We start from the raw sequence: 112,534 nt of genomic DNA, 5'->3' as shown, positions 1-112,534 counted from the left end.
CGCTCCAGGCTGAGCGCGAGATGCGCGCCGCGCTTGGTGGCCGCGACCGCGTGCACCTCGTCCACGATCACCGTCTCGACCTCGCGCAGCGCCTCCCGCGCCTGGCTGGTGAGCAGCAGGAACAGCGACTCCGGCGTCGTGATCAGGATGTCGGACGGTTTCGCCGCGAACCTCCTGCGGTCCTCAGCGGGGGTGTCGCCGGAGCGGATCGCCACCGAGATCTCCGGCACGGGCAGCCCGAGCCGCCGCGCCGTCTGCTTGAGCCCGGCCAACGGCGCGCGCAGGTTGCGCTCCACGTCGACGGCCAGCGCCTTGAGCGGCGACACGTAGAGCACCCGCGTCCCCTTGCGCCCGGCCGGCCCTTTGAGCGGCTCTTTGGGCGGCGCTGCCGCAAGCCGGTCGAGCGACCACAGGAACGCCGCCAGCGTCTTGCCCGACCCGGTGGGCGCGACGACCAGGGTGTTGTCGCCACGCGAGATCGACTCCCACGCCCCCTCTTGGGCGGCCGTGGGCGCTTGGAAGGCTCCAGCGAACCATTGCCTGGTCATCTGGCTGAACTGGGCTAGCGAGCTCACCAGGACATACTGCCTCGCGCCACCGACAGAAATCGCATTGGCGCGGCAGCGTGCGATTGAGGCGGGGTTCTGGCGGACATACAGCGACCGTGACCATTGATTACGCGGCCATCGAAGCCCGCCGAGCGGAAATCAGGCAGCGCTATGTCTTACCGCGCCGACCATCGAGCAGCGCGCGCGGGCTGCACCACATCGCCCTGCTGTCGTCCAATGTGGAGCGCACCATCCAGTTCTACCAGGACCTCCTGGAGTTCCCGCTCACGGAGATCATCGAGAACCGCGACTACAAAGGCTCGAACCACTTCTTCTTCGACATCGGCAACGGCAACCTGCTCGCGTTCTTCGACTTCCCCGGGCTCGACCTGGGCCCCTACCAGGAGGTGCTCGGCGGGCTGCACCACATCGCGATCTCGGTCGATCCCGCCACGTGGGAGCGGTTGCGCGGGAAGCTGGAGATGGCCGGCGTGCCGCACCAGATAGAGAGCGGCGCCTCCATTTACTTCAAGGACCCCGATGGCGCCCGGCTGGAGCTGCTCGCCGACCATCTCGGTGAGATGTACGGCGCGCGGGTGTTGTGAGCTAACGCCGCGACGCCCTGCGCGTACGCGGCCTGCCCGCACGGGGCTCCTGTCTGATACCGGCATGCCTCTCTGATCGCTCGGCTTTCTCCTTCTGTACGGCGAGGCGCAGCGTGAGCAGTAATCGGCGGCGCCTGCTCCGGTTGGCCTTCGTCTTGGCGGACTTCGGGGGTGAAGACTTGGCGGTCTTTGGCATGCGGTTGTCTTACCCACCCTTCGCGCGATTCCATACTTGGTCCATGCGGTTGACGGAGTTCTGGAGACGGATGAAGGTTCATTTCGGTGAGACGTACGCCGAGTCGTGGGCCCGCGACTACGTGATCGCCCCGCTCGGCGGACGCACGGTCATGCAGGCGCTGAACGACGGGGAGAGCGCCAAGACCGTCTGGCGGGCCGTCTGCCAGGTGGAGGACGTCTCACCCAAGCTGCGCTGAGCCCAGGGTCTCCCGCAGCGCGCCGGCCGTACGCTCCAGATCGTCCGCGCGACCGTGGCCTCCGCTCGACCACAGAAACTGCCATCCTTGCGCCGTCGGCGTGGCGAAGATGATCGTCTGCCGACCCGTGTCGGGGTGCCACACCCACAACACCGGATCGTCACCGCCCACCAGGCGGCTCACCAGTCCCTGGTTGGGCAGCAACTCGGCGAGCGCCTCGAGATGAGCGCGCCGTTCCCCGGTGTAGCCGCTCGCCACGTCGCCGCCTCCAACCCTCGCCCCTGCACTGAGTCTCCCCAGCTCACCCCGCATGACAACACGCAGGCGCCAACCGTCGTGAATGTCATCGGGACGCCCCGGGGCACGGCCCGCCCGGAGCTGTTTCAGGTGGCCCCCGCGCCTCCTCGCCGCCCCGCGGACGGCCGGTTTGACGGCGGCCCGTGTTCCCGCGTGTTCCTGATGTGATCGAACAGCCGTTCGGCTACGATGGGACCACGCCGAGCCACGTCTTCCCCGGCAGTCGCAGAAAAATGTCGGTGGCAGGCCGTAGCTTTTCACTCGACTGATCGGACCACGACCCTCCAGGGGGAGTTCCCATGGCTATCAACGACCGCGAGAAGGCCCTCGAGACCGCGCTCGCTCAGATCGAGCGGCAGTTCGGCAAGGGCTCAGTGATGCGCCTGGGCGACGACGCCCGAGCTCCCATCGAGGTGATCCCCACAGGGTCGATCTCTCTTGACGTGGCACTCGGCATCGGCGGCCTGCCCCGCGGCCGCATCGTCGAGATCTACGGCCCCGAGTCCTCCGGTAAGACCACGGTCGCCCTGCACGCGGTGGCCAACGCCCAGCGGGCCGGCGGCATCGCGGCGTTCATCGACGCCGAGCACGCCCTCGACCCCGAATACGCCAAGAAGCTGGGAGTCGACACCGACGCCCTGCTGGTCTCCCAGCCCGACACGGGCGAGCAGGCGCTCGAGATCGCCGACATGCTGATCAGGTCCGGCGCCGTGGACATCATCGTCATCGACTCGGTGGCCGCGCTCGTGCCCAAGGCCGAGATCGAGGGCGAGATGGGCGACAGCCACGTCGGCCTCCAGGCCCGCCTCATGTCCCAGGCTCTGCGCAAGGTCGCCGGCGCCCTCAGCAGCACCGGCACCACCGCCATCTTCATCAACCAGCTCCGCGAGAAGATCGGCGTGATGTTCGGGTCGCCTGAGACCACAACGGGCGGAAAGGCTCTCAAGTTCTACGCTTCGGTGAGACTGGACATTCGTCGCATCGAGACGCTCAAGGACGGCACGGAGGCGGTCGGCAACCGCACCAGGGTCAAGGTCGTGAAGAACAAGATGGCGCCGCCTTTCCGCGTCGCCGACTTCGACATCCTCTACGGCGTGGGCATCTCCCGTGAGGGCGGCCTCATCGACATGGGCGTGGAGCACGGCTTCGTCCGCAAGTCCGGGGCGTGGTACACGTACGAGGGCGACCAGCTCGGTCAGGGCAAGGAAAACGCCCGCAACTTCCTGAAGAACCACCCTGACATGGCCAACGAGATCGAAAAGAAGATCAAGGACAAGCTGGGCGTGGGCCCCCGCCTCGACACCCCCGCCGAGTCCGCCGCCGCTCCGGCCCCGGCCGCGGCGCCTTCGGGTCGCGGCTCGAAGTCCACTCCCAAGCCGGGTGACGTCTGATCGTCCGCCCATGAGTGAAACGAACTGGCCACAGGCGCCCCGGCCCCGGGGTGCCTGGCCCGACCAGTCCCGCGCCTGGGGTGCTTGTGGGTAGCCCGCCGAACGACGCATGGTCGCGCGGACGAGATCTGGCTCGTTCGACGTCGGATGGCTGGCCGTCGATAGAAGAATGGCGCGAGCACCGCAACCGTCTCCAGCCCTCGGAGGCGTCACCTGATGGCTCTGATCCAGGACCCGACGAAGATCAGGCCACTACTACCGGATCCCCGCCCTCGGGGGCGAACGCGCCGTCCCGGGAGGACGCACAGGTCCCCGATGCCAGAGACGCTAGGAGCATGGCCGCAGGCGGCCCGCATACCCACGCCCCAGCTGGACAGGCGGGCCCGTCCAAAGCAGACGCTGGCGAGGAAGCGTCCCGCGATGAGGCGTCCCGCTGGGAAGAACCTGGAGGTGGGAAGCATGGGGACAGCGGGTGGCACTCCGAAGTGCTGGCTGGCAGCAGTTGGTTCGCACAGCAGCCGGCGGACGGCGGCACCCAACGAGCGCGTAAAGGCCGCGAATCCGACGCTCGCTTCGATGGCGGATCCGACGGTGTCTTCGGTGGCCGATCCAAGAGGCGAGGGCGGAGGAGCCGCTCCGGCGGACGGGATCGTGGCAGCATGCCTGAGGGACCCGACGCTGATAGCCCTGCCGGAGCCGGACCCAATGCCGACCCGGAGTCGGTGGCCCGGGCCATCTGTCTCCGTCTCCTCACGATGGCTCCCAAGACGCGGGCCCAGCTCGCCGAGGCCCTGCGCAAACGGGATGTCCCGGCGGAGGCGGGCGAAGCGGTGCTGAGCCGGTTCTCCGAGCTGGGCCTGATCAATGACGAGGCGTTCGCGGAGGCCTGGGTCGATTCCCGCCACCATGGCCGCGGCCTGGCCCGACGTGCGCTGGCGGCTGAGTTGCGGCACCGGGGTGTGGACAACGACACGGTGAAGGAAGCCGTGGAGCGCCTGGATCCCGACCAGGAGGCGGAGACGGCCCGTCGGCTGGTCGACCGTAAGCTCGCCGCCACCCGATCCCTGGACCCGCAGACGCGCACCCGCCGTCTCGCGGGCATGCTCGCCCGCAAGGGCTACTCCTCCGGCGTGGCCTACCGCGTCATCCGGGAAGCCCTGGAGGAGGAAGGCATCGATCTCGAAGCTGACTTCCCCTGACTTCTGGCGCTCCGCTCTCTCCCTCCCAGGGCAAAGATCGGGAGTTTGCGTTTCGTTCACCTTTTTCGGCTCTTTCGCAGGGATTGGGACCCCCGCTGCGGCTGTGTCGGAGCAGGTCACCCACCATCGCCGTGGTCCCCGGAATGCCTGGTCGTAGGGGGCTGACGGGCTCGGATGGGGGCAATACCGGCATTAATGGGGGAGATCGGGTCGAATGTGGAGCTGCAGGCCTGTAAGACACGCTTGATGATGCGTTTGCTTGCTCGTGACCAGTTCGACGCATAACCTCGACGGCAGTGAGGGAGTTACTCCGCGCAGCGCGGATTGCCATACCGGTGAACGACGGACGAACGAGCTTGGTTGATCGAGGCGGGCAAGGTGTCGGCTGTCCCAGTCGACGCCCGGTCAGCCTTGGCTTGACATCGATCCCGGCGCCGAACGGGCTCTGCGTGGCGCGCTTGTGACCCCTCCCATGTTTGGTCCGCGTTATGAGGTGTTGACGACGCGAGGAGGGCAGGGCGCACATGGGGCCGCTGGTCGTGGTGCTGATGGTGGCGGTGCTCGTGCTCGCGTTCGGGATGATCGTCGCGCTTCTCGTCGTCATACGCCGCACCTCCGGCAGCGTGCCGAAAGCGGGGGTGAAGCCGAGCCCCGAGCAGCTGCAGGCCGTGCACGAGGAGATCGAGCAGGCACGTGAGGAGGCGCGGGAGATCCGCCACAAGGCGGAGACCGACGCCGATGAGATCCTGCGCAGGTCAGAGGCGGCCGCCGAGAGCGCCGCGCAGATGCGCCGCGAGGTCGAGCAGGAGAGCCGGATACTCAAGTCCGAGCTCAAGGAGCTGCGTGCCGACCTCGAACGCCGGGAGGCCAGGCTGGCCGAGCGGGAGCAGCGGCTGGATGAGGAGGCCAGACGGCAGACCGAGCGGGACAGGAAACTGGCCGAGACCGAGATCGAGCTCGCCGACCGGCGCGAGGAGTTGCTCCAGGTCGAGGAGCAGCGCCGGGTCATCTTGGAGCGGGTCGCCGGGCTGACCACCAACCAGGCCAAGTCCGAGCTGGTCAAGGAGATCGAAAACCAGGCCAAGCGCGAGGCCGCGCTGATCGTCAGAGAGATCGAGGGCGATGCCCGCAAGGAGGGCGAGAAGCGGGCGACCAAGATCGTGACGCTGGCCGTGCAGCGGCTCGCGGCGGAGCAGACGGCGGAGTCGGTCGTCAGCGTGCTGCACCTGCCCGGAGACGAGATGAAGGGCCGCATCATCGGCCGCGAGGGCCGCAACATCCGGGCCTTCGAGTCGACCACCGGGGTGAATCTCATCATCGATGACACCCCCGAGGCCGTGTTGTTGTCCTGCTTCGACCCGGTCAGGCGGGAGACGGCGCGGCTGACGCTGGAGAAGCTCGTGCTCGACGGCCGCATCCATCCGCAGCGCATCGAGGAGGCGCACGACCGCAGCCGCCAGGAGGTGCAGGACCTGTGTGCGCGGGCCGGTGAGGACGCCCTGGTGGAGCTGGGCATCACCGACATGCATCCGGAGCTGACGCTGCTGCTCGGACAGCTGAGATACCGCACCTCGTACGGGCAGAACGTGCTGAAGCACCTCATTGAGTCCGCGCACATCGCCGGGATCATGGCCGCCGAGCTGAAGATGAACCAGACGCTGATGAAGCGCTGCGCCCTCCTGCACGACATCGGCAAGGCGCTCACGCATGAGGTCGAGGGCAGCCACGCGCTGATCGGCGCGGAGATCGCCCGCCGCTACGGCGAGGAGGAGGACGTGGTGCACGCCATCGAGGCGCACCACAACGAGGTCGAGGTACGCACCGTCGAAGCGGTGCTCACGCAGGCCGCCGACGCGATCAGCGGCAGCCGGCCCGGCGCCCGCCGCGAGTCCCTGGAGGCGTACGTCAAGCGGCTGGAGCGGCTGGAGGAGATCGCGCAGTCGTACGAGGGCGTGGAGAAAGTGTTCGCCATGCAGGCCGGGCGGGAGATCCGGGTCATGGTCAAGCCGGACGCGATCGACGACATCCAGGCCCAAGTGATCGCCAGGGACGTGGCCAAGCAGGTCGAGGAGGAGCTCACCTACCCCGGGCAGATCCGGATCACGGTCGTACGGGAGTCGCGCGCCACGGAGTTCGCCCGTTGAGCATGAGCCCGTTCAGTAATCAGCCCGTTACGGTGAAGATCTGCTGGTAGAAGGCCAGTTCGGCGGCCAGGGCGGCGGTGCGGGTCTCGGTGCGGCGGAAACCGTGCGACTCGCCGTCGAAGGCGAGATACGTGCAGGCGACCCCACGCTCTGACAGCGCGTCCGCGAAGGCCTCGGACTGCTCAGGCGGCACCACGGGATCGTCGAGCCCCTGCATCAACAGCATGGGGCAGGAGACGCCCTCGACGAGGCCGAGCGGCTCGCGAGCGGCGTAGACCTGCGGGTCTTCCGGTCCGACCAGCCACTCCACGTAACGTGAGGCGAAGTCGTGGGTGTGTGCGGCGAGCGGGCCCAGCATGCTGATGCCGTAGTAGGCCACGCCGCCGGCGAACACATCGGAGCGGCAGCAGGCGGCCATCACCGTCCAGCCGCCTGCGCTCCCACCGCGTACCGCGATTCTGGCCGGGTCGGCCAGGCCCTCGGCGGCCAGCCATGCGGCGGCGGCGATCGTGTCCGCCACGTCCAGCAGTCCCCACTGCCCCTTCAGCCGCTCGCGGTAGGCCCTTCCATAGCCCGTCGAGCCGCTGTAGTTGAGGTCGAGCACGCCGACGCCGCGCGAGGTCAGGAACGCCTTCTCCAGGTCGAGCGCGGTGTCGGCGTGCTCGACCGGCCCCCCGTGCACGAAGATCACGTAGGGCGGCACTCCGCCTTCGGCGGCCGGATCGTACGGCGGGTAGAGGAAGGCGTGAACGTCCTCGCCCGAGCGCGGCACCCGCACCGCCTGCGGCACGGGCAGGAAGGCCGGGTCCGGCAACCGTTCGATGTCCTGCCGCAGCGCCCGGCTCCGAGCCGAGGGAGTGTCCACGCTGACGACGGTCCGGGGAACGGTGGGGGCGTAGGCGATCCCGGTCACGGTCGCGCCGTCGGCGGCCAGTGTCCCGTCCCACCCGCGGTAGGGCACGTCGAGGTCGGTGAGCGTGCCCGACGCCGGGTCGAGCACGCCCAGACGCAGGTCGGCGTGCCCGTGCAGGACGGCCAGTCGCCCATCCCCGAGCACGGTGTACGGCCTGCCGCCCAGGAGCCGCGGCGCAGGGGTGAACTCCTCTTCTGCCGGGCAGAGCGCCTGCGCGCCGTCGCCGTGCAGGCCGACCTCGTAGAGGTTCCACCAGCCGGAGGAGTCGGAGACGAGGTAGAGGCGGGAGTCGTTCTTCCACGTAGGCGCCAGCACGGACTCCGACGCGCCGCCCCGCACGGTCCACGCGTCTCCGCCCGACAGGGAGGTGACGCGTAGCTCGGTGCCGTCCCATGGTCTGCGTGGATGGTTCCAGCAGACGTAGGCCAGATGCCGCCCGTCGGGCGAAACGGCGGGGGAGGCGTAGAAGTCGCAACCGGTGGCCCATTCGCGGACGTCGCCGCCGTCCAGCGGGACCGACACCACGGCCCGGGTGACCTTGCCGTCCTCGGCGTGCCGCTCGCGTACGCACCACACCTGGCCGTCGTGGACGAGCAGGTCGGCGTAGCGCCAGCCCTCCGGTGTGAGAGGTTTCGGCTCGCCGTTATCTCCCAGAAGGTAGAGGCGCTGATCCTCGTGGTTGGCGAAGACCACGTCACCCGCAGGGGTCACGGCGTAGGGGCGGCCGCCGTCCTCGTGGACCCTGGTGTGCGCGCTCCAGGGCGCAGGAAGCAGCTCACGGCAGGTGCCATCGACGGCCCGGCACATGAGCGTGGTGCGCCCGCCCTCACCTGGGCGCTCCTCCGTCCACCACACCCGGCCGTCCTGGGCCGCCGGCCAGGCAGGACGCACGCCCGAACCCGCCACGTCTCTGGTCGAAATGGGGGAGGGCCAGAAAGGCATACCCGCATCCTGCCGGAAGATCGCCGAGCGTGCGGGCGGTCCCCCGAGATCAGGGGCATCCCTCGGCCCGCGGGAGGGACGAGGGCAGCTTGAGCCCCGTCCTGCCGAACCACTTGTGCAGCAGCCTCGTGGCCGTGCCGTCCCGCCACATCTCGATGATCGCCCGGTTGACGGCCTCACAGGTGGCGGTGTCGCCCATCTTCAGCCCCACACCCCACTTCTCCTGGAAGAAGGGATCGTTGAGCAGCTTGAACCGGCCGGGCTCGGCCTCGGCGAACCCGGCCAGGATCAAGTTCTGGGTGCTGACCGCGTCGAGCCGGCCGGAGGCGAGCTTGCTCACGCACTCGGAGTAGTTTCTCGCGGGCACCAGCTCCGCCGGCAGATCCAGCATGCCGTCCGGCGGCGGGTCCACGATCCGCCGGTACGAGTTCGACCCCTCCGCCAGGCAGATGCGCTTGTGCCGGAGATCGGTCACCTTCCTGATGGTGGTGTTGTCGGCGCGGACCATCGTGTCCTGCTCGACGAGCACGTACGGCCCGCCGAAGGTCACGTGGCGCTTGCGGGCCTCGGTGATGGCGTAGGTGGCGAAGATCATGTCCACGGTGCCGTTCTGGAGCAGCGCCTCGCGGGTGGACGAAGGCGACTCCCGCCAGGTGATCTGCACGTCCTCGCCGCCGGCCAGTGCCTTGACGACGTACCTGGCGACGTCCACGTCGAAGCCCTGAGGGTCTCCGGGGCCGGTCTTCAGCCCGAGGCTCGGCTGGTCCCATTTGGTGCCGACGACGACTCTCTTGGCGCCTCTGATCTTCTCCACGACGGTCGAGTACGCGCCTCCGCCTTGGCATGCGGCCAGGGTCACTACCATGGCCGCACACGCGAACGCCGCCCCCAGCATGGTTACGAGTGTGTGCGCTGGGAAACGCCAGGAAACCGGCCTTACCCGAAATGTGGACGTTTCTTGGCGTTTTACGGGTACACGGGCGGCGGGCGGAAGGCCCGCCGCCCGGTCACTCCACGGGACGGTCGGGCGCCACGCCGCCGCCCTCGGTGCCCTCGCCGGCGCCGATGCCGACGGCGGCCGAGCCGGGCGCCACGACGGGCCGGGCAGCGGTCCGGCGGCTGCGCCTGCTACGCCGCTCCAGCCAGGTGGCCATGTAGCTCAGCGCCATGTTGAGCGCCACATAGATGATGCCGATGACGATCGCCGCCGGGATCAGCGAGCCGAAGAACGCGGCGGGCAGGATCTTGAAGCCGGTGTTGAGCAGGTCGACGTAGGCGATGATGTAGCCGAGCGCGGTGTCCTTCAGCAGGACCACGAGCTGGCTGACGATCGCCGGCATCATCGCCGTGACGGCCTGCGGCAGCAGCACGAGCCGCATCACCTGGTTCTTGCGCATGCCGACCGCGTACGCGGCCTCGGACTGGCCCCTCGGCACCGCGTTCACGCCGGCCCTGACCACCTCGGCCAGCACCGAGCCGTTGTAGAAGGTCAGGCCCAGGACCACAGCTATGAAGGTGTAGTCGCCGCCGCCCACCACCGCGGGTGCGAGGTAGAAGATGAAGAAGATCAGCAGCAGCAGCGGGATGGCCCGGAAGACCTCGACCACCACGCCGGCCGGGACCCGGATCCAGGCGTGGTCGGAGAGCCTGGCCAGGCCGAAGACCGCGCCGAAGAGCAGGGCCAGCACTGCGGCCACCGCGGCGGCCCGGAGCGTGCCGATCAGGCCGGGGATGATGAAGTTCAGCCAGGTGTCCCATTCCAGGAATGGCTGCCAGATCTTGGCTTCCCACTGACCCTTGGCGTCGAAACCGGCATAAATGCCATACAGGACGGCGGCGACCGCCACGACGCTGACGACCGTGAGGAGGCCGTTGCGGACCCGGGCGCGCGGCCCCGGTGCATCGAACAGGACGGCGCTGCTCATCGAACCACCGCCAGACGCTTGGCCAGCCAGCCGGTGAAGTAACCGATCGGCAGTGTCACGCACATGAAGGCGACCACGATGCCCAGGAAGATCGGAATCGAGGCGCCGACCTGGTCGAAGGCCTCCTTCATCTTGTTCGCGGAGTCGAAGGCGTACCCGCCGGCCACCGCGACGGTCGTGTTCTTGATCATGGCGATCATCACGCTGCCCAGCGGCGCGATGACCGCGCGGAAAGCCTGCGGCAAAATGATCATCGTCAGTGACTGCATGAACGTCAGGCCGATCGCTCTGGCCGCCTCCGCTTGGCCGAGCGGCACCGTGTTGATGCCGGACCGCAGCGCCTCGCAGACGAAGGCCGCGGTGTAGGCCGACAGGCCCATCGCGACGATCCAGAACGAGTTGACACTGGGCACGCTCGAGAAGACCAGGCCGAGCTGGTCGCTGAGGCCGAGTGCGGAGAAGGCCAGGACCAGGGTGAGCGGGGTGTTGCGCACGACGTTGACATAGATCGTGCCTGCCGCGCGCAGGACCGGCGTGGGGGAAACTCTCATCGCCACCAGGACGGTGCCGAGAATCAGGGAGGCGATCGCGCCCACGATGGAGAGCTTGATGTTCTCCAGGAACCCCAGGGCGAGATCGGGCGCGTATCTAATCAGATCTTCCATCGTGCTCCACCGCATAGAGCGACGGCGGCCGGGATCCCGGCCGCCGTCTCTGACGTGATCAGCTGCAGCCCTCGGCAGGCGGGGCCGAGGTGGACACCTGCAGACCCTGAATGCCGCCGAACCACTTGTCCAGCAGCTGCTTCATGGTGCCGTTGTCCCACAGCTTCTTCACCGCCGCGTTGACGGCCTCACAGGTCTTGGTGTCGCCCTTCTTGAGGCCGATGCCGTACTTCTCGTCCGTGAAGCCCTGGCCCAGCACCTTGAAGTTGCCACCGGCCTGCTTGGCGAAGCCCGCCAGGATCAGGTCGTCGGTGGTGACGGCGTCAAGGTTGCTGCCGTTGAGCTTCTGCACGCACTCGGAGTAGTTGGCGGCGTCGACGGTCGTCGCGTCGATGTCGAGCTCGCCGTCCGGCGGCGGGTCGGTGATCCGCTTGTACGAGTTGGAGCCCGCCGCCTTGCAGATCTTCTTGCCCTTGAGGTCCTGCGGGGCGTTGATCGAGGTGTCGTCCTTGCGGACCATCACGTCCTGGTGCGCGACGACGTACGGGCCACCGAAGGTGACCTTGCCCTTGCGCTCCTCAGTGATCGAGTAGGTGGCGAAGACGATGTCGACCGTGCCGTTCTGGAGGAACGGCTCGCGGTTGGACGAGGCCGACTCCTTCCACTCGATCTCCACGTCCTTGCCGCCGGCGATCTCCTTGACGACGGCCTTGGCCACGTCGACGTCGAAACCCTCGGGCTCGGCGCCCTTCTTCAGGCCCAAGCTCGGCTGGTCCCACTTGGTGCCGACGACGATCTTGCTCGCCCCCTGGACCTTCTCCACCACAGTGGCGTAGGTCTGGTCTCCGCCACAAGCGGTCAGGCCCGCGGCCAGTGCCGCTACCGAGAGCGCAATGGCTCCCGCTCGACGCATGTGCATGTGTACCTGCCCTCGTAATTTCTCAGTGCGTGAGGATCTTCGAAAGAAAATCGCGCGCTCGGTCGGTCTGCGCGTTCGTGAAGAACTCGTCGGGAGTGTTTTCCTCCACGATCTGGCCGTCTGCCATGAACACCACCCGGTTGGCGGCCCGGCGGGCGAAGCCCATCTCGTGCGTGACGACCATCATGGTCATCCCGTCACGGGCCAGCCCGATCATGACATCGAGCACCTCCTGCACCATCTCGGGGTCCAGTGCCGAGGTCGGCTCGTCGAACAGGATCATCTTCGGGTCCATGGCCAGCGCCCTGGCGATCGCGACCCGCTGCTGCTGGCCGCCTGAGAGCTGAGCCGGGTATTTGTCCGCCTGCGCCGCGATGCCCACCCGCTCCAGAAGCTCCATCGCCCGCTTGTTGGCGGCGTCCTTGGCGACGCCGCGCACCTTGGTCGGGCCGAGGGTGACGTTCTCCCGGATGGTCTTGTGGGCGAACAAGTTGAACGACTGGAAAACCATGCCTACTTCAGAGCGTAGCCTGGCCAGTGCCTTGCCCTCGGCGGGCAGCACTTGGCCGTCAAATATGATCTTCCCGTCGTCGATCGTCTCCAACCGGTTGATCGCCCGGCAGAGCGTTGACTTCCCCCCGCCCGACGGGCCGATGACGACCAGGACCTCGCCACGAGAGACGGTCAAGTTGATGTTCTTCAGGACGTGCAAGGCCCCGAAGTGCTTGTTGACGTCCTCCAACTGAACCAGTGGAGTGCCGTCGCCGTTCTCCGTCATGGAACGAAACGGTAGAGGGCATAAAGGCGCTGGTCACTAACCGAGTGGTACCGATCCGATCACATCCGGCCGTCAAGCTGGTCTTTTAGATCTGTGAGGGCCGTCGCAAGCCCGACACCGACTACCCTTGAACATGCCATGACTGTGACCCAGGAGGGCGCCCGCACGTACGAAGTGCGAACATACGGGTGCCAGATGAACGTGCATGACTCCGAGCGGCTGTCAGGCCTGCTGGAGGACGCCGGCTACATGCCCGCGCCGGACGGTGAGACCGCCGACGTGGTCGTGTTCAACACGTGTGCCGTGCGGGAAAACGCCGACAACCGCCTCTACGGCAACCTCGGCCACCTCAGGCCCGCCAAGACCCGCAACCCGCGCATGCAGATCGCCGTGGGCGGCTGCCTGGCGCAGAAGGACCAGGGCGAGATCGTCCGCAAGGCGCCGTGGGTCGACGTGGTGTTCGGCACCCACAACATCGGCTCACTGCCGGTGCTGCTGGAGCGGGCCCGCATCGAGGGCGAGGCGCAGGTCGAGCTGAAGGAGTCCCTGGAGGTTTTCCCCTCGACGCTGCCCACCAAGCGCGAGTCTCCCTACGCGGCCTGGGTGTCCATCTCGGTCGGCTGCAACAACACGTGCACGTTCTGCATCGTGCCGTCGCTGCGCGGCAAGGAGAAGGACCGCCGTCCCGGCGACATCCTCGCCGAGGTCCAGGCCTTGGTGGACCAGGGCGTCCTCGAGGTCACCCTGCTCGGCCAGAACGTCAACACCTACGGCGTGGAGTTCGGCGACCGCCTGGCCTTCGGCAAGCTGCTGCGTGCCTGCGGCGACATCGACGGCCTGGAGCGGGTCCGCTTCACCTCCCCGCACCCGGCCGCCTTCACCGACGACGTGATCGCCGCCATGGCCGAGACGCCCAACGTCATGCACCAGCTGCACATGCCGCTGCAGTCGGGCTCTTCGCGCATCTTGAAGGCGATGCGGCGTTCCTACCGTGCCGAGCGCTATCTCGGCATCATCGAGCGCGTCCGCGCCGCCATGCCCGACGCCGCCATTTCGACGGACATCATCGTCGGCTTCCCGGGGGAGACCGAGGAGGACTTCCAGGGCACGCTCGACGTCGTCCGCCAGAGCCGCTTCGCCAACGCCTTCACCTTCCAATACTCCATCCGTCCCGGCACCCCGGCGGCCACCATGCCCGACCAGGTGCCCAAGGAGGTCGTCCAGGAGCGCTACGAGCGGCTGGTCGCCCTGCAGGAGGAGATCTCCTGGGAGGAGAACAAGAAGCAGGTCGGCCGGACGCTGGAAGTGCTGGTGGCCGAGGGCGAAGGCCGCAAGGACGACGCCACCCGGCGGTTGTCGGGGCGGGCGGCTGACAACCGGCTCGTGCATTTCGCGGTGGGGTCAGAGGTCCCGCGCCCGGGGGACATGGTGACGGTCGAGGTGACGTACGCGGCACCGCACCACCTGGTGGCGGACGGGGCCGTGCCGTCGGTCCGGCGCACTCGGGCCGGCGACGCCTGGGAGGCCCGCCAGGCCGGCCCGGCGACCGGACCCGGGGTCCTGCTGGGCATGCCCACGATCGGCCGTCCCGACCCGCTGCCTGCCGCGCCGACGGGTGCCTGCTCGGCGCACTGAGACCGGGCTTTCGTCATGGCCGGCCGTGACGGCAGGGTCACCTCCCGCCTGAGCAGGATTCCCGCGCCTCGGCCGGCCGGCGGGACCGCAGCAGTCAGGCGGGCTGCTGCTCGAAGACGAAGTTGATGATGTCGGGGAGCCGGACGACGCGGCCGAACGCTCCCCAGTTGCCGTCGGGGATCTCGACGATGTGCACCCAGGCGGACGGCTCGCTGGAGAGCCGGTCGGGATCGTCGTCGGCCTTGGCCAGCACGGCCGTGACCCGCCGCATCATCTCGGCGCGCTTGTCATCGTCCAAGGATCCGGCCGGAACGCTCACCCGGACCACGTATCTGGCCGGCTCGTCCGCCGTCACCGGGCGCCCGCCGACAGACCAGGCGTCCACGTCCTGGACGACCAGCCAGGAAATGGACCTCGCGGCAGCGGTGTCGGGAGCTCCCTCCACCTGCATGACCTCCGCGACGAGCTCCTCGGACAAGCGGGCGCGCTGGTCCTCGCGGAGCGAACCGCGGGGAACGAACACTTCGACGAACGGCATGCCCTCCTCCTAAGGGTTGCTTTATTGAACTTACTTCCAAGCGGAAGCTATCCCGAGTGCGTTCAATAAGACAACCCTCTAGGCTGAACAGCATGCGCCGTACGAGCTTCGCCGACATGAGCTGCGCCATCGCCCGCAGCCTGGAGATCGTGGGGGACTGGTGGACGCCCCTCATCATTCGTGACGTCTACCTCGGCGTCCGCCGTTTCGACGACCTGGTCACCGATCTCGGGATCTCCCGCAACCTGCTCACCGCCCGGCTCGATCACCTGGTGGACCAGCAGATCCTCGAGCGGCGCCGCTACCAGGAGCGTCCCCCGCGCCACGAGTACGGTCTCACCGAGGCGGGCCGCGATCTCGTCCCCGTGCTGATGTCCCTCATGGCATGGGGCAACCGGTGGGCCGGACTGACCGACGGACCGCCAGCCCTCCTTGAACACCGGCCGTGCGGAAACCTCTTCACCCCGCTGATCGTCTGCCCGCACTGTGGGGAGCAGGTCACCGCCGACGACGTCAAGGTCCACCCGGGCCCCGGAGGCCGCGTCGGCCCTGGCACCTGGCTGCTCGCCGAGCGGCTCACTCAATCAGACGTGTCGTGATACCAAGCCGGTCGGCCCCGGTGGCAGCGATTGCCCTGTCCAAGAACCCGCTGCCTCCGAACCCCCTCAACGTGCCACGGTATGACGATTCGCCGACTCGGCGCACGGGCACAGGGGTCATGCACTTCGTACTGCATGGGCTTCCTCGCGCTACATGGGGACTCGGTTGACGTGGCTGGTCCACGCCCTGCGGGAGAGTTCAAGGACGAGGCTCTGCACCGTGCCGCAGGCGACCATCTGACAGGCATCTGTGTCGTCGTCGCCTCGGAGTCGGCGTATGGCCCACCGATCGGCTGCCCACTCGCGAAGAGTTGGCTGCTGAATACAAGGCCGCACCGGGCGTCATCACATCCGCCACCAAGCTGCTCGCCCAAGACGGGTTGCTCCTGAGTCGCCCAGGTGCAGGGATGTTCGTCCGGGAACGGCCCCATTTTCGCAGCTTGGTTCGCTCATGGTTCCAGCGGCGTAAAGATCGGAACTCATTTGCTCAGGAGTTGGAACGGCAAGGCCGCCAAGGCGCTCGTGAATATGCGTCGGACACGATGCAGGCCCCGCCCGAAGTGCGGGCGCGGCTCGGTCTAGGCGAGCCGGACGGCCACCGTCACGACGTGATGCGTACCGTCTACACGTACTCCTCGGGTGAGGGAGGCCCGTGGATGTTGTGCACGAGCTGGGAGCCCTTGAGCCTGACCAAGGGAACCAGCATCGCCTTCCCCGAGGCCGGACCGCACGGTGGGCTAGGAGTGACACACCGGATGGCGGCCATCGGCATCAATGTGGACGCATGGACGGAAGAAGTGTGTGCACGGCCGGCCTCACCGGACGAGGCGAAGCGGCTGGGTATCGGCGCGGGTTCGATTGTGATGGTGGTCGAGCGAACCTACCTAGCGAGGGATCAGGTAGTGGAGGTGGCCGACATCGTGGTACCGGCTGAGTCGACGAAGCTGATCTACAACGGGCCGGTCGGCGACGGTTGAACGGCGCGGTCGCAGTAGACGGCTGGAGTGAAAACACGACGACCAGCGTCCGGAGAGTGAATGACGCACGAGGAGCGCTGGGAGTGGAAATCACTTACGCCGATGTCAGCTGGCTCGCCCACGGGTGGGAGCTGGGCGACGTATGGTGTCTGACCTTCGTTCGAGGTCTCGAAGAGGCCGAAGCGCTGCGGCGGCTAGGCGCCGCCGAGGAGAGCATCCGGCCGCTGAGCTACAGGGAATTGACGGATTCGGGACTGTTCCCGCACACGGTTCTGGCTGGGCGTCTTAAGGGTTGGGTCGTGCTCATCGAGCGGAACGGCAGCGAGGCGACAGAACCGGATGCGATGCGAGCGCTGTCGGCCGGGACGGAGCTCGTGTCCGTGCTGCGGCACGACTACGCGACCGATCTGTTCGTGTATGCCATCGACGGGGATCGACTGACTTCCTTCGACCCGAGGAAGCCCGCATGGCGGTACGGGAGCGATCCGGATCGCCTCCTCGACGCGATGCGAGAAGTAGGCGTCGATCCAACCTATCTCCCGGGTGGCCACGTTTCGGGAGACGAGGCCATCATCACCGGAGCTCCGACAATGAGCGAAGCACTGATGCTCGCGGCCCGGCTGACCGGCGTCGTATTGACCCCTGAAGTGCTGAACGGTCCGCTAGTGGGCGGTGTTGTCGGCTCTCAGGCTGACGACAGCCTAGAAGAGGGCGCTGGGCGGCAGGGGACAACATCGCAGACGACCGCCGACCTGTTTGCGGCGATCCGGCGAGATGACCCGCAGGAGGTAAGCCCCGACAAGGCAAGCGCGCAGGCACAGGGCGCATCAGACGGAGGCACTGAGTCTGAGTCCACGGCGTGATTTGGCCTGATCACTTTGGCCCGATTTCTCGCCTTGTCGGAGGCAACGGCGCTACTGGCCCGCGACTTGCTGGAGGAAAGAGGACCGGGCGGACACCGTAGCGTTGAGGACGTTCTCGTGGTGTCCGCGGCTGCAGGCCAGATGTGGCACGCGTGATCTCCAGTGATGCCAGCCATGTCCCGGAGCCATGTTCTGCGGCGACGGCCTTCCGACGCATCCCGCGGAACTCGAGCAGGTATAGGCCTGACGTGCGACACCTGCCTCGGCCCCACTAGCCAGGGCGCTCTTTCGATTGACCGCCAGCCTGCTCAGCAGTTGTCGAGAATCGACTCCATCGCGTTCTTCTCCGCCGACGTAACCCACACTTCGTACTTGGCCTTCACGTCGATCTGCCGGGAGATGTACGTGCACCGGTACGACTTGCGCGGCGGCAGCCAGGTGGCGGCGTCCGAGTCGCTCTTCTGGCTGTTCAGCGGCCCGTCCACGGCCAGGAGGTTCAGCGGGTCGTTGGCGAACTCCTTGCGCTTGGTGGCCGACCATTGCTGGGCGCCCTTCTGCCAGGCGTCCGACAGCGGGATCAAGTGATCGATCTGGACGTCCATGCTCGTGTCCTGGCCGCGTTTGAACTCGATCGTCTTGCCGCTGTAGGGGTCCTTCAGCGTGCCGGTCAGAACGATGCAGTCCTGGGTGCCGCGCCTGAAGGTTTCGTCCTCCAGGTCGCGCTTCAGGATGTCGTTACGGGTGTCGCAGCCGTTGCGGTCCACGTCCGCCCACGCCGGGCCGAACTCGTCGCGGTCGAAGCCCGTCTTGGGAGCCCGGCCTTTGACGGCCAGCTTGGCGAGCTTCTTGCGGGCGTCCGACACCGAGGCCGAGTCGGGTTTCCCGGGAGTGTCGGGGTAAGTGGACTGCGCTTCTAAGCCGCCGCAGCCGGTCAACACCGTCATCGTGGCCAGACCGGCCAGGAACGTTCGAACCCGCACCCCTACCCCCAGACTTCGCCTTTCGTAAAGTCAAGGTATAGCAAGTGCCCGTAAATGGTCTTATAACGCCTCAGGGGCGTCTTGTCTCCCACCTCGGCGCGAACGGGATCTCGCGCAGGCGGGCGGCGAAGGCGGCGGCGGGGCCCTCGTCCCACAGGGAGAGAGAACGAGCATTGTCGTACGCTGATCGGGGATCATGACACGTCGGGAAGAGGCGGCATGGCGCAGCGGCGCTTACTCGAAGGACTTGGGGTCACGGTCGCTGAGGAAACGGCGTACCGGGCCTTGCTCAGACACGGTCCCGCGACGCTGAGCGAGCTGGCGGCCGAGACCGGCTCGTCCGCCGCTGCCATCCGCCGCATGCTGCCCCGGCTGGAGGACCTCGGCCTGATCTCCCGCGTGGCCGGCCGCCCGCTGCGCCTCATCGCCACTCCACCCACCATCGCCATCGACATCCTCGTCGCCCGCCGCCAGGAGGAGCTGACCCACAGCCGCGCCGCCGCCGCACTTCTGGCGACGGAAGTGGCCGCCCGCAGCGGGCCGCAGCCGGAGGAGGTGCTGGAGGTGGTGACCGGCCGCGACGCCGTGGCCCGCCGCTACCTCCAGCTGGAACGCAACGCCACGCGGGAGATGCTGGTGCTGGTGCATCCGCCGTACGCGGTGGACATCAGCGACGACCGGGAGAATCGGCAACGAGCGGCCCGCAGGGGAGCCCCCGTCACCCGCGGCATCTACAGTCCTCAGGCCTTCGAACACCCCGGCATGCTGGCCCACACGCGCCGCGCCATCGCCGACGGCGAGCAGGCCAGGCTCGGCCAGGTGCCGGTCAAACTGGCTATAGCCGACGCGGCCACCGCCATCCTCCCGCTGGTCTCCGACGAGGGCCAAGCCGTCGAGAGCGCCCTCGTCGTCCACCCGTCAGCGCTGCTCGACGCCCTGGTCGGCCTGTTCGAGACGCTGTGGCGAGCCGCCGTGCCGCTGCGCCTGTTGACGGAGGGCCTGGAACAGGAGCGAGAGGCCCCGGACGCCGAGGTGCTGGCACTGCTGGCAGCCGGCATGAAGGACGATGCCATCGCCAGGCAACTGGGCCTGAGCCCGCGTACGGTGCAGCGCCGCGTCCAGGTGCTGAGCGAGCGCCTGGGCGCCCGGACCCGCTTCCACGCCGGCTTCCTCGCCGCCCAGCACGACCTGCTACCCAAATGATCAGAACCCGCCCGCTCACTCTTCGGACTGCGCATATCGCCCAGGTATTACTGGGTACCGACCGTTCGCGCTGGCCACCGAGGCCGCGCTCAGCGGCGCCCTGCGGTCAAGACGTTCCTGGAGGCCATGGAAGGCCGCGCGCGACTGAGGTTAGGTCACGCGACCAAGTTGACGCTTTCTCCGAAGACGGTCAGAGTGACGGTCGCTTGGTCGTCCAATGCCCTGGCATAGCTGCGGAGAGTGTCCACCTTCAGGTCGATGACCATCGCGCTTTCGATGGCGGACACACGGGCCTGAGTGACACCCATGCGCTCGGCGACCTCCCGCTGAGTCAAGCCCAGGCGCTTGCGGATCTCGCCCAAGCGCAGTCCTGCCCGCAGCAGCGCGGCTTCAGCACGGATCGCGTCCATCTCTCCGGGGGCATCGAAGATCTCAGTCAGGTCATTGCGCTCATTCATGGTCATTCTCCAACTTCCGCCACAGTTCGTACTGTCGTAGGGCCTCGTCGATCAGAGTGTCATAGAACATCCTGCTGCTGACGTTTCGCTTGTCGCCATGGGCGAGCAGGACCACAACGGTGCCCGCGTGGTAAACGAAAGCGATGCGGATGGTGCCGTGCGTACGCAGCTCCAGCAGACTGATGCTCCTGGCCGCGTCCCCGGTCAGGGCTGCAACCAGGTCGCGCGGATGCCGACCAGGACCTTCGCGCAGCAACTCGAGCCGCGCGGCAATCTGCCTGCCTTTCTCGGGATCGTCCTTCCGCAAGCTTCGCAACCACGCCTTTACTGGGTCAACGATGGCGAGGTCATATCGGTCCACGAAGCCAGCTCTCGTCCACGCACAACAGTCTTGTTATTAATAGCATAGTCCTATTGTTGAGGTTGGTCCAGAACACTGTGGCCCAGAGGCATATGGCGTCTTCCGCGGGGAGTGCACAGCCAGCAACTTGGTTTCGTGCCCCATCGCGGCGAACTGCCCCACGCGTGTCCCATGGCGGGAGCCTGGGTGCTGACGGCCATGACCCGCCAGGTGATCCACCTTCACCAGCCCGAATACGCGCCCCTGCACGCCATGCCACCGTGGAGAGTACACAGCGTGGCGGAGCGTCATCCCGCGTCATAGAGCTCATGCCCGTCAGGGAAGCATGGATCACGGCCCTGCGGACTCACACAGCCAAGACCGGTGACGCTCACGGTGCCAAGCAGGTGGAGGGGCTGCTCGCCGACGCCGAGCAGGCCTACGCCCGCGGCAGGACCGATCGCAATCCGCACTGGATCGCGAAGTACGAGGAGCCCGAGCTGCGCGGAGATCGGCGCCAGCTGGCACTGCTCGGGAAGCATGACAGGGTGGACGACCATGCGGAGCGCGTGACTCGGGAGTTCGCAGTGTCGCGTCCTCGGTCCGCCCAGCTCAACCGCCTCGCCGCTGCGAACGCCTACCTGGGCAAGGGCGAGCGGGAGCAGGCAGTCCACAGCGCACGGACTATGCTTCCCGTGGCCATTGATCTGACGTCGTCGCGTCTCATCGAGAGCATCCGGCAGTTCGACAAGCGGTTGAACCCGTGCGAGAAGACCGAGCGTCACGGCTCTTCTACGAACGCACCCGTGTCGCGGCGAATGACACCGCCAGCGCCGCGATCACTGGAATCGCGGTGTAGAAGATCAGGAACAGCAGGCCCACCGGCCATAGTCCCTGGCCGCCTCCGCCCTCTCGGACGACACCGATAAGAAAGAGGACGTAGAAGGGACTCGCTGCCAGCAGGCCCCACCAGAGCCCGCCTTGCGGGACGAACCACGCAGCCGTCCCGGAGAGAACGGCTAGGCCGAGGAAAGCCAGGAGGAGGAACGGTGAGTCGAAGAAATCTCGCGGTGCGCCGGGCGACACCACTGGAGAGGTCAGGTGACAGACTCCCGCAGCAGCGGCGCCTGCGATCGCCAGGACCAGGATCCAGACGATGGCGTCGGTAAGACGAGGCATGGAACCATTCCTTGCGTCCGGTCTTCTACGTGATGAGCATTCCGCCGTCCACCGGCAGCGTCACCCCTGTGATGTACGAGGACGCGTCGCTCGCCAGGAAGACGGCCGCGGCCACCAGTTCGGTCGGGTCGCCGGGCCGGCCCATGACCACCCGCGACTCCAGCATCCGCTCCAGATAGCCGGGTTGGTACTGCTCGGTCATCTCCGAGGCGAAGAACCCCGGCTCCAGGCAGTTGACCCTGATCCCGCGCCGCCCGGTCCACTGCTGGGCCAGGTCGCGGGTGAGGCCGATCACCGCCGCCTTGGACGCGCTGTAGGCGGCCTGGGGCAGTCCGGCCGTGGTCTCGCCGAGCACACTACCGATGTTCACGATCGACGAACCCGGTGGCATGACCCGAGCGCATGCCTGTGCCATCCAGTACGTCCCGTGCAGGTTGACGTCGATGACCTGTCGGAACTCTTCGGGCGTCTCGCGCACCGCGGGCACGGCCGTGGCGATCCCGGCGTTATTGATCAGCACGTTGACGCTGCCCAGCGTCTCGACGGCGGCGGCCACCAGTGCCTTGCAGTCCTCGTGACGTGCGACGTCCGTCGGCACGGCGAGGCACCGGCGGCCGGTCTCCTCAACCAGCCGCCGCGTCTCCTCCAGCCGGTCCGCCCGCCGGGCGCCGATCACGATGTCGGCGCCCGCTTCGGCCAGCCCTCGGGCGAAGGCCACGCCCAAGCCCGACGAAGCCCCGGTGACGATCGCCACCTTCCCGTCCAGCCGGAACAGCTCCAGCACGTCAACCCCCGCCCTCCCGGTCGAGACCGAAACGATCCCGCACGCGCGTTTCGTTAGGACGAGAGTGCCACACTGCGTGCCTTCCTCCGGGGACGGCCCCGACGCGCACGTGCTGCCGAGACCGGAAGGCTCCGGCCTCCGCATGCTGTCCAGACCCCCGGCCCCGACATGCTATCCAGACCGAAACGCCCCGGCCCCGACATGCTGTCGAGACCGGGGCGCCCAGCACCTCGGAGGCCCTTAGAGGCCGTATTCCTTGACGATCCGCTCGTGCCGCTCGACCTCGACGTCGATCTCCCGTGCCAGGTCCAGCCAGGCCAGCGGATGCACCCACCGCTCGGTCGCGTCGTCGAGCAGCGCGTCGACCTCGGAGGGCGAGACGTCCGGCGGCACCGCGACCCAGCCGAACACGCCCGGCAGCGGCTCCCCGCTCGTCGGGTGGTTGACCTTGTAGTTTTCGTCGCTGTAAACCCACATCGGCCAGCCGCGCTCGGCCATGACCTCGGTGAACTCCGCCCAGTCCTCCTCGCTCGGCGCCGCGCCGTCGAAGAAGTAGCTGGTGTAGCCGCCGGGCCGCAGGATGCGCACCGCGGCGAAGGGCGGCACGAAGTTCTGCTGCTCCTGCGGGTCCTCGGGCACGGGCTCCAGCAACTGCGGGTCGAAGACCACCAGGTCGCCGGCGTTGTAGTCCATGCCGCGCGGCTGCGGCAGCGCCAGCCTGGCGGTGGCGGGGCCGGTGCGGATCGACAGCACCTGGCGCTGCCCACCGTCGGGGGCGGGGAGGATGACCCGGATGAGGCCCATTTCCTCCTCGATCGGCCCTTCCTTGGACTTGATCGGCATGCCGATCTTGGCCGCGCCCCTGCGTACGGTGTCCCAGTCCTCCGCCGAGGTGGCCATGACGATCATGCGCCAGACGTCCTCGTCGCTGAGCTCGTCGATCACCTCGAGCAGCGACTGGGCGGCCTTGGCGTTCTGGTCGAGCTGCTGGGCGGCGCCGGACAGCAGGCGGCGGGCCTCGATGCCGGCCCCGGCCGCCACGGCGTGCTCGGCGGCGTCGAGCGCCTCCTCCCACCGCTCCCGCGCGCTGTGCAGGCGGGCGAGCGTCACCTGCTGGGCGGCGTGCGGCAACATCGCGGCCATCTGCTCCAGCCGCTCGTCCTGGCGGGCCTCGATGAGCAGCGTGGTCAGGAAGGCCACGTCGTCTTCCTCGGCCTCGGCGATCTTGCCCGAGTCGACGAGCAGGCTCCAGTAGATGTCGGCGCCGGTGGCGGGGTAGCCGAGGAAGCCGAGTGTCGTGGTGTGGCGGCGGGTGGCCTCGAGGTCCTCGCCGGACAGCTGCGCCAGCCAGCCGACCCACTTCTCCGGGTCGGCGTTGAAGCCGTCGGCCGCGTCGAACAGGCCCACCCGGTCCTCGAGCGGCCCAGGGGCCTCGGGCTCGGTGGCGGCGTCGGCGGCGGCCCGCAGCGCGGCGATGCGCTCGGCCAGGCCCTCGGTGTCGCGCAGCTCGGCGGTGCCGGACTCGGCCAGGTCGGCCAGCAGCCTGGCCTGCCACTCGCCCTGCCGGGCGACGGCCAGGTCGCCCGCGATCAGCGCGAGCTCGACGCGGGCGCGGTAGCCGCCCATCATGCCGAAGTAGTCGATCCACTGGCGCAGCACGCGGCCGAGCTGCCAGGTGTTGGTGATCTGCGAGGAACCTGCCAGCAGGGCGACGGCCCGCGACCACTCCACGAACACGCGGGGGTGCTCGCCGACCACGTCGAGATCGGGCAGCGCGTCCACGGCCTCGGCGGTGCGGCCCAGCTTGGCGAGGATCAGCGCCCGGCGCACGCCGTCGCGGTGCTCCTTGGCGACCGGGTCGTCGGGCTGGAACCCGGCGGCCGCCTGCAGCGCGTTGAGCGCGTCCTCCGGGCGGCCGGCCGCCAGCAGCGCCCGGGCGCTCTCGGCGCCGAGCTCCCAGCTGGCCTCGCGCCCGGCCACGCGCAGCCGCTCGACGGCGGACTCGGCGTAGGTCACGGCCTCGCCTGGCTTGCCGGCGTCGATCAGGGCGGCGACGTAGTGGGTCGCGAGCCCGGTGAAAGCGGGCTTCTCGGGGCTCATGCCCTCGATGTAGGCCCCCAGCGTCTCCAGACGCTCGCTCGCGTAACCGGGGCCGTCGGTGTTGGCCCACGTGATGGCCAGAGCCTCGACCGCCGCCGGGGCGGACGGGCACTCGCGCACGTCTTCGCGCTGGGCGAACGCCACCAACTGCTGCGCGTCGTCGATGGCGACCGCACCCTGCGCCCGGTCGCCGATGCGGCCGATCAGGTGCCAGTAGCGGGCGTAGAACTCGAGCCAGGGCAGCTCCAGGGCTTCTGCCTGCTGCGCGATGGCCGGGGCCATGACGTCGAGCTGGGGATATCGGCCCTCGTAGGCCTGTGCGGGGAGGTCTCCCAGCGCCATGGCGAGGCCAACGTTGCCCGCCTCGGAAAGCTGCTGCTGGGTGTCGCCGACCCAGGCCCAGATGTCCACGTCCATGGGCAGTCAGTCTGCCAGGTCAACGAGCGTGCCCAAAACGCAAGAGCTCGATCAGCTCGTCCGTTTCTCCGTCGTCGAGGGCCGAAAACATGGATGCCATGAGATCGTCGGTACGCTCTTCGACCTCCGCGCGGCGCGCCACCACCTCGGGCGCCGGGGTGGTGTACGGCTCGGGCCAGGTGAAGAACTTCGCGATCATCTCGCCCGCGGCGAGCCCGAAAGGGGTCGCGTCGTGGTCGGCGGCGAGCGTGGCTTCCAGCGGGTGCAGCCCGGCCGCGATCACGGCGTTGGCGTGCAGGCCGCCGCGCAGCTCGCGTACGCAGTGCATGAGCTGGACTGCCCGCGCGGGCGGGTCGTCGGCCAGCGGCACCTTCCGCCAGCCGGCGAACAGCGGGGCGCCGGTGGAGGGGGCCCGCTGGACGACGCGTTCGAGCAGCTCGGCGATTCTGGCGCAGCCGTCGTAGCCGCCGAGCTTGCGCCTGCCCCAGGCCCGGCACGCCTCGGCGTACAGCTCGACGGCCTGGTCGACGGGGAGCTTGCGGCCGCCGTTCCAGCTCTCCTCGACGTGTGCGGGCGGAAAGAAGACGACGACCGAATTGACCACGTCGGCGTCGCACTCGCCGAGCACGCCGCAGCGGCCCCTGAAGTAGAGCTCGCGGGCGCCGAGGCCGAGCTCGTCGCAGATCGACTTGGCCTCTCTGGAGATCATGAATCCGCCGCCGAACTGGCCGATGGGCGCTTTCACCTGCGCGGCGGTGGTGCGTGGGTCTGCCATGTCCACCCCTCGGTCCGTGAAGGAGACCCAGCATCCCTCAGGAGAACATCATTCTGCAAGCATCAGGTCCCCGCTGGCCACGAGCACGGCGGGACCGGAAAGGTAGCTCGTGTCCTCATCGAGGATCACGGTCAGCGTGCCGCCGAGCACCTCGACGGTCCAGGTGCCGGTGGTGTCGCCTGACAGGCTCGCGGCGGCGACCGCCGTGGCCACCGCGCCGGTGCCGCAGGCGCGCGTCTCGCCGCAGCCGCGCTCGTAGACGCGCATGACCGCGCGGCTGGTGCCGACCGGGTTGAACAGCTCGATGTTGACCCCGGCGGGGAAGACGCCGGTGTCGAAGCCGGGCTGGTGGGTGAGGTCCAGCTGGACGACCGGGTCGCCGATGGGACAGGCCAGGTGCGGGTTGCCCATGTCGACGTGGATGCCGGTGTATTCGTGGCCGCCGACGCTCGCCACGCTCTGGCCGCGCACGACGGGCTTGCCCATGTCGACCGTGATGTCGCCGTTGGGCTCGACGCGGATCATGCGTACGCCGCCCCGGGTGGCCACCGCGAACTCCTGCGGATCGGCCAGCCCGGCGTCGATCAGGTAGCGGGCGAACACGCGCACGCCGTTGCCGCACATCTCGGGTGTGCTGCCGTCGGCGTTGCGGTAGTCCATGAACCACTCGGCCGCGGCCGCCTGCTCGGCCACCTCGTGGCACTGCTTCGTGCGCACCACCCGCAGCACGCCGTCGGCTCCGATGCCGGCCCTTCTGTCGCAGATCTTGGCGACGAGCGCGGTCGACATGTCGACCTCGCCGTCGGGATCGGGGAGGATGACGAAGTCGTTCTCGGTGCCGTGGCCCTTCAGAAACCGCATTGTAGGAGTTTATGCGCAGGGATGGCCGGCGACTCGCGCGAGGGATCGCTCGAGAAGGTCCGGGGCGTCGTACGGCAGCCAGCACACCCGCGGATCGCGACGGAACCACGACTCCTGGCGGCGGGCGAAGCGCCTGGTGGCCCTGATTGTCTCCGCGATCGCCTGCTCCTCGCTCCATTCGCCCTCGAGAAAGCGGATGACCTGGGCGTATCCGAGGGCGCGGCTCGCCGTGCGGCCCTCCGCCAGCCCCTGACCGAGCAGCGTCCGCACCTCCTCGACCAGGCCCGCCTGCCACATCCGCTCGACCCTGAGCGCGATCCGCTCGTCCAGCTCCGGCCTGGGCACGTCGAGGCCGATCTGGACGCTCGGGTAGACGGCGTCGTAGGACGGCATCGTGGCCGAGAACGGGCGGCCCGAATGCTCGATCACCTCCAGCGCGCGCACGATGCGGCGGCCGTTGCTGGGCAGGATGGCCGCCGCGGCCGCCGGGTCCCGCTCGCGCAGCCGCTCGTACAGCGGGGCCGGGCCCCGCTCGGCCAGCTCGGCCTCCAGCCGCGCCCTGATGTCCGGGTCGGTGCCGGGGAACTCCAGGTCGTCGAGCGCCGCCCGCACATACAGGCCGCTGCCGCCCACCAGCACGGGCACCTCGACGGCGTCGATGACCTTCCTGGCCAGCCGCTGGTACTCGGCCACGCTGGCGGTGACCGTGACGTCCCAGATGTCCAGCAGGTGGTGGGGGACGCCGCGCATCTCGGCCGGGCTCAGCTTGGCGGTGCCGATGTCCATCCCGCGGTAGAGCTGCATGGAGTCGGCGTTGACACACTGGCCCCCGAGGCGGAGCGCGATCTCCACGGCGAGGTCGGACTTTCCGGCCGCGGTGGGGCCGACGACGGCGATGACTGGCTGCTGGCGCACGTGCACAAGTTTGCTAGAGGTCGAGCAGTGTCGGCTGCAGATAACCCTCGTGGGTCAGCAGCCAGCGCTTGGTCTCCACACCTTCGCCGCCGCTGAAACCGCCCAGACCGTTGCCCGCGATCACCCGGTGGCAGGGGACGACGATCGGGATCGGGTTGGAGCCCATGATCGAGCCGATCCCGCGGGCCGGCACCGTCGAGCCGCTGAGCCGGGCCAGCTCGCCGTAGGTGACGGCGGTGCCGTACGGGACCTTGTGCAGGGCCTGGAGCACCTGGAGCCGCGCGCCGGACATGAGCCGCCAGTCCACGGGCGTCTCGAACTCCTTCAGCTCTCCGGCGAAATAAGCGTTCAGCTCCGCGACCACGGAGGCCGTACGATCCGAATCATGGACTTCCGCGAGCCCGAGCCGGTCGGCCAGCCCCGCCCGGGAGCCCCAGCCCGACGCGACGAGACCGGCCTCGGTGACGGCCAGCACGAACGTGCCCACCGGCGTCGGCACGTCAGCGAAGGCAACGCCGTCCTTCATTGGGGCCATGATGTCCTCACGTGAGCTCGTGGTGCTGGGCACCTCCAGCGCTGTCCCTACCCGACACCGTAACCACAATGGCTACCTTCTGCGCTGGGACGGTCAGGGCTTCCTTTTCGACCCGGGAGAGGGCACACAGCGGCAAATGGTGCACGCCGGGCTGAGCGCGCACGACGTGCACTGGGTGTGCGTGACGCACTTCCACGGTGACCACTGCCTGGGTGTGCCCGGGGTCGTCCAGCGCATCGCCCGCGACAAGGTCAGGCATCCGGTGCGGGCGGTGTTCCCGGCCTCCGGGGAGACCTACTGGAGGCGGTTGCGCCACGCCGCCGCCTTCGCCGACACGCCGGTCATCAGCGAGCATCCGGTCTCCGGCCACCTGGCCGGCGTCGGGCCGATCATCGCGCGTCGCCTGTCCCATCCCATTGAGTCGTATGGCTACCGCGTGCAGGAGCCGTCAGGCCGCCGCATGTTGCCCGACAAGCTGGCCGCCCACGGCATCCGCGGCCCGGAGGTCGGCGAGCTGCAGCGCACCGGCTCCGTACGCGGCGTCACCCTCGAGGAATGCAGCATGCCCAAACCGGGGCAGAGCGTGGCGTTCGTCATGGACACCCGGCTCTGCGACACGGTCTTCGAGCTCGCCTCCGGCGTGGACCTGCTGGTCATCGAGTCCACGTTCCTGTCGTCGGAGAGCGCGCTGGCCAAGGAATACGGGCACCTGACGGCCTTCGAGGCGGGGCTGGTGGCCGCGGACGCCGGGGTGCGCAGGCTGGTGCTCACGCACTTCTCGGAGCGATATGGGTTCGCCGACGAGCCGGCCTTCGTGGCCGAGGTACGCCGTCACTACGACGGGGAGGTCGTGCTCGCCCGCGACCTGATGACGATCCCGGTGCCGCGCCGTCAGGTCCACAGCCCGGCGATGTAACCGACGCCGTAGGGGGCCGCCCGCGTGAGCAGGCGGCCGTGCAGCCTCGCCGTCTCCGCGGCTCCGGCCAGCACTTGCAGGGCTGCCCTGCCGCTCACCCAAAGGCGGTCCGCTTCCCCGGGGTCCAGCGCGGCGAGTGCTTCGGGGGCGGCGGTGGCGACGGCATGCGCGATCAGGTCGTCGTACGGCTGCGCGGCGTCGTCGTACCTGCCGGGGGCCTTGGGGGTGAGGCAGGCCGAGCCGTCGGCCATGACCAGCAGCGCCACCCGCTCCCCGGCCGCCGCCAGCTTGGCGCCCAGGGACAGGCACTCCTCGGTGGTGGCGCCGAAGGCCACGGAGTGGAAGGCGTCGGGGGCGCGGTCACGCAGGAGGCAGCGGCCGACGGTCAGGGACAGCGGCAGGACGGGTTCGCCGGCGCCGGCCGTGACGTCCAGGCCCCAGGGGCGCAGGGTGCCCGTCGCGTGGCCGCCGTACGAGGCTGCGTGGCCGTCCCCGCCGACGACGATGAGCGTGTCGGGGCGGGTCGCGAGCAGGCCGGCGATCGCGGTGTCGCAGGCGGAGCGGAGATCGGGCAGCTGGGTCACGATCAGCGGAGTGGGCGGGCAGACGGCCGCGGCGGCAAGCACGAGCGCAAGCGTACGGTGCCGCCGCCCGCCACCTGGTCAGCAGGGCGTACGGTGCCGCCGCCCGCCACCCTGGTCAGTAGGGGCTCTGTCCGTCCCGCACCTTCGCGAACAGGCTCTGGGCGTAGGCATGAGCCGCCTTGTGCAGCCCGCCCCCGAAGCTGATCCTGGCCACCCCCAGCTCGGCCAGCCGCCCGAGCGACGGCGTGCCCGGCCTGAACAGGATGTTGACCGGCCCGTCGACCTCGGCCACCAGCGCCCGGATCCCGTCCTCGTCGGCCAGCGTGATCGGGTAGACGCAGTCGGCGCCCGCTTCGCGGTAGAGCCGCGCGCGCTCGACGGCTTCCTGGGTGGAGGTCCTGCCGTGGAGGTACGTGTCGATCCGCGCGTTGATCACCAGATCCTGCCCGGCGGCCGCCCGCACCTCGGCCAGAAACTCCGCCTGGACGCCTGCGTCGAGCAGCTCGCCGGTGCGGGGGTCGGTGTCCTCCAGATTGCAGCCCACGGCGCCGGCGGCGGCCAGCCGTTCCACGAGTTCGGCGGGCTTGAGCCCGTAGCCGCGTTCCACATCGGCCGTCACCGGCACGTCCACGGCCCTGGTGATGCGGGAGACGGCGGCCATCATCTCGTCGACCGGCGTGCCCTCGCCGTCCGCGTACCCGAGCACCTTCGCGACGGCGGCGCTGCCGGTGGCGACCGCCGGGAAACCGGCCTCCTGTACGGCCCGCGCGGAGGCGGCGTCCCAGATGTTGGCCAGGACCAGGGGGCTCCCGGGCACGTGCAGCGCGCGCAGCACGCCCACCTTCTCAGTCGTCATACGACGACCCTATGGAGCAAGGTGGCTTCCGCCGTAGGTCCAATACGGTCCATTAACGGCAAGCCACTTCACATGGGGGCGGCTCTCAGCAGCAGCCCTGGGGCACTGGCCCGCTCAGTCAGCCGCGGCCCCTGGGCCGCTGGCCGGGATGGTCGGCAGCAGCCCTTGGAGCGCTGGCAGGCTTGCTCAGCAGCCGCTCGTGGCGCACTGGCCGATGACTTCGCCCGCCGGGCCGTCCGCCGGGGTGTCGGCCTCCGGCGCCTGCGGCGCCTTGGTGGGGGAGGACGTCGAGGGCCGCTGGCCGGTGCCGGTCTGGGTCGTGCCGCGTGAGGGGTCGGAGCCCGTCGAGCCGGTGTCGCCGCCGGTGTCGGCAGCGGGGTCGCCGCCAGTGCCCGTGTCGGTGTCGGCGTCGGCATCGCCCATGCTCCCGTCGTCCGGCAGGCCGTCCTTGGGAGCGTCGGTGGCGACATCGCCCATCGTGGCGTCATCGTCCTGGAAGTTCGGGTCGGCGCTCTGGGAGGCGGCGGGCCCGCCGGTGCCCTGCTGCGTGGCGGGAGTGGTGGGGTTGGCGGCCAGCGTGTAGCCGACGCCGCCCGCCGCGAGCACGGCGACGAGCGCCGAAGCGGCGATGGCGATGGTCTTCCTCTTGCTCTTCGGGGGTTCGGCGCCGCGGCCGTCGCTTCTCTGGGCCAGGCGGACATCCCCTGGTCCGGACAGGATCTCGGGACGATCCGGCTCGCTCGGATCTTGCATTGCGGTGACAACTCCTGCAGTCGTATCGGGGGAAAACTCGTCTGCTTCGAGGGTGATGGACCACACTAGCCGCAACAGAGGAATGCTCGCACACCAATCACAAAGGAATCACGACTTGTCCCCGCTTAGATCCATTTCCGCAGGTAGCCGCGGGCGCCTGCGATCGGCGGCAGGCGCGGCCGGGGTCCTGGTCACCGCCGTCCTGGGAATATTCCTGGCATTTACCGGTTCCTCGGAACGGTCCTCACAAAGAACTCCGGAAATGGATGAGGAAACGCAGCTTTCCGTAAGATCGAATTCACCCTCCGCTACTACCGCCATCTCCCATACGACATGGATCGCATCGCCGATGCTGCTCCATGGAACGTTCCAGAACACGGTCCCCGCCCCGGCTCCGTGGCTGCAGGCTGTGCCCCCGCCAGGAGCGGTGGTCCCGTCGGCCGCCCCGGTGCCGTCGTCCGCCCCGGCGCCACCGATCACGCCTGCGGCCCGGCCGCAGCGGTCGGCCGCTCCCCGGACGCCCGTCCCCAAGCGCCCCAAGACGACGCCTCGAGTCGGCTCACCGACCCCGCAGGCGCCTCCTCCGGAGCGGCCGGAGCCAGAGCCGGAACGGCCACGGGTTTTCGGGGGAGGCGTCGCGGACCCCTGCGCCACGTTCCATGACTTCCGCCGAGAGCCCTGCTACAGCTTCCTGAATCGGCTCGCCGGATGACGTGCCGGCCACCGATGACGGTGGCCGGCCCGGCTGCCGCCGGCACTCCACATGGCTTTCCCGGCCCGCTTGACGGGACTCAGGCCTCGGCGCCGAGCGCAGCCTTCGTCAGTTCGGCCTGCCGCCGTATCTGCCCCATGACGACCGGGTTGACCCCCTTGGCCTGGAACGTGGCGACCATCTGGTCCACGACCGCGTTGGCCCGCCCCAGATCACCCTGCCTGGCCTGGGCCCTGGCGAGGCGGCGCATCACCAGGTTCAGGGTGATGTTGTCGATGGTGGCCTCCTGCACGACCCGCGTGAGGTGCTCGATGCCCTGTTTGGGATCCGGTGGGCGCACCCGCAGCCGCTTGTCCGCCGTCAGCGCCTTGAACTCGCTCTCCGCGTTCAGGCCCTTCACCATCCGGGCGTACGTGGCCAGCCGGTGGTCGCCGTACCTGTCGATCACCTCGTCCAGCGCCAGGTTGCCCGAGCGCAGCGCCGGTGAGTCGGAGCCGAGCAGCGAGAACAGCTTGCCCTGCTCCTCGCCCAGCATCAGCTCCGCCACCTGGTGGTCGTCGCGGGTGACCGGGAAACGCACCCTGACCAGGCACGCAGGGGAGACGATGCGCGAGCCGTCGGCGGCGATGTACTGGGCGCGGACCTGGTATTCGCCGGGCTGCTGGAAGTAGTGCCCGTCGCGGCCGTGCCCGATGTACGCGCTGCGGTACAGGGCCGGGTTGCCCTCGTCCAGCCGGATGTCCGGCGAGGTGTCCACGCAGTGTCGGATCATCGGCCGGTACAACACGGTCCTGCCGCCCGGCTGCGTGATCGACACCTGCGTGAACTCCGTGTCCGGATGCAGATGGCCGTGGGTGACGCGGGGCTCCCCGGCGCAGGCGAGCTTGAGCTCGACCACGACAGGCTCGCCCAGCTCGAACGACTCCTTGGCGCGCAACTCCAGCCGCAGCCCGGAATGGTCCTCGACCGGCTGCTCGAACGGTTCGATCTCGGCCGCCCCGGTGCCGAACGCGTTCGCGCCCATGGCGACGTCGCGGAAGAAGCCGTGGCGCAGGTGCACCAGCTCCGGGTCGGTGAACTGGAAGGGGAAGGCCGCCCAATAGCCCTGTTCGCCGTTGGGTCTGAAGTTCTGTACGTAGTTCATCCACGACAGATCACCGAAGCCGCCGTCCGGGCCGAGGGGCTGGGGTGGGGTGGCGAGGTTCTTCTGCCAGGAGTGGAGCAGGTTGAAGGCGTGCCCTAACTCATGCACATACGTCCGTAGCTGCGCGCGTTGCGCCTGCGGGGAGTCGCCCTTGATCGCGTCGTAGAAGACCGCCGCCCCCTGCCGCTGATGGGCGTCGTTGTAGTCGAACATGATGCCCCGGTAGCCGCCCACATGCTTGCTGGCCACCAGCAGCCACACCCGCCACGCCGGCGCGTCCGCGAACGTGCTGAACTGCTGCGTCATCGCATGGTGCAGCTCGGCGTCGTTCCACGCCAGATCCGCCCCCGACCCGTCCACCGGGATCACCCCGGGCTCCGCCGTCGTCAGCTCGATGCCCGCCTCGGCGTACGCGGCGGTCACACTCAGCTCCCTCGCGGGCGACCCGCTCGGACCCGGCAGCGACCCGGTGCGGTACGACACGAACGGCACCGTGCCCGTCACCGAGTCCTGCTCGAGCAGCACCCGCCGGAAGAACGGCGAGGAGAACGACAGCTGATAGGTACGCCCCGCCAGCGCCGCCGTCCCCGACCCGTCGATGATCGTCACGCTCACGTCCTCGTCCGGCGTGTCGAACGTGAACACCCCGCGCCCGTCGATCCGGGCCTCGGCACCCTCGGCCCGCACGGCGGGGGCGTTGACCACGAACGACCCGACATACGAAATCGTCGCGCCCGCCACGGCGAACAGGTCGCCGCTCACCCGCCCGGTCGGCCTGGTCCCGTCGACGTCGACGCGGAGCGCCAACCGCGAGTCGCCGTCCTGCCCCTCGTACAACCCGCTGATCATGGCAGCTCCTGGGGGAATCGTCAGGGATTACATCGTCCCCCGCCAGGAGAGCCTGTCAACGAGATCCACGAACTTGAAGCGCCCCCAGCAGCTCCTCCGACGCCCGGGTGATCGTCTCGACGGCCCGGTCGAACGCCTCGGCGTTGTGCGCCGCCGGCGCGCGGAAGCCGGAGATCTTCCTGACGTACTGCAGCGCGGCCGCGCGCACGTCCTCCTCGGTCACGCTCTCGGTGAACGGGGGACGGAGGGTCTTGATGCTCCTACACATGCCTCAACGGTAACCGGCCCTAAGACGGAGGGCTGAGCTCGTTGCCGAAGTCGAGGGCGATCTTGCGCAGGCCCTCGGCCAGCTCGTCGCGGTCCCGCGCGTCGATGCGTTCGGCGGGCCCCGACACCGACATCGCGGCCACCACCCGGTTGCCGTCCCACACGGGCACGGCCAGGCAGTGCACACCCAGCTCCTCCTCGCCCAGGTCCATGGCGTAGCCGCGGGCCCTGACGACGTCGAGCTCGGTGAGCATGCCGGTGACGTCGATGATCGTGTTGGGGGTGCGGCGCGGCATGCCGGTCCGCTCGAACACGGCGACCGCCTCGCCGTTGGGCCGCCCCGCCAGCAGCACCTTGCCCACGGCGGTGCTGTGCGGCAGCACCCGCCGGCCGACCTCGGCGAACATGCGCAGCCTCCGCGGTGAGGGCACCTGCGCCACGTAGACGACGAAGTCTCCTTCGAGCACGGCCAGGTTCGCGGTCTCGCCGGACAGCTCGACCATCTTCGTCAGGTACGGCTGCGCCCACACGCCCACCATGCTCTCCGCGATGCCGCCGAGCCGCACCAGGCCGCCGCCCAGGGCGTACCTTCTGTCGGATTCCTGACGCACGTAGCCGCGCGCGAGCAGGGTCTGCAGCAGCCGGTGAATGGTGCCGTACGGCAGCCCGGTCCTGGCCGCGATCTCCGACAGTCCGGCCTCGCCGCCATGCGCGGCCAGCGCCTCCAGCACATCGAGCGCCCGCTCAACCGACTGGACACTCACCGGTCCTCCTTCGCCGGTCCGGCGAGCACACTGCTGCGTCTAATGGTTCGCTCCCTGCGGTCGCTCACAGGCTCACCCCGCGCAGCGAGGCGTCCAGCACCTCGGCGGTGTGGGCCACCCTGATCTCCGCGCCGGCCCGCCGCATGGCGGCGGCGATCTGCATGGTGCACCCGGGGTTGGCGGAGACCAGCAGCTCGGCATGGGTCGAGCCGACCGCCTTGGCCTTCCTGTCGCCCAGGTCGCGGGCGGCCTGCGGCTGGAAGATGTTGTACGTGCCCGCCGAGCCGCAGCAGATGGCCGACTCGGGGATCTCGCGCAGCTCCAGGCCGGGAATGCCGCTCAGCAGCTCGCGCGGCTGGGCGCGCACGCCCTGGGCGTGGGCCAGGTGGCAGGCGTCGTGGTAGGCGACGGTGAGCGGCAGCGGATGCCGCCTGGCCACGGGTCCCAGCTCCGTCAGGAACTCCGACAGGTCACGCACCTTGAAGCCGGGCTCGCGGCCGAGCAGCACGGCGTACTCCTTCATCGTGGAGCCGCAGCCGGCCGCGTTCACCACGACGGTGTCCACCCCGGCCTGCTCGAACATCCTGACCGTGCGCCGGGCCAGCCGCCTGGCCTGGTCCTCGCGCCCGGAGTGCACGCTGAGCGCCCCGCAGCAGCCCTGACCCCGCGGGATGACCACGTCGCAGCCCTCCAGCGCGAGCACCCGCGCCGTGGCCGCGTTCACCTGGGGGAAGAACTCGCCCTGCACGCACCCGGTGAGCATGCCGACCACAGCGCGGCGCTCCCCGCGAGCCCGGACCACGCGCGGCAGTCGCTGCCGCCGCTCCACGCGTGGCGCCAGCGCGGCCATGGCCCCAAGGCTGGGGTTGACGCGCGTGAGCAAGGGCGCCATCCGCTCGGCCAGCCACATCCCCGGCCGCAGCAGCCGCAGCCTGCGCGGGTAAGGGAACAGGGAGAACACGATGCCGCGCACGGCACGCTCCTGCGGGTCGCGTTCGTGCCGCCGCTCGACCTCCGTCCTGGTCAGCTCGATCAACCGGTCGTACTTGACCCCGGACGGGCAGGCGGTCACGCACGCCATGCATCCCAGGCAAGCGTCGAAATGCCCCGCCATTTCCGGCGTGATCGGGGTGCCCTCGACATGCTGCTGCATCAGGTGGATCCGCCCGCGCGGGGAGTCCATCTCCTCGCCCCAGAGCAGGTACGTCGGACACGTCGGCAGGCAGAACCCGCAGTGAACACAATCGTTGATCAGCTTCGGATCCATCTAGATCCCTCCCACAAAGCGGCCGGGAGACATCCTGCGCCCGGGATCGAACTGCTCCTTGACCCGCCGCATCAGCGGCAGCCCGCTGACCTGCCCCCACCGGTCGACGCTCGGGTAAGGAGCGGTGAGCACGCTCACCCGCCCGCCGGCCGCCTCGACCCGCTTGCGCAACCCGGACACCGCCGCGGCCAGCTCCGGCTCCGCGATCGCCCCCCACGACTCCAGCACCACCCGCCCGGACAGCACAGAGCCTCGCAGCGACAGCCCGGTGCCGGCCACCACGTCCAGCACGGCCTGCGTGCCCGTGGCCGGGAATCGTACCTCGACCAGCACCTCGTCGTTCTGGATCAGTCCCCACCACGACGGCGGCTCGCCGGTCACCGTGCCCTTGCCCACCAGCGCGCGCAGCACTTCGGCCCTGGAGCCGGCGGCCGCGCCCTCGACCAGCACGGCCACGGTCAGCGGCCCGCCGGGATCCGGCCAGTCCACCTCGGCGGCGCTCGGCTCGGCCTGCGAGGCGGCCAGCGCGGCGGCGATCGGCGGCAGCTCGTCGCGATCGAGCTCCGCCGTGATCCAGCGGCGGTCGGCGGGCAGCGGGTGCAGGCGGAACGTGGCCTCCGCGATGACGCCGAGCGTCCCGTACGAGCCGGTGAAGAGCTTGCCGAGGTCGTAGCCCGCGACGTTCTTGACCACTTTGCCGCCCGAGCGCGCGATCGTCCCGTCGGGCAGCACGACCGTGATGCCGATGAGCAGGTCGCGGGCGGTGCCGTAGCGGAACGCGCGCGGCCCCGCGGGAGCGGTGGCCAGTGTGCCGCCGACCGTCGAGTCCTCGGCGAACGGCACGTCCAGCGCGAGCTCCTGTCCCTTGTCCGCGAGCGCGGCGGACAGGGCGCCCATCGTCACCCCGGCCTGCGCCCGCACCACGAGGTCGCCGGCCGCGTGCTCCAGGATCTCGTTCATGCAACACAGGTCGAGCAGGACGTCGCACCGCTCCGGCGGCGGGCCCCAGTGCAGCTTCGTGCCGCCGCCGGCGGGGACCACCGCGAGGTCCCGTTCGGCGCAGGCGCGCAGCACGGCCGCGATCTCCTCGACCGTCTCCGGCAACGCCACCCAGCGCGGCTTGACCCCGCTGACGACGTCGTCCGCGCCCGCTTCCCTGACCGTCACCCCAGCATCAGACAGCAGCATCAGAACTGCTCCGCCTTCCCGGACTCCACCAGCGGATGCGCGCCCTTCCGAACGCCCGGCGCCTCACCGCACAGCCGCGGCGTGGGGAACACCTTGCCCGGATTGGACAGCCCTCGGGGGTCGAACGCGCACCGGACCAGCTGCATCGTGTCGAGGTCGGCCTCGCTGAACATCCTCGGCATGTAACGGCTCTTGTCCACGCCCACGCCGTGCTCGCCGGTGATCGAGCCGCCGTGCTCGATGCACAGGTCCAGGATCGCGCCGGAGACCACCTCGGCCCGCTCGCCCGCGCCAGGCTCGGCGTCGTCGAACAACACCAGCGGGTGCAGGTTGCCGTCGCCGGCGTGGAAGACGTTGGCCACCCTGATCCCGTGCTCGGCCGACAGCCGGTCGATGGCGGCCAGCACGCTCGGCAGGGAGGTGCGCGGCACCACACCGTCCTGCACGATGTACGCCGGGCTGATGCGGCCCACGGCGGCGAAGGCGGACTTGCGTCCCTTCCAGATCGCCGCCCGCTCGGCGGGATCGGCAGCCACCCGCAGCTCGAACGCCCCCGAGCAGATCTCGCTGAGCTGCGCGAACTGCCGCTCGACCTCCGCCTCGGGCCCGTCCAGCTCGACGATCAGCACCGCTCCGGCGCCCTCCGGGTAGCGGCAGGCCACCGCCGCCTCGGCCGCCTCGATGGCGAGGGCGTCCATCATCTCGATCGCGGCCGGCACGATGCCGGCCCCGATGATCGCCGACACCGCCTGGCCGCCCTGCTCGATGCTCTCGAACGCGGCCAGCACCGTGGTCACTGCCTGCGGCGCGCGGCTGAGCCGTACCGTGATCTTGGTGGCGATGCCCAGCGTGCCCTCCGAGCCGATGAACGCGCCCAGCAGGTCGTAGCCGGGGTCCATGCGGTCGAGCGTGACCAGGTCGCCGTCCGGGGTGACGATCTCGCAGGCCTCGACGTGGTTGACGGTGAAGCCGTACTTGAGGCAGTGGGCGCCGCCGGAGTTCTCCGCCACGTTGCCGCCGATCGAGCAGACCTGCTGGCTGGAGGGGTCGGGGGCGTAGTAATAACCCCGGTCGCGCACGGCTTCGGTGATGGCCAGGTTGGTCACGCCGGGCTCCACGACCGCCCGGCGATCGTCCAGGTCGATCTCCAGGATCGCCCGCATCTTGGAGGTGACGATGAGCACGCCGTCCTCGCGCGGCAGCGCGCCGCCCGACAGGCCCGTGCCCGAGCCCCTGGCCACGAACGGCACGCCGAAGTCGTTGCAGAGCCGCACCACGCGGGCGACCTGCTCGGCCGTGTCCGGCAACACGACCACACCCGGGGTCGCCCGGTGGTAGGTCAGGCCGTCGCACTCATAGGTGCGCAGGCGTACCGGATCGGTGATCACCGAGTCGGGGGGCAGCAGCGAACGCAGGGCCGCCACCAGGGTGTCCAGCACTCGATCACCTCCGTTTCCGATTATTCACGGCATGCGGGCATAAGCGGGAAGAGTCAGGAACTCGGCAAAGTCGTCGTCCAGCGCCACTTCCTTGAACAACGCGGTGGCCTGGTCGAACAATTTCTCGTCGTAGCCCGGCTCCCCGGCGATCTTGGCGAGCTCCTCGGAGATGATCTGCTCGACCAGCTCCTTGGTCACCTGCGCGCCCGTGTCCGCCAGCGTGATGTCGTTGTGGATCCACTGCCAGATCTGCGAGCGCGAGATCTCGGCCGTGGCGGCGTCCTCCATGAGGTTGTGGATCGCCACCGCGCCCAGCCCGCCCATCCAGGCGGCCAGGTAACGCAGCGCCACGTCCACGTTGCTACGCAGCCCCGTCTCGGTGATCTCGCCGGGGGTTTCCGAGACCGCCAGCAGGTCGGCCGCCGTCACGCTGACGTCCTCACGCAGCCGGTCGAGCTGGTTGGGCCGCGAGCCCAGCACCCCGTCGAACACCTCACGGCAGATCGGCACCAGGTCCGGGTGGGCCACCCACGACCCGTCGAACCCGTCGCCCGACTCGCGCGTCTTGTCCGCCCGCACCTTCTCCAGCGCCACGGCGTTGACCTCGGGGTCCCTGCGCGAGGGGATGAACGCCGCCATCCCGCCGATGGCGTGCGCGCCGCGCTTGTGGCAGGTGCGCACCAGCAGCTCCGTGTAGGCGCGCATGAACGGGGCCGTCATCGTGACCGCGTTCCGCTCGGGCAGCAGGAACTCCCGGCCCCTGGTGCGGAACTTCTTGATCACGCTGAACAGGTAGTCCCAGCGGCCCGCGTTGAGCCCGGCAGAGTGGTCGCGCAGCTCGTAGAGGATCTCCTCCATCTCGAACGCGGCCGGGTAGGTCTCGATGAGCACGGTGGCCCTGATGGTGCCGTAGGGGATGCCGAGCAGCTCCTGCGCCCTGGTGAAGACGTCGTTCCAGAGTCGCGCCTCCAGGTACGACTCGATCTTGGGCAGGTAGAAGTACGGGCCCTTGCCCTTGTCGAGCTGCCGCTGGGCGCAGTGGAAGAGGTAGAGCCCGAAGTCGAACAGCGACCCCGACACCGGTTGCCCGTCCACCTGGGCGTGCTTCTCGTCCAGGTGCCAGCCGCGCGGCCGCACCACGACCGTGGCCAGCTCGTCGTCGGGCTTGAGCGCGTATGCCTTGCCGCCGGTCTCGAAGTCGATCGTGCGGTCGAGCGCGTCATGCAGATTGAGATGGCCGGCCACGCAGTTTTCCCAGAGCGGGGAGTTGGCGTCTTCGAAGTCGGCCAGCCACACCTTGGCGCCGGAGTTGAGCGCGTTGATGGTCATCTTCTTGTCGACGGGTCCGGTGATCTCGACCCGGCGGTCCTCCAGGCCGGGAGCCGGCGCCGCGACCTGCCATTCGGCCTCCCTGACCTCCTTGGTCTCGGGGAGGAAGTCGAGCAGGCCGCCGTTTGAGAGCTCCGCCTGCCGCGTCTGCCGTGCCTCCAGCAGCTCCAGCCGTCTGGCGCCGAACTCCCGCTGGAGAGCCGCCACGAAACCGAGCGCCTCCGGCGTGAGGATCTCGTCGAACCGGTCGAGGATCGGGCCGGTGATCTCCATGGGACCTCTTTCCGCTCTGTGGAAAATCACTTCTGGATTGTGGAAGTGAAGCTACTCCTCTCCTGCTTCCCGGGTCAAAGGTGGGGTATTCCTCGGGGGTTCCTCGGGGGAGTTCCTGATGGGATCGAGGGCCTCACCGCGAAAGGATTCAACGCATGAAGACGATTGCGATCGCGGGCGGGCTGCTGGCCTCGGCGGTGCTGCTGACAGGGTGCGGGCTCGGCGACCTCGCCGGCCCCACGAACCAGGACACGACGTCCTACGAGGTGACGGACAAGGTCACCAAGCTTCAGCTCGAAAGCCACGCCGGCGACACCGTCGTCACCGAGACCGACGGCACGGCCATCCGGGTCGTCGAGAAGCTCCGCTGGCGCGGCGACGACAAGCCCAAGCCGGAGCACAAGGTCGAGGGTGGCGCGTTGTTCGTGACGTACGACTGCCCGTCGAACTGGGGCAGCTGCAGCGTCGACTACGAGATCGAGGTCCCGAAGGGACTGGCGGTCGACCTCGACAGCGGCTCGGGCAACATCACGCTCAGGTCCCTGACCGGGAACGTCGACGTGCACCTCGGCTCCGGCGACGTCGACGGCTCGAGCCTGGCGGGCAAGACGGTGGTCGCCGAGGCGGGGTCGGGGAACGTCGAGCTCAAGTACACGACGGCGCCCACCAGCGCACAGCTGAAGGCCGGTTCGGGAGACATCGTGCTCAACGTTCCCGGCGGGGCTTACGACGTGAAGACTGACACGGGCTCCGGCGACGTGACCGTCTCGGTCAAGGACGACGGCTCGTCACCGAACAAGATCTCCTTGAGCGCGGGCTCCGGCAACGTCAGCGTGGTGCCCGGATAACTCAGATGCCTACCCGGGGGATGTCTGTCACCATCGTGGGAAGACACCGAGGTGTCCAGACGTTCCCTCATAGAGATGACACGAATGCACGAAAACATCACGCTCGAATCCGGCGATTTCGACCTCGAGGAGCGCCAGGCGCTCCGCCGTGTGGCAGGTCTGTCCACTGAACTCCAGGACATTTCCGAAGTCGAATACCGGCAGCTACGACTCGAGCGGGTCGTCCTCGTCGGCGTCTGGACCTCGGGCACCGCCGAGGACGCGGAAAACTCCCTGCTCGAACTCAAGCTCCTGGCCGAGACGGCCGGGTCGCAGGTGCTCGACGGGCTCATCCAGCGCCGTCAGAAGCCCGACCCCGCCACATACATCGGCTCCGGCAAGGCGCTGGAGCTGCGCGACGTGGTCGAGTCCCACGGCGCCGACACCGTGATCTGCGACGGCGAGCTGACCCCCGGTCAGCTCCGTCAGCTCGAGGACACGGTCAAGGTCAAGGTGATCGACCGTACGGCGCTGATCCTCGACATCTTCGCCCAGCACGCCAAGAGCCGCGAGGGCAAGGCGCAGGTCGAGCTCGCGCAACTGCAATACCTGCTGCCCCGCCTGCGTGGCTGGGGTGGCAACCTGTCCAGGCAGGTCGGTGGCCGGGCCGCGGGCGGCGTCGGCATCGGCGGCCGCGGCCCCGGTGAGACCAAGATCGAGCTGGACCGCCGCCGCATCCGCGAGCGGATGGCCAAGCTGCGCCGCCAGATCGGCGGCATGTCCACCGCCCGCGACACCATGCGTTACCAGCGCCAGCGGCGCGAGGTCCCGGCCGTGGCCATCGCCGGCTACACCAACGCCGGCAAGTCCTCGTTGCTCAACCGGATCACCGGTGCGGGCGTGCTGGTGGAGGACGCGCTGTTCGCCACCCTCGACCCGACGGTGCGCCGGGCGCGCACGCCCGAGGGCAGGCTGTTCACGATCGCCGACACCGTCGGCTTCGTGCGCCACCTGCCGCACCAGCTGGTCGAGGCGTTCCGCTCCACGCTGGAGGAGGTCGCCGACGCCGACCTGATCCTGCACGTGGTCGACGGCTCCCACCCCGACCCCGAGGGGCAGTTGGCGGCGGTGCGCGAGGTGCTCGCCGACATCGACGGCGCGCAGGACATCCGGGAGATCGTCGTGATCAACAAGGCCGACGCGGCCGATCCCGACGTGATCGACCGGGTGCTGCGGCGTGAGCGGGACAGCATCGTGGTGTCGGCGCGGACGGGCAAGGGCATCCCCGAGCTGATCGCGCTCATCGAGCGCGAGCTCCCCAGGCTGGACCTGGAGGTGCACCTGCTGGTGCCGTACGAGCGGGGCGACCTGATCTCACGGGCTCACAAGGAGGGCGAGGTGCTCTCCGTGGCCCACGTGGAGGACGGCACGATCCTGCACGCTCGCGTGCTGCCCAGCCTGTTCCAGGAGCTGGAGCGGGTGGGCAAGCCGGTCGAACGCGTCTTTTGACGATTCCGCTGGGCGACTCCGCCGTGCTGCGGTACGGTGGGGCCGCTCGGCACGGATGATGCCGTCGGCGGCCATCGGCGGCTCATCACGGCATGGTTGGGCAGCACTGGCCGCAAAGCGTGCAGAGTTGCCTAAAAGCGACAGTGGTCCCCGAACCCCGGCTATTGCTAGGATTGGCCAGACCTGACGTAGGTCTTCTAGCTTTTTGGGTGTGGGTTCTGGGTTTCAGATGATGACTCATGGTGTCGAAGTCGTCAGCGGGGGCCAGGAATACGAGGCGGGGCTGGGTGGCGGTTGGGATCTGTGGTCTTTCTTCCGAATAACCCTGTACACCAGCCCAACATGTGAAATAACGTAACTGAACCGAAATCGCCGGATCATGACTCTGGCGAAACGGTCACCGCACAACTCGAGCGGATGAGAGCAGGAGACCCCCCATGTCGTCCGGACCCGGAGCGGACTCAGTGGGCGCGGCACAGGCCGTGCGCTGGGCACTGTGCCCGCGCAGGGGCTCACGCAGGGCGGTGATGCGGTGACCGTTCGGCTCCTCACCAACATCGGCCGCCTCTGGACCGGCAACGAGGTCCTCAGTAACGCGGCCATTCTCGTGCACAATGACCGCATCGCGTGGGTCGGGCGAGCCCCCGATCTGCCGCAGAGCGTGCCCGGAGTCGTCGACGACATCGTCGACGTCGACCACGTCGAAAACCTCGGCGGCGCGCTGGTCACGCCCGGCCTCATCGACGCCCACACGCATCCCGTCTATGCCGGCAACCGCTACGCCGAGCTCGCCATCCGCACCGGCGGCTCCAGCGCCGCCTCGATCACCGCGGCGGGCGGCGGCGTGGGCTCCACCGTCACCGTGACCCGCGGCACCGACCCGTGGACCCTGTGCAACGGCGTACGCGAGCGGCTGCGCGGCTGGCTGCTCAGCGGCACCACCACCGTCGAGGCCAAGACCGGCTACCACCTCACGCGCGACGGCGAGCTGGCCGACGTGCGGCTCCTGCGCGAGCTGGAGAAGGAGCCGATGATGCCGCGCGTGCACGTCACCTTCCTGGCGGCGCACACCGTCCCGCCCGAATACTTCGGCCGCCAGCGCGAATACGTCGAGGCCGTGGGCGCCTGGTGCGCCGACGCGGCCGCGGCGGGCGCCGACAGTGTCGACGTCTACTGCGACGAGGGCCACTTCACCACCGAGGAATCCCGCTGGGTCCTCGCCTCCGGGCGCAACGTCGGTCTGCTGCCGCGCATCCACGCCGGCCTCTACAGCCGCCGCGGCGCGGTCCAGCTGGCCGCCGAGCTCGGCTGCGCCTCCGCCGACGGCCTGCACCACATGTCGGACGAGGACATCGCCATCATGTCCCGCTACGGCGTGCCCGCGGTCGTCTGCCCCGCCACGGCGCTCCAGCGCGGCCACCTGCCGCCGGTCCGCCAGATGATCAAGCACGGCGTCCAGATCGCGCTCGGCAGCGACCACAACCCCGGCTACTGCGGCATCACGTCGATGTCACTGGTGATCGCCATGGCGGTGTCGGCGTTCGGGATGAGCGTCAACGACGCGCTCCGCGCGGCCACCCTCGGCGGCGCCACCGTCCTGGGCGCTCCCGACCGTGGCGTCCTGGCGCCGGGGCGGCTGGCGGACATCGTGCAGTGGGACGCCGACCACGAGGGCGCCTTCGCCTGGTCCTTCGGCCTCAAGCCGCGCCGGGTGTGGCGGGGCGGCACGCCGGTCCAGTAACCGCTTCAGGGCGACGGGCCGACTGGCTAATCTCGGCATATGTCGCCCACCGTTGCCGTTGTCACGGATTCATCTGCTTACCTGCCTGCAGTGCCGGGTGTCGCCGTCGTGCCGTTGCAGGTGATCGTGAAGGGCACGCCGTACGACGAGGGCTCTTACGGCGGCGGGATGCCGGATCGAGCGGACCTCGCCTCCGCGGCCACCTCCCGTCCCTCACCGGCCCGCTTCGCCGCCTGCTATGCGTCCCTGGCCGGAGCCGGCGCGACAGGGGTGGTCTCGATCCACCTGTCCAGCGACATGTCGGGCACCGTCGACTCGGCCAGGTTAGCCGCCCGTGAAGCACCCGTACCGGTGGAAGTGATCGACAGCCGTTCGATCGCGATGGGCCTCGGCTACCCGGTGCTGGCCGCGGCGCGCGCCGCCGCGGAAGGTGGGTCACTGGAGTCGGTGACCTCGATGGCCCGCCGCTGCGCCGAGACCACCCAGACCTTCTTCTACGTCGACACGCTCGACTACCTGCGCCGCAGCGGCCGCATCGGCACCGCCGCCTCAGTGCTCGGCTCCGCTCTCATGATCAAGCCGCTCCTCCACATCGTGAACGGCCAGATCTCCCTGCTGGAGAAGGTTCGCACGCCGACGCGCGCGATCGCCCGCCTGGAGGATCTGGCGGTGCGGGCGGCCGGTGAGGGTCCGGTGGAGGTGGCGGTCCAGCATCTGGCGGCGAGATCCCGTGCGGAAGCACTCGCGGAACGTCTGCCGAAGCGAGTGCCCGGGCTGGTGGACCTGCGGGTGGTGGAGGTCGGCCCGGTGATCGGCGCCCACGTCGGCCCAGGCATGCTGGGGCTGACCGTCACCCCATGCCACGTGTAGCCACCTAGGGCCGTGGCGGCCTCAAGCGCGCCTCTGCGGCCTCTGTGTCCACAGCCCTATCAACTCATGCGTCCCCTGTCCCCAGAACGTCGCTCGGGCCCTCACAGCGGCCGCTAGGGTCCTACGTTCTCTTGCGTGCGAACGCCTGATCCGACCGCGGAGCGCGCCATAGCCGCATCCCGGCTACGGTCGATCATGACCCCTGCCCGCCATCCCCGCCGACTCCTGCCTCGGCGCACTGGCGGTCACGCCCTGCGCGTCGAGACAAGGGAGAGCGGCGACGGCACTCCCTCCGCGTTTCCGGCTCGCGGGTCCGGGATCGAGGATCCCCCGACCGCACGTCGGGAGACGACCGACCACCTGCCGGCCGTCGGAGACGACGACACCGCGCCGTTCGGCTGGGGCGAGACTTCCGCACCGGGCCACGACGAGGACCCCGCCACGTCCCACCCTCACGGCCGCAACGGCGACACGGCTCTCATACCGTCCGACCGCAACGACCGCCTGGCCTCGGCCCTGGGATGGCATAGCGGTGATCAGGCCGCACTGCCGCCTTGGGCGGAGAGCGGGCCGACCTCGGCGTTGGGATGGCATGGCGATGATCAGGTCCCACTACCGCCTCGGCCCGAGAGCGGGCGGGCCTCGGCGCCCGGATGGCATGACGGTGACCCGCACCCACCACCCCCTCGGCCCGACGGCCGGCCAGTCCCGGCCCCACCGAGCGGTATCGATGGCCCGACCCTGGCACCACCTGGCCGTACCAGCGGTCCGATCCCCATGCCGCCCTCCTTCCAGGCGTTCCGGGCAGCGCTGGCCTCGCAGGGCCCTGCCTTGGACGCCGGCAAGCCGGGACTTCGCGTGCTGCTCGCCGTCGGCGCCCTTGCGGTGGCCGTCGCCGGCTTCTTCGTTTGGCGATCTCAGCCGACACCGGAGCCACTCCCGCCTCCCGCCCCGATCTCGTCCTCGACGCCGTCCCCGACCGCAAAGGTGACCGTCCACGTCGCAGGCAAGATCCGCAAACCCGGCGTCTACCTTCTCCCAGCGGGCGCCCGGGTCGCAGACGCGGTGACGGTGGCCGGTGGGGTGGCCCGTGGCGCCTCCACCGGCTCGCTCAACCTCGCCAGACGCTTGATCGACGGGGAGCAGATCGTGGTGGGCACCCCCGCAGGCCCGGCCGCTCCCGGCTCTGCCGTCTCGGACCCGGCCGCGACCGTCCTCGACCTGAACTCCGCCACGACAGAGCAACTCGAGCAACTCCCAGGCGTGGGAGAGGTCCTGGCCGCCCGCATCACCGAGTTCCGTGACAGCCACGGCGGATTCACCAGCGTGGAGCAGTTGCGCGAAGTGAGCGGCATCGGCCCGCGCAAGTTCGACGAGATCAAGCCGAAGGTTCGCGTCTGACATGGCCGTCGGCACGGACTTCGACGAGCGCAAGCACGCCTGGCCGCTGACGCTTCCCGCCCTCGCCGCCTGGGCCAGTGCCCTGATCCTCCTCGGTTGCGCCGCTTCCGTCAGCCTGATCGTGGCAATGTCCATAGCCCTGGCCGCCTGCGCCGTGGCGTGGCGCACTCGCGCATCTACCAGGAGTTGGCGCAACGTCGCCTTGGCCACGCTCATCTGCGCAGCGGCAGTTTCGGTGTCGATCGCCTTCCGGGTCCAGGCTCTCACCACCGGGCCGACGGCCGCACTGGCGGCGAAGGGCTCGTCCATCACCGCCCAGATCACCCTCACCGACGACCCCAAACGCAGAGCATCCCGAGGCGGACGCTTCAACCAGGACAGTTATGTGGTCCCGGCCACCCTCGAGATCATTCAGAGAGCCGGAAGCAGACAGGCCGTCAGCGTTCCCATCACCGTCTTCGCCAGTGGGCGCGAATGGAGCGACTTGCTCCCCAGCCAGCATCTCGAAGTCACCGGCCGCCTGGCGAAAGCGACCCCTGGCGACTTGGTGGCGGCCATTCTCCTGGTCCGGGGTCCACCACGGGTCCTGACGCCACCGTCGCAGCTCCAAACGGTCGCAGGCAGTCTGAGATCCGGCCTGCGCGCCGCCGCCGACGTCCTTCCCCCGGACCAGCGAGGACTGCTCCCCGGCCTGGTCGTGGGCGACGTCTCGCGCATGGATCCGCAGGTGGCATCCGATCTGAGGGAAGCCGGGATGAACCACCTTCACGCGGTGAGCGGGGCCAACCTCGCCATCGTCGCCGGCGCCACCCTTGCCATTTCCCGCTTTATCGGCCTTTCCCTGCCCATGAGGGCGGGTTTCGCCGCCATCGCGATGCTCGCCTTCGCCGTCGTGGCCCGCCCGTCCCCAAGTGTCTTGCGGGCCCTCCTCATGGGCCTGGTGGCCGCCGTCGCCCTTGGCACAGGACGTGCGAGGGACGGCTTCGCGGCGCTGTCGGGAACGGTCCTGCTGCTGATGTTGTTCGCACCTGAATTGGCTCGCTCGTACGGTTTCGCGCTCTCGGTCGCGGCCACCGCAGGCATTCTCATCCTCGCCCCGCGCTGGCGTGACCGCCTGTCATCCACAGAGCAGCGAAGTGACGTGTCCCAAGCCGGCGATGTCCAGGGCAGTGACTTCCAGGTGGGCGATGTCCGGGGCGGTGATGTCCGGGGCGGCCATGCCCAGGGCGGCCATGCCCAGGGCGGCAACGCCAGACTGCCGTACCGGTTGCCGCGCTGGCTGGCGGAGGCGGTGGCCGTGCCGGCGGCCGCTCAGGTGGCCGTGACGCCCGTGCTCGTGCTGATGTCGGGACAACTGACGCCCGTGGCGGTGCTCGCCAACCTGCTCGTGGCGCCGGCGGTGGCTCCCGCGACCCTGCTCGGCTTCGGTGCCGCACTCGTGGCGCCCCTATGGCCTGAGGCGGCGAACTTCCTGGTCGTCCCGGCCGGATACGCAGTCGGCTGGATCATCGCGGTTGCCGGCTGGGCCGTCGGCCTGCCCTTCGCCACGCTGCCGTGGCCCAGCGGCCTCCTGGGGATCGGCCTGCTCGGGCTCACGGCGGCCGTCGCGATACCCATCCTGCGCCGCCGGGCCTGGCGGGCGATGGCGCTGACGGTCGCCGCCGGCGCGCTGGTGGCCATCCTGGCGGTACGTCCCCTCGCCGGGCCGTGGCCGCCCGATGGCTGGCTGATGGTGATGTGCGACGTCGGGCAGGGGGACGGGCTGATCATCGCGGCGGGGCCAGGCCGGGGCGTCGTCGTCGACACCGGCCCTGACCCGGTCATCATGGACCGATGCCTCCGGAGGGTCGGCGTTGACGACGTACCGCTGCTCGTTGTCACGCATCCGCATGCCGACCACGAGGACGGGCTCACGGGAGTGCTCAGGAACCGGCGGGTGGGGGCCGTGGTCGTCAGCCCGCACCGCACGGAGCCCCGAGCCGGCGCGCACACATCGGTCACCCTGGCGCAGCGACGGATACCCGAATGGACGGCGGCGCCGGGGAGCCGCTGGCGGTTCGGGCCTTCGGAGCTGAGCGTGCTCGCTCCCGACCCCGCCATGAGCGAGATGCACGGGCAAGGGGAGGGCAGTGCGATCAACAACTCCAGCGTGGTGCTCCACGTACGGTGGCGTTCGGGATCCATACTGCTCGGCGGTGATCTGGAGACGGAGGCCCAGGAAGAGCTTCTACGCCGCGTTCGCGTACGGGCCGACATCCTCAAGACTCCGCACCATGGGTCCAACCGGCAGTCACCCGCCTTCCTGGCATCGCTCGGGGCGCGGGCGGCGTTGATCAGCGTGGGCGCCGACAACGACTACGGCCATCCTGCCCCGTCCACGCTCGCTCTGCTGCGGCGCCTCGGCGCGATCACCTACCGTACCGACCAGTCGGGAGATCTAGCGGTCGTAGAGCGCGATGGGGGATTGGCGGTGGTTGCCCGGGGTCCGTAGGACGGCGGTTGGCGGGGCTGTAGTGCGGCGGTTGCAGTGGAGTGACGTATGAGCACCCGCACCAGCCGTTGGAGGGCGGCCAGGCAGCATTCATCCGAAGAATGCCGCGGTCGTCGCCACGAACCGGTCGGCGTCATCGAGCCATGGGAAGTGGCCTGCTCCTGGTTGCACGACGAAGGCGCGCCGCTTCCCGGTCGGCCCATGGCGCGTCGCGCGTGTCGTGTCACATCAGGCCGTGGATGGGGCTGTCCCCGTACAGCGCGCCAATGTCGACCAGGAGGACATCGCGGCGGCGTTGGGCGGCATCGATGACATCGGGATGGAAGCCGTACAGGGAGAACAGGGCAAGGACCGCGTCATCGGGCCGATGTCCTTGGTCGGCGAGCAGGGTCCGGATGTGTTCGAGGCGCTGGAGGTCCTTCAGTCCGCGGGGCTGGATGGTGGCCTTGGCCTCACCGATCAGGGCGATGGTCGCCCGAGGGCTTTGCGGGCGCTCACCTAGCGCCATGGCGAGCAGGTCGACCTCATGTCTGGTCCGGGCGGCAGGGTCGGCGATCTCCGCTGTGCCGACCGCGCCGAGCGACAGCCGCGTCTCGTCGAAGGCGAAGGTGCGGGCCCACTCGCGGGCGGTCTCCTCGAAGTGCGGGCCGAGGATCTTCGAGTGGTACGTCGGGCGGGATGACTGCCACACCTGGGCTCCGCGCCGCCGTTCCACCAGGTCCACCATGGGCAGTGTGATCAGCTGGTTGAAGCGGATCACCGGGTCTGCCACGCTGATGACTGGATGCCGTGCCTTCAGCATGTCCTGCTCTCTGCGGATGTAGCCGGTGGACTCGAGTACTTCCAGCGGAGCGACCATGGCGGAGCGGGACCGCTCGAGCACCGAACCGACCTTCGCCGGTGTCGACGCACCCCGGGCCACCGCGGACAGCACGTCGTAATACAGCGTGCGGTGGGTGATCCGCGGGTCCTCGCGCAGTAGAAACTCCGCCTCCACTCGTGAGTACAGGGCACGCCCCGGGTCCAGCAGGGTGCGTTCTACCCAAGGACCGAACTCCGCCTCGCTCTGCGGCGCCGGTCCCGCGGCCAGCGGCCGGTAGCCGGGGGCGCCGCCGAGCACGGCATCCACCTGCAGTGCCACCGCCGGATCCTCGATCCCCCAGTGGGTGCGCGTGGTGCGGTAGTCGAAGGCCGGCAGACGCAGGTCCAGCACGGCTCGGCCGCGTAGCGGCTTGGTGCCGGACAATAGCTCAGACATCACGCTCATGGCCGAGCCGCAAAGCACGATCCGGCCACCGGGCGCCTTGCCTGACTGCGACTGGTCGTACAGCAATTGCAGGAACCCGGGGATCTCCGGGGAGTGCTGTAGCAGATACGGCAGCTCGTCGATGACGATCAGCGGCGCCCCCGGCGCCCGGTTCACCACATCCAGCGCGGCGGTGAGCACATCCCGCCAGTCGTCCAGCCGCATCGCCCCAGGTCGCACTCCCGCGTGCGCGGCGATCGCCTCGGTGAACCGGTGCAGCGCGGGCACCCGGCCTTCCTCTTGTACGGCGGTCAGATATAGCCCGCCCGCTGCTTCTGTGAGCGCCTCCAGCAGGAACGACTTCCCGTTCCGCCGCCGTCCCGAGAGGATGGCCAGCCGCAACTCCGGGGCTGGATCGGCGAGGAAACCGTTCAACAGCGCCCATTCGTGATCACGGTCCAGCAGCCGCTCTGGCTTGGCTAGCGGTATAGGCACATCCCCCCCATAGTTGTTCAGGTTGACCTTAACCAATTCCGCATAGGTAAGCCTACCCCCAAGTGGCCGCATGTCGCCTTCATTGACATCGTCGAGTACCAGGTTGTCGGCGGCGCATGGCATGCTGCCAGGCATGGCGGGAAGCGATCCAGCACCTGTGACCTTGGTCCTCGGCGATGAGGAGTTGCTGGCCGAGCGGGCGGTGAGCGGCGTCGTCGCGGCGGCGCGGGCCGCTGATCCGGACGTCGAGGTGCACGACCTCGTGGGGAGCAAGATGACGGCCGGGGAGCTGATGCAGCTGACCTCGCCGTCGCTCTTCGGCGATCGTTCCGTGGTGGTGGTCCGGTCGGCGCAGGATCTGCCCAAGGAAGTGATCAACGAGGTCGTGACCTATGCCAAGCAGCCGTCCGACGACACCGTGCTCGTGCTGGTGCACCCGGGCGGGGTGAAGGGCAAGGCGCTGGTCGACGGAGTGAAGAAGGTCAAGGCTGCGGTGATCATGATCAACAAGGTCACCAAGGCGGGGGAGCGGCTGGATTTCGTCAAAGGGGAGTTCAAGCGGGCCGGGCGAGGAATCTCCAGTGACGCGGCGCAGGCGTTGCTCGATGCCGTCGGCAACGATCTGAGGGAGCTGGCGGCGGCGTGCGGCCAGCTGATGTTCGACACCGAGGACAAGACGATCAGCGCGGCGGCCGTGGCCCGCTATCACAAGGGGCGGGCCGAGGTCACCGGGTTCAACGTGGCCGACTCCGCGATCGAGGGGCGGCTGGGCGACGCGCTGGAGCAGCTGCGGTGGGCGCTCGGCACCGGGGTGGCACCTGTGTTGCTGGTGAGCGCGCTGGCCGGTGGGTTGCGCTCGCTGGCCAAGGTGGGGAGCGCGCCGCGCAATCTCCGGGGCGGGCAGCTGGCGAGCCATGTCGGCATGCCGCCGTGGAAGGTGGACCGGGTGAGGCGGCAGCTCAACGGATGGGGGCCCGAAGGCTTGTCGAGGGCCATCCAGGCGGTGGCCGACGCGGACGAGCAGGTCAAGGGCGGGGGAGCGGATCCGGCGTACGCGCTGGAGCATACGGTGCAGGTAATCGTGGCCAGCCGCACTGGGAGGTAGTGCGCCGCTGTGCCGGAGGTGCGCCGCTGTGTCAGGAGCTGAGGTTCGGCTCGTGGTGAGGTGGGCTGGTGGATCTGGCTCGGTGATGCCCCAGCAGCGAAACCGTCCTGCTGCCGGAGATCGGGGGCGGCCTCACTCGGGACGCGCACGGGTTCGGGAGCGGTAGCCGGCGATCTTGGCCAGGTTCCCGCACCGGTCCATTGAGCACCAGCGGCGTCGCCGTGCCTGTGAGTCATCAAGGAACAGCAGCGAGCAGTCTGGATTCTCGCACTCCTTGACCCGCTCCAGCAGTGGGCCGCCGAGCAACAGCACCGCGTCGCGGGCCACGGTCGCCAAGGCGGCGGGCGTCACGTCGGCGCTCTGCCGGCTGATGGACGGCAAGTCGCCGCTGACAGAGAGCTGCGGGGCGAGATCGGGATTCGCGGCCACCGCGTTGGTGAGCGCGACGTCGGCAGGGTCGACAGGACGCCCGGCGATCGCGGCGCGCAACAGCTGGTAGATCGCCTCACGCAGGCCCAGGGCGTCCGTCAGGTGCGCGGTGGTGGCCTGGGGGACATCCGGGCTGAGTCCGGCCTCGTGAATCCAGCGGCCGAGTGCGTCGGGGTTCGGCAGCCTTTCGACGGGAACGGCGTGCCGCTTGCCGAGCGTAGCGACGAAGTCAAGACAGGGGCGGCCGCCGATGAAAGGGAACGCCATCAGGGAGGCGGCAGGCGGGCGGGTCATGCTCCGATCCTACTGGGTTGACACCTGTTGAATAGGTATACATGATGACACCTATTCAACTAGTGTCCAGAGAGGGCGAGTGCGGCATGCGCGCGGTGCGGATCGACGAATTCGGCGGACCCGAGGTCTTGCGTCTTGTGGAGGTCCCGGTCCCCGACGCCGGGCCGGGCGAGGTGCTGGTACGAATCGCGGCAGCGGGGGTGAACCGGGCGGACGCCCTCATCCGTTCGGGTTCCTACCATCGGGCCGGACGCCCGCCGCTGATCCCCGGACTGGAGGCGGCGGGCACGGTGGCCGCCGTGGGCGACGGCGTGCACGGCATCGAGGTGGGGCAGCAGGTCATGGCGCTGGGCAGCGGCCTGTATGCGGAGTTCGCCGCCGTGCCCGCGGATCGGGTGGCCGTCCTGCCGAAGGACATGAGCATGATCGAGGCCGCGGCGCTGCCCACGGCCTGGCTGACCGCTTGGTACTGCGTGCGGCGCCTGGCCAGGGTGGAGGCGGGCGAGACGGTGGTCGTTCAAGCCGCAGCCAGCGGGGTCGGCAGCGCGGCCGTGCAGATCGCCGCGCAGCTGGGCGCGCGGGTGATAGCGGTAGCGGGCTCGGCCGGCAAGGCCGCGTGGGCGGCGGGCTTCGGCGCGCACGAGACCGTCGACACCTCCGACCACCCCGGGGAAGCGGCGGTGGCCGAGGTCATGCGGCTGACCGGCGGGCGCGGGGCGGACGTCGTCCTGGACGCGGTGGGCGGGCCTACGTTCGCGCACAGCCTGCGCCAGGCCGCCTATGCCGGGCGCGTGGTCGCTCTGGCCAACGTTGCGTTGGAACCGAGCATCATCGACACCCGTGACTTCTATCCCAAGAACGCCGCCATTCTCGGCTTTCAGCTCACTAACCTGTTGCAGCACGGCTACGACCCCCGCGACGACCTGCGGGAGATCGCTGGCCGGGTGGCGTCGGGGTCGTACCGGGTTCCGGTGGAGGCGGTCTTCCCGATGGATCAGGCCCGCCAGGCCCACGAGCGGCTCGAACGGCGTGACAGCCGTGGCAAGAACGTCCTCACGACCGCCGAGACCGGGTGAGCCCTCGCCCTCGGCGGGCCGCGCGCGCCGTGTGCTCTTCCCGGACGGCACGTGGGCGTGCCCCAGGGAGGCGGCCGGGGGTCGCCCTCGCCCGCTGAGGGGTCAGGTCAGTGCCGCCTCGTTGACCACGCCGTCGCTGATCTCCAGCACTCGGTCGGCCAGCGTGATCAAGCTGGGGTCGTGGGTGGCGACCAGGGCGGTGACGCCTTCGCTCCGTACAAGGGCGCGCAGCAGCTCCATGATCTGCCGTCCGGTCTGCGAGTCCAGCTGCCCCGTGGGCTCGTCGGCCACGAGCAGGCGCGGCCGGTTCGCCAGCGACCTGGCGATCGCCACCCGCTGCCGCTGCCCGCCCGACAGCTCGTACGGCCGCTGGTTGGCGTGCTGTTCCAGCCCTACCAGGGCCAGCAGCATGCGGATGCGGGCCTCGCGTTCCTCGGCCGGCATCCGTACGAGCCGCATCGGCACCCCCACGTTCTCGGCGGCGGACAGGACGGGGATCAGGCCGAACGACTGGAACACGAAGCCCACCACGTCCCTGCGCAGTTCCAGCAGCGCCTCTTCCGACATCGCCGTGACGTCGTGTCCCGACACGGTGACCCGGCCCGCGTCCGGCCGGTCGAGGCCGCCGATCTGGTTGAGGAGGGTGGTCTTGCCGGACCCGGAGCGGCCCTTGATCGCGATCAGCTCCCCGGGAAAGACGGAGAACGAGACGTCGCGCAGCGCCACGACCTCCTTGGGGCCGGTCCGGTAGACCTTGCGCAGCCCTTCCACCACGACCAGGGGCGAGTCAGTCACTGGAGGGCTCCTCTCGGGACGGCCAGACGCCGATGTGGTCGGATTCGAGCTCCAGGCGTACGCGGCGCTCCATATTGAGTGCGTTCATGAAGTCGCGCGGCAGCTGCAGCCGCCCGACCCGGTCGAGCACGGCGTACTCCTCGGCGATGATCTGCCCCTCGGCGCCCTCGCGGCGCAGCGTCTCGCTGCTGGTACGCCCGTCGCGAATGCCGACCGTCCGGTCCACCTGTTCCGACACGAGTGGGTCGTGCGTCACGATGACCACCGTGACCCGCAGCTCGCGGTTGGCGGTGCGCAGGGCGGCGAACACCTGCGTCGCCGTCTCGCTGTCCAGCTCACCCGTCGGCTCGTCGGCCAGGATGAGCTGCGGGGAGTTGGCCAGGGCGACAGCGATGGCCACGCGCTGCTGCTCGCCGCCTGACATTTCGGGGACCTTGTGGTCGGCGCAGTAAGCCACGCCAAGCAGTTCCAGGAGCTCCATGGCCCGGCCCTTCCGTGCGGAGCCGGCGAGCTTCATCGGCAGCTCGACGTTCTCGCGCGCGTTCAGATACGGCAGAAGGTTCCGTGCCGTCTCCTGCCAGAGGAAGCCGACCACGGACCGCCGGTAGCGCAACCGGTCGCGCGGGCTCATCGACAGCAGATCCATGCCCGCCACCCTGGCCACCCCGGCCGTCGGGACGTCCAGCCCGGACAGCACGTTGAGCAGCGTCGACTTGCCCGAACCCGACGCCCCGACGATGGCGACCAGCTCGCCCTTGTCGATCACGAGGTCCAGGCCCTGCAGCGCGACGACCTCGACGCCCTCGGTCTTGTAGATGCGGACGAGGTTGTCGCACACGATGTGCGCGTCACCGCCGAACGCGGCCTTCTTGCGCGTGGCCCTGGCTTCCAGCTCGGACAGTGTGCCGGACTCGGGCACGTCGGGCACAGTGCCGGACTCGGGCACGTCGGGCACAGTGCCGGACTCGGGCACGTCGGGCACAGTGCCGGACTCGGGCACGTCGGGCACAGTGCCGGACTCGGGCACGTCGGACACAGTGCCGGACTCGGGCACGTCGGGCAGGGTCGGGTTCATCACGAATCTCCTACTCGGAGTGCGGTGCCGAGGCTGCGACGGCGGCCGATGGCGGTGTACGCGTACGCGCCGAGCGCGGCGGCGACGATGAGCCCCGCCGCCAGCGCGCCAGGCGTGAGCAGGTTGGGGGAGTAGTCGCCGACCGGCAGGTCCCCTGCGTACGCGGACAGGTCCACACCGGGCCCGAGCGCGGCCGGCAACCCGAGCCCCAGCCCGAGCCCTACCAGAGCGGTGAGGAGAACCATGGGAAGCACCTCCAGCACGGTCAGCCGCCGCGCCTGCCGATCCGACAGCCCGAGCGTACGCAGGAACGACACCGACCTGGCCCGGTCGGCGGCCCCCACGACCAGCGACAGGACGACGGCCACCAGCGCGTACAGCCCCAGCGCCACCGTCACCACGGTCAGCGTGGAGCGGACCGCGCCGGTGAGCGGATCATCCCGGATCGCGGCCAGCGCCCGCTCCTGCGAGTCCACGGTGGACGCCGGCACCATCCGCGCCAGCTCGGCCGGCGGTAAGTCCCCCTTGATCAGCAACGTGTTCACCTCGAGCCGGGGCAGCGCGCTCGTGGACATGACGATGAACTTCCCGCTGGACCAGAACCCGGGGACCGAATCGATCACACCCTGGGGGGTCACCCGCGGCCGCCCCAGCCACCCGACCTCGAACGCACCTCGCGCCGACAGCTCGGGCGAGACCAGCGCGGATGTGCCGCCGGACAGTGCCGGCAGGCTGATGGGCGCGCCCGCGACGAGCCGCCGCCACTGTGCCACGTCCACCGCGATGGCGGCGGCCCACTCGGGGGCGTTCGCGAGCTGCACCCGCCCGGTCTGCGCGAGCACCACCTGCTCCACGCCGTCCGTCGCGCGCACCTTCTCGATGACGGAAGCGGGGATCTCCCCGATCGACGTCACTTTGATCGGCGCGCCCACCTGCTGCCAGGACGCACGCACCTGCGTGCTCGCGATCCCCTCGGAGATCACCGTCGCGAACACCGACACCGCCAGCGCCGGCAGCAGGATCAGCACCGGCAGCCCGCTGGCAGAGCGCGCCCGGGCCGCCCTGGTCAGCCCCAGGAACGCCACGGCGGCACGGTCGCGTGCGGCCAGCCGTACCAGCAGCCGCAGCGGGTACGGGTAGCAGCGCAACGTGATCAGCGCGGCCGCGAGCGTCAACGCGACCGGCACGAACAACAGGAAGGGGTCCTGAGACAGCCCGCGCGCCCGCAGCAGGTAGGCCCCCGCCAGCGCCAGCCCCACGACCAGCACCTCCAGCGTGACGCGCCGGGCGGACGGCCGGGCCGCGGCGACGTCGTCGCGCCGCTCGTGCAGCGGCGTGCGATGCGCGAACGACACCCGAACCGCGGCGAACCCCACGGCCGTGACCACCACGACCGCCGGGCCCGCGTGCACGACGGGCAGCACCGGCCCGGGCACGAGGAAGGACAGGGCGTACCCGGCCGCGGCCGCGGGCGCCACGGCGAGGCCGGTCAGTGCCGCCCCGGCGCCCGCCACCTGCCGGAGCGACCCGCCCCGCGCCCGCGCCAGCGCCAGCGTGTGCTCCATCCGGTCGGTCAGCGACCGGACCGCCAGCACGATCACGCCGAGCGCGACCGCGAGCAGCCCGCCGAGCGCCAGGTAGATCACGTTCTGCGCACTGGCGAGCGCCGCGCTGAAATCGCCGAGCAGGTTGGGCAGCCCGGTGTCCAGGCGGTGCGCGGTGGGGCTCACCGCCTGGACCGACAGCAGCCGCTCGAGCTCAGCGACCGCGGCGCCGATGTCCGGCACGTCCAGCGCGCTCGCGGTCCGCCCGTCCAGGGGAAGGACCCAACGGTAGGTCAGGTTGCGGGACTCGCCGCTCAGCGCGGCGAGTCCCGCGTCGGACATCAGCGTCGTGACGTGGAACTCGAAGTCCAGCCCGCCCGGGGGCAGGTGCCTGGCGACGTGCAGGAGGTCGGCGTCGTGGCTCCAGGAGCGATCGTTCGGGTTCTTGGCCTTGAACAGGCCGACGATCTTCACGGCGACGTAGTCGCTCTCCCCCAGCACCTTGCTCTGGCCGACCCCGAGGCCCATCTCGCGCACAGCCTCGTCCACGACGCCCACCTCGATCAGCGGAATCGTCTCGCCCTCGTGGCGCGTCGTGGACACCGGGCCGGGCGCCCGGCCCTGGACCCAATCCACCCGCTGGTCGGCGTCGGACAACCAGCCGAGGTTGATGTACGTCCTCCCGCCGGTCCCGGCGACCGGTGTGCGGGAGGTCTTGGCGCTCATGTGACCGGCGGGCGTGACCAGCGGCCGAAGCGGCGCCGGGACGATCTGGCGCCATTGACGGTAGAGGGATGCGAACTGGGCGCGTTCGTGCAGATCCTGATCGGGGGTACGCGGCTCCGAGGCCACCGTCAGGTCGGTCTGCACGGCGGGGGCGGTGCTCAGTGATCGGCGCAGCGCCTGGTCGAACGACGCCTGCGTCGCGCGGGGCAGCCCGGCGACGAGCAGGCAGGCGACCGCCGTCAGCGCGACGAGCACGGCCAGGGTGCCCGCGTTCGCCCGGGCAAGGAGGGCCATTCTCATCGCTCCTCCAAGACATGCCCGCGCCACAGGCGTCGCGCCAGCCCGGCGACGATCGCGAACAGCACCCCGGCCATCAGCACCAGCATCGCGGCCGTGGCCGTCCAGGGGATGTCGAGCAGCACGCCAGGCGTCACCGCCGACGCCTGCCCGGTCAGCACGATGTGCGGGACCACCAGCGTCCCGACGGCCACAGCGAGTCCGGCGCCGGCCGTCAGCGACAACCCGATGACGAATGCCTGCTCGATCGTCAGCAGCCCGAGCACCTGCCGGGAGCTGGTCCCGAGCGCCCGCAGGACGGCGAACTCCGCCCTCCGCTCCCGCGCCGCGACCGCCGCGTTCACCAGGAATCCGAGCGTCGCGAAGCCCAGCGCCGCGGCGAACCCCAGCATCAGTGCCCCTTGCAGCCCGCTGGCCAGCGGGTCGTCCCGCAGCGTGGCGGCCAGCTCGTGCTGGTCGACCGCGGTCACGTCCCATTCGGGGCTCTTGCGAAGCGTGGCCCGCGCCGGTGCGGTGTCGTCGGTGGCGAGCCACCACTCGGTGGCAGGCCTGGGTGGCCGCGCCGCGGCCAGCTCGTGCGCCTGCAGCGTGCCCCAGTCGGCGAGCACGGCCCTCTGGCCGGCCGCGGCGGTCGGCATGCTCTCCACGACACCCACCACCTTGATCTGCAGGACCCGGCCGGCGATGTTGACGCGCCCGGCCTGCCCGGCACTCATCTTGAGCGTGGCGGCCAGGTCGGCGGTGAGGACCACGGGCAGCGAGCCGAGGTCTCGCAGCGGCCCGAAGGCGGCCACGCCAGGCAGTGTGGCGGACTCGGGCACGTTGGACAGAGTGGCGGAGGGCTGGGGCACCGCCACGTCCCGGCCGTCCGCGCTCAGACCGCGCAGCCTCAGCCCCGTCGGCGCGCTCGCGACGAGGCCGCGCAGCGACAACGGGTAGGTGATCTTCCCGGACCGCCCGGCCAGCGGCCGCAGATCGACGTCGATCCGGTTATCACCCTTGCGCAGCACGCCGAGCGGGAGGTCTCGCCACACGCCCAGCGCGTCGGACAGCACCAGCCGCGCCGGCACTTCCGCGTCCGTCTCGACCCGCACGGCGAGCGTGCGAGGCTGCCCGGGAAGGTCCAGCCTGCCCGCCTGTTCGCCGACGAGGGCCCGGGACATCTCCGCGACCGTCTGCGCCGACAGGTCGGGGCGCAGCTGGAACAGCTCACCGAGCTGGGCCGCGTCGAGTCCGAGCAGCAGCGCGCTCTCGTTGCTCACCTCGCTCTGCCCGCGAAAGGCGGGTGCGGCCGCGGTGACGCCGGGCAATGCGGTGAACGCCGTGCCCCGCCCGAGCGACCCAAGCTCAGGCCCGTCCGGCGGCCCCGACAGCCGCAGGTCGGCTCCGGCCTGGTGGCGGGCCTGGTCGAGCTGGGAGGCCCGCCAGGTGGCGGCGGTGGTCATGGACAGGATGCCGATCGCGACCGCCATGGTCAGCAGCAGCGCGGGACCGCCGTACCTGAGCGGCCGCCTGCTCACCTGCCACGCCCCGAGCGCGGGGGCGAGCGTGGGCCGCCGTGAGGTCAGCCGCTCGGCCAGCCTCGACACGCGCGGCACCAGCCGCAGCCCCAGCATGCCGCCCGCGAGCAGCGCCAGCGCGGGCCCGGAGATGATGAGCGGGTCGATGCCGAGCCCGCCCGCCGCCGTCGCGGTGACCGGCGCGCCGTAGCGCTGCAACTGCCAGATCGCCAGCGCGGCCACCCCGAGCAGCCCCAGGTCCGCGCCCGCCCGCTCGATCAGCCCGCGCACACCGCCGCGGCCGCGCGCCGACATCTCCTCCACGTACGTGCGCCGCGCGCCCGCCAGGGCCGGCAGCATCAGCAGCACGGCCGACGCCAGGGCCACGCCGAACGACACGAGGAACGTGCCGAGGTCGGCCGACGGCGCCAGGCGCACCCCCGAGGCTCTGATCCACGGCAGCTGATGGACCAGCGAGAGCAGCGGCGGGCCGAGGAACGGCGCGACGAGCGCGCACGGCAGCGCCACCAGCAGCGCCTCGCCTCCGGCCAGCGCGGCCAGGCGGATCGTGCCCGCGCCGCGCGAGCGCAGCAGCGCCACCTCCATGCGGCGGTGGTCGGCCAGCAGCCGCGCGGTGAGCATCAGCGCGTACCCGGCCAGCAACAGCAGCTGCAGCACCGGGATCAGCATGGTCGAGCGGGCCACCAGCGACGCGGTGTCGAGCTGGGTGAGGACTTCCGGCAGGCGGCTGGCCACCACGCAGCTCACGCAGCCGGCCGCGGTCAGCCGCTCGCCTACCTGGGCCACCGCGTCCGCCGTCGGGCGCAGCCGCTCGGGCGTCAGCGCGCTCAGGTCGGGCTCCGCCGTCCAGATGGCCCTGACGTTGGTGGCGAAGCGCGCCACGAACGTCTCCCGCGCCACCATCAGCGGCCCGTAGGTGGTGAAGTCGCCGCGCTCGACGCCCCTGCTCAGCAACTGCTCGCCGGCCCAGCGCTCCTCCGATGGGTCGCGAAGCTGGAAGACGCCGACGATGCGGACCGTGACCGGGCGCGGGTCGAGCCGGCCCTTCGTGACGATCTCCCTGCCGACCTCGAAGCCGGTGGCCGAGGACGCCGGCAGCGAGATCGCCGCCTCGATCGTCGATCCGCTGGCGCGGGGCCAGCTGCCGGAGATCAGCTCGGCGTGCCGGTCGAGCCCGTCGTAGCTGCCGAACCTGAGCAGCTCGGGCTGTTCCCTGCCGTCCTGGCCCGGCATGACGTACGAATCGGAGCGGAAGCTGGTGGTGATGGCCGGGACCGCGGCGTAGGCGCGGGCGAGCTCGTCACGCACCGCCCGGTCGTACGTGGGGAAGGTCTCGGCGGTGATCTGGGCGCCGACGGTGGCTGCCGTCTGGCGGTAGGAGGCCGTCTCCATCGTCCTGCGGACGCCGGCGTCGGCGATGGACGAGGCGTACATGGTCAAGGCGACCAACGTGGTGGTCGCCAGCAGGATCGACCCGAACGCGGCCAAGAGGAGCAATGGCTCGCTGAACGCCCTCTTGACGATCAATGGCCCCCGCATGCGTCCCATTGAATGCGCTCTGAGCGAAGGACCGGAAGGCGATCATCGCAACGGTGACGGACCCGGTATGCCCATGTGATATCGAAACTGTGACAAAAGCGGACACAAAACAAGAACGCCGCACCCTGATCCGGGTGCGGCGTCTGTCTGCCAGGTCTTACTTGGCGGCCAGCGCCGCGGCCTGCTTGGCGATCGCCGACTTGCGGTTGGCGGCCTGGTTCTTGTGAATGACGCCCTTGCTGACGGCCTTGTCCAGCTGGCGGGCGGCGGTCTTCTGCAGCGCCGCAGCCTGCTCGACGTCGCCCTGCTCGGCGGCCTCGCGGAACTTGCGGACGGCCGTCTTCAGAGAGGACTTGACCGCCTTGTTACGCAGACGAGCCTTCTCGTTCTGCTTGTTGCGCTTGATCTGGGACTTGATGTTCGCCACGAAGAAGCCTCGGTGAGAGTCTGGGTGATGGATGGGGCGCGCGGGCTCGAGAGAGGGCGCGCCACACGCAGTAGAACAGCATACCAATAACCTGGGGAGGCCGTTCAATCAACGCCAGCGTGTCATGTACTCACGCCAGTCTTCTTCCGTGGCGGCGAAGTCCACGTAGAGGGCGAGGCCGAAGCGCTCGCGGCGGCCGTGCTCGGTCAGCGCCAGCCTAGCGCCCTCGGCGGCCATCGCGACGCTCTCGGCCGCGTCGGCCCAGGCCACCCCGTGATCGTGGTAAGCCGGGGCGCCGATGAGCACCAGTTTGTCGTCGGGGGCCAGATCCAGGGCCAGCTCGGCCTGGCGAGCCACGTAGCCGCCGTACAGGGACTGCAGCGGGGTGAAGGAGTCGTAGGTCATGACCGCGACCTGGTCGACGCGGCTGACGACCTGCTGGAAGTAGCCGCGGGACCAGTATTTGTCGTGGGTCAGGATCGCCCTGGCGGTCAGGCGCATGCCCGGGTACGGCTCGATCTGGGGGACCGACGTGGACAGGAGCTTCGTGTGCGGTCTGGTCCGCTCCAGCAGATCCAGGAATTCGGTGTCGTCGTCGCCGATGGGCTCGAAGTTGTAGTGGAGGCCGTCGTAGCCCTGCTTCATGATGGCGGCGACCCCGGCGAGGACGTTCTCACGGGACCGGGGGTCGTCGAGGTCGAGGCCGTTCTTGACGCTCTGGCCGAGCCAGGCGGAGACGCGGACGGCCGGGAGGTGCTTGTGCATCCACGTCACGAAATTTGCGGCGCTGGGGTATTTGGACGGTTTTAAGCTGCCGTCCCACTCGAAAGGGCCGGAGTGCACGTACACGTCCTTGACGCCTGTGGTGCGCAGCCGTACCGCTAACTGTTCGACGTCGCGTTCCGTGCGGCGGCCGTCCACCCACATGTGGCCCAGCCAGAGGGCGTCGTTGCCGGTGCTCTTCGCCCAGGCCGCCGGGGCACCGGTAAACTGAAGGCGGAGCGCGGCGGCGAGGAGGCCGGCCAGCGCCAGCACGACGACCAAGGCAAGCGCGAGCAGGCGCAGGCCGCGGCGGATGACGGTTCGGGCAATCACCTGGGCATGTCACCATGAAAGACGCTTGACCTCAACCCTGTCGAAACGGACTTCGGTGCGCACTCAGCCTGGCCAGACCGACCCCGCGTTGATCCGCAACTTCTGCATCATCGCGCATATCGACCACGGCAAGTCGACCCTTGCCGACCGGATGCTGCAGATCACCGGCGTGGTCGACGAACGCTCCATGCGCGCGCAATACCTCGACAGGATGGACATCGAGCGCGAGCGCGGCATCACGATCAAGTCGCAGGCCGTCCGGCTGCCGTGGGACGGCCATGTGCTCAACATGATCGACACTCCGGGGCACGTCGACTTCACCTACGAGGTGTCCCGTTCGCTGCAGGCGTGCGAGGGCGCGGTCCTGCTGGTCGACGCGGCCCAGGGCATCGAGGCGCAGACACTGGCCAACCTCTACCTGGCCATGAACGCCGACCTGCACATCATCCCGGTCCTCAACAAGATCGACCTGCCCGCGGCGCAGCCGGAGAAGTTCGCCGAGGAGCTGGCCGGGCTGATCGGCTGCGATCCGTCCGATGTGCTCAGGGTGTCGGGCAAGACCGGCGAAGGTGTGCGCGAGCTGCTCGACCACGTGGTCCAGACGGTCCCCGCGCCGGTCGGCAACGCCGACACGGCCGCCCGGGCGCTGATCTTCGACTCGGTCTACGACACCTACCGCGGCGTGGTCACCTACGTCCGGGTCATCGACGGGCACCTCGGCAAGCGCGAGCGCATCCTGATGATGTCCACCATGGCCACCCACGAGACGCTGGAGATCGGCGTCATCTCGCCCGAGCCCAAGGTCTCCGACCGGGGCCTCGGCGTGGGCGAGGTGGGCTACCTCATCACCGGCGTCAAGGACGTGCGTCAGTCGCGCGTGGGTGACACCGTCACCTCGGCGGCCAAGCCGGCCGGCGAGATGCTGGCGGGCTATGAGCACCCGAAGCCGATGGTGTTCTCCGGGCTCTATCCGATCGACGGCGACGAATACCCCGAGCTGCGCGAGGCACTCGACAAGCTCCAGCTCAACGACGCCGCGCTCGTCTACGAGCCGGAGACCTCGGCCGCGCTCGGGTTCGGCTTCCGCGTCGGCTTCCTCGGGCTGCTCCACATGGAGATCGTGCGCGAGCGGCTGGAGCGCGAGTTCGGGCTGTCGCTGATCTCGACGGCGCCCAACGTCGTCTACCGCGTGGTCATGGAGGACGGCAAGGAGCTCACGGTCACCAACCCGTCGGAGTTCCCGACCGGCGGCAAGATCGCGCAGGTCTTCGAGCCGATCACCAAGTCCACCATCCTGGCGCCTTCGGAGTTCATCGGCGCGATCATGGAGATCTGCCAGGGGCGGCGCGGGCAGTTGCTCGGCATGGACTACCTGTCGGAGGACCGGGTCGAGATCCGCTACACGCTGCCGCTCGGCGAGATCATCTTCGACTTCTTCGACCAGCTCAAGTCGCGCACCCGCGGCTACGCCTCACTCGACTACGAGCCGGCGGGTGAGCAGGAGGCCGACCTGGTCAAGGTCGACATCCTGCTGCAGGGCGAGCCCGTGGATGCCTTCAGCGCGATCGTCCACAAGGACAAGGCCTACACCTACGGCGTCGACATGGCGAAGAAGCTGCGTGAGCTGATCCCGCGGCAGCAGTTCGAGGTGCCGATCCAGGCCGCCATCGGGGCCAGGGTCATCGCCCGCGAGAACATCCGCGCCATCCGCAAGGACGTCCTCGCCAAGTGCTACGGCGGTGACATCTCCCGTAAGCGCAAGCTGCTGGAGAAGCAGAAGGAAGGCAAGAAGCGGATGAAGATGGTCGGCCGGGTCGAGGTGCCCCAGGAGGCCTTCGTCGCCGCGCTGTCCACCGACTCCAGCGCCGACAAGGCCAAGAAGTAACGTTCAGAGCCCCAGGATCTCCGGTGCGCGCGCGAGCGCGCGCCAGCGTGACCTGGGGTCGCCGAGCAGCCGGCGCGCTTGGAGGTCCATCAGCCCGCCGACGCCGGTCATCTCGGCGGCCAGGACGCCGTCCGCACGTCTGAACTCCTGCCTGACCAGGAACGTCCTCCCTTCACCCCACTCGAACGCGCACGTCACGTCCACCTCGTCGCCGCCGCGCAGCTCCCGGTGGTAGCGGATGGTGTTCTCCAGGGTGACGGGGCCGATGCCGCTGGTCAGCAGGTCGTCGATCGAGATGCCGGCGGCGCGCAGGCACTCCCAGCGGGCATGGTCGCCGTACTGGTGGTAGACGGCGCTGTTGACGTGGCCCTGCGCGTCGAGCTCGTAGCCGCGTACGGCGATGCGCACCGAGAAGGTCATTGGACCTTTTCTGTGGATACTCCGGCCATGAGGCCGATGAGGGGGCGGACTCCCGCGTAGCGGGGCGGGGAAGGGCGGTTCGCCGTCACGGTGTGCACGGGTGTTCCTCCTTCTTGATCGTGTAGGCGTAGCCGTCGGCTCGCTGGAGCAGGCGGATATGCTTGTGTGAGGTCGTGACGGGTCCGTGTGCGGTCTGAACGGTGTGGCTGCCGGAGGTGCGGACGGCGACCCTGCCAGTGTGAGTCCCGGCATGTTTGCCTTTCGGCACGATCGCGCGCACGAGATCCCCGGTCTGGTAGCCGTGGATCCGCTTCGTGCGGGGCAGGCGCAGCCGGGGGAACCCAAAGGCGTCGGTGCGGGTCCGGCAGTGCGTGCCTCGGCTGGTGGCGGCGGCGACCAGCACTCGGCTCGGCCAGGACGCGACGCGGTCGAGCTCGCCCACGTGCAGGGCGTCCAGACTGTGGGACTTGGGGGCGCCGGTGCGGTGCCGGTTCCATTTCGTGCGGCCGCCGCTGCCGCAGCGCACCGGCAGCTCGGTCGCCGTCAACGCTCCGTAGAGCGCGCATCGGGTGGCGTTCACAGCCGCCGTGTCCGACAACTGCGCTTTCGCCTGAGCCAAAATCTGTTTCAGCCGGTCGGGGCGGTTCTTCAAGAACGCAGTGACTGGCATGCTGTTCTTGGCCTGGTTGCACGGCACGCATGCCACCGTCAGGTTACTGACCCGGTCAGGGCCGCCGCGGGAGCGAGGCTGGATGTGGTCGATGTTCAACGGGACGCCGCTCGCTCCGCAGTATGCGCAGGCCCGCCCCCATTTCTCCAGCAGGTATTCGCGGGCCTCATAGCCGTGCAGGGTGCCGTGCTGGTACTCGGTGCCTTCCAGCGGTCTGCCTGCGGCCAGGGCGTGGGTGTCGAAGCGCACGGTCTCCACGTGGATGGCCCGGACTGGGGCCAGGCGGCGCAGCCGCTGCACCCAACTCATCGTGGTGTCTACCCGGTGCCCCAGGCTCGGGGCGAGCCAGCCGTCCGGGCGGCGGCGGTTGGCGAACCGGGGGGCACGGTAGCGGAGGTTGCGCGATCGCCTGTCGCGCCGGTAGGCGCCGCGAGCCTTGAGCTTATTGCGGATCTTGCCGCCGCGGTGGTCGAGTTGGATGGCGAACAGGCCATGCCGGGTGCCGTCGTGGGCGCGGAACACGCTGATGCCGGTGTGCTTGCTACCCGGGTCCAAGGAGACCTCTACGCCCTCGACCTCCGACCGCTCGGCGGTGCGGTCCTTCAGCCGGATGACGAACGGGGTGTGCCGGGCCACCACCGCCCGCCCCGACGCCAGGAGCTTGCGGGCACGGGCGGGGTGGCAGGGGTCCAGCGGCGTGCCGTCCGATGCGAGGACGAACACGCGGGGTGCGGTCTCACGACCGGCTTCTCCGCTTGCGCGGGTGACGCCCTGGCCGCCAGGTGAGGCGGCGAGGGTCTCCCCTCGACGATGTTGGGCACTCCGCTGCCCGAAGGCGTCCGCGTCCCGTTTCGTCCCTGCTCCAGGGTTGTCTGCTGACGCGGATTCCAGGGTCCGCCGCTGAGGAAGCACGGCGGAGTGGATCTGCTGACGTGTGTCCAACGTAGCCACCAAGGTCACCTCCCTATGTGGTGGTGGCTGGGTCTGGTCACTCCGGCCCACCCCGCTTCAGCGGGGCAAGTCCCGGCCTTCATTCAGGCGCGGGGAGCGAGTGACGAGCGCTCCTCCAGCCAGGCGTGTGATTTGGCCGTGAGATAGCGCAGGCCGTCGTCGCTGATCTCCACCCAGTCGCCGCGCGCCCATCCGCCCGTGGTCTGCGGAGCGAACCCGTGCCGCTGGAACAGTGCCGACGCCTCCTTCTGGGTGAGCCCGCGCCGCCCCCACTCCTCGATGACCCGCGCCGTCCGCTCGTCCTCGCTTGCCTCCTGATCGCCGAGCGCACTTGCCAGTTCCTCCAGCCCACGTGCTATGAGCCGCAGCGAAGCCTGGATCTTCGGGACATTCATCACATCGCCTATCAATCGGTTTCGATTGCAAATCGATTCTAGCGACTACTCTGAGGACATGGAAGTGGTGCAAACAGCGCGGATGCTCCTTTCCCGGGTCACCATTCACGATCTGGTTGCCGTCCATGAGATTCACTCCGATCCGCGTACGAGCGTGTACAACCCCTCCGGGCCCTCCCCCGATCTGGAATCCAGCCGGGCCATGCTGGATCTGTGGCTCGCCGACTGGGACGAGCGCGGGCTCGGGTATTGGGCGGTGCGGCTGCTCGGGGAGCCGGGGGTGATCGGCTTCGGCGGTTTGCGTCGCGCCGTCGTCGACGGTGACGAGGTGCTCAACCTTTACTACCGGTTCCGGCCGTCCGCGTGGGGGCACGGCTACGCGCTGGAGCTCGTCGAGGCGGCGCTGCGGGTCGGGAAGGACCTCGGAACGGTGGTGGCGGTGATCCGCGACACGAACGTGCCGTCACGGAGGGTGGCGGAGCGTGCGGGCATGCGGAAGGACCGCACGATTCCGTACGGGGGAGTGCCGAGCGACGTGTACGTCGCCTGAGCGTGCTTCAGCGCCCGGCGGATGTCGCATGATTCTGCACGGCACTGCGACCACGGGCTGAGCGCCGTACGGCCCGCCGGCGATGGCACGTGCTTCACGGACCGAGATCGTCCAACGACGGGCCTTCGGAGGATGGCTCGACGATTCGGAGTAGTGGCTTTCTGTCGGTGCCGCCGACTAGCGTCTCTTTCCGAACGTCTGTGCGACTGGAGGGTGACGTGATTGCTTCTGAGCGATTCGAGCGTGCCGCGGTGCTGGGGGTGGCTGTGGCCGAGGAGACCAGGCGGCTGCTGAGGCGGCACCTGGACGCGGCCGGAGCGGAGGGGGGCGACGGCGCGGTGCTGGTCGAGGTGCCCCATCCCGACGCCGCGGTGGTCACCGCGCTGCTGGATGTGGCGGCCGAGTGCTTCGGCGAGCGAGGTGACTCGATCGAGGAGATCCGGCAGGCCGCGCTGGAGACGTTGTTACAGCTGGCCGGGTTCGATGCCGAGTCCCAGCTCGGCTGGGCCGAGCTGGGCGGCCGGTAAAGGGTTCGCCGGTCGAGGTGCCGCTCGGTTAACGTCCTGTCATGCGCATTCTCTCCGTCAACGTGGGCACAGCGGTTGAGGCCGAATGGGCCGGGAAGATGGGGCGCACAGCCATCGACAAGAGGGCTGTCACGCACCGTGTCGAGGTCCACGCCAACGGGCTGGCCGGCGACGAGCGGGCCGACAAGGAGCACCACGGGTCGCCCGACCACGCCGTCTACTCCTACGCACGAGAGGACTACGACTGGTGGGAGGCCGAGCTTGGGCGGGAGGTGTGTGACGGGCGGTTCGGGGAAAACCTCACCACCTCCGGCCTCGACGTCAACGGGGCCGTGATCGGTGAGCGGTGGCGGGTGGGCAGCGTCCTGCTCGAGGTGACTGGGCCTCGGGTGCCGTGCGTGGTGTTCCGCAACTGGATGGACGAGCCCGGCTGGGTCAAGCGCTTCGCCGACGCGGCGCGGCCCGGGGCCTACCTGAGGGTGGTCGAGCTCGGCGAGCTGGGGGCCGGCGACGAGGTGGAGATCGTCTCGCGTCCGGAGATCGGGGTGGCGGTGGCCGACTGGTTCCGTGCCCACCACGGGGACGGGGACGCGCTCCGCCGCATTCTTTCCGTTCCCGGACATGACAGTCGATGGGATGAGATGGCGGAAAAGGTGCTGGCCGGGTAGAGGCCCCCTACCCGGCCAGCGATCCTCAGCGCAGGACCGAATACAACGCCGAGGTGAGGGAGGCGCGCGCGTCGTCCTGGTCGATCGACCACATCATCGACCCGCCCAGGCCCTTGCGCCGGATGTAGGCCGCCTTCTGCAGCATCATCGCCGGATCGTCGTACGACCAGAACTCGTTGCCGTCGTAGAGCCACATCGCCCCGGTGCGCAGGTCCCGGTAGCGCTTGCCGGGCTTGTTCACCAGGTCCTTGTAGTCCTCGCTGCCCGGGGCCCACTTGCCCGGAGCTGGTCCGGTGGCGGGCTTGTAGAGGCCGTCACCGCCGCCGGTCACGCCGGTCCAGCCCTGGCCGTAGGCGGGCACCCCGACCACGATCTTGCGTGCGGGCGCCCCACGGGACAGGTAGTCGCGCACGGTCTGGTCGACGCTGTACTTCACGGGGTTCGGATCCCGCCGGTCAGTGAACAGGTTGCCGTTGTGCCCGGTCTGCGGCTCCCAGGTGCCGTGCAGGTCGTAGCCCTGGATGGTGGCGAAGTCGAGCTGGCTGAAGACGCGCCGTACCTCGAAGCCGGCGTCGATCTTGGCGGCGGCGGCCGGCAGGAAGGCGGTCAGTTGCGCGCCGCTTGCGTAGGCCTTGAGCTGCGAGCGCAGCTCCTGCACGAACAACGTGAAGTTCTGCTTGTCCTCGGGACGGATGATGTTCCCCTCGGCCCCGGACGAGCCCGGCCACTCCCAGTCCAGGTCGATCCCGTCGAACACGCCGGCCCCCGCGCCCGGCTCCAGCCCCGGCAGGTCGCCGCGCAGCCACAGGTCGATGCAGGAGCGCGCCAGCGTGGCACGCGACTCGGCGGTGAGCACGGCGTCGGAGAAGTGCTTCGAGCCGGTCCAGCCGCCCAGCGAGATCAGCACCTTGAGCCCCGGGTGCTTGGCCTTGAGCTTGCGGAGCTGGTTCAGGTTGCCGTTCAGGGCCTGTCCCGGCGCGTCGGCCACGCCGTCCACGCTCTGCTCGGCCGGCACCGGCCGCTGCCAGTCCGCCCATGGGTCCGCCGAGTAGCAGGAGCCCTCGGCGTTGACGAACCCGAACGCGTAGTTGAGGTGGGTGAGCTTGGCCGCCGCGCCCGTGGCGTCCACGTCCTTGACGTGGTAGTTGCGGCCGTAGATGCCCCATTGGATGAAGTACGCGACCCGCTTGAAACCGGCCTGGGCCTCGGCGGGCACGGAGACCGCCGAGAGGCCCAGCATGAGCGAGAGCGTGATCAGGACCTTGTTCTTCACCGAGCGTCTCCCGGAGGGCTCAACTTATAGGAAACTTTCCTAATAAGTTGAGGCGATCGTAGAGCGCTCACACCAGCGCGTCAACGAGTCTGTTCACCTCGTCCGGGCTGGACAGCACCGACCAATGGCGCGCGGGGTCGGACAGCAGCTCCAGCACCAGGTCGGCGGCTTCCGTCCGGGTCGCCGCGGCCGCGAGCAGGTCGAGGATGTGGTCGGCCGGCGGCTGCAGGAACGTGTTCGTCCACGCGGTGACCGGGCCGGCCACCTCCTCCCACATCCGGCCGGCCACCGCGCGGGCGAAGGACACGTCGTACGGCCCGCCCGCGGCGATCGACTCGGCCGCGATCCAGGCGCAGGCCGACCCCACGTTGGCGCCCTGCCCGGTCAGCGGATCGTTGACGATCCAGGCGTCGCCCACGGCCAGCGCCACGCGCCCACTCGGCAGCTTGGCCACCGCCTCCCGCACGGTCGGCGTGATCGCGCCGCACCACGCGTCCTCGGGCCCGGCCGGCTCGAACGCGGCCGTGTCGATCCGCTCGCGCAGGCTCGGGGCGTGCTCGGCGATCGCTGCGAGCAGCGCGGGCCCCACGCCGGCCGGGTCCATCCGGGTGAGCGGCTCCAGAGGACCGCCCGGTATCGCCTCGACCAGGATCGACGACGCCAGGCCCGCCCGCGTCAGCATCGGCATGCAGAAGATCTCACCGCAGGCCGGCGAGATGGTGGAGGACAAAGTCGTGCCCGCCCGCACCCCGTGGAACACGCCGGCGAACAACCTGCGCTGCGGCTCGCCGTACGGCGAACGCCCAGGATCACGCGGGAACAGCTCGGCCACCGAGCGCCGCCCCGCCGCCACCACCATGAGCTCGTGCTCCCGCGACCACCGATCCACCTGCGCCGCGTCCGGCTCCGTCCCCGTCACGACGATCGTCCCGCCCCTGCCGGCCAAGTCCTCCATGAGCGTGGGCAGCAGCAGCCGGAAATCCACCACGCTGTACGGGTCCGCGATCCGCCCCGTGAACTCCAGCGGCGGCACGCCCCTGATCGAGAAACTCGCCGCGTCCGCCAGGCATCCGGGGTCGGCGTAGTGCTCGCAACCCAGCTCCCGTTCCCGCGCCCGCGTGCGGCCCGTCCTGGCGACCGCGCCGGGCAGCCGCTTCGAACGCATGGCGTCCGCGTCACCCACGCTGTAGAGCGTCGTCTCCACCTCGAGCTGCCGCAGCCGCAGCGCGAGCGTCAACCCCGAGATCCCCGCGCCCACGATGCCGATGCCTGTCATGTGTCTCCCCCTCGGCCGGTGGACACCAGTGGACGCGAAGGCGCTTGAGACCGGCTTGGAGCACCCTTAACGGCCCGGCAGACTGGAGTAGTGCCATCCACCCTGCCTGACGGCGATCCCGCGCCCACCTCGGGCGAACTGCCCGACAGCGCCCTGAGCGGCCTCGGCGAGCGTCCGTTCGGCTTCTACGTCCACGTGCCGTTCTGCGTGACCCGCTGCGGCTACTGCGACTTCAACACCTACACCGCCGCCGAGCTGGGGCCGGGCGCCTCACACCGCGACTACGCGGACACGGCCGTCGAAGAGGTGCGCCTCGCCCGCCGCGTCCTGGGCGACGCCGAGCTGCCGGTGGAGACGGTGTTCTTCGGCGGCGGCACGCCCACCCTGCTGCCTCCCGAGGACCTGGCCAGGATCCTGGCCGCGATCGACTCCGAGTTCGGGCTGCGGCCGGACGCCGAGGTCACCACGGAGGCCAATCCCGAGTCCGTGGACCCCTCCTCCCTGGAGAAGCTCCGCCACGGCGGGTTCAACCGGATCAGCTTCGGCATGCAGAGCGCACGCGAGCACGTGCTCCAGGTCCTGGACCGCAGGCACACGCCGGGCCGGCCCGCCGCGGCCGTGCGGGAGGCGAGGGAGGCCGGGTTCGAGCACGTCAACCTGGATCTGATCTACAGCACGCCCGGCGAGTCCGACGACGACTGGCGGGCCTCCCTGGCCGCGGCGATCGAGGCCGGGCCCGACCACGTGTCGGCCTACTCGCTGATCGTCGAGGAGGGCACCAGGCTCGCCGCCAGGATCAGGCGCGGCGAGCTGCCGATGCCCGACGACGACGTGGCCGCCGACCGCTACCTGATCGCCGACCAGATGCTGGCCGAGGCCGGCTTCCGCTGGTACGAGGTGTCCAACTGGGCCACGTCCGACGAGGCGCGGTGCCGGCACAACCTGCTCTACTGGACCGGCGGCGACTGGTGGGCGGCCGGTCCGGGCGCGCACAGCCACGTCGGCGGCACCCGCTGGTGGAACGTCAAGCACCCGGCCGCCTACGCCCAGCGGCTGGCCGCGCACACCTCGCCCGCGCACGCCCGCGAAGTGCTCGACGACGAGGCCCGCGCCGCCGAGCGGCTCATGCTGGAGCTGCGGTTGGCCTCCGGCTACCCGCTCGCCGAGGTCGCGCCGGGCGCGCGTACGGCCGTGGCCGGCGCGCTGGCGCGCGGGCTGCTCGAGCCCGAGCCGTTCAAGGCGGGCCTGATGGTGCTCACGCTGCGAGGGCGCCTGCTGGCCGACGCCCTCATCAGGGACCTGCTCGTTTAGGTGATCAGGCGGATGGCGAAGGGATAGCGGTAGTTCTGGCCCTTGTTCGTCGCCAGGGCGGCCTGGATGTGGAAGATCAGGGACAGGATCCAGACCACCGGCAGCAGGAGGGCGCCGATGAAGACGATCACCAGGATGCCCGAGATGACATAGCCGATGAACATCGTGATCTGGAAGTTGAGCGCCTCGGCCGCCTGGTCCCTGACGTAGGGGGACTCGTCCTTCTTCATCAGGTAGATGACCAGCGGGCCGAGCCAGGAGGCGAGCAGGCCGAGCAGGTGCGCCAGCATGGCCATCGTGGTGTCGTCGCTGCCGGGGCGGGGGCCGAACCTGCCGGGGACGTACGGCTCGCCGGGGCCCTGCGCGTAGCCATAGCCGGGCGGCTGCTGAGACGGCTGCCCGTAACCCGGCTGGGGGCCGTAACCGCCGGATTGCGGCTGACCGTAGCCGGGCGGCGGCTGCTGCCCATAGGACGGCGGCTGCTGTCCATAGGAGGGCTGCTGGCCGTAGCCGGGCTGCTGACCATAGCCGGGCTGCTGACCATAGCCTGGCTGCTGGCCGTAGCTTGGCTGGGACCCCGGCTGCTGGCCGTAGCCGGGCTGGGAGCCGGGTTGTTGACCATAGCCGGGCTGGGAGCTGGGCTGCTGGCCGTAGCCGGGCTGCCCGCCGTACCCATAGCCCGGTTGTTGCGGGCCCGAGCCCTGGTCCTGTGGGATGTCCGAAGGGGACACCCGGCGCGTGGCGTCGTCGTCGGGCGGCGGGGGTTGCGACGGATCCTGGCTCATGGTGCCTCCGTAACGAAGTCGATGAGTTCCTCGACCCGGCCGAGCAACTCCGGCTCCAGGTCGGTAAAGGTCGAGACGGCGCCGAGAATGCGCCGCCACGCGTCCGCGGGCTCCATACGCCAGCCCAGGGCCGCGATCACGCCTTCCTTCCACGGCACGCCGCGCGGCACGTCGGGCCAGGCCGGAATGCGCAGCACGGACGGCTTGACCGCCTGCCAGATGTCGACGAACGGATGCCCCACCACGAGCACGTCCGGCGAGGTGATCTGGGCGGCGATCCTGCTCTCCTTGGAGCCGGGTACGAGATGGTCGACCAGCACCCCCAGCCGGCGTCCCAGCCCGGGGTCGAACTCGGCCACGATGGCAGGCAGATCGTCCACACCCTCCAGGTATTCGACCACGACCCCCTCGACGCGCAGGTCATGGCCCCAGATCTTCTCGACGAGGGCGGCGTCGTGCACGCCTTCCACGTAGATCCGGCTCTCCCTGGCCACCCGTGCCCGCAGCCCCTCCACGGCGATGGAGCCCGACGCGCTGCGCCTGGGCCCGGCGGGAGCGGCCGTGGGCCGTACGAGGGTCACGGGCTTGCCGTCCAGCAGGAACGCGGCCGGCGCCAGCGGGAACAACCGCCGCCTGCCGAACCGGTCCTCCAGCGTGACGGCCTCCTTGTCGCAGGCCACGACCGCGCCGCAGAAGCCGCTGTCGGCGTCCTCCACGACAAGGTCCGGCTCGGCGGCCACTTTAGGGATCTTGCCCTTGCCCGGCCGCCGCCAATTGCCTGCCAGCACATCGCCCTCGTACACACGGGGACCGTAGCAAATCACCCGCCGACCGCAAGGCGCTTGCGCGCAGAGCTACGGCGCATCAGGACGACGATGGTGGCGATGATCGCGATGAGGATTCCCGCGCCGGGGACCAGGAACAGCGCGGCGGCCCCGCCGGCGACTCCGCCCGCCGCGGAGGTGACCGGCTTGCCGACGCCGTACTTGACGTCCGCCGTCTCCTGGTTGGTGCAGGTCAGCTGGTAGTCGCCCTTGCTCGGCGCATTGATCACGAGGATCTGCTCCCAGGTCACGCTGCCGACGGTGAGCGACTGGCTGCCGCTGGTCTCGGCGAGCTTGGCCTGGCCGGAACCGCCGGAGATCTGGCACTCGTAGTTGATCCGCGTGGTGGTGGCGACGTAGACGGCCGGCTTGTCCGCCGGGTCGACGGTCACGGTGATGCTCTCACCCGACGAGAACGTCTTGGTGGGGGCCAGGCCGGTCACGCTGCTGAGCACCCCGCCGACGAAGATGACGACGCCGACGATCCCGCAGATGACGGCGACGCCCCAGGCCGCCGTCACCCACCACAGGCTGGGCTTTACGGCTTTGGAATTGATTTGTGGGGGGAATTGGGGCTGTTGGCCGTATTGTCCGTACTGAGGTTGTCCGTACTGAGGCGGCGGGCCGTACTGGGCGGACGGGCTCCCGTACTGCTGCTGTGGTGGCGGAGGCGCGCCGTACTGCGGCTGCTGGCCGTAACCGGGCTGGGAGCCGGGCTGCTGGCCGTAGCCGGGCTGAGAGCCCGGTTGGGGTCCGTAGCCGGGCTGTGGTGATGGTGGCTGGCCGTAGTAGGGGTCCTGGCCGGGAGGCGGCCCGTACGACGGAGGTTGAGAATTGTCCGACATGTCGGCAAGTCTGGGCCCTGTCGCTTGTAAGACGCTAGCAACAGGATGGGAGTCGGCGTTATCGCACCTTGTGGGCGAGAGCCGTACACTTGGCACTCGGGAACACAGAGTGCTAGACACTTCGTTCCTGAAAGCAGAGGGCAGGAGGTGAGCACGTGCTCGACGATCGGAAATTGGCGGTGCTCCGCGCCATTGTCGAAGACTACGTGTCCACCAACGAACCGGTGGGCTCCAAGGCACTGGCCGAGCGCCACAACCTGAGGGTCTCCCCGGCCACGGTCAGGAACGACATGGCCGCGCTTGAGGAAGAGGGCTACATCACACAGCCGCACACCAGCGCGGGACGCGTGCCGACGGACAAGGGATACCGCCTGTTCGTCGACCGGCTCTCGCAGATCAAGCCGCTGTCGGGAGCCGAGCGCAGGGCGATCGAGACCTTCCTCGCGGGCGCGGTGGACCTCGACGACGTGGTCACCCGCACCGTGCGGCTGCTCGCGCAGCTGACCAGGCAGGTGGCGGTCGTGCAATACCCGACGCTGACGCGCTCGACGGTCCGGCACGTGGAGCTGGTTCCGCTCAACGACCGGCGGGTCATGCTCGTGCTGATCACCAACACCGGCCGCGTCGAGCAGCGCGTGATCGAGCTGCCCGAGGTGGTGGAGGACACCCGCATCGCGCACCTGCGCGCGGTGCTCAACGCCTGCCTCGACGGCTGCGGCCTGAGCAACGTGCCCGAGCTGGTCGCCGACCTGCCGGAGCGCCTGCCCGTCGAGGACCGGCCCGCGGTGGCGACGATCCTGTCGGTGCTGCTGGAGACCCTGGTGGAGCGGCACGACGAGAAGATCGTGTTCGCCGGCGCGGCCAACCTCGCCGGCGCTGACTTCTCCACGGGCCTGCGTGACGTGCTGGAGGCGCTGGAGGAGCAGGTCGTGCTGATGCGGCTGCTCGGCGAGACGTCCTCGGACACCCCCTCTGCGCTCACCGTCCGCATCGGTTCGGAAAACCCTTACCTACGCGGCACATCCGTCGTCGCGACCGGATACGGTTCTGGCGACAACCAACTGGCCAGGCTCGGTGTGCTGGGCCCCACCAGGATGGACTATCCCGTGACGATGGGCGCCGTGCGTGCGGTGGCTCGCTACGTCAGCCAGATCTTGGCTGCATCATAAGAGGTCGATAAGTGGCAAACAGCGACTACTACGCCACCCTCGGGGTGCGCCGTGACGCCAGTCAGGACGAGATCAAGAAGGCTTACCGCCGCCTCGCCCGCGAGCTGCACCCCGACGTGAACCCCGACCCTGAGACCCAGGAGCGGTTCAAAGAGATCACGCAGGCCTATGAGGTGCTGTCAGACCCGAACAAGCGCCAGATGTACGACCTGGGCGGCGACCCCTTCGCCGGCGCGGGAGCAGGCGCGGGCGCCGGGGGCTTCGGAGCGGGCTTCCCGTTCAGCGACATCATGGACGCCTTCTTCGGCTCGGCGGCCGGCACCCGAGGGCCGCGCTCGCGGGCGCGCCGGGGCCGCAACGCCACCATCCGCGTCGAGCTCGACCTGCGCGAGACGGCCTTCGGCACCACCCGCGAGCTGGTCGTCGACACGGCCGTGCTCTGCGAGGTCTGCCACGGGGCCGGCGCCGCGCCGGGCACGCACCCCGACACCTGCGACATGTGCAACGGGCGCGGCGAGATCTCCCAGGTCACCCGCTCGTTCCTGGGCCAGGTCATGACGTCGCGGCCATGCCCCCAGTGCGGCGGCTTCGGCACCATCATCCGCCACCCCTGCCAGGAGTGCTCAGGCGACGGCCGGGTGCGCACCCGCCGTACGATCAAGGTCCGCATCCCCGCGGGCGTCGAGGACGGCACCCACATCCAGCTCGCCGGCGAGGGCGAGGTCGGCCCCGGCGGCGGCCCGCCCGGAGACCTGTTCTTGGAGATCGTCGAGCGGGCCCACGAGATCTTCGAACGCCGCGGTGACGACCTCCACTGCACCGTCCAGATCCCGATGACGGCCGCCGCGCTCGGCACCGTGCTCGTGGTCGAGACGCTCGACGGCGCCGAGGAGATCGACGTCCGCCCCGGCACCCAGTCCGGCCAGGTCATCACCATGTACGGACGCGGCGTGCAGCGGCTCAACGAGTCCGGCAGAGGCGACCTGCTGATCCACGTCAACGTCGAGACCCCGACCCGGCTCGACACCGCGCAGGAGGACCTGCTGAAGGAGCTGGCCAAGCAGCGGGGCGAGGAGCGGCCGCCCGGCAAGTTCGCGCCCGGGCAGCAGGGCTTCTTCTCGCGCCTGCGCGACGCGTTCAACGGCCGGTGACCGTACCCGTCTTCCTCTCGGAGGAGCTCGACGGACCCGAGCTGACGCTCGGTGGGCCCGAGGGCCGGCACGCGGCGTCCGTGCGCCGCCTGCGGGCCGGCGAGCGCGTCGATCTCACCGACGGAGCCGGTACGGTCGCCGAATGCGTCGTCCGCGAGGTCCTCAAGGACGCGCTCAGGCTCGACGTGCTGGCCCGCTACCGGGTCGAGGCGCCCCAGCCGCGGCTCGTCGTCGTCCAGGGACTGCCCAAGGGCGACCGGGGAGAGTTGGCGGTCGAGATGATGACCGAGGCGGGCGTGGACGCGATCGTCCCCTGGTCGGCCGCGCGCAGCATCACCCAATGGAAGGGCGACAAGGTCGCCAAAGGGCTCGCCCGGTGGCGCTCCACCGCGCGAGAGGCGGGCAAGCAGGCACGCAGGTTCCATTTGCCCGAGGTGACCGAGCTCGCCTCCACCGGGCGGGTCGAGGCGCTGCTGGCCGGCGCGGCGCTGGGGCTGGTGTTGCACGAGGAGGCGGCCGAGCCGCTGTCCGGCGTGCAGTTGCCCGCGGGAGGCGACATCGTGGTGGTCGTGGGGCCGGAAGGGGGCGTCTCGGAGGAGGAGTTGGCCAGGTTCCAGGCGGCCAAGGCCGTGCCTGTGCTCCTCGGGCCCACCGTTCTGCGGACCTCCACGGCGGGGGTGGCGGCGGCGGCCGTGCTGCTCGCGCGTACCGGACGCTGGTGAGCGCCCCAGAGCGCTCAGAAGACGCGCTATGCCTCAAGACGCTCAATCGTCTCGTAACATCTCAAGGCGCTCAGTCGGCTCGTAACGTCTCGCGGCTCAGTCGGCTCGTGAGGTCTCAGGGCGCCGGCTCGTGACGTCTCAGGGGCGCTCACACGGCTCGTGACGTCTCACGGCGTCTGAGAGGCGTCCACGAGCGGGCTGGCCAGTTCGGTGGGCGCGTCGGTGGCGTCGTTGGGCGGGCACTCCTCCAGCGGGCACGCCGACGGCTGCGTGGTCGGATCCACGTCTGACGGCGTCGGCGTGGGGGAGGCCGTCGGGCAGTCCTCGGCTGTCTCGGCCTCGGAGGGGCACGGCGTGGACGTGGGCTGGGGGCTCTTCGACGGCCTGCTGGTCGAGTTCGCCGTCTTCGCCGGTCGCGGTGACGGGGTGTCCGCGGGAACCACGGCCGGGTTCCGGTCGGCGGTCGGCTCCGGGGGCGGCGGCTGCTGGGAGCGGGTCGTGGAGGAGTTGGACGGGACCTTGGAGGAGGTCTCGTTCTCCACTGGCTGGACGCTCTGCTGTTCGATGATCTGCGAGCGCAGCTCAGGAACGGCCATCACGATGGCCCCCGCTACGAGGACAGCACTGGCGGCGGCCGCGCCCGCACGCCACCAGAACAGGTTACGTACGCCGCGCCGCTCGATCCGGGCGCGGATGATCTCCAGTCCGTCCGGCGAGGGCACGACCGCGTCCGCCTCCGCGCGGAGCGCACGGCGAAGGAGGTCGCCGTGCTCGTCGGGGGGCTGGGTCATGACATTTTCTCCAGGACGGATCGCAAAGCGGCCATGCCACGTGCGGTGTGGCTCTTGACCGCGCCCTTGCTGATGCCCATGGCGTGGGCTATCTCAGCTTCGGACAGATCACCGTAATACCGCAGGACCAGTGCTTCTCTCTGTCGGGTCGGCAGGGCACGTAACGCCTCGATGACGGCGGAGCGTTCCAGCTCGCCGATCGCGCCGTTCTCGGCGCTCGGGGCGTCCGGCAGGCCCTTGGGAGCGTACTTCTCGACGACCGCGCGGTGACGCAGCACGGAACGGGACCGGTTGACGACGGATTGACGGAGGTAGGCGAGTGCTTTGTCGGGGTCACGCAGCCTACGCCAGGCGCCATGGATGGCGACGAACGCATCCTGCACGACCTCCTCAGCGGTTGCTATGTCGCGCACGAGCAACACAGCCAGACGCACCAATGACCGAAAATGCGCACTGTACAGCGCGGTAACGGCCATGTCGGCATCCCACCCGACTGGCACCGCCCCCATCGACCTGTCGGCCAGAAGGGTTTCGGTGGTCACATCAGTGGGACGCGTGGCCTTCCCAGAGGGTTTACGCTCTTCCGGTTCTTGAGGTTTCCCCGGTTCCTTAGGGTGCATTACGCCAGTCGTGTCCTCGCCAGGTGGCGCTCGCCCGACCCTGAATCGTCTTTTGTTCTGAAGTGTCGCACACACACCCTAACCGCGCGGATCTTCTCACGCACGACACCGACGATTACCGATTCGCAACGGACTCGCTAACGGGAGGGGTCTCGATAGGGTGCTGCTGTGAACGAGTGTCTCTTCTGCAAAATCGTCGCCAAGGAGATCCCGGCCGAGATCGTCTATGAAAGCGGCAGGACTCTGGCGTTCCGCGACGTCAATCCGCAGGCTCCCACGCACGTGCTGGTGATCCCGAAGGGACACCACGCCAACGCGGCGGTGCTGGCCGACGCGGACGACGGGCTGGCCGACGACGTACTGAAGACCGCCCACGCGGTGGCCGTGCAGGAAGGTGTGGCCGACACCGGTTACCGGGTCGTCTTCAACACCGGCCCGGGCGCCGGCCAGACCGTTTTCCACGTGCACGCCCACGTCCTGGGCGGGCGCGACCTCACCTGGCCTCCAGGGTGATATTGAGGAGAGCAATCCGCCGGGCCCCGGATACGATGGGCGGAGAAGCACACCGAAAGAGACCGGGAGGCATCAGGCCGCTGGCCTGCCCATGTCCGAACTACACGAATCCCGACGCACGGCACCTCCCTCGCGCACACAAGCCAAGGTGCTGATTCCGGACGAATACCCGATGGTCAGCCTCCTCGGCTCCCGTGATGAGCTGCTACGCGTCATCGAGGGCGCCTTCAGGGCCGACATCCACGTACGGGGCAACGAGATCACCGTCACCGGCAGCCCCGACGAGAGCGGCACCGTGGTGCGGCTCTTCGAGGAGCTCGTCGAGGTGCTGCGCAGCGGCGGCGAGCTCACCCCCGATGCGGTCGAGCGCAGCATCGCCATGCTCCGCATGACCTCCGACCGCCCCGCCGAAGTGCTCTCCCTCGACATCCTGTCCTCGCGCGGGCGCACGATCAGGCCGAAGACCGTCAACCAGAAGCGCTACGTCGACGCGATCGACAAGCACACGGTCGTCTTCGGCATCGGCCCGGCCGGCACCGGCAAGACCTATCTCGCCATGGCCAAGGCCGTGCGGGCTCTGCAGGAGAAGCGGGTCAACCGGATCATCCTCACCCGCCCCGCCGTCGAGGCGGGGGAGCGGCTGGGATTCCTGCCCGGCACGCTCTACGAGAAGATCGACCCCTACCTGCGGCCGCTCTACGACGCCCTGCACGACATGCTCGACCCTGACTCGATCCCCAAGCTGATGGCCAACGGCACGATCGAGGTCGCGCCGCTCGCGTACATGCGGGGAAGAGCGCTCCCAAATGGGACAGGCGTGCTCACTCCGGACGGTTTCCGCTCTATCGGGGAGCTAGAGGTCGGCGACCTCGTCATCGGGTCGAACGGTGAGCCGACTCCCGTGCTGGGCGTCTATCCGCAGGGCGAGAAGAAGATCTATCGGCTCTACAGCCAGGACGGTGCTTCGGTGCTCGCCTCCGAAGACCACCTCTGGACTGTCCGCACCCGTGACGACGCCAATCGGGGAAAGCCGTGGCGGGTGCTGGAGACGAAGGAGATGATCGGCGACCTGCGGACAGCTCACTACCGCAAGTGGGAGTTGCCGCTGCTGAGCGCGCCGGTCCGCTTCCCGGAGCAGTCGGTCCCGATAGACCCCTATGCGCTCGGCTTGCTCTTGGGGGACGGATCCATCACGGGAGTGGGCACTCCGAGTTTCACGACCAATGATCCAGAGCTCGTTGATGCGCTTGACAGCGCCTTGCCCGGAGTGAAGGCGAGATGGCGTAACGGGCCGAACTACGTCCTCAACCGTGTGCTGCAGCCCGGAGAGAGCGGCATGAGCCCGCACCTTGTCAAGGCAGCCGTGCGCACGCTGGGACTGACAGGCTGCAAATCGCCGACGAAGTTCGTGCCTGACGTCTACCTCTACAACACGCCGGAGGTCAGGCTCGCGGTTCTGCAAGGGCTGCTCGATGCGGACGGTGGTCCAGTCGTGCAGCATGAGCGCAGTGCCAGGATCCAGTACACGTCGGTCTCGCCTCGGCTACGTGACAACGTGGTCTTCCTCGTGCAGTCGCTGGGGGGCGTGGTGTATTGGCGCGAGCGTCCTCCGAAAGGTCGCAAACCGGGCTTTGCGCAGGGACGGCCAGTGCACTACCGCCACGATGCGTACGTCCTCGACATCCGGCTTCCGGAGGGCATCGAGCCGTTCCGGTTGTCGCGAAAGGCAGAGAGCTACAAAGCGTACGGCGGCGGTCGCCCCATGCGCTACGTGGACCGTATCGAGCCGCGTGGTACGGCGGAGTGCGTATGCATCCAGGTGGCAGCAGAGGATTCCCTCTACGTCACTGAAGACTTCCTCCTGACCCACAACACGCTCAACGACGCGTTCATCATCCTGGACGAGGCGCAGAACTCCTCGGCCGAGCAGATGAAGATGTTCCTCACCCGGCTCGGCTTCAACTCCAAGATCGTGGTCACGGGTGACGTGACGCAGGTGGACCTGCCTTCGGGCACGGTGAGCGGGCTGCGGGTGGTCCAGGAGATCCTGGACGGCATCAACGACATCCACTTCTCCCGGCTGACCAGCGCCGACGTGGTCCGTCACAAGCTGGTGAGCGAGATCGTGGACGCCTATGGGCGCTACGACGCCACGGTGGCCGCTCAGGAGCCGAAGCAGTTCCAGCATCGGGGGAAGCGGCGACCGTGAGCATCGAGATCAACAATGAGTCCGGCGTCGGGGTCGACGAGGAGGGCCTCGTGGCGCTGGCCGCTCACGTGCTCGGCGAGATGGGCATCAACCCGCTCGCCGAGCTGTCCATCGTGGTGGTCGACGAGGGCGCCATGACCGAGCTGCACGAGAAGTGGATGGGCGAGCCCGGCCCGACCGACGTGCTGGCCTTCCCGATGGACGAGCTGCGCCCCGGTGGCGGCGCACGCGGCGACTCGGACGGCCCGGCGGACCCCGCGCTTTTGGGGGACGTCGTGCTCTGCCCGCAGGTGGCCGCCAGGCAGGCGAAGGAGGCCGGGCACAGCACGGCCGACGAGCTCGAGCTGCTGTGCACGCACGGCATCCTGCACCTGCTCGGTTACGACCACGCGGAGCCTGAGGAGCACAAGGAGATGTTCGGGCTCCAGGCCCAGCTCCTGGAGTCGTGGCAGGAGGTGCGCGACCCGCGGTGAACGGCTGGTTGCTGTCAGCCATCGGCCTGGTGATCATCGGTGGCTTGATCGCCAGTGCGGAAACGGCACTGACGCGTATCTCCAGGGTGCGCGCTGAGGAGTTCGTGCGGGACGGCAAGCGGGGCGCGGTGCGGCTGCAGGCCATCGAGACCGACCCGCCGCGTTACCTCAACCTGCTCCTGCTGCTGCGGCTGAGCTGCGAGCTGATCGCCACGGTCATCGCGACGTTGCTGTTCATCGACATCATGCATGACCAGGGCTGGGCCTACGTGTGGGCCGCGGCCGTGATGATCGTGGTCAGCTACGTGGTGGTCGGGGTCATGCCCCGTACGCTGGGCCGCCAGCACGCCGAGCCGGTCGCGCTGGCCAGCGCGCCCATCGTGTACGGCTTGACGCGCATCTTCGGCCCCCTTCCCAAGCTGCTGATCCTGCTGGGCAACGCGTTGACGCCCGGCAAGGGGTTCCGCGACGGCCCGTTCACCTCCGAGGCCGAGCTGCGTGACCTGGTGGACCTGGCGGAGGAGCGCCGGGTGATCGAGCCCGACGAGCGCGAGATGATCCACTCGGTCTTCGAGCTGGGTGACACGCTGGTGCGGGAGGTCATGGTGCCCCGCACCGACATGGTCTACATCGAGCGCGGCAAGTCGATCAGCCAGGCTCTGTCGCTGGCGCTGCGCAGTGGTTTCTCCCGCGTTCCTGTCGTGGGTGAGAACGAGGACGATGTCGTGGGCATCGCGTACCTCAAGGACATCGCCCGCAAGATCCACGAGGCGGGGGAGGGCGGCGGCAAGGAGCCGGTGGAGTCGATCATGCGCTCGGCTGCATACGTGCCCGAGAGCAAGCCCATCGACCAGCTCATGCGGGAGATGCAGGCCAGGCAGATCCATATCGCCATCGTCATCGACGAATACGGCGGCACCGCCGGCCTGGTCACGATCGAGGACGTGCTGGAGGAGATCGTCGGTGAGATCACCGACGAATACGACCAGGAGGCGCCGCGCGTCGAGCGGGTGCCCGGCGGCGGCCTGCGGGTGACGGCCAGGATGCCGGTCGACGAGCTGGGCGAGCTGTTCGAGGTCGAGATCGACGTGGACGATGTGGAGACCGTGGGCGGGTTGCTGGCCCATGCTCTCGGCCGGGTGCCGATCGCCGGGTCCCACGCGGAGGTGGCCGGCCTGTCGCTGACCGCGGAGACCTTGGCAGGCCGTCGCAACCGCATCAGCACCGTCGTGGTTCACCGTGTTACGCCGCCGGAGGACGAGGCCGTCCCCGCCACGGCCGAACGCGACTAGTCCTTCCGCCGGTCCCGCTCGGTCCCGCTCGGTCCCGCTCGGCCCCGCCCGGTCTTGCTGGGCGGGGACTGCGGTGCCGGTTGTGCTGGTCCGACTGTCCATCGTCGAGACCTCCTCGTCCCTTGGGAGGGCACGATGGCCGGTACGTGCCGGGCAGCGGCGGACAGGTGGTGACGTGGGCCGATCTGAGTGGGGGCGACCCGGGGGACAAATGCGGACGGATGCCGCAAGCGTTCTACAAGTCTTCTGCAAGCGACCTCCGGCACTCTCTAATCACGACATCCAGTGCGGTGGGTGTCAGAGGGGAAGCATCCGATCGCCGGGTGGGGTTCGCGGCGAGAGGATGGATCCAGGGGGGACGACAGCGTCCCGGTCGGGTAGCCGGCTGAGACGCTGATCGGCGTAAAGGGTGTTCTCATCCAGAAAACCGGATGAGAACACCCTTTTTGCGTGTTGCTGGGACCTCCGATGGATTGCCGCATTAGTTGGTCGGGCAGGGTTCGCGCCAGGGGGGATCATGAGACGAAGACAGGGGATCATCGGTTGCGCCCTGCTCGCTTGCACCCTGGCGGGATGCGGCGGCGAGGGCGCGGAGAGCTTCATCGACCCGAGCGCCATGGCCCAGCTGCGCGAAGCGCTCCGCAAGGAGCCGCGGCTGCCCGAGGGCTTCACGGTTCGTCCTGAGCAGGCGTGGCGGATGCCGTTCGGCCCCGCGGACCGGAACTGCCGGGCGCTGCTCGAGCCGGCCGGCGGCCGTGCGCCCGCGCACGCGCTGACCGCCCAGGCGGCGGTGAGCTACCAGGGCGACGGGCTGGGCGAGCAGGCCGCGGTCGGGCTGGCCAGGTACGCGGGCGAAGAGGCCGAGGCGCACCTCGACGCGCTGGCCAGGGCACGGGAGTCGTGCCGGGCGGTACGCACCTCCTCCGGCACCGACCTGCGGCTGAGCGAGCTGCCGGTCGAGGACGCCGGTGACGAGGCCGTGGGGGCGCGGCTGCAGGGCCGGTTGCACGGCTATCCGTACGTGCTCGACGTCGTGTTCTCCCGGGTGGGCGACACGCTCGTGTCGGTGGTCCACACGGGCATGAACGACGTGGACAGCACCCGCACCCGCAAGGTGGTCGCCGCTGCGTTGGCCATGGCCGGCGCATAACCTAGTGCGCGTGACTCTCGATCCTGAAGACAGCAAGATCATCACGTTGGCGCGGGCGGCCAGGGCGCGTAACGGCACCCCCGAAGGGGCCGCCGTACGCGACGAGACCGGGCGCACCTACTCGGCGACCAACGTGGCCCTTGCCTCGCTCACCTTGTCGGCGGTGCAGGTCGCGGTGGCCATGGCGATCTCCAGCGGAGCGCGTTCCCTGGAGGCGGTCGCGCTCGTGACCGACGGCGAGCCGGGCCCCGACGACGCGGCCGTGGCCGCGGAGCTGGGTGTCAAGTCGCTGCTCGTGGCCGGTCCCGACGGCACGCTGCGGGCCTGACATGCCGATGTCGCCGTTCCTGGCGAGGTTGCGGGAGAAGGTCGGCTCCGATTTGCTCATGCTGCCGTCGGCGGCCGGTTTCGTGTTCGACGACGCGGGCCGGCTGCTGGTGGCCCGCCACGGCGACGTCGGGCTCTGGGCGGCGCCGGGCGGCGGCATCGACCCCGACGAGCGCCCGCAGGACGCCGTGGTCAGGGAGCTCAAGGAGGAGCTCGGCATCGAGATCGCGGTGCGCGGGCTGATCGGCGTCTACGGCGGCCCCGAGTTCCGCACGCAATATCCGAACGGCCACCAGTGCGGCTACGTCATCGCCGTCTACGGCTGCGCGCTCGTCTCGGGTGTGCCCGAGCCCGACGGAGTCGAGATCAACGGTTACCGATGGGTGACCGAGGAGGAGCTCGCCGAGTTGCGCACGACCCCGTGGACGCCGCTCGTGGCGCCCGAGGCGTTCACCTGGTGGCGTGAACACGCTCGTTGATGGGACACAATGCAGAGTGTGACTTCGCCAGACAGCCATCGCGCCGGATTCGCCTGCTTCGTGGGGAGGCCGAATGTTGGCAAGTCCACGCTGATGAACGCCCTGGTCGGGACCAAGGTCGCGATCACCTCGTCCAAGCCGCAGACCACCAGGCGGGCCATCCGGGGCATCGTGCACCGCCCCGACGCCCAGCTCGTCATCGTGGACACCCCGGGCCTGCACCGGCCGCGCACGCTGCTCGGCGAGCGGCTCGACAGCCTGGTGTTGTCGACGCTCACCGAGGTGGACGTGATCGGCTTCTGCGTGCCGGCCAACGAGCCGATCGGCAAGGGCGACCGGTTCATCGCCGACAAGCTGTCCGCGGTGAAGAAGACGCCCGTCGTGGCCGTGGTGACCAAGTGCGACCTGGCCTCCAAGCAGCAGATCGCCGAGCAGTTGCTGGCGGTGTCGCAGGTGGCGGAGTTCGCGGCGATCGTGCCGGTGTCGGCGCAGGCGGGCGACCAGCTCGACGTGGTGGCCGACGTGCTGATCGAGCACCTGCCGGAGTCGCCGCCGCTCTACGAGGGCGGGCAGCTCACCGACGAGCCGGAGCAGGTGCTGGTCGGGGAGTTGATCAGGGAGGCCGCGCTGGAGGGCGTGCGCGACGAGCTGCCGCACTCCATCGCCGTGGTCGTCGACGAGATGTTGCCCCGCGAGGAGCGTGACGACCTGCTGGACATCTACGCTCACCTGTTCGTGGAGCGGCCGTCGCAGAAGGCGATCGTCATCGGGCACAAGGGGGAGCGGCTGCGGGAGGTGGGCACCAAGGCCCGCAAGCAGATCGAGGCGCTGCTGGGCATGCGCGTCTATCTGGACCTGCGGATCAGCGTGCTCAAGGACTGGCAGCGCGATCCCAAGCAGCTGCGGCGGCTGGGTTTCTACGACTGACAGTTGGCAGGCGGCGGGCAGCGGCCGGCCCGGGCGGCTGACCTGTGGCGTGCTCTACGACCCGCCCGCGCGGTCAGTGGTCGGCCCGCGTGCGGCGGAACAACGCCAGAACGGAGAGCACCACGACCCCGAGTGAGCACGCCAGCGCCGCGAACCAGCCGAACCTGATCACCGGTGCGACCGACAGCAGTCCCAGGTCGATGGAGATCCGGTCCTGCACGCCGCTCCCCTCGGTCACGAACATCACCACCGCCAGCACGGCCACCGCACCAGGGACGAGTGCCAGGGCGGCGAGCCTCGGATGGGCGAGTAGCCCGGCCAGGCCGCACGCCAGCGCCACCAGCCCCGCCACCAGCGCGTAGATGCCGAACGCGTCGTCGATGCCGCGCACGTCGGCGGTCACCCCGCCGCCGATCAGGCCGATCTTCGCCTCCAGGCCCGCCCACGGCAGGACCGCGCAGAACACCAGGAGCGCCCCGGCGACGGCCACGGCCAGCGCATGGCCGCGACGGGTGCCGGGCGGCGCGGGCTTGAGGTCTTCGGCCACACGATCACTGTATGCCGGGGCCGCCCGTCCGGCCATCGTACGCAACGGAGTCATCACCATCGACGCAAGCCGCGTTTTCCCCCCATTGCAGGCGCGAACGCAGCTCCACCGCATCTCCGGCCAGGGCCGACACCAGCGTCCCTGACGCTGCCAAGGGCAGGACCACGACCCCGTTGGCCACGAGCGGTTCCTTCGCCGTTGTCGTGAGGAAGGTGGTGCCGACGCAGCGGGCCCCGCCGAAGACGGCCGGCGAGGTGTCGAGCGCCGGGTCGCCGACCGTGAACTCCTGTCGGAGCAGCGGGCGGTCGCCGCAGGTGGCGTCGAAACGGGCGTGGCAGCGGCCGGGCTCTTCGCCGTACCGGCCGAAGACGATCTCCTCGCGCCACAGGACGCTCGCGTCCGGCTCCAGCGCCAGCCGTACGATCAGGCGGTGCTCGCAGCCCGCGGCGAGCACCGTCGGCTCGGGGGTGAAGCGGAGGGTCGCGCCCGCGCCCACCCGTGCGGTGATCAGCATCTCGGACTCGCCCTCGCCGGGCAGGACCAGCGTGCTCGCCACCGAGCCCAGCTCCAGAGTGGTACGGGGGGCGACGTCCACGTCCAGCGCCAGCCGGTCGCCGCCGAGCGGCCCGGCCGCCGTCGAGACGAGGTGGACGGTGTACGGGCCGGTCTGGCGCAGCGTCAGCGGCGGATCCGAGGCCATCCGGCTGATCATTGTCCGTCCGTCCGCCGCAGGCACGGTCGCGACTGCGGCACTGGCCCGCATCGCCCGTCGGCCCCCATGCCCTGCCCGGACGTGCGCGCCCCGCCCAGCCGGCACTGTGCTCCCCAGGGTGTCGTCGGCACGCGCGGGGCCAGTGGGTGGGGGAGGCATTACGAGACCGCGGCCGCGTGGGCGTGGGACCAGGCCGACACCCGTTCGGAGACCCACTCGGCGGCGGCGGCGGCTGAGGGATCCTGCCGGATCGACGTGAACAGCACCGGCCGCTCCCCGCGTACCTTCGCCGCGTCCCGCGCCATCACGCCCAGGTCCGCGCTCACCATCGGGGCCAGGTCGGTCTTGTTGATCACCAGCAGGTCCGCGGTCGTGACCCCCGGACCGCCCTTGCGCGGCACCTTGTCCCCACCTGACACGTCCAGGACGAAGATCTGCTCGTCCGCCAGCCCTCGGCTGAACGTCGCCGTCAGGTTGTCGCCGCCGCTCTCCACGATGACCAGGTCCAGCGGGCCGAATCGGTGCTCCAGGGTCTCGACGGCGTCGAGGTTCGCGGCGATGTCGTCGCGGATGGCGGTGTGCGGGCAACAGCCGGTCTCGACGGCCAGGATGCGCTCGGCGTCGAGCACGCCGGCCCGGCGCAGGAAGTCGGCGTCCTCGGTGGTGTAGATGTCGTTGGTCACCACGCCCAGGGACAGCGATGGGCCCAGCGTCCGGCAGAGCGCGGCCACCAGGGCCGTCTTGCCGCTGCCCACCGGGCCGCCCACGCCGAGCCGCAGCGCCCGGCCGCGGCCGTCGGGTGCGTGGTGATGGTCGTCGTGATTGGCTCCCATGTACGGGTCCTTCCTTAGGAGACGAACAGCCTGATCTCGGCCTGCGTGTGCTGCTCGGCCAGGAGATCCAGTGCTGGTGCTGAATACGCGGGCAACGCCTCCCAGAAGGGGGCGAGGTGGGGGGCCGGGTGCGCGTTCGTGGCGGCGAGGTGGGCTTGGGCGGCCACGGCGATGAGGTCGGGGGCGAAGGCGGCCAGCAGCGCGTGCACGGCGACCGGGTCCAGGCCCAGCAGCCGGACCGCCGCCGTGGCGGGGCCGCTGATCGCGTGGTACGCCGCCGCCATGGCCGCCTCCTCGGGCGTGGCCCCCGCCGCGTGCGCGGCCACGCCGAGCGCGATCGGGTGATGAGGATGGGGTACGGTCCGCGCCAGCTCGTCGAGGACGTCCGACGGCCACACCCGCCGGGCGACCCTGAGCAGCAGCCTGCCCTGCGTCCTGGAGGCGTCCCGCTGCGCAGGTGAGGCGGTCCGAGCGTCCACCTCGTCATCGAGCCGCACCCAGGGTGACACGTCGCCGCCATCATTCCCGTCGCCATCCCCGCCGTGTCCGGCTGCCTGGCTGCCGCGTCCGGCCGCGTCACCGTGTCGGGGTGGAGTCGCGAACGTGTCCCCGGCGGCCGCGGGTGGCTGGTCAAGAGGCGCGTGGACGGCGTCAGCCGCGGTGCTGGTGGCCGCGTGGGCAGTGTCCGCGCTGAGGCGGGTGGCGTCCCGGGTGGCCGTACAGGACGCCTGGAGGGCGGCGGCGGCTGTGAGGGCGGCGGCGAGCGTGCCGGAGGTGTGCAGCCGCCCCCGAAGGAAGCGGTCGAGCGACGGAACGTCATGCACCGACCCCGACGCGACAGCGCGTTCGACCCCGCCCGAGTGGGCGTGGCCGCCGGCTGGCAGGCGGGAGTCGGCGATCAGGAGCAGAGCCGGGTTCATCAGATCGAATACATCACATCTCGCTGGTCAGAACAGGAAGTAACGCTGTGCCATGGGCAGGGTGGCGGCGGGGGCCGGCTCGATGAGGTCGCCGTCGATGCGGACCTCGAACGTGTCGGGCGCCACCTCGATCCTGGGCAGAGCGTCGTTGAGGGGCATGGAGGACTTGCCGCGCCGGCGTACGTCCGCGACCGGGACCAGCCGCCGGCGTACGGCCAGCCGGTCGGCGAGCCCCGACTCCAGGGCGAGCGGCGCGACGAAGTGGAGCGAGGTGGCGGCCGCCGTGACCGGCGAGGCGCCGAACATGGGCCGGGGGAGCACCGGCTGCGGCGTCGGAATGGAGGCGTTGGCGTCGCCCATCTGGGCCCAGGCCACCACGCCGCCCTTGAGCACCAGGTCCGGCTTGACGCCGAAGAAGGCGGGGTCCCAGAGGACGAGGTCGGCGAGCTTGCCGCGTTCGACGGAGCCGATCTCGTCGTCCAGGCCGTGGGCGATAGCCGGACATATCGTATATTTCGCTACGTATCGGCGAGCCCGGAGATTGTCCGCCGGTCCCGAGCCCAGCGAGCCGCGTCGCCCCTTCATCACGTGAGCAGTCTGCCACGTACGGATGATCGTCTCCCCGATCCGCCCCATGGCCTGCGAGTCCGAGCCGATCATCGAGATCGCGCCCATGTCGTGCAGCACGTCCTCGGCGGCCATCGTCGACGGCCGGATGCGCGACTCGGCGAAGGCCAGGTCCTCCGGGATCGACGGGTTGAGGTGGTGGCACACCATGAGCATGTCGAGGTGCTCGTCGAGCGTGTTGACGGTGTGCGGCCTGGTGGGGTTGGTGGAGGAGGGCAGCACGTTGGAGTAGGCGGCGACGCGGATGATGTCGGGCGCGTGCCCGCCGCCCGCCCCCTCGGTGTGGTAGGCGTGGATCATCCGATCGCCGATGGCCTTGAGCGTCGATTCGACGAACCCGGCCTCGTTCAGGGTGTCGGTGTGGATGGTCACCTGCACGCCGGACGCGTCCGCCACGCTCAGGCACGCGTCGATGGCGGCCGGCGTGGTCCCCCAGTCCTCGTGCAGCTTGAAGCCCGAGGCTCCGGCCCTGAGCTGCTCGTTCAGCCCGTCGGAGCTGACCGTGTTGCCCTTGCCGAGCAGCGCGAAGTTCAGCGGGTAGGCGTCCAGCGACTCCAGCATCCGGCCGAGATGCCAGGCCCCGGTGACGGTGGTGGCCTTGGTGCCCTCGACGGGCCCGGTGCCGCCCCCGACGATCGTGGTGACACCGGACCCGATGGCCTCGTCGAGCAGCTGCGGGCAGATCAGGTGGACGTGCGAGTCGACTGCCCCTGCGGTGAGGATCTTGCCGTTGCCGGAGAGGACCTCCGTGGACGGTCCGATGACCAGGTCCACGCCGTCCATCGTGTCGGGGTTGCCGGCCTTGCCGATGGCGTGGATGCGGCCGTCGCGGATGCCGACGTCGGCCTTGACCACGCCCCAGTGGTCGAGGATCACCACGCCGGTGATGACCAGGTCGACCGCGCCCTCGGCGCGGGTGGTCCTGGCCTGTCCCATGGACTCGCGGATCACTTTGCCGCCGCCGAAGACGGCTTCGTCGCCGGGACCGGAAGGCCCCATCGACAGGTCCTCGGTGACCTCGATGAACAGGTCGGTGTCGGCCAGCCTGATCTGGTCGCCGGTGGTGGGTCCGTAGAGAGCGGCGTAGCGGGCGCGCGAGATCTGGGCTCCGTCAGTCATCGAGCGGCCCCGCCCACTCCGGCCGCAGCCCCGGCACCACGCGGTTGCCGCCCAGCGGCACCAGCGTCACGTCCCGCTCCACGCCGGGCTCGAACCTGATGGCGGTGCCCGCGGGCACGTCCAGTCGCATCCCCCACGCCGCCTTCCTGTCGAACTCCAGCCCCGGATTGGCGGCCGCGAAGTGGTAGTGCGAGCCCACCTGGACCGGCCGGTCCGCCGTGTTGACCACCCGTACGGTCACGCGCTCGCGCCCGGGGTTGAGCGCGAGGAAGCCGTCGGGGTGGACGTACTCGCCCGGGATCACGGGATCGGCCTGTGCACGGTCACCAGCTTCGTGCCGTCCGGGAACGTGGCCTCGATCTGGACGCTCTCCAGCATCTCCGGCACCCCCTCCATGACGTCGGCCCGGCCGAGCACGGACCGTCCCGCCTCCATGAGGTCGGCCACGGTGCGCCCGTCCCTGGCGCCCTCCATGAGGAACGACGCGATGATGGCGGTAGCCTCGGGATGGTTGAGCCGCAGGCCTCTGGCCTGCCGCTCGCGCGCCACCCCGGCGGCGACGTGGATGAGCAGCCGCTCCTGCTCGTGTGAGGTAAGCCGCATGGCCGGACCATAGGAACCGGCCGTTTCCTGACTGTTGCCGGGTGATGTCGTGTTGGTTTCGCCGTGCGGCTGAGTCCCGCATATCGGATTAAGTGCATTTGTGAACGCGCGGCAATGGCGTCTTAACGCCCAGGATCTACCTGGGAAACCTCGCGGAGTCACCTTTCTGGCAGGAACGCCCGGCAGGAAGGAACCGCTGTGCGCACATCTCGCGCGATCGTCTCCGCGCTCGTCCTCTTCACCCTCGCGGCCTGCGGATCCGACGCCCAACCCGCCGCGCAGTCGAACGAGATCAAGGTCGGCCTGCTGCACTCGCTCAGCGGCACCATGGCCATCAGCGAGGTCACCGTCCGCGACGCCGAGATGCTCGCGATCGAGGAGATCAACAAGGCCGGAGGCGTGCTCGGCAAGAAACTCGTCCCCGTGGTCGAGGACGGAGCCTCCGACTGGCCGACGTTCGCCGAGAAGGCCACCAAGCTGATCAGGCAGGACAAGGTCGCCACCGTCTTCGGCGGCTGGACCTCGGCCAGCAGGAAGGCCATGCTGCCGGTCTTCGAACGGTATAAGGCGCTGCTGTGGTATCCGGTGCAGTACGAGGGGCTGGAGAGCTCCCCGTACATCTTCTACACCGGCGCCACCACCAACCAGCAGATCATCCCCGGCCTGGACTATCTGAAGGAGCAGGGCAAGAAGAAGATCTTCCTGGTCGGCAGCGACTACGTCTTCCCGCGCACCGCCAACAAGATCATCAAGGCGTATGCGGCCGCGAACGGGATGGAGATCCTCGGCGAGGAATACACCCCGCTCGGCCACACCGAATACTCCACGCTGGTCAACAAGGTCACGCAGGCCAAGCCGGACGCGGTGTTCAACACCCTCAACGGCGACAGCAACGTCGCATTCTTCAAGCAGCTCAAGAGTGCCGGCGCCACCGCCGAGAGCATGCCGGTGCTGTCGGTGAGCATCGCCGAGGAGGAGGTCACCGGCATCGGCGTGGACAACATCGTCGGCCACCCGGTCGCCTGGAACTACTACCAGACCACGCAAACCCCGGCCAACGAGGCCTTCGTCAAGGCGTTCAAGGCCAAGTACGGCGAGAAGAAGGTCACCTCCGACCCCATGGAGGCCGGCTACAACGCCGTCTACCTGTGGGCCGAGGCGGTCAAGAAGGCCGGCTCGACCGAGGTCGAGGCCGTCAAGAAGGCCGCGCCCGGCATCGCGCTCGAACGCCCCGAAGGACTGGTCACCATCGACGGCGAGAACCAGCACATGTACAAGACCGCCCGCATCGGCATCATCCAGCCCGACGGCCTGATCAAACAGGTGTGGGACTCCGGCAAGCCGATCAAGCCGGACCCGTACCTCAAGGGTTACCCCTGGGCGTCCGGCCTGGCGGCCTCCTGATGTCGGCGTTCGCCAACCAACTGCCGATCGGGTTGTCGATCGGGGCGGTGCTGCTGCTCATCGCACTCGGGCTGACGTTCACGTTCGGGCAGATGGGGGTGATCAACATGGCCCACGGCGAGTTCATCATGGCGGGCGCGTACACCGCGTTCCTGCTGCAGGACATGGTGCTCGCGCTGCCGGCGGCGTTCGTGGTGGCCGGGGTGATGGGGCTGATCCTGGAGCGGGGCGCCATCAGGCACTTCTACGGCCGGCCGCTGGACACTCTGCTGCTCACCTGGGGCGTGAGCCTGGTGCTGCAGCAGCTCGCCCGCGACCTGTTCGGGGCGCCGAACGTGCAGGTGCCCGCCCCCTCGTGGCTGGCGGGCGGGGTGGGCATCCTGCCGTACAACCGGCTGTTCATCATGGCCCTGGCGATCGCGGGCGTGGTCGCGGTCTGGGTCTATCTCAACAGGACCGGCCTGGGGCGGCGTACGCAGGCCGTGGTGCAGAACCGGCAGCTGGCCGCCACCAGCGGGATCGACGCCGGGCGGGTGGACATGCTGACGTTCTTCATCGGGTCCGGGCTCGCGGGCGTGGCCGGGGTGGCGCTGACGCTCATCGGGCCCGTCGGGCCGGCGCTCGGCACCTACTACATCGTCGACGCGTTCCTCGTCGTGGTCGCGGGCGGGCTCGGGCAGCTGCGCGGGGCGGTGCTCGCGGCCGCCGGGCTGGGGCTGCTGAACTCCTACGCCGAGTTCTGGTCGGACGCGTCGCTGGCGAAGGTGATCGTCTTCGCGGTCGTCATCGCGTTCCTGCAGGTGCGGCCCCAGGGGATGTTCGTGCTCAGGTCGAGGGTGCTCACATGATCAAACGGAACCTGCCGTTCGCCGCCATCGCGCTGGTGGCGCTGGTCGTGGCGCCGCTGCTGCTGGAGCCGTTCCGGCTGGGGCTGCTCGCCAAATACCTGTGCTACGCGATCGTCGCACTCGGGATCGGGCTGGCCTGGGGGAAGGGCGGCATGCTCACGCTGGGCCAGGGCGTGTTCTTCGGGCTCGGCGGCTACTCGATGGCGATGTACCTCAAGCTCACCGAGGCGGGGCCGGGCGGGCTGCCGGACTTCATGGTGTGGAGCGGGGTGGAGGACCTGCCCGCGTTGTGGCTTCCCTTCGCCAATCCCGTGTTCGCGCTCGGCATGGCGGTGGCCGGGCCGATGGCGCTCGCGGTGATCCTGGGCACGCTGGTGTTCCGGCAGCGGGTGCGGGGGGCGTACTTCGCGATCCTCACCCAGGCGCTGGCCGCCGCGCTGGTCATCCTGCTGGTCGGCCAGCAGGGGCTGACCGGCGGCACCAACGGCATGACCAACTTCTTCGATCTGTTCGGGCAGGACCTCGCCGAGGACTCCACCCAGCGCGGTCTCTACCTGGTCGTGGCGAGCGTGCTCGGGGTGCTCTACCTGGCCACCCGGCAGCTCGTGAACAGCCGGTACGGCCGGCTCCTCGTCGCGGTCAGAGACGGTGAGGACCGGGTGCGGTTCCTCGGCTACGACCCGGCCCTGGTCAAGACCGTCACCTTCGCCGTCTCGGCCGGCATGGCCGGGCTGGCGGGCGCGCTGTTCGTGCCGGTCGTCGGCATCATCTCGCCCGCGCTGCTCGGCGTGGTGCCGTCGCTGGAGCTGGTCGTCGCGGTGGCGGTCGGCGGGCGGCACGCGCTGGCCGGGGCGGTGCTCGGCGCCGTGGTCATGGGCTACGCCAAGACGGCCTTCAGCGAGCAGTTCGCCGACGGCTGGCTCTACCTGCAGGGAGCGCTGTTCATCCTGGTCATGACGCTCGCCCCGAAAGGGATCATGGGCATCCTGGGGAGGTTGCGACGTGCTCGAACTACGTGACGTGCACGTGGTGTTCGACGGCTACCGCGCGCTCGACGGCGTCGACCTCACCGTGCCCGAGGGCGAGCTGCGTTTCCTGATCGGACCCAACGGCGCCGGCAAGACCACGCTGATCGACGTGATCACCGGCCTGACGAAGCCCGCGGCGGGCGCCGTGCGGTTCGGCGGCTACGACCTCGTCGGCAAGAAGGAGCACCAGATCGTCCGGCTGGGCGTCGGCCGCACGTTCCAGACCTCGGTCGTGTTCGAGGAGCTCACCGTCCTGGAGAACCTCGACCTGGCCGCCAGCTTCCGCAAGCCGCTGTGGTCGCTGGCCAGGCGGCGCAGAGGCGTCTCCGAGGCCGTCGCGGAGGCCCTGGCCAGGACGGGACTCGAAGATCTCGCCGAGCGTTCAGCCGGCGTTCTCTCGCACGGCCAGCGCCAGTGGCTGGAGATCGGGATGCTGCTGGCGCAGCGGCCTCGGCTGCTGCTCCTGGACGAGCCGGTCGCCGGCATGTCCGGCGACGAACGCGAGCGCACCGGCAAGCTGCTCACCGAGATCGCCGACGATCACACGGTGATCGTGGTGGAGCACGACATGGAGTTCCTGCGGCGGCACGCCTCGAAGGTGACCGTCCTGCACGAGGGCAAGATCCTCGTGGAGGGGTCGGTTGACCAGGTCAGCGCCGACCCGCGGGTGCAGGAGGTCTATCTGGGGAGGAGGCCCAAGGATGCTATCGGTAACCACTCTTGAAGCAGGTTACGGCAGGGCACGCGTACTGTTCGGAGTCTCTCTGGAGGTCGATCCCGGCCGCCTCGTGTGCGTCATGGGACGCAACGGCGTGGGCAAGACCACCCTGCTCAACACCATCATGGGGGTGCTGCCCGCGACGGCGGGCACCGTCATGTTCGACGGGCGGGACGTGACCAGGCTGAAGCCGCACGAGCGGGTGCGGCTCGGCATGGGGTACGTCCCCCAGGGCCACCAGTGCTTCCCCCAGCTGTCCGTCCTGGGCAACCTCCTGGTCGCCGTGGAGGCCGCCAAACAGCCACAACGGGCCATCGACGAGGCGCTGGACCTCTTCCCCGCCCTCAAACCCATGCTCAAACGCAGCGCCGGGCACCTGTCGGGCGGGCAGCAACAGCAGCTTGCCATGGCCCGCGCCCTGGTGACCAAGCCCCGGATGCTCATCCTCGACGAGCCGACCGAGGGCATCCAGCCGTCGATCATCCTCGAGATCGAGGCGGCCATCGAGCAACTGCACGCCTCCGGGCTGGCCGTCCTGCTCGTCGAGCAGTACCTGGACATCGCGCTGCGGCTGGCCGACCGGTTCCTCATCCTCGACGCCGGGCACGTCGTACGCACCGGGGAGGCCGAGGAGCTGCAACGCGAGGACGTCCGCCGTCTGCTGGCCGTCTAGCCTGCGCTATTAGTCCACGCGCGTGCCGACTGCACGATTTGCTCCAGCCGGCCGCTGTGCGCGCCGTGCCAGTAGATCTGGCCGCATTCCCGGCACCGGCCGTACACGTCGTAGTTGCGCCGCGTCCCCGCCTCCAGGAGCGGCGCGACCTCATGCTTGGCGACCGGCTCCAGCCGGCCGTTGCAGGCCGTGCAGCGCGTCCACGGGCGCAGCGGTGGCGAGAAGCGTTCGAGGAGGTCGCGTAGCTGGTCGGTGGGACGGGAGCCGCGCACGTACGCGCCCAGCCACAACGCGCGGCGGCGCAGCAGGCCGCGGTCCTGGGTGAGCAGCACCCGGCGCTCCTCGTTGGCCTGCGCCACGAGGGCGGGGTCGTCCCTGTCGTTGTGGTAGGCGGCGTCGATGCCGAGCAGGCGCAGCCGCCGCGCCAGCGTGCCCAGGTGCACGTCCAGCAGGAAACGCGGCTCCTCGGGCAGGGGTTGTGGCCGGGGCACCGGATGCACCTCCGCCACGTCGCCGGAGGCGAGCTGGTAGGAGGGGGACACACCGCGGCCGTCCACGATCATCGGGCCCACCTCGGTCAGCGGGATGCCGACCGACTCCACGTGATGGCCCAGCGTGGACGTGCCGTCCGGGATCACCTCCTGCCATTCCTGGCGGCGGCTCACGGGCAGGAACATCCTCAGCTCTGGGGCGATGCGCAGGCGTGCGGTCACGAAGTCCATTCTGTGTCACCGGATAACGTGAATTCATGCTGATGAGCCGCCGGTCCCTGCTCGGGCTCGCCCTGCTGGCGGCAGGGTGCTCGGGTGGCGAGGCCCGGCCGGCCGAGCTGCGGCTGGTGACCGGGCAGTCCGGTGGGCTGTACGGGCAGCTGGGCGACCAGCTGGCCAAGGAGCTGCGGCGCGACGGGATCCCCGTGCGGGTGACGCAGACCGCCGCCAGCGTCCAGAATCTCGCCATGATGGCCGACGGGCGGGCAGACGTCGGATTCTCGCTGGCCGACAGCGCCGACGACGCGATCCGGGTACGCCACCAGCCGGTGTCCGCGCTGGCAAGGGTGTACATGAACTACGTTCACCTGGTCGTCGGCGAGAGCTCAGGGATCGCCGAAGTCGGAGACCTGGCCGGGCGGTCGGTGTCCATCGGGGCGCCGGGATCGGGCACGGCGGTCATCGCCGCCCGGGTGGTGGCCGCCGCCGGACTGGACCGGCCCCCAGAGATCGTCAGGCTGGAGCTGGACGCCTCCATCAAGGCGGTGCGCGGCGGCGAGATCGAGGCGTTCTTCTGGTCGGGCGGCGTGCCCACGCCCGCGCTGGCCGCGCTCGGCGACATCCGGCTGATTCCGCTGGAGGCGCTGGTGCCGGTGCTGCGGCGTCGCTTCGGGCCGGTGTACGAGCACGTATCGGTGCCCGCGGACGCGTACGGGGCGGTGCGGCCGGTGCCGACGGTGGGCGCCCCCAGCTACCTGATGTGCCGGACGACGCTGCCGGAGGACGTGGCCTACACCGTCACCGAGACGCTGTTCCGGGCCCGTGACCGGCTCCAGGCGCCGTCGGCGCCCGGCGGGCGGCTCGACGAGCGGTACGCCATCGGCACCGGCGCCGTCCCGCTCCACCCCGGCGCCATCCGGTACTACCGCTCCGTCTACGGTTGAGCTTCGCCCGGCAGGCTCAGCTCCACGACCAGCCCGTGCGGTGCGGCGGGCAGCAGCGCCAACGTGGCCCCGCACGCCTTGGCCAGCTCGGCGGCGATGGCCAGCCCGAGGCCGCTGCCAGGCACGTTGGCGTGCGCCCCCGACCGCCAGAACCGCCCCAGCGCCTCGGCCCGTTCCTCCTCGCTCAGCCCCGGCCCGTCGTCGGCCACCCGCAGCACGCCGTCCGCCAGGGTGACGGTCACCGCCCCGCTCTTGGGCACGAACTTCTGGGCGTTGTCGAGGGCGATGTCCGCGATCCTGGCCGCCGCCTCCGGAACAACCGACATTTCCGCAACATCGGTAACCAGCCGCACCCCCTTCGCCGCGTACACCTCTTTCCACACCTCCAACCGCGGCCCCAGCTCGACGACCTTGCCGTCGAGCTCGGCGCCTGCCTCCACCCGGGCCAGCGACAGCAGATCCTCCACCAGCAGCGCCAGCCGGTCCAGCTCCGCCATCGCCTCCGCGTGCTCGGCCGCACCCTCGCCCCGCAGATGCGGCTCCAGGTTCTCCAGCCGCAGCCCGAGCACGGTGAGCGGGGTACGCAGCTCGTGCGAGGCGTCCGCCACGAACGCCCGCTGGCGCTCCATCGCGCCGGCGACCGCGTCGGCCATCGCGTTGAACCGCTCCTCCAGCCGCCGCAGCTCCGACGGCCCCGTGCCGGGGTGCGCCCGCGCGTCCAACCGGCCCTGCGCGATGGCCTGGGTCGTGCGGTCCAGCTCGGTGACCGGGCGCAGGATCCAGCGGGCCAGCCGCCTGGCCGCCAGTGCCGCGTAGGCCAGCGCGATCAGAGCGCCGACCGCCAGTCCGCCCCACACCAGCGACACCTCCAGCCTGGCCCGGCCGGTGGGCGCCTGCAGCAGCACCACGCCGGACAGTTGCGCGTCCCGGCCGGCCGGCTCGGCCAGCAGCACGCTCGGCGGGCCGAACGGGGTCATCGTGGGCAGGTCGTCGGTGGTGCGGCCGGACAACGCCAGGCGGGTCGCCTCCCGGTCGTCGGCGTCGAAGCGGCCGGCGGTGATGTGGATGGAGCCGTCGCGATCCCGTACGCGCACGGCGGCGCCGTACAGGTCGGCGTAACGGGTGATCTCGGCGGTCAGCCCGGCGTAGTCGCCGTCCCGCGCGGCCTGGTCGGCCAGCTCCGCGAAGCGGGTGGCGTCGGCGCGGCGGTCCAGGAGCAGCCGGTTCGTCCGGTGCGATGCGTACGCCAGCCCCAGCGGCACGGCCAGCGCCGCGATCAGGAACACGATCAGCGTGGTGAACGTGACCACCAGCCGCGAGTTCACGTCGCCGAGCCCAGCCGGTAGCCCGTCCCGCGCAGCGTCTCCACCAGCCCCGGACGGCCCGTCTTCGAACGCAGCCCCGCCACGTGCACGTCCAGCGACCGGGACGCCGACAGCAGCGGGTCGCCCCAGACCTCGTCGAGGATCTCCTCCCTGCTGCGCACCACGCCCGGCTCCCTGGCCAGCAGCGCCAGCACGTCGAACTCCCGCCTGGTCAGCGTCACCGGCTCCCCGGCCACCGTCACCTGCCTGGACTCCAGGTCGATGCGGACGTCGCCGACGTTCACGACGTGGTCGCGCCGCGGCTGCGGCCGGGTGCCGCGCCGCACCACCGCCTCCATGCGCGCCATCAGCTCCGCCGTCCGGAACGGCTTGATCAGGTAGTCATCCGCCCCTGACCGCAGGCCGCGCAGCACCTCACGCTCCTCGGTACGGGCCGTCACGACGATCAGCGGCACCGCCGACAACCGGCGCACGCGGCGCAGCACGTCGAGCCCATCCATGTCGGGCAGACCCAGGTCGAGCAGGACGAAATCGACGCCCCCCGCCAGGCGGAGGGCGTCGACGGCCAGCCCGGCCCGGGTGACCTGATGGCCGTGCCGGGCGAGGGCCGTGATGAGCGCGGCGGCGAGCCGATCGTCGTCCTCGACCAGCAGAACTCGCATGAGCCCAGGTTAGACGCGCGCCGGCAAGGACCCCGCCGTGACCTGCTCGGCACGCGACAGCGCGGCATCGCGCGTTTCGCGCATGACCAGGTAGACCACGAGCGAGACCGCGGCGCAGCCGGAGACGTACCAGAAGAAGCCGGACTCGATGCCGGCGTTCTTGAACCACAGCGCCACATACTCGGCCGTGCCGCCGAACAGCGCGTTCGCGATCGCGTACGGCAGCGCCACACCGAGCGCACGCACATGCGTCGGGAACAGCTCGGCCTTCACCACGGCGTTGATCGACGTGTACCCGGTGATGATCAGCAGACCGGTGAGGGAGAGCACGAGAGCTCCGCCGAAACTGCTCACCCCGCCCAGCGCCGTCATCAGCGGCACCGTGCCCAGCATCGACCCGATCCCGAACGTGATCAGCAGCGGCCTGCGCCCGATCCGGTCCGACAGCGCCCCAGCCAGCGGCTGCAGGCACATGAAGAGGAACAGCGCGCAGAAGCTCACCAGCGTGGCCGTCTCCTTGGGCAGGCCCGCGGTGTTCGACAGGTATTTCGTGAGGTAGGTCGTGTAGGTGTAGTACGCGACCGTGCCGCCCATGGTCAGGGCGATGACCAGCAGCGCCTCCTTGCGGTGCCCGAGCAGCTCGCGGATCGTGCCGCGGCTTTCGCTCTTGACCTCGCGCTCCTCCTCGTCGTACGCCTCGGTCTCCAGGAGGTTGCGGCGCAGGTAGAACACGACGGCAGCGCCGAGTGCGCCGATCACGAACGGAATCCGCCAGCCGTAGGAGTCGAGCGCCTCCTTGGACATGGTGTTCTGCAGGATGATCTGCAGGCCGAGGCCGACGAGCTGGCCGGCGGTCATGGACACGTACTGAAAACTCGAGGCGAAGCCGCGGCGGCCGCGCGGGGTGGCCTCGGTGAGATAGGTGGCGCTGGCCGCGTACTCGCCGCCGACCGACAGGCCCTGCAGGAGGCGCGCCACCACCAGCACCAGCGCGCCGAAGTAGCCGACCGTCTCGTACGTCGGCGCGATCGCGATCAGCAGCGCGCTCGCGGACATCAGCGTGACGGTGAGCGTGAGCGCCGCCTTGCGGCCCTTCCTGTCGGCGTACCGGCCGAGCAGCCAGCCGCCGAGCGGGCGCATGAAGAAGCCGACGGCGAAGATCGCGGCCGTGTTGAGCAACTTGGCGGTGTCGTCCCCCTCAGGGAAGAAGGAGGCGGCGAAGTAGACGGCGAAGCTGCTGTAGACGAACCAGTCGTACCACTCGACGAGATTGCCGACAGAACCGCCGACCACGGCCTTCCACGGCACGCGTGCCTTGCTCACTCTGTACCTCCTGGGGGGAGTAGTTGCAGGTCAGAGCCTTACCCCAGAAGGATGTTCGGACAAGGGATGCGGGGTCAGATCTAACATCCGCTTAACGTCGGTGCCTTACTGACGTAACGTCACCGCAACGGTGGGTTGGCCGATTTCGCCCTTTCGAGCGCCATCTCGCCCCACCATTCGCCCGCCTCCGGCGCCACGACGCCGCGGGCCGGGTCCTTCTCGTCATCGGTGCCCCGCCGGCACCTGCCGCTGGACGCGCCCGCCTTGGTGATCCACAGGTAGGCGTCCACCAGTTCCTCTCCCGTGGCCGTGGTCGGGCGGTCACCGACGCCCCTGCCTGGAGGGTTGCACCACGTCTGCGGATCCTTGTAGTGCTCTGCCGGAGCCCATGTTCCCTGACCGTTCCTGGCGGTGTCGACGACGAAGTGCGGCATCGTGGACGGGTCCACCGTGGTGGAGGACGGGCAGGTCTTGTCGCCGGTGGCCAGCCGGATGCCGATGCAGGCCGACAGGCTCTTGCCGTACGCGACGGCCCTGGCCGTGCGCTGGTAGCCGGCCGTGTTGACGAAGAACCCGTCCACCTTCTCGATGCCCGCCCTGATCAGGCGCTCGGCCATGATTTCTGTGCCCGGGTAGAGATCCTGGCTGCCGTCGAGGTAGACGGCCGTGCCGGGGTTGGCCTTGAGGGTCTGCGCGGCTTTCCTGAGGTCCTGGTAGCGCTGGTCGGGGGAGCCCTGCGGGTCGCAGTCCTTCGCGCCGGAGATCTTGACCAGGCTGCCCGGCTCCAGGATCACCACGGCCTTGGCGCTCCCGATCTGGCCGGCCACGCCCTTGATCCACTCCTGGTACGAGGCCAGGTCGGCCGGGGTGGCCGGCTTGCAGTCGCTGCCGGGCATGTAGTTGATCAGGAACACCGGGACGCCGCCGGCCTGCTCCGCCCCCGAGATCACCTGGTCGATCTTCGCCCTGACCTCGGGCTCGCCCAGGCGAATGGCGTAGGGGACGGCGGCCAGCTTGCGCATGAGCTCGGCGTCCTGCGGGCGCTCCTCGGCCCACTGGTCGGCCTGGCGGCTGGCGGCCGGCTCGGCGGGGGCGTAGAGGCGTACGTTGTCCTGGGCTCTGAGCGGGTGCTGGGCGGCGGCCTGAGCCGTGGCGTCGCCACGGCCTTTCTGATCCTGAACGCCGACCGCAGCGCCCTGACCGCGCCACACAAGGGCCGCCGACGTCCCGGCGACCGCCACGACCACCGCGGCAGCCACCGCCAGCAGCCTTCTCCGTCGCGCTGCGGCAGGCGTCGCCGCGTCCTCCGCCACCGCGCTCTCGGCCACTGCGCTCTCGGCCGCGCCTGAGATCGCCTGGCCTGGGCCCGTCGCGCCAGGCGACGCCGCGTCCGTGTCCGTGTGCGTGTCCGCCGGTGTGGCAGGCGCGGGACCGGCGGCCGGCGGCCGGGCGGTCGACGGCAGGGATGAAGCCGAGGCGCTGAGGCGGTCCAGCAGGTCCTGGGCCGTGGGGCGGTCGGCCGGAGTCTTGGCCATGGCGGCCAGCACCAGGTCATGCAGTGGACCGGGCAGACCCCGCAGGTCCGGGGGTTCGTTCAGGATGCGCAGGAGGATCGTGGGCACGGACCCGGAGCCGAACGGCGGGACGCCGCCCGCCGCGAAGCCCACCGTGCACCCCCACGAGAAGATGTCCGAGGCGGGCCCGATCCGAGCACCTGACACGTGCTCCGGCGACATGTACGCGGGCGTCCCCACGATCATGCTGCTCATCTCCGCGTCGGCGAGCTGCGCGATGCCGAAGTCGATGACCTTGGGCCCCACCTGGGAGAGCAGCACGTTGGACGGCTTGAGATCGCGGTGCACCACCCCGGCCCCGTGGATGGCCCGTAACGCCATCGCCATGGCCGCGGCCAGCCCGTCCAACGCCGAGCCCGTCAAGGGCCCCGACTCGCGGACGACGCTCTCCAGACTGGGCCCTTCGACGTATTCGGTGACCAGGTAGGCCACCTCCCCCTCGACGTCGGCGTCCAGGACGGGGGCGGTGCAGAACCTGGCGACCCGCTGAGCGGCCGCCACCTCGCGAGCGAAACGCCGCCGGAAGCCGGCGTCCGTGTCCATCCTGGCGTGGATCAGCTTGACCGCCACCCGCGTGTCGTCCGGCCCCTGACCCAGGTAGACGACGCCCATCCCGCCTTCGCCCAGCCGGCCCAGCAGAGCGTACGGCCCCACCTGGCGCGGATCCCTGTCCCTCAACGCCTCCAAGGTCATAGAGGACCACGCTATCTTCCCCCGCGATGGGTCTTCCACGGCTACAGCGCAAGCCGCCACTCGTTCCACTCGTCGAGGAGCAGGCTCAGCCGGTGGCCCCGGTGCTTGGCCAGCACCATCGAGTCCGCTTGGTTGCCCCAGCTGTCGGAGCGCTCGGCTTTGAGGACGATCGCTCGTCTGCGCGCCATCGTCGCCGAGGTATGGAATCCCCGGGCGTCACCAGTTCGTCAGGGAACCGTCCGGGCGCCGGAATCTCTGGGGTAGCCGGTCGGCCGCGGCGGTACGGCGCGCCGCCTCCCGGTCCAAGGTGATCCCGAGTCCGGGGGCATCGCCCGGGAGAAGGCACCCGTCTGCCCACCGCGGCTGCCCGGGAACGATGTCGAGGAGATCGCTGCCCGGCATCACCGGCTGTTCGAGCACCAGCAGATTGGGGCAGGCCAGGCTGAAGTGGAGCGCCGCCGCGTTGGCGACCGGCCCGTACGGGTTGTGCGGCACCACGTCGATGTAGTGGGTCTCGCACCAGCCGGCGACCTTCATCGCCTCGGTGAACCCGCCCACGATGGCGAGATCGATCCTGGCGTAGTCGATCCACTCGTTCTCCACCAGCTCGCGGAACTCCCATTTCGAGCCGAACTGCTCCCCGGCGGCCAGGGGTACGGTAGTGCGCAGCCGTACCATCTCCATCGACCTGGGGTTCTCCGCGCGGATCGGATCCTCGATGAACAGCGGCCGCATGGCTTCCAGCTCGCGGCAGAGCATGACCGCCTCCGCGGGTGCGAGCCGCGTGTGGACGTCGAGCGCGATCTCGACGTCGGGGCCGACCGCCTCGCGCAGCGCGGCGAACTGCTCGACGGCGACGCGGACGGCTCTGCGTGGCTGGAGGATCTCCCCCTGGGCGGGCAGCCCCCAGCGCAGGTGCCGCCAGCCCGCCTCGACGGCGGCGACCGCCGACTCCACCACCCGCGCGGTGTCCTCCGTGCCGCCGCGCACGTGGACGTAGCACGGCACCCGGTCACGTGCCCTACCGCCGAGCAGTTCGTAGACGGGAACTCCGAGAGCCTTGCCCTTGATGTCCCACAGCGCCATGTCGACGGCCGAGATCACCGCTGACAGCTCCCTGCGCGCGGGGAAGTAGAGGCCGCGCGAGAGCACTTGCCACAGGTGCGCCGAGCGGAATGGGTCCTGTCCGACGAGGAGTTCCTTCACCGTCTCGACGGTCCCGAACATCGCGGCGCGCTCGTCCGGCAGGCCGCACTCGCCGACACCGGTGATCCCCTCGTCGGTATCGACCACGACGAAGACATAGGTGCGGCGTCCCGTCGCGGCGATGGCCTCTATTCCAGTGATCTTCATGGTCGTTGGTCATTTCTCGGCGAGGATGAACTGCGGATAGTCGCGTACGTCGAGGTCGAAACGCTCGGCGCCGCCGGGTCCTGGGCGGGTCACGAGGAAGCGGGAGCGGCCGGTCATCGGGTCGACGAGCACCGGTCGTTTGCCGAGCGTCTTGTTCACCGCGAACGTGGCGTGGCGCGGCGCGAAGCTCTCGCGCGGCGGCGCCGTCGACCATACCGCGACCAGGGCACGCCCGTCCGCGGTGACCAGGCGTTCGGCCCGCAGCTCCTCCTTGACCAGCGCGGTGCTGACCTGCTTGACATAGCCGGGGAGGGCGCCCTCCAGTCTGGTGGCGATGGCCAGGAACTCCGGATCGGGCGTCGCCCGCCCGCCGGTGAGCGCGCTGATCCTGCCGAGCACGAAGAAGCCCTGCTTGGGCCGCAGGTTGTCGGTCACGACGCCGAAGGTGTCGCCGTCCCGCGCCGCGTTGTGCCCCTGGTCGGCGAGGGTGTAGAGGAACGTCTTGGTGGCGGTGAGCAGGCCCAGGACCAGCATCCTGGCGATGGTCTTGGCTTGCTGGTCTCGCTCATCGGCTCCAGCGTGTCGGGCGGGAACTCGCGTTGGGACAGCGTGGGAAGGCCGATCTCGGTCATCCAGACCTGCAGGTCGGGCCTGCCGAGCAGCATCCTGCCCTGGCGAAGGTAATCGCTCATGGCCTGCTCGAACTCGACGTCGGAGGTGGCGAAGTCGCGGAACTTGGCGTCTCCAGTGCGCGGGGTGTATTCCGGCGGCAGCCCGTGCTTGTAGGTGTAGTGATGCATGCAGAGCGCGTCGATGTGCGGCGCAGACCGCTTGATCTGGCCCATCGCCTGGCTCTCCACCTGGATCCCGTTGACCAGGAACACGTTCGGGAACTCCGTCTTGACCTGCTCGCAGCACTGCTCGGCGAACCGCGTGTAGGCATCGAGCCAAGGGCCGCCCCAATACTCGCCGCCGTAGTGCGTCTTCCATTCGCTGCTGTTGTTGGGCTCGTTGTCGAGCATGAACGCGCCGACGTCCTCACCCCACTCGCCGATCGCCGCGCGCACCATGTCGACCCATCCCGAGACCTCTTTGGGGGTTCCGAGGTGGTTCCGGTTGCTGGTCGTGAACAGAGGCTTGATGCCCGCTTTGAGATCGGCGTCCACCCAGCTCTTCAGCATCGCGCCTGGCTTGCCGGCGCTCCAGTCCCAGTCCTCGTGGCGGAATCCGGTGCGCACCCACTTGATCCCGGCGGCCACCGCGAACGGGAGCAGGTTGTCCGGCGTCATCCATGGATACCGGTCGACGAACTGGAAGTGGCCGATGGTGCCGAGCTGCGAGCTGTCCGGGCGGCGCGCGGGGTCGAGGGTATCCAGGTCGACACGCTCGGTCACCGGCCCGGTGAAGAACTTCGACCGCAGCTCGGCCACAGGATCCTCGAGCGACCGCGCCGCCCGCGCCGTACCGGGACCACCGAGGGACGTGAGCCCCCAGGCGCCCACGCCGCCGGCCATCGCCGTGCCGAGGAACCTGCGCCTGGGCAGTCCGGCCGGCCCGCTCGTGTTCATCATCCGCCTCCTGTGTGTGGGTGTCCGCCGCGAGGACTGGAGATGGCGTGCGCCACCACAGGAGGCGCGCCTGATTGAGCAACGTTACCGTTAACGTTCGTCTATCGTCGTGGTGGGCGCTTTCGCTGTCAACGCTTCGCCTAGAGTTACCGATAACTGATCCACGACTCGGGCTCGTCTCCGCGAATGGGGGAGGGGAGGACCGGGAGACAAATGACGGAGCCTGCGTACCCCGTGAAGAAGAAGGATCCGACCATGGCTGAGCGCCGCCCAACCGTACGGGACGTGGCGAGAGCGGCGGGCGTGAGCGCCATGTCCGTGTCCCGGGTGCTGAACGGGCAACCGGGTGTCGGCCCCGAGACCGCGCGGCGGATCGAGGAGGTCGTCAAGGCCCTGGGCTTCCGGCCCAACAAGCTCGCGACAACCCTGCGCAGGCGGCGGGGAATGTCGCTCCTCGGCATGGTCGTGCCCTATCCCTACACGCCGCTGTTCACCGCACTCACCGTCGAGGTGGACGAGCTCGTGCGCGACGAGGGGCTCATTGTGGTCACCGGGAGCTCAGACCGCGACGTCGACCAGGAACGTGCCCTGGTCGGGGCCTTCATCGAACGGGGCTTCGACGGGATCCTGCTGTTCTCGGAAGACGCCGACCACCGATACCTCAAGCCCGAGCTCGACAGCGGCCGCCCGGTCGTCTTCCTCGGCAGCCCGCCCGTCGGTGTCGAGGCGTCCACCGTCCTCGTCGACAACCGGGGCGGCACCCGCGACGCGGTCCAGCACCTGCTGCGGCACGGCCACCGCCGCATCGGGATCGTGACGAGCGTGGACATGTTCCCCGCGGCGGAGCGGCTCGCGGGCTACAAGGAGACACTGGTTCGCGAGGGGGTCGGGGACGATCCCAGCTTGATCCGCATCGGGCCGATCACCCCGGAGTTCGGCCAGGAGGCCGCGCGGTCCCTGCTGGAACAGGACGACCCGGCCACCGCCATCTTCAGTACCAACTACCTGCTCACCAGGGGCGTTCTCGGCGCGATCCGGGCGCACGGCCGCCCGGTCGCGCTGATCGCCTTCGACGACTTCGAGGCCGCCTCGCTGGTCGACCCGCCGATCACGGTGGTGACCCAGGATCTTCCCGCGATGGGCAGGCACGCGGCAGAGATGCTGCTTTCCCAGCTCGCCGGAGTCGGCGAGCGCGAGCGCCCCGCCCGGGTGGTCGTTCCCGCACATCTCGTCCCGAGAGGGTCCGGGGAGCTCCCGCCGGCGAGCTGACGGCCGGTCCCTACGTGTGTGTGGCGGCTGAGTTCCGCCTGGACCTTCCACTGGCACAGCCGGTACGTTACCGTTAACGTACGGCCCGATGGAGGCCGCGGCGCGCATCCGCAGCGCGTCACAACCGATCATCGAACGCGCGCCGATCCCGTGGGAGCCGCGCGGATAGGAGTCAACGGACCGTGGAGCGACCGCCGGATGTTGTCCTGATCCACTGTCACGACCTCGGCAGGTTCCTGTCGTGCTACGGTGCTCCGGCGATCCCCAGCCCCAGCCTGCACGCGCTGGCGGAGCGGGCGGTCGTCTTCGACAACGCCTTCGCGACCGCCCCGCTCTGCACGCCCGCCCGCTCGTCGCTGTTCACCGGGCTTTCCCCCCACGTCAACGGGTTGATGGGTCTCGCCCACGCCGGATGGCGCTACCGGCGCAGCGTCGCCACCATGCCCGAGCTGATGTCCGGTCTCGGATACGACACCGCGCTGATCGGCCTGCAGCACGAGCATCCGAACCCCATGGTCCTCGGGTTCGACGAGGTGCACGGCGCGGGATTCCTGCCCAGGGCATGGCCCGTCGCCAGGGAGACGGAGGCATGGCTGCGGAATCGTCGAGAACGGTCCCGGCCGTTTTTCCTCACCGTCGGGATGTGGGAGGTGCACCGCCCCTGGCCGGCCGAGGACTACACCCACGCCGACCCCGCCGCCGTCGAAGTCCCGCCGTACCTGCCGGACAACGCCCACACGCGAGAGGACCTCGCCGCGTTCTACGGCGCGATCCGGCAGCTCGACGCCGCCGTCGGGCATGTGATCGACGCGATCGACCGGCACTGCGACCCGGACCGCACCGCCGTGGTGTTCACCACCGACCACGGCGCGGCGCTGCCCCGGGCGAAGGGCACGCTCTACGACCCGGGCGTGGAGGTCGCGCTCATCGTCCGTCCGCCCGCTGCGTGGGGAGTGCCTCCTGGCAGGCGTGGCCAGGCGGTGAGCCATCTGGACATCCTGCCGACCTTGCTGGAGATGGCCGGAGGCTCGGCAGGCCCCGGTCACGAGGGCCGCAGCATTGTCCCCGACCTGCGTGGTGCGGGCGGTCCTCGGGACCGTACGCTCTTTCTTGAAAAGAGCTTCCACGACCGCTATGACCCGATGCGGGCGGTCCGTACCTCTAAATACAAGTACATCCGGAACTTCACCGACGGCCCCGCCCTGGTCCTGGCCAAGGACATCGAGGAGTCGCCGTCCCGGCGTGGGTTCGGCGATGGACACCTCGCCCCCCGGCCTCCGGTCGAGCTTTATGACCTGCGCAAAGACCCGTGGGAGCAGCTCAACATCGCCGCTGAGCCCGCGATGGCCGAGATCGTGGCCTCCCTCGACGACCGGCTGCTGCGGTGGATGAGGGACACCGGCGATCCGCTCCTCGACGGCCCGATCCCCGTGCCGCCGCGTGCCTCCCGGCTCATCGACGCCCAGGACGACCTGCCCGGCCGGTCCGACCGGAGCGGTACGCCCCATTCCATGTGATCAGCGACCGGCCTCGTCGGCGCGGTCGGCAGTTGAAAGGTGCAAGCGATGTCGACAAGCGTCTCATCGGGAACAGTACTGTCCCGCCGCGGTGCGCTGGGGCTTCTCGGCGCGGCGGCGGCGGTTCCCGTCCTGGCGGCCTGTGGTGGCCGGAACCCCGCCGAGCGGAGCTCCGCCGCCGTGACCCTCGCCACCACCATCGCGACCCAACAGGACCAGAAATTCCTGACGGAATGGCTGGGCAGGTTCACCGAGCAAACCGGCATCCAGGTGCGCACCCGTTTCTATCCGGACCAGCAGTATGCCAACTCCATCCAGCTCCTCTTCCAGGGCGATGACAGGCCCGACGTCTTCCGCCTGGTGAAGCAGCCGGCGGAGATGCCCGCGGCCGTTCTGAAGGGCTGGATCCAGCCGCTCGACGGCTTCCCCGAGCTCATCACCACCCTGGAACGCGACTATCCCGCGCAGGCCCGCGACGCGACGACCAGCGGCCTGCACGTGGGAGAGGAACTGTATGGCATGCCGTCGCTGACCCACCGGCCGTGGGGGGCCTGCCGCCCGCTGATGTACAACGCCGCGCTGATGGACAAGTACGGCATCGGCACGCCGCCTGCGACCTGGAGCGAGTTGCGTGAGGCGGCCGAGAAGATCACCCGCGACTCCAAGGGCGAGGTGTTCGGCTTCGGGCTGGTGGGCCAGATCCCCGAGCCGCTGGGGGTGACCGTGTACGCCCTGCAGAACACCGCGGGCCCGCAGATGACCGACCCCTCGGGCACGCCCATCAACTACCAGACCGGTGAGCCGGGCGCGGGCCATCCCTCGTTCGTCGAGGCCGTTGCCCTGCTGCGGGACCTGGTCGCGCGCAAGGTGGTGCCCGTCGGGTGGGAGAACCTCAAGCCGCCGCAGTTCTTCCAGCAGTTCGCCTCGGGCAGGGTCGCGATGGCGGTGATCCCCTCCTGGTGGTCGGGAGAGATCCGCAAGCTCAAGCCGGACATCGAGCTCGGATACGCTCCGCTGCCCGTGCCCGACTCCGGGCGCAAGGGCTACGGCGCCATCGGCATCGCGAAGAACCCGGGGAGCATCCAGCCGTACTGGGGGATCAGCAAGGGCTCGGCCAACGCGGCGGCCGCCGCGCGGGTGCTCGCGTTCCTCGCCGGGCTGGAACCGCAACGCGCCTACTACGAAATGAGCAAGATACCGACCGCACTGGCCGACAAGTACGCCGACCGGCTCAGCCAGGACGACCGGCGGCTGCTCGAGCTCGCCCGTGAGACCCAGCGGCTGGCCCCGAACCCGCTCACCCGGAGCTCAGGTGCGATCACGGTGCTGGCCGGGATCGCACAGAACTCCCCCAAGCCGACCCAGGCGGAGATCTTCTTCGACGCGATCAACGGCAAGATCGACTACAAGGCCGCGGCGGACGAACTCGACGCGAAGCTCGGCGGGGTCTTCGCCGAGGAACTGAAGAAGGTCCAGGACAAGGGGGTCGACATCGATCGCGGGACCTTCACGTTCGCCGACTGGGATCCGATGAAGGATTACACCACCCGCTGACATCCGATGATCGGCCCACGCACGCAGACCCGAAAGGCGACTTACCGCATGACACACCGTACCTTCGGCCGGGTCGACGCGTTCGACCCCGAGCAGGGCCTGCTCGTGATGCCCCCGGAGACCACGGGCGCCGGCTACTGGACAGGCTGCCCAGGCGTCCTGTACGAGCCCGAGCGCGGGCGCTTTCTGATGACCTATCGGCAGCGGCGGCCACGCGGCGACGCCAGAGAACGCGGCTGGCGTTGCGCCATCGCGGAGAGCGCCGACGGACTCTCCTTCACCGACATCTGGGCGGTGGAGAAGGAGGAGTTGAAGACCTCCTCCATGGAGAGGTTCTGCCTGCTGCCCGACGGTGACGGCTACCTGCTCTACCTCAGCTACGTGGATCCGGCCGACTCGCGCTGGCGCGTCGACGTATGCCGTGCGGGCGGCGACGCCGCCTTCGACGTCGCCACGGCGGAGCCGGTGCTGACCGCCGCGAGCACCGGCACGGAGGGGGTCAAGGACCCGTACGCGGTGCGGATCGGCCCGGCGATCTACCTGTTCGCCAGCTTCGCCGCCGACGCGGGACTCGACGAGGCCGCACGCGCGCGGGCCCACTCCACCGGCGACATCTACAACGTCGGCGGCACGAGTTGCCCCACCGGCCTGGCGGTCGGCCTCGACGGCCGCACCTTCGACTGGCGCGGCCCTGTGCTGGAGACCGGCCACGGGTGGGATCGGTACCAGGCCAGGCTCAACTCCTTCGCGGCGCTGCCCGGCGGCGGCTACTTGGGTTTCTACGACGGATCCTCCGGCCCTGCGGAGAACTACGAGGAGCGCACCGGCCTCGCGCTTTCGTTCAACCTGATCGACTGGCAGCGCCTGACACCCGCAGGACCGTGGGTGACCTCGGGCACGAACACCGGCTCCATCCGCTACATGGACGTCGTCCCCGTGGGCGAGCAGTGGTGGCTGTACTACGAGATGACCCGTGCCGACGGCTCGCACGAACTGCGCGTGACCCGCATACCGCGCCCCGCCAACGAGAAAGGAGATCGATCGT

General features: G+C 69.7%; 109 protein-coding genes and 3 pseudogenes (3 of these 112 running past the window's edge). 49 read left to right on the top strand and 63 right to left on the bottom strand.

The genetic code is table 11. The annotated features are described in order from the left end of the window. A protein-coding gene (locus tag ACTWQA_RS01785; RefSeq protein ID WP_443157650.1) for an Lhr family helicase crosses the window boundary here: on the bottom strand, positions 1–548 show its 5' portion. It extends 4,237 nt beyond the left edge of the window; 548 of the gene's 4,785 nt are visible here — the first part of the coding sequence; it begins with the start codon at positions 546–548; its stop codon lies beyond the left edge, outside the window. Between the two features lie 116 nt (positions 549–664). Between ACTWQA_RS01785 and ACTWQA_RS01780 the strand changes: the two genes are divergently transcribed. After that, on the top strand, positions 665–1,153 hold the full coding sequence (locus ACTWQA_RS01780) for a VOC family protein (RefSeq protein ID WP_305923405.1): 489 nt from the start codon (positions 665–667) through the stop codon (positions 1,151–1,153). A gap of 239 nt (positions 1,154–1,392) precedes the next feature. Then, entirely contained in the window at positions 1,393–1,587 is a 195-nt protein-coding gene (locus ACTWQA_RS01775; RefSeq protein ID WP_443157534.1) for a DUF3046 domain-containing protein, read from the top strand. Here the strand turns inward: ACTWQA_RS01775 and ACTWQA_RS01770 are convergent. Beyond that, positions 1,570–1,845: a hypothetical protein gene (locus ACTWQA_RS01770; RefSeq protein WP_443157533.1), complete on the bottom strand. Its 276-nt coding sequence runs from the start codon at positions 1,843–1,845 to the stop codon at positions 1,570–1,572. The two genes, ACTWQA_RS01775 and ACTWQA_RS01770, sit on opposite strands and share 18 nt — an antisense overlap. Positions 1,846–2,183: 338 nt before the next feature. On the opposite strand from ACTWQA_RS01770, the gene recA reads away from it, so the two are divergent. The 3 genes from recA (at position 2,184) to rny (ending at position 6,618) form a co-directional block, all read left to right on the top strand. Continuing rightward, the gene (recA, locus tag ACTWQA_RS01765) at positions 2,184–3,275 is read left to right on the top strand and encodes a recombinase RecA (RefSeq protein ID WP_443157532.1); all 1,092 of its coding nucleotides are present in this window, start codon (positions 2,184–2,186) and stop codon (positions 3,273–3,275) included. Between the two features lie 659 nt (positions 3,276–3,934). Then, entirely contained in the window at positions 3,935–4,474 is a 540-nt protein-coding gene (recX, locus tag ACTWQA_RS01760; protein WP_443157531.1) for a recombination regulator RecX, read from the top strand. 524 nt (positions 4,475–4,998) lie between these two features. Beyond that, a complete protein-coding gene (gene rny, locus ACTWQA_RS01755) occupies positions 4,999–6,618 on the top strand; it encodes a ribonuclease Y (RefSeq protein ID WP_443157530.1) in 1,620 nt (539 codons plus the stop codon). Between the two features lie 19 nt (positions 6,619–6,637). On the opposite strand, the gene ACTWQA_RS01750 is transcribed toward rny, so the two are convergent. From ACTWQA_RS01750 to ACTWQA_RS01725, 6 genes are all read right to left on the bottom strand, one after another. Continuing rightward, a complete protein-coding gene (locus ACTWQA_RS01750) occupies positions 6,638–8,473 on the bottom strand; it encodes a S9 family peptidase (RefSeq protein ID WP_443157529.1) in 1,836 nt (611 codons plus the stop codon). Positions 8,474–8,522: 49 nt separating this feature from the next. After that, positions 8,523–9,368, bottom strand: coding sequence for a glutamate ABC transporter substrate-binding protein (locus tag ACTWQA_RS01745; RefSeq protein WP_443157528.1), 846 nt, complete (start codon positions 9,366–9,368; stop codon positions 8,523–8,525). Between the two features lie 112 nt (positions 9,369–9,480). Beyond that, entirely contained in the window at positions 9,481–10,398 is a 918-nt protein-coding gene (locus ACTWQA_RS01740) for an amino acid ABC transporter permease (RefSeq protein WP_443157527.1), read from the bottom strand. Continuing rightward, complete coding sequence (locus tag ACTWQA_RS01735) at positions 10,395–11,063, bottom strand: amino acid ABC transporter permease (protein WP_305923396.1); 669 nt, start codon at positions 11,061–11,063, stop codon at positions 10,395–10,397. The genes ACTWQA_RS01740 and ACTWQA_RS01735 overlap by 4 nt, the downstream gene beginning before the upstream one ends. A 58-nt stretch (positions 11,064–11,121) precedes the next feature. Further along, positions 11,122–11,982, bottom strand: a complete 861-nt coding sequence (locus tag ACTWQA_RS01730; RefSeq protein WP_443157526.1) for a glutamate ABC transporter substrate-binding protein — start codon at positions 11,980–11,982, stop codon at positions 11,122–11,124. Positions 11,983–12,004: 22 nt separating this feature from the next. Then, positions 12,005–12,760 (bottom strand): amino acid ABC transporter ATP-binding protein, encoded by a 756-nt coding sequence (locus ACTWQA_RS01725; RefSeq protein ID WP_305923394.1) that lies wholly within the window; start codon positions 12,758–12,760, stop codon positions 12,005–12,007. A 138-nt stretch (positions 12,761–12,898) separates the two neighbouring features. Between ACTWQA_RS01725 and miaB the strand changes: the two genes are divergently transcribed. After that, the gene (gene miaB, locus ACTWQA_RS01720; RefSeq protein WP_443157525.1) at positions 12,899–14,395 is read left to right on the top strand and encodes a tRNA (N6-isopentenyl adenosine(37)-C2)-methylthiotransferase MiaB; all 1,497 of its coding nucleotides are present in this window, start codon (positions 12,899–12,901) and stop codon (positions 14,393–14,395) included. 94 nt (positions 14,396–14,489) lie between these two features. Here the strand turns inward: miaB and ACTWQA_RS01715 are convergent, their stop codons facing one another. Further along, positions 14,490–14,933 carry a tautomerase family protein gene (locus ACTWQA_RS01715; protein WP_443157524.1) on the bottom strand — a complete coding sequence of 148 codons (444 nt, stop codon included), beginning with the start codon at positions 14,931–14,933 and terminating at the stop codon, positions 14,490–14,492. 92 nt (positions 14,934–15,025) lie between these two features. On the opposite strand from ACTWQA_RS01715, the gene ACTWQA_RS01710 reads away from it, so the two are divergent. From ACTWQA_RS01710 to ACTWQA_RS01700, 3 genes are all read left to right on the top strand, one after another. Beyond that, positions 15,026–15,532 carry a winged helix-turn-helix transcriptional regulator gene (locus ACTWQA_RS01710; RefSeq protein WP_443157523.1) on the top strand — a complete coding sequence of 169 codons (507 nt, stop codon included), beginning with the start codon at positions 15,026–15,028 and terminating at the stop codon, positions 15,530–15,532. A 248-nt stretch (positions 15,533–15,780) separates the two neighbouring features. After that, complete coding sequence (locus ACTWQA_RS01705) at positions 15,781–16,509, top strand: GntR family transcriptional regulator (protein WP_443157649.1); 729 nt, start codon at positions 15,781–15,783, stop codon at positions 16,507–16,509. 83 nt (positions 16,510–16,592) lie between these two features. Continuing rightward, positions 16,593–17,372: a DUF6461 domain-containing protein gene (locus tag ACTWQA_RS01700; RefSeq protein ID WP_443157522.1), complete on the top strand. Its 780-nt coding sequence runs from the start codon at positions 16,593–16,595 to the stop codon at positions 17,370–17,372. A gap of 308 nt (positions 17,373–17,680) precedes the next feature. Here ACTWQA_RS01700 and ACTWQA_RS01695 read toward each other — a convergent pair whose 3' ends face one another. Next, positions 17,681–18,352 (bottom strand): HNH endonuclease family protein, encoded by a 672-nt coding sequence (locus ACTWQA_RS01695; protein ID WP_443157521.1) that lies wholly within the window; start codon positions 18,350–18,352, stop codon positions 17,681–17,683. Positions 18,353–18,571: 219 nt separating this feature from the next. On the opposite strand from ACTWQA_RS01695, the gene ACTWQA_RS01690 reads away from it, so the two are divergent. Next, positions 18,572–19,555, top strand: a complete 984-nt coding sequence (locus ACTWQA_RS01690; RefSeq protein WP_443157520.1) for a helix-turn-helix transcriptional regulator — start codon at positions 18,572–18,574, stop codon at positions 19,553–19,555. Between the two features lie 155 nt (positions 19,556–19,710). Here ACTWQA_RS01690 and ACTWQA_RS01685 read toward each other — a convergent pair whose 3' ends face one another. The 9 genes from ACTWQA_RS01685 to ACTWQA_RS01645 form a co-directional block, all read right to left on the bottom strand. Then, the gene (locus ACTWQA_RS01685; protein ID WP_443157519.1) at positions 19,711–20,013 is read right to left on the bottom strand and encodes a helix-turn-helix domain-containing protein; all 303 of its coding nucleotides are present in this window, start codon (positions 20,011–20,013) and stop codon (positions 19,711–19,713) included. Next, complete coding sequence (locus ACTWQA_RS01680) at positions 20,006–20,374, bottom strand: type II toxin-antitoxin system RelE/ParE family toxin (RefSeq protein ID WP_443157518.1); 369 nt, start codon at positions 20,372–20,374, stop codon at positions 20,006–20,008. Before ACTWQA_RS01680 ends, ACTWQA_RS01685 begins: the two co-directional genes overlap by 8 nt. Positions 20,375–21,145: 771 nt before the next feature. After that, positions 21,146–21,532, bottom strand: a complete 387-nt coding sequence (locus ACTWQA_RS01675; RefSeq protein WP_443157517.1) for a hypothetical protein — start codon at positions 21,530–21,532, stop codon at positions 21,146–21,148. Between the two features lie 25 nt (positions 21,533–21,557). Then, positions 21,558–22,316: an SDR family NAD(P)-dependent oxidoreductase gene (locus ACTWQA_RS01670; protein WP_443157516.1), complete on the bottom strand. Its 759-nt coding sequence runs from the start codon at positions 22,314–22,316 to the stop codon at positions 21,558–21,560. A 240-nt stretch (positions 22,317–22,556) separates the two neighbouring features. Then, positions 22,557–24,833 carry a tetratricopeptide repeat protein gene (locus ACTWQA_RS01665; RefSeq protein ID WP_443157515.1) on the bottom strand — a complete coding sequence of 759 codons (2,277 nt, stop codon included), beginning with the start codon at positions 24,831–24,833 and terminating at the stop codon, positions 22,557–22,559. A 19-nt stretch (positions 24,834–24,852) separates the two neighbouring features. After that, positions 24,853–25,608, bottom strand: coding sequence for an SCO6745 family protein (locus ACTWQA_RS01660; RefSeq protein WP_443157514.1), 756 nt, complete (start codon positions 25,606–25,608; stop codon positions 24,853–24,855). 48 nt (positions 25,609–25,656) lie between these two features. Then, positions 25,657–26,469, bottom strand: coding sequence for a diaminopimelate epimerase (dapF, locus tag ACTWQA_RS01655; RefSeq protein ID WP_327584456.1), 813 nt, complete (start codon positions 26,467–26,469; stop codon positions 25,657–25,659). Between the two features lie 9 nt (positions 26,470–26,478). Next, positions 26,479–27,384 carry a tRNA (adenosine(37)-N6)-dimethylallyltransferase MiaA gene (miaA, locus tag ACTWQA_RS01650; protein ID WP_327584455.1) on the bottom strand — a complete coding sequence of 302 codons (906 nt, stop codon included), beginning with the start codon at positions 27,382–27,384 and terminating at the stop codon, positions 26,479–26,481. 13 nt (positions 27,385–27,397) lie between these two features. Next, positions 27,398–27,910 (bottom strand): methylated-DNA--[protein]-cysteine S-methyltransferase, encoded by a 513-nt coding sequence (locus ACTWQA_RS01645; RefSeq protein WP_305923381.1) that lies wholly within the window; start codon positions 27,908–27,910, stop codon positions 27,398–27,400. Between the two features lie 10 nt (positions 27,911–27,920). On the opposite strand from ACTWQA_RS01645, the gene ACTWQA_RS01640 reads away from it, so the two are divergent. Continuing rightward, complete coding sequence (locus ACTWQA_RS01640) at positions 27,921–28,835, top strand: ribonuclease Z (protein WP_443157648.1); 915 nt, start codon at positions 27,921–27,923, stop codon at positions 28,833–28,835. Here the strand turns inward: ACTWQA_RS01640 and ACTWQA_RS01635 are convergent. The 10 genes from ACTWQA_RS01635 to aceB all read right to left on the bottom strand — a co-directional run bounded on the left by ACTWQA_RS01635 (position 28,811) and on the right by aceB (position 40,260). Beyond that, a complete protein-coding gene (locus ACTWQA_RS01635) occupies positions 28,811–29,461 on the bottom strand; it encodes a hypothetical protein (RefSeq protein WP_443157513.1) in 651 nt (216 codons plus the stop codon). The two genes, ACTWQA_RS01640 and ACTWQA_RS01635, sit on opposite strands and share 25 nt — an antisense overlap. Positions 29,462–29,534: 73 nt before the next feature. Further along, on the bottom strand, positions 29,535–30,275 hold the full coding sequence (locus ACTWQA_RS01630; protein WP_443157512.1) for an isocitrate lyase/PEP mutase family protein: 741 nt from the start codon (positions 30,273–30,275) through the stop codon (positions 29,535–29,537). Between the two features lie 186 nt (positions 30,276–30,461). Then, positions 30,462–31,028 carry a hypothetical protein gene (locus tag ACTWQA_RS01625; protein ID WP_443157511.1) on the bottom strand — a complete coding sequence of 189 codons (567 nt, stop codon included), beginning with the start codon at positions 31,026–31,028 and terminating at the stop codon, positions 30,462–30,464. 791 nt (positions 31,029–31,819) lie between these two features. Next, positions 31,820–33,733: a hypothetical protein gene (locus ACTWQA_RS01620; protein WP_443157510.1), complete on the bottom strand. Its 1,914-nt coding sequence runs from the start codon at positions 33,731–33,733 to the stop codon at positions 31,820–31,822. A 55-nt stretch (positions 33,734–33,788) separates the two neighbouring features. Next, on the bottom strand, positions 33,789–34,001 hold the full coding sequence (locus ACTWQA_RS01615; protein ID WP_192791071.1) for a DUF2277 domain-containing protein: 213 nt from the start codon (positions 33,999–34,001) through the stop codon (positions 33,789–33,791). 19 nt (positions 34,002–34,020) lie between these two features. Beyond that, complete coding sequence (locus tag ACTWQA_RS01610; protein ID WP_443157509.1) at positions 34,021–34,764, bottom strand: IclR family transcriptional regulator; 744 nt, start codon at positions 34,762–34,764, stop codon at positions 34,021–34,023. Between the two features lie 64 nt (positions 34,765–34,828). Then, positions 34,829–36,031 carry a (Fe-S)-binding protein gene (locus tag ACTWQA_RS01605; RefSeq protein WP_443157508.1) on the bottom strand — a complete coding sequence of 401 codons (1,203 nt, stop codon included), beginning with the start codon at positions 36,029–36,031 and terminating at the stop codon, positions 34,829–34,831. Beyond that, a complete protein-coding gene (locus tag ACTWQA_RS01600; RefSeq protein WP_443157507.1) occupies positions 36,032–37,219 on the bottom strand; it encodes an FAD-binding oxidoreductase in 1,188 nt (395 codons plus the stop codon). Next, positions 37,219–38,655, bottom strand: coding sequence for an FAD-linked oxidase C-terminal domain-containing protein (locus ACTWQA_RS01595; RefSeq protein ID WP_443157647.1), 1,437 nt, complete (start codon positions 38,653–38,655; stop codon positions 37,219–37,221). Before ACTWQA_RS01595 ends, ACTWQA_RS01600 begins: the two co-directional genes overlap by 1 nt. A 27-nt stretch (positions 38,656–38,682) precedes the next feature. Next, the gene (gene aceB / locus ACTWQA_RS01590; RefSeq protein WP_443157506.1) at positions 38,683–40,260 is read right to left on the bottom strand and encodes a malate synthase A; all 1,578 of its coding nucleotides are present in this window, start codon (positions 40,258–40,260) and stop codon (positions 38,683–38,685) included. A 155-nt stretch (positions 40,261–40,415) separates the two neighbouring features. Between aceB and ACTWQA_RS01585 the strand changes: the two genes are divergently transcribed. The 6 genes from ACTWQA_RS01585 (at position 40,416) to ACTWQA_RS01560 (ending at position 49,099) form a co-directional block, all read left to right on the top strand. Then, the gene (locus ACTWQA_RS01585; RefSeq protein WP_443157505.1) at positions 40,416–41,108 is read left to right on the top strand and encodes a DUF4097 family beta strand repeat-containing protein; all 693 of its coding nucleotides are present in this window, start codon (positions 40,416–40,418) and stop codon (positions 41,106–41,108) included. An 84-nt stretch (positions 41,109–41,192) separates the two neighbouring features. Further along, a complete protein-coding gene (gene hflX, locus ACTWQA_RS01580; protein WP_443157504.1) occupies positions 41,193–42,596 on the top strand; it encodes a GTPase HflX in 1,404 nt (467 codons plus the stop codon). A gap of 532 nt (positions 42,597–43,128) precedes the next feature. Then, positions 43,129–44,337, top strand: a complete 1,209-nt coding sequence (gene hutI / locus ACTWQA_RS01575; protein ID WP_305923370.1) for an imidazolonepropionase — start codon at positions 43,129–43,131, stop codon at positions 44,335–44,337. 39 nt (positions 44,338–44,376) lie between these two features. Further along, positions 44,377–45,207: a DegV family protein gene (locus ACTWQA_RS01570; RefSeq protein ID WP_443157503.1), complete on the top strand. Its 831-nt coding sequence runs from the start codon at positions 44,377–44,379 to the stop codon at positions 45,205–45,207. 777 nt (positions 45,208–45,984) lie between these two features. Then, on the top strand, positions 45,985–46,608 hold the full coding sequence (locus tag ACTWQA_RS01565) for a helix-hairpin-helix domain-containing protein (protein WP_443157502.1): 624 nt from the start codon (positions 45,985–45,987) through the stop codon (positions 46,606–46,608). A 1-nt stretch (position 46,609) separates the two neighbouring features. After that, positions 46,610–49,099 (top strand): ComEC/Rec2 family competence protein, encoded by a 2,490-nt coding sequence (locus ACTWQA_RS01560; protein ID WP_443157501.1) that lies wholly within the window; start codon positions 46,610–46,612, stop codon positions 49,097–49,099. A 223-nt stretch (positions 49,100–49,322) separates the two neighbouring features. On the opposite strand, the gene ACTWQA_RS01555 is transcribed toward ACTWQA_RS01560, so the two are convergent. Continuing rightward, positions 49,323–50,840 (bottom strand): AAA family ATPase, encoded by a 1,518-nt coding sequence (locus tag ACTWQA_RS01555; protein WP_443157500.1) that lies wholly within the window; start codon positions 50,838–50,840, stop codon positions 49,323–49,325. Positions 50,841–50,961: 121 nt separating this feature from the next. Between ACTWQA_RS01555 and holA the strand changes: the two genes are divergently transcribed. Continuing rightward, positions 50,962–51,945 (top strand): DNA polymerase III subunit delta, encoded by a 984-nt coding sequence (holA, locus tag ACTWQA_RS01550; RefSeq protein WP_443157499.1) that lies wholly within the window; start codon positions 50,962–50,964, stop codon positions 51,943–51,945. Between the two features lie 132 nt (positions 51,946–52,077). Here the strand turns inward: holA and ACTWQA_RS01545 are convergent, their stop codons facing one another. Continuing rightward, complete coding sequence (locus ACTWQA_RS01545) at positions 52,078–52,668, bottom strand: CGNR zinc finger domain-containing protein (protein ID WP_443157498.1); 591 nt, start codon at positions 52,666–52,668, stop codon at positions 52,078–52,080. Positions 52,669–52,754: 86 nt separating this feature from the next. On the opposite strand from ACTWQA_RS01545, the gene ACTWQA_RS01540 reads away from it, so the two are divergent. After that, positions 52,755–53,744: a quinone oxidoreductase family protein gene (locus ACTWQA_RS01540; RefSeq protein WP_443157497.1), complete on the top strand. Its 990-nt coding sequence runs from the start codon at positions 52,755–52,757 to the stop codon at positions 53,742–53,744. Between the two features lie 102 nt (positions 53,745–53,846). Here the strand turns inward: ACTWQA_RS01540 and ACTWQA_RS01535 are convergent, their stop codons facing one another. The 6 genes from ACTWQA_RS01535 to ACTWQA_RS01510 form a co-directional block, all read right to left on the bottom strand. Then, a complete protein-coding gene (locus tag ACTWQA_RS01535; RefSeq protein WP_443157496.1) occupies positions 53,847–54,539 on the bottom strand; it encodes an ABC transporter ATP-binding protein in 693 nt (230 codons plus the stop codon). Continuing rightward, a complete protein-coding gene (locus tag ACTWQA_RS01530) occupies positions 54,532–55,614 on the bottom strand; it encodes an ATP-binding cassette domain-containing protein (protein WP_443157495.1) in 1,083 nt (360 codons plus the stop codon). The genes ACTWQA_RS01535 and ACTWQA_RS01530 overlap by 8 nt, the downstream gene beginning before the upstream one ends. Next, entirely contained in the window at positions 55,614–58,178 is a 2,565-nt protein-coding gene (locus ACTWQA_RS01525) for an FtsX-like permease family protein (protein WP_443157494.1), read from the bottom strand. The genes ACTWQA_RS01530 and ACTWQA_RS01525 overlap by 1 nt, the downstream gene beginning before the upstream one ends. 2 nt (positions 58,179–58,180) lie before the next feature. Continuing rightward, entirely contained in the window at positions 58,181–61,240 is a 3,060-nt protein-coding gene (locus ACTWQA_RS01520) for an FtsX-like permease family protein (protein ID WP_443157493.1), read from the bottom strand. Between the two features lie 157 nt (positions 61,241–61,397). Beyond that, positions 61,398–61,667, bottom strand: a complete 270-nt coding sequence (gene rpsT / locus ACTWQA_RS01515) for a 30S ribosomal protein S20 (RefSeq protein ID WP_443157492.1) — start codon at positions 61,665–61,667, stop codon at positions 61,398–61,400. A 108-nt stretch (positions 61,668–61,775) separates the two neighbouring features. Next, positions 61,776–62,762 carry a hypothetical protein gene (locus ACTWQA_RS01510; protein ID WP_443157491.1) on the bottom strand — a complete coding sequence of 329 codons (987 nt, stop codon included), beginning with the start codon at positions 62,760–62,762 and terminating at the stop codon, positions 61,776–61,778. A 55-nt stretch (positions 62,763–62,817) separates the two neighbouring features. Between ACTWQA_RS01510 and lepA the strand changes: the two genes are divergently transcribed. Continuing rightward, positions 62,818–64,647 (top strand): translation elongation factor 4, encoded by a 1,830-nt coding sequence (gene lepA / locus ACTWQA_RS01505; protein WP_443157490.1) that lies wholly within the window; start codon positions 62,818–62,820, stop codon positions 64,645–64,647. A gap of 3 nt (positions 64,648–64,650) precedes the next feature. On the opposite strand, the gene ACTWQA_RS01500 is transcribed toward lepA, so the two are convergent. The 3 genes from ACTWQA_RS01500 to ACTWQA_RS01490 form a co-directional block, all read right to left on the bottom strand. Beyond that, positions 64,651–65,067 (bottom strand): acyl-CoA thioesterase, encoded by a 417-nt coding sequence (locus ACTWQA_RS01500; RefSeq protein ID WP_443157489.1) that lies wholly within the window; start codon positions 65,065–65,067, stop codon positions 64,651–64,653. An 85-nt stretch (positions 65,068–65,152) separates the two neighbouring features. Further along, positions 65,153–66,460 carry an RNA-guided endonuclease IscB gene (gene iscB / locus ACTWQA_RS01495; protein WP_443157488.1) on the bottom strand — a complete coding sequence of 436 codons (1,308 nt, stop codon included), beginning with the start codon at positions 66,458–66,460 and terminating at the stop codon, positions 65,153–65,155. Positions 66,461–66,771: 311 nt separating this feature from the next. Beyond that, on the bottom strand, positions 66,772–67,083 hold the full coding sequence (locus ACTWQA_RS01490; RefSeq protein WP_443157487.1) for a hypothetical protein: 312 nt from the start codon (positions 67,081–67,083) through the stop codon (positions 66,772–66,774). Positions 67,084–67,141: 58 nt separating this feature from the next. On the opposite strand from ACTWQA_RS01490, the gene ACTWQA_RS01485 reads away from it, so the two are divergent. From ACTWQA_RS01485 to ACTWQA_RS01475, 3 genes are all read left to right on the top strand, one after another. Next, positions 67,142–67,633, top strand: a complete 492-nt coding sequence (locus ACTWQA_RS01485) for a GNAT family N-acetyltransferase (RefSeq protein ID WP_443157486.1) — start codon at positions 67,142–67,144, stop codon at positions 67,631–67,633. Between the two features lie 218 nt (positions 67,634–67,851). Beyond that, positions 67,852–68,160, top strand: coding sequence for a hypothetical protein (locus tag ACTWQA_RS01480; protein WP_443157485.1), 309 nt, complete (start codon positions 67,852–67,854; stop codon positions 68,158–68,160). 41 nt (positions 68,161–68,201) lie between these two features. Beyond that, a complete protein-coding gene (locus ACTWQA_RS01475; RefSeq protein ID WP_443157484.1) occupies positions 68,202–68,828 on the top strand; it encodes an MOSC domain-containing protein in 627 nt (208 codons plus the stop codon). Positions 68,829–68,853: 25 nt separating this feature from the next. On the opposite strand, the gene ACTWQA_RS01470 is transcribed toward ACTWQA_RS01475, so the two are convergent. Together ACTWQA_RS01470 and ACTWQA_RS01465 are read right to left on the bottom strand one after the other, a co-directional pair. Further along, complete coding sequence (locus ACTWQA_RS01470; RefSeq protein ID WP_443157483.1) at positions 68,854–70,101, bottom strand: glycoside hydrolase family 18 protein; 1,248 nt, start codon at positions 70,099–70,101, stop codon at positions 68,854–68,856. Between the two features lie 67 nt (positions 70,102–70,168). Then, positions 70,169–71,377, bottom strand: a complete 1,209-nt coding sequence (locus ACTWQA_RS01465) for a styrene monooxygenase/indole monooxygenase family protein (protein ID WP_443157482.1) — start codon at positions 71,375–71,377, stop codon at positions 70,169–70,171. Positions 71,378–71,467: 90 nt separating this feature from the next. Between ACTWQA_RS01465 and hemW the strand changes: the two genes are divergently transcribed. Beyond that, the gene (hemW, locus tag ACTWQA_RS01460) at positions 71,468–72,688 is read left to right on the top strand and encodes a radical SAM family heme chaperone HemW (protein ID WP_443157481.1); all 1,221 of its coding nucleotides are present in this window, start codon (positions 71,468–71,470) and stop codon (positions 72,686–72,688) included. Here the strand turns inward: hemW and ACTWQA_RS01455 are convergent. From ACTWQA_RS01455 to ACTWQA_RS01445, 3 genes are read right to left on the bottom strand one after another with little or no spacing between them, the layout of a single operon-like run. After that, complete coding sequence (locus tag ACTWQA_RS01455; RefSeq protein ID WP_443157480.1) at positions 72,685–73,473, bottom strand: DUF4870 domain-containing protein; 789 nt, start codon at positions 73,471–73,473, stop codon at positions 72,685–72,687. The two genes, hemW and ACTWQA_RS01455, sit on opposite strands and share 4 nt — an antisense overlap. Continuing rightward, positions 73,470–74,276: a DUF3097 domain-containing protein gene (locus tag ACTWQA_RS01450; protein WP_443157479.1), complete on the bottom strand. Its 807-nt coding sequence runs from the start codon at positions 74,274–74,276 to the stop codon at positions 73,470–73,472. The genes ACTWQA_RS01455 and ACTWQA_RS01450 overlap by 4 nt, the downstream gene beginning before the upstream one ends. Positions 74,277–74,293: 17 nt before the next feature. Further along, the gene (locus tag ACTWQA_RS01445) at positions 74,294–74,818 is read right to left on the bottom strand and encodes a hypothetical protein (RefSeq protein ID WP_443157478.1); all 525 of its coding nucleotides are present in this window, start codon (positions 74,816–74,818) and stop codon (positions 74,294–74,296) included. An 81-nt stretch (positions 74,819–74,899) separates the two neighbouring features. On the opposite strand from ACTWQA_RS01445, the gene ACTWQA_RS01440 reads away from it, so the two are divergent. From ACTWQA_RS01440 to ACTWQA_RS01425, 4 genes are all read left to right on the top strand, one after another. Further along, positions 74,900–75,070, top strand: coding sequence for a hypothetical protein (locus ACTWQA_RS01440; RefSeq protein WP_443157477.1), 171 nt, complete (start codon positions 74,900–74,902; stop codon positions 75,068–75,070). 227 nt (positions 75,071–75,297) lie between these two features. After that, positions 75,298–76,311 carry a heat-inducible transcriptional repressor HrcA gene (gene hrcA, locus ACTWQA_RS01435; protein ID WP_305923347.1) on the top strand — a complete coding sequence of 338 codons (1,014 nt, stop codon included), beginning with the start codon at positions 75,298–75,300 and terminating at the stop codon, positions 76,309–76,311. Positions 76,312–76,322: 11 nt separating this feature from the next. Beyond that, positions 76,323–77,462 (top strand): molecular chaperone DnaJ, encoded by a 1,140-nt coding sequence (gene dnaJ / locus ACTWQA_RS01430; RefSeq protein WP_305923346.1) that lies wholly within the window; start codon positions 76,323–76,325, stop codon positions 77,460–77,462. Next, positions 77,459–78,184 (top strand): 16S rRNA (uracil(1498)-N(3))-methyltransferase, encoded by a 726-nt coding sequence (locus ACTWQA_RS01425; RefSeq protein ID WP_443157476.1) that lies wholly within the window; start codon positions 77,459–77,461, stop codon positions 78,182–78,184. Before dnaJ ends, ACTWQA_RS01425 begins: the two co-directional genes overlap by 4 nt. A gap of 167 nt (positions 78,185–78,351) precedes the next feature. Here the strand turns inward: ACTWQA_RS01425 and ACTWQA_RS01420 are convergent, their stop codons facing one another. Beyond that, positions 78,352–78,975: a hypothetical protein gene (locus ACTWQA_RS01420; protein ID WP_443157475.1), complete on the bottom strand. Its 624-nt coding sequence runs from the start codon at positions 78,973–78,975 to the stop codon at positions 78,352–78,354. Continuing rightward, positions 78,972–79,484 (bottom strand): SigE family RNA polymerase sigma factor, encoded by a 513-nt coding sequence (locus ACTWQA_RS01415; RefSeq protein ID WP_080047132.1) that lies wholly within the window; start codon positions 79,482–79,484, stop codon positions 78,972–78,974. The genes ACTWQA_RS01420 and ACTWQA_RS01415 overlap by 4 nt, the downstream gene beginning before the upstream one ends. Before the next feature lie 279 nt (positions 79,485–79,763). Here ACTWQA_RS01415 and ACTWQA_RS01410 point away from each other — a divergent pair, with 279 nt between their 5' ends. From ACTWQA_RS01410 to era, 10 genes and pseudogenes are all read left to right on the top strand, one after another. Next, complete coding sequence (locus ACTWQA_RS01410) at positions 79,764–80,108, top strand: histidine triad nucleotide-binding protein (protein WP_327584410.1); 345 nt, start codon at positions 79,764–79,766, stop codon at positions 80,106–80,108. Positions 80,109–80,199: 91 nt separating this feature from the next. After that, positions 80,200–80,910: pseudogene (locus tag ACTWQA_RS01405) on the top strand (PhoH family protein); the annotation flags it as partial. Next, a pseudogene (locus tag ACTWQA_RS01400) lies at positions 80,893–81,726 on the top strand (LAGLIDADG family homing endonuclease); the annotation flags it as partial. The pseudogenes ACTWQA_RS01405 and ACTWQA_RS01400, both read left to right, overlap by 18 nt. Before the next feature lie 255 nt (positions 81,727–81,981). Next, positions 81,982–82,317 (top strand): annotated as a pseudogene (locus ACTWQA_RS01395) (PhoH family protein); the annotation flags it as partial. Beyond that, the gene (gene ybeY / locus ACTWQA_RS01390; protein WP_305923342.1) at positions 82,314–82,790 is read left to right on the top strand and encodes an rRNA maturation RNase YbeY; all 477 of its coding nucleotides are present in this window, start codon (positions 82,314–82,316) and stop codon (positions 82,788–82,790) included. The pseudogene ACTWQA_RS01395 and the gene ybeY, both read left to right, overlap by 4 nt. After that, positions 82,787–84,082 carry a hemolysin family protein gene (locus ACTWQA_RS01385; RefSeq protein ID WP_305923341.1) on the top strand — a complete coding sequence of 432 codons (1,296 nt, stop codon included), beginning with the start codon at positions 82,787–82,789 and terminating at the stop codon, positions 84,080–84,082. Before ybeY ends, ACTWQA_RS01385 begins: the two co-directional genes overlap by 4 nt. Positions 84,083–84,599: 517 nt before the next feature. Next, entirely contained in the window at positions 84,600–85,232 is a 633-nt protein-coding gene (locus tag ACTWQA_RS01380; RefSeq protein WP_305923340.1) for a hypothetical protein, read from the top strand. Between the two features lie 10 nt (positions 85,233–85,242). Then, positions 85,243–85,560 carry a cytidine deaminase gene (locus ACTWQA_RS01375; RefSeq protein ID WP_443157474.1) on the top strand — a complete coding sequence of 106 codons (318 nt, stop codon included), beginning with the start codon at positions 85,243–85,245 and terminating at the stop codon, positions 85,558–85,560. Position 85,561: 1 nt separating this feature from the next. Then, complete coding sequence (locus tag ACTWQA_RS01370; protein ID WP_443157473.1) at positions 85,562–86,038, top strand: NUDIX domain-containing protein; 477 nt, start codon at positions 85,562–85,564, stop codon at positions 86,036–86,038. A gap of 18 nt (positions 86,039–86,056) precedes the next feature. Then, entirely contained in the window at positions 86,057–86,965 is a 909-nt protein-coding gene (gene era / locus ACTWQA_RS01365) for a GTPase Era (protein WP_443157472.1), read from the top strand. Positions 86,966–87,038: 73 nt separating this feature from the next. Here the strand turns inward: era and ACTWQA_RS01360 are convergent, their stop codons facing one another. The 7 genes from ACTWQA_RS01360 to ACTWQA_RS01330 all read right to left on the bottom strand — a co-directional run bounded on the left by ACTWQA_RS01360 (position 87,039) and on the right by ACTWQA_RS01330 (position 92,326). Next, positions 87,039–87,512, bottom strand: coding sequence for a hypothetical protein (locus ACTWQA_RS01360; protein ID WP_327584404.1), 474 nt, complete (start codon positions 87,510–87,512; stop codon positions 87,039–87,041). A gap of 4 nt (positions 87,513–87,516) precedes the next feature. Next, the gene (locus ACTWQA_RS01355; RefSeq protein WP_443157471.1) at positions 87,517–88,212 is read right to left on the bottom strand and encodes an urease accessory protein UreD; all 696 of its coding nucleotides are present in this window, start codon (positions 88,210–88,212) and stop codon (positions 87,517–87,519) included. Between the two features lie 170 nt (positions 88,213–88,382). Beyond that, positions 88,383–89,057: an urease accessory protein UreG gene (ureG, locus tag ACTWQA_RS01350; protein WP_443157470.1), complete on the bottom strand. Its 675-nt coding sequence runs from the start codon at positions 89,055–89,057 to the stop codon at positions 88,383–88,385. Positions 89,058–89,071: 14 nt separating this feature from the next. Next, positions 89,072–89,977 (bottom strand): urease accessory protein UreF, encoded by a 906-nt coding sequence (locus ACTWQA_RS01345; protein ID WP_443157469.1) that lies wholly within the window; start codon positions 89,975–89,977, stop codon positions 89,072–89,074. A gap of 27 nt (positions 89,978–90,004) precedes the next feature. Next, entirely contained in the window at positions 90,005–91,723 is a 1,719-nt protein-coding gene (locus tag ACTWQA_RS01340) for an urease subunit alpha (RefSeq protein ID WP_443157468.1), read from the bottom strand. After that, positions 91,716–92,027 carry an urease subunit beta gene (locus ACTWQA_RS01335; RefSeq protein WP_305923331.1) on the bottom strand — a complete coding sequence of 104 codons (312 nt, stop codon included), beginning with the start codon at positions 92,025–92,027 and terminating at the stop codon, positions 91,716–91,718. Before ACTWQA_RS01335 ends, ACTWQA_RS01340 begins: the two co-directional genes overlap by 8 nt. Further along, positions 92,024–92,326 (bottom strand): urease subunit gamma, encoded by a 303-nt coding sequence (locus tag ACTWQA_RS01330; protein ID WP_138710073.1) that lies wholly within the window; start codon positions 92,324–92,326, stop codon positions 92,024–92,026. The genes ACTWQA_RS01335 and ACTWQA_RS01330 overlap by 4 nt, the downstream gene beginning before the upstream one ends. A gap of 198 nt (positions 92,327–92,524) precedes the next feature. On the opposite strand from ACTWQA_RS01330, the gene urtA reads away from it, so the two are divergent. Genes urtA through urtE form a run of 5 tightly spaced genes read left to right on the top strand, consistent with a single transcriptional unit; the run spans position 92,525 to position 96,997 of the window. Next, the gene (gene urtA / locus ACTWQA_RS01325) at positions 92,525–93,730 is read left to right on the top strand and encodes an urea ABC transporter substrate-binding protein (protein ID WP_327584399.1); all 1,206 of its coding nucleotides are present in this window, start codon (positions 92,525–92,527) and stop codon (positions 93,728–93,730) included. After that, positions 93,730–94,578: an urea ABC transporter permease subunit UrtB gene (gene urtB, locus ACTWQA_RS01320; RefSeq protein WP_305923329.1), complete on the top strand. Its 849-nt coding sequence runs from the start codon at positions 93,730–93,732 to the stop codon at positions 94,576–94,578. The genes urtA and urtB overlap by 1 nt, the downstream gene beginning before the upstream one ends. Next, positions 94,575–95,597 (top strand): urea ABC transporter permease subunit UrtC, encoded by a 1,023-nt coding sequence (gene urtC, locus ACTWQA_RS01315; RefSeq protein WP_443157467.1) that lies wholly within the window; start codon positions 94,575–94,577, stop codon positions 95,595–95,597. Before urtB ends, urtC begins: the two co-directional genes overlap by 4 nt. Further along, positions 95,581–96,330, top strand: coding sequence for an urea ABC transporter ATP-binding protein UrtD (urtD, locus tag ACTWQA_RS01310; protein ID WP_443157466.1), 750 nt, complete (start codon positions 95,581–95,583; stop codon positions 96,328–96,330). Before urtC ends, urtD begins: the two co-directional genes overlap by 17 nt. Then, complete coding sequence (urtE, locus tag ACTWQA_RS01305) at positions 96,308–96,997, top strand: urea ABC transporter ATP-binding subunit UrtE (RefSeq protein ID WP_443157465.1); 690 nt, start codon at positions 96,308–96,310, stop codon at positions 96,995–96,997. Before urtD ends, urtE begins: the two co-directional genes overlap by 23 nt. Here the strand turns inward: urtE and ACTWQA_RS01300 are convergent. Continuing rightward, positions 96,994–97,719 carry a Mut7-C RNAse domain-containing protein gene (locus ACTWQA_RS01300; protein ID WP_443157464.1) on the bottom strand — a complete coding sequence of 242 codons (726 nt, stop codon included), beginning with the start codon at positions 97,717–97,719 and terminating at the stop codon, positions 96,994–96,996. The genes urtE and ACTWQA_RS01300 overlap by 4 nt on opposite strands. Before the next feature lie 26 nt (positions 97,720–97,745). On the opposite strand from ACTWQA_RS01300, the gene ACTWQA_RS01295 reads away from it, so the two are divergent. Then, on the top strand, positions 97,746–98,651 hold the full coding sequence (locus ACTWQA_RS01295) for a TAXI family TRAP transporter solute-binding subunit (RefSeq protein WP_443157463.1): 906 nt from the start codon (positions 97,746–97,748) through the stop codon (positions 98,649–98,651). Here ACTWQA_RS01295 and ACTWQA_RS01290 read toward each other — a convergent pair. From ACTWQA_RS01290 to ACTWQA_RS01255, 8 genes are all read right to left on the bottom strand, one after another. After that, the gene (locus tag ACTWQA_RS01290; RefSeq protein WP_443157462.1) at positions 98,642–99,976 is read right to left on the bottom strand and encodes an ATP-binding protein; all 1,335 of its coding nucleotides are present in this window, start codon (positions 99,974–99,976) and stop codon (positions 98,642–98,644) included. The genes ACTWQA_RS01295 and ACTWQA_RS01290 overlap by 10 nt on opposite strands. Further along, positions 99,973–100,638, bottom strand: coding sequence for a response regulator transcription factor (locus ACTWQA_RS01285; protein ID WP_443157461.1), 666 nt, complete (start codon positions 100,636–100,638; stop codon positions 99,973–99,975). The genes ACTWQA_RS01290 and ACTWQA_RS01285 overlap by 4 nt, the downstream gene beginning before the upstream one ends. Positions 100,639–100,647: 9 nt before the next feature. Further along, positions 100,648–101,961, bottom strand: a complete 1,314-nt coding sequence (locus ACTWQA_RS01280) for an MFS transporter (RefSeq protein ID WP_443157460.1) — start codon at positions 101,959–101,961, stop codon at positions 100,648–100,650. Positions 101,962–102,080: 119 nt separating this feature from the next. Further along, a complete protein-coding gene (locus ACTWQA_RS01275) occupies positions 102,081–104,228 on the bottom strand; it encodes a glycoside hydrolase family 6 protein (protein WP_443157459.1) in 2,148 nt (715 codons plus the stop codon). A 41-nt stretch (positions 104,229–104,269) separates the two neighbouring features. Further along, complete coding sequence (locus tag ACTWQA_RS01270; protein ID WP_443157458.1) at positions 104,270–104,416, bottom strand: hypothetical protein; 147 nt, start codon at positions 104,414–104,416, stop codon at positions 104,270–104,272. 28 nt (positions 104,417–104,444) lie between these two features. Continuing rightward, the gene (locus ACTWQA_RS01265; protein WP_443157457.1) at positions 104,445–105,581 is read right to left on the bottom strand and encodes a mandelate racemase/muconate lactonizing enzyme family protein; all 1,137 of its coding nucleotides are present in this window, start codon (positions 105,579–105,581) and stop codon (positions 104,445–104,447) included. Between the two features lie 9 nt (positions 105,582–105,590). Beyond that, positions 105,591–106,115 (bottom strand): hypothetical protein, encoded by a 525-nt coding sequence (locus tag ACTWQA_RS01260; RefSeq protein ID WP_443157456.1) that lies wholly within the window; start codon positions 106,113–106,115, stop codon positions 105,591–105,593. Further along, positions 106,013–107,152 carry a hypothetical protein gene (locus ACTWQA_RS01255; protein WP_443157455.1) on the bottom strand — a complete coding sequence of 380 codons (1,140 nt, stop codon included), beginning with the start codon at positions 107,150–107,152 and terminating at the stop codon, positions 106,013–106,015. Before ACTWQA_RS01255 ends, ACTWQA_RS01260 begins: the two co-directional genes overlap by 103 nt. 252 nt (positions 107,153–107,404) lie before the next feature. Between ACTWQA_RS01255 and ACTWQA_RS01250 the strand changes: the two genes are divergently transcribed. Beyond that, positions 107,405–108,418: a LacI family DNA-binding transcriptional regulator gene (locus tag ACTWQA_RS01250; RefSeq protein WP_443157454.1), complete on the top strand. Its 1,014-nt coding sequence runs from the start codon at positions 107,405–107,407 to the stop codon at positions 108,416–108,418. A gap of 182 nt (positions 108,419–108,600) precedes the next feature. Beyond that, positions 108,601–109,935: a sulfatase family protein gene (locus ACTWQA_RS01245; RefSeq protein WP_443157453.1), complete on the top strand. Its 1,335-nt coding sequence runs from the start codon at positions 108,601–108,603 to the stop codon at positions 109,933–109,935. A 48-nt stretch (positions 109,936–109,983) separates the two neighbouring features. Continuing rightward, positions 109,984–111,489, top strand: a complete 1,506-nt coding sequence (locus tag ACTWQA_RS01240) for an ABC transporter substrate-binding protein (RefSeq protein WP_443157452.1) — start codon at positions 109,984–109,986, stop codon at positions 111,487–111,489. 48 nt (positions 111,490–111,537) lie between these two features. Beyond that, positions 111,538–112,534, top strand: the 5' portion of a protein-coding gene (locus tag ACTWQA_RS01235) for a hypothetical protein (protein WP_443157451.1). 11 nt of this gene lie beyond the right edge of the window; only the first 997 of its 1,008 coding nucleotides appear in the window; it begins with the start codon at positions 111,538–111,540; its stop codon lies beyond the right edge, outside the window. Continuing rightward, positions 112,533–112,534: a 2-nt sliver of a carbohydrate ABC transporter permease gene (locus ACTWQA_RS01230; RefSeq protein WP_443157450.1), read on the top strand. It continues 952 nt past the right edge of the window; just 2 of its 954 coding nucleotides fall inside the window; the start codon is cut by the window's right edge — 2 of its three bases fall inside, at positions 112,533–112,534; the stop codon falls past the right edge of the window. Before ACTWQA_RS01235 ends, ACTWQA_RS01230 begins: the two co-directional genes overlap by 13 nt.

The sequence above is a fragment of the Nonomuraea sp. 10N515B genome, from assembly GCF_052245915.1.
Lineage (GTDB): Bacteria > Actinomycetota > Actinomycetes > Streptosporangiales > Streptosporangiaceae > Nonomuraea.
This window is presented reverse-complemented; position numbering and strand designations above follow the sequence as displayed.

Coding starts and splice junctions, on each gene's coding strand:
- ACTWQA_RS01525 (WP_443157494.1), bottom strand. CDS start 58,178: ATGGCCCTCCTTGCCCGGGCGAACGCGGGCACCCTGGCCGTGCTCGTC.
- ACTWQA_RS01690 (WP_443157520.1), top strand. CDS start 18,572: ATGGCGCAGCGGCGCTTACTCGAAGGACTTGGGGTCACGGTCGCTGAG.
- ACTWQA_RS01675 (WP_443157517.1), bottom strand. CDS start 21,532: ATGCCTCGTCTTACCGACGCCATCGTCTGGATCCTGGTCCTGGCGATC.
- ACTWQA_RS01735 (WP_305923396.1), bottom strand. CDS start 11,063: ATGGAAGATCTGATTAGATACGCGCCCGATCTCGCCCTGGGGTTCCTG.
- miaB (WP_443157525.1), top strand. CDS start 12,899: ATGACTGTGACCCAGGAGGGCGCCCGCACGTACGAAGTGCGAACATAC.
- ACTWQA_RS01685 (WP_443157519.1), bottom strand. CDS start 20,013: ATGAATGAGCGCAATGACCTGACTGAGATCTTCGATGCCCCCGGAGAG.
- ACTWQA_RS01295 (WP_443157463.1), top strand. CDS start 97,746: ATGCTGATGAGCCGCCGGTCCCTGCTCGGGCTCGCCCTGCTGGCGGCA.
- ACTWQA_RS01340 (WP_443157468.1), bottom strand. CDS start 91,723: ATGACTGACGGAGCCCAGATCTCGCGCGCCCGCTACGCCGCTCTCTAC.
- ACTWQA_RS01725 (WP_305923394.1), bottom strand. CDS start 12,760: ATGACGGAGAACGGCGACGGCACTCCACTGGTTCAGTTGGAGGACGTC.
- hflX (WP_443157504.1), top strand. CDS start 41,193: ATGCACGAAAACATCACGCTCGAATCCGGCGATTTCGACCTCGAGGAG.
- ACTWQA_RS01570 (WP_443157503.1), top strand. CDS start 44,377: ATGTCGCCCACCGTTGCCGTTGTCACGGATTCATCTGCTTACCTGCCT.
- ACTWQA_RS01270 (WP_443157458.1), bottom strand. CDS start 104,416: ATGGCGCGCAGACGAGCGATCGTCCTCAAAGCCGAGCGCTCCGACAGC.
- ACTWQA_RS01490 (WP_443157487.1), bottom strand. CDS start 67,083: ATGAATGTCCCGAAGATCCAGGCTTCGCTGCGGCTCATAGCACGTGGG.
- ACTWQA_RS01620 (WP_443157510.1), bottom strand. CDS start 33,733: ATGATCAGCGGGTTGTACGAGGGGCAGGACGGCGACTCGCGGTTGGCG.
- ACTWQA_RS01255 (WP_443157455.1), bottom strand. CDS start 107,152: ATGATGAACACGAGCGGGCCGGCCGGACTGCCCAGGCGCAGGTTCCTC.
- rny (WP_443157530.1), top strand. CDS start 4,999: ATGGGGCCGCTGGTCGTGGTGCTGATGGTGGCGGTGCTCGTGCTCGCG.
- ACTWQA_RS01465 (WP_443157482.1), bottom strand. CDS start 71,377: ATGACAGGCATCGGCATCGTGGGCGCGGGGATCTCGGGGTTGACGCTC.
- ACTWQA_RS01415 (WP_080047132.1), bottom strand. CDS start 79,484: ATGGGGGCGGTGCCAGTCGGGTGGGATGCCGACATGGCCGTTACCGCG.
- ACTWQA_RS01640 (WP_443157648.1), top strand. CDS start 27,921: ATGTCCTCACGTGAGCTCGTGGTGCTGGGCACCTCCAGCGCTGTCCCT.
- ACTWQA_RS01330 (WP_138710073.1), bottom strand. CDS start 92,326: ATGCGGCTTACCTCACACGAGCAGGAGCGGCTGCTCATCCACGTCGCC.
- dapF (WP_327584456.1), bottom strand. CDS start 26,469: ATGCGGTTTCTGAAGGGCCACGGCACCGAGAACGACTTCGTCATCCTC.
- aceB (WP_443157506.1), bottom strand. CDS start 40,260: ATGGAGATCACCGGCCCGATCCTCGACCGGTTCGACGAGATCCTCACG.
- ACTWQA_RS01485 (WP_443157486.1), top strand. CDS start 67,142: ATGGAAGTGGTGCAAACAGCGCGGATGCTCCTTTCCCGGGTCACCATT.
- ACTWQA_RS01275 (WP_443157459.1), bottom strand. CDS start 104,228: ATGACCTTGGAGGCGTTGAGGGACAGGGATCCGCGCCAGGTGGGGCCG.
- holA (WP_443157499.1), top strand. CDS start 50,962: ATGCTGCCAGGCATGGCGGGAAGCGATCCAGCACCTGTGACCTTGGTC.
- ACTWQA_RS01455 (WP_443157480.1), bottom strand. CDS start 73,473: ATGAGCCAGGATCCGTCGCAACCCCCGCCGCCCGACGACGACGCCACG.
- ACTWQA_RS01710 (WP_443157523.1), top strand. CDS start 15,026: ATGCGCCGTACGAGCTTCGCCGACATGAGCTGCGCCATCGCCCGCAGC.
- ACTWQA_RS01730 (WP_443157526.1), bottom strand. CDS start 11,982: ATGCACATGCGTCGAGCGGGAGCCATTGCGCTCTCGGTAGCGGCACTG.
- urtE (WP_443157465.1), top strand. CDS start 96,308: ATGCTATCGGTAACCACTCTTGAAGCAGGTTACGGCAGGGCACGCGTA.
- ACTWQA_RS01560 (WP_443157501.1), top strand. CDS start 46,610: ATGGCCGTCGGCACGGACTTCGACGAGCGCAAGCACGCCTGGCCGCTG.
- ACTWQA_RS01665 (WP_443157515.1), bottom strand. CDS start 24,833: ATGGACGTGGACATCTGGGCCTGGGTCGGCGACACCCAGCAGCAGCTT.
- ACTWQA_RS01545 (WP_443157498.1), bottom strand. CDS start 52,668: ATGACCCGCCCGCCTGCCGCCTCCCTGATGGCGTTCCCTTTCATCGGC.
- ACTWQA_RS01630 (WP_443157512.1), bottom strand. CDS start 30,275: ATGACGACTGAGAAGGTGGGCGTGCTGCGCGCGCTGCACGTGCCCGGG.
- ACTWQA_RS01380 (WP_305923340.1), top strand. CDS start 84,600: ATGAGACGAAGACAGGGGATCATCGGTTGCGCCCTGCTCGCTTGCACC.
- ACTWQA_RS01250 (WP_443157454.1), top strand. CDS start 107,405: ATGGCTGAGCGCCGCCCAACCGTACGGGACGTGGCGAGAGCGGCGGGC.
- ACTWQA_RS01745 (WP_443157528.1), bottom strand. CDS start 9,368: ATGCTGGGGGCGGCGTTCGCGTGTGCGGCCATGGTAGTGACCCTGGCC.
- ACTWQA_RS01540 (WP_443157497.1), top strand. CDS start 52,755: ATGCGCGCGGTGCGGATCGACGAATTCGGCGGACCCGAGGTCTTGCGT.
- ACTWQA_RS01740 (WP_443157527.1), bottom strand. CDS start 10,398: ATGAGCAGCGCCGTCCTGTTCGATGCACCGGGGCCGCGCGCCCGGGTC.
- ACTWQA_RS01565 (WP_443157502.1), top strand. CDS start 45,985: ATGCCGCCCTCCTTCCAGGCGTTCCGGGCAGCGCTGGCCTCGCAGGGC.
- ACTWQA_RS01645 (WP_305923381.1), bottom strand. CDS start 27,910: ATGAAGGACGGCGTTGCCTTCGCTGACGTGCCGACGCCGGTGGGCACG.
- urtC (WP_443157467.1), top strand. CDS start 94,575: ATGATCAAACGGAACCTGCCGTTCGCCGCCATCGCGCTGGTGGCGCTG.
- ACTWQA_RS01600 (WP_443157507.1), bottom strand. CDS start 37,219: ATGCTGCTGTCTGATGCTGGGGTGACGGTCAGGGAAGCGGGCGCGGAC.
- ACTWQA_RS01750 (WP_443157529.1), bottom strand. CDS start 8,473: ATGCCTTTCTGGCCCTCCCCCATTTCGACCAGAGACGTGGCGGGTTCG.
- ACTWQA_RS01260 (WP_443157456.1), bottom strand. CDS start 106,115: ATGCTGGTCCTGGGCCTGCTCACCGCCACCAAGACGTTCCTCTACACC.
- ACTWQA_RS01500 (WP_443157489.1), bottom strand. CDS start 65,067: ATGACCTTCTCGGTGCGCATCGCCGTACGCGGCTACGAGCTCGACGCG.
- ACTWQA_RS01585 (WP_443157505.1), top strand. CDS start 40,416: ATGAAGACGATTGCGATCGCGGGCGGGCTGCTGGCCTCGGCGGTGCTG.
- ACTWQA_RS01660 (WP_443157514.1), bottom strand. CDS start 25,608: ATGGCAGACCCACGCACCACCGCCGCGCAGGTGAAAGCGCCCATCGGC.
- ACTWQA_RS01355 (WP_443157471.1), bottom strand. CDS start 88,212: ATGGCCTCGGATCCGCCGCTGACGCTGCGCCAGACCGGCCCGTACACC.
- ACTWQA_RS01520 (WP_443157493.1), bottom strand. CDS start 61,240: ATGCGGGGGCCATTGATCGTCAAGAGGGCGTTCAGCGAGCCATTGCTC.
- ACTWQA_RS01345 (WP_443157469.1), bottom strand. CDS start 89,977: ATGAACCCGGCTCTGCTCCTGATCGCCGACTCCCGCCTGCCAGCCGGC.
- ACTWQA_RS01625 (WP_443157511.1), bottom strand. CDS start 31,028: ATGCAAGATCCGAGCGAGCCGGATCGTCCCGAGATCCTGTCCGGACCA.
- ureG (WP_443157470.1), bottom strand. CDS start 89,057: ATGGGAGCCAATCACGACGACCATCACCACGCACCCGACGGCCGCGGC.
- ACTWQA_RS01370 (WP_443157473.1), top strand. CDS start 85,562: ATGCCGATGTCGCCGTTCCTGGCGAGGTTGCGGGAGAAGGTCGGCTCC.
- ACTWQA_RS01285 (WP_443157461.1), bottom strand. CDS start 100,638: ATGCGAGTTCTGCTGGTCGAGGACGACGATCGGCTCGCCGCCGCGCTC.
- ACTWQA_RS01300 (WP_443157464.1), bottom strand. CDS start 97,719: ATGGACTTCGTGACCGCACGCCTGCGCATCGCCCCAGAGCTGAGGATG.
- ACTWQA_RS01715 (WP_443157524.1), bottom strand. CDS start 14,933: ATGCCGTTCGTCGAAGTGTTCGTTCCCCGCGGTTCGCTCCGCGAGGAC.
- recA (WP_443157532.1), top strand. CDS start 2,184: ATGGCTATCAACGACCGCGAGAAGGCCCTCGAGACCGCGCTCGCTCAG.
- ACTWQA_RS01775 (WP_443157534.1), top strand. CDS start 1,393: ATGCGGTTGACGGAGTTCTGGAGACGGATGAAGGTTCATTTCGGTGAG.
- ACTWQA_RS01420 (WP_443157475.1), bottom strand. CDS start 78,975: ATGACCCAGCCCCCCGACGAGCACGGCGACCTCCTTCGCCGTGCGCTC.
- ACTWQA_RS01605 (WP_443157508.1), bottom strand. CDS start 36,031: ATGGATCCGAAGCTGATCAACGATTGTGTTCACTGCGGGTTCTGCCTG.
- urtB (WP_305923329.1), top strand. CDS start 93,730: ATGTCGGCGTTCGCCAACCAACTGCCGATCGGGTTGTCGATCGGGGCG.
- ACTWQA_RS01530 (WP_443157495.1), bottom strand. CDS start 55,614: ATGAACCCGACCCTGCCCGACGTGCCCGAGTCCGGCACTGTGTCCGAC.
- ACTWQA_RS01615 (WP_192791071.1), bottom strand. CDS start 34,001: ATGTGTAGGAGCATCAAGACCCTCCGTCCCCCGTTCACCGAGAGCGTG.
- ACTWQA_RS01265 (WP_443157457.1), bottom strand. CDS start 105,581: ATGAAGATCACTGGAATAGAGGCCATCGCCGCGACGGGACGCCGCACC.
- ACTWQA_RS01475 (WP_443157484.1), top strand. CDS start 68,202: ATGCGCATTCTCTCCGTCAACGTGGGCACAGCGGTTGAGGCCGAATGG.
- ACTWQA_RS01240 (WP_443157452.1), top strand. CDS start 109,984: ATGTCGACAAGCGTCTCATCGGGAACAGTACTGTCCCGCCGCGGTGCG.
- recX (WP_443157531.1), top strand. CDS start 3,935: ATGCCTGAGGGACCCGACGCTGATAGCCCTGCCGGAGCCGGACCCAAT.